The following is a 115343-nucleotide window of genomic DNA, read 5'->3' on the forward strand; positions in this document are numbered from 1 at the left end:
CCAGCACCGACGCCGTCGACGACGCGGTCGCCGCCGAGTGCGACCGGCTGGGCGTGCCGTGCCACCGGGGCCCGGTCGACGACGTGCTGGGTCGCTTCGTCGGCGCCCTGGCCGCCCACCCCGGTGACGCGGTCATGCGGTTCACCGCCGACTGCCCGCTGCTCGACCCGGAGATCATCGCGCTGGTGGCGTCGGTGTACCGGGCGGTGCCCGGGCTCGACTACGCCAGCACCTCGATCGCCCGCACGCTGCCCCGCGGGCTGGACGTCGAGATCATCCGGGCGGACGCGCTGCGCACCCTGGACCGGCTCGCCACCGACCACCACCGGGTGCACGTCACCTCGTACGCGTACACCCACCCGGAGCTGTTCCGGGTGCTCGGGGTGACCCTCACCCCGGACCGGTCGGCGCTGCGGCTCACCCTCGACACCGAGCAGGACTGGGCGCTGGTGCGCGCGGTCACCGACCACTTCGGCGATGTCAGCGTGCCGCTGGCCAAGCTCGCCGACTGGCTGGACGGCCAGCCCGCCCTGCGCGCCCTCAACGCCGCCGTACGCCAGAAGCGCCTGGAGGAGTCCTGAACACGCCACGGATCGGGTTGCGCTGCGACGCCGGGCCCCGGCGCGGCGTCGGGCACCTGGTCCGCTGCCTGGCCCTCGGGGAGGAGTTCCTGGCCCGGGGGGCCCGGGTCGAGCTGTTCGGCACCGTCGAGCGGATCGGTTGGGCGCAGGCGCAGCTGGCGGCCCGGGGCATCCCGGCTTACCCGGGCCCGGACACCCCGGCCGGGCTGGTCGAGACGGCCCACCGGCACCGGCTGGACGCGATGGTGCTCGACTCGTACGAGCTGGACCCGGCCGGCGCCGGGGCGCTGCGCGCGGCAGGCGTGGTCACCCTGGCGGTGGTCGACGGCGACACCCGGGGGCAGGACGCCGACCTCTACCTGGACCAGAACTTCGGCGCCCGGACCGACGCGCCCGCCGGGCGGCTGCTGGCCGGCACCCGGTACGCGCTGCTGCGTGACTCGGTGATCGGCGCCCGGCCGGCCGCCCCGCGCCAGGCCGCGCCGGTGGACCGGCCCCGGGTGCTCGCCTTCTTCGGCGGGACCGACGCGCTCGGCGCCGCCCCGGTGCTGACCCGGGTGCTGCTCGCCACCGGGCACCCGATGGAGCTGACCGTGGTGGTCGGCCGTCCCGACGCCGAGGCGGAGCTGGAGGCGCTGACCCCCGGCCGGGGCCAGTCGCTGCGTCCGGTCCCGCCCACCGACGAGCTGCCCGCCCTGATCGGCGCGGCGGACCTGGTGGTGAGCGCCGCTGGCACGTCCACCTGGGAACTGTGCTGCCTGGGGGCGCCGTCGGCGCTGGTCTGCGTGGTGGACAACCAGCGCGAGTCGTACCGCCGGGTGGTGGACCACGGGCTGGTCGCCGGCCTGGGCGAGCTGCCGGAGCTGGCCGGGGCCGGGGTGGCCGGGCGGGCGGCCCGGGCGGCGGCCGCGCGGACGCTGTCCGGCCTGCTCGGCTCCCCCCGGCGGCGGGCCGCGCTCGCCGCCCGGGCCTGGGCCACGGTCGACGGGCGCGGCCGGGCCCTGGTCGCTGAGGCGCTGCTCGACCTGGTCCAGCGCGGCGATCGTACGCCTGTACTAAACCGCTGATAAGGTGGCGGCATGACGCAGGCCGCCTACCAGCCGTCGATGCTCGACCTCGCCGACACCGGTCCGTCGCTCGGGCCGCTGCCGGGCGCGCTGCGCCGACACGTGCTCACCAGGGGCGCCTGGGTCGACCACCTCCCCGGCTGGGTGCGCGGCTCCGACGCGGTGCTCGACACCCTGCTGACCGAGGTGCCGTGGCGCGCCGAGCGCCGAACGATGTACGACGCCGAGGTCGACGTCCCCCGCCTGCTCTGCTGGTACGCGGGCGGCCGCCCGCTGCCGCACCCGGTGCTGACCGAGGCCCGCGAGGCGCTGACCCGGCACTACGCCGCCGAGCTGGGCGAACCCTTCGTCACCGCCGGCATGTGCCTCTATCGCGACGGCCGGGACAGCGTCGCCTGGCACGGCGACACCCAGGGCCGGTCGGCGCACACCGACACCATGGTCGCCATCGTCTCGTTCGGCTCGCCCCGGCCACTGCTGCTGCGCCCGCGCGGCGGCGGCGCCAGCCTGCGCTTCCCGCTCGGGCACGGCGACCTGGTGGTGATGGGCGGCTCCTGCCAGCGCACCTGGGAGCACGCCATCCCCAAGACCGCCCGCCCGGTCGGCCCCCGCGTCAGCGTCCAGTTCCGCCCCACCGGCGTCGCCTGACCCACCCCACCCCACGCACCCCACCCGGTCCCGGTCCCGGCCCCGGTTCCGCCCGTTGATCATGAAGTTGGCAGCGGAAATTGTCCGAATCAGTGCCGTTAACTTCATGATCAACAGCGACAGGGCAGGCCGGGCGGTGCGGAAGGGGCCCGGGGGCGTCAGCCCCCGGGCTTCTTCCGCGTGCGGGTCAGTCGCGTTCGATGAGGTAGCCGAGGACCGTGGGGCCGAGCATGACAGCGAAGCCGCTACCGTCGCGGCGCGGGTCGGCGGGGGGCAGCTCCACCGGGTCGCCGGTCGCGGTCGCGCCGACCGGCCGGGCGCCGACCCAGGCGACCACCAGGTCCGTCTCGCCCTTGAGGAACCGCTGCGCACGCACGCCGCCGGTCGCCCTCCCCTTCGCCGGGTACGCCCCGAACGGCGTCACCTTGACCGTCGCGCCGGTGGAGGTGACCACCATCGGCTCCCCGTGCCCGGGGTCGTCCGTGCGGACCGCTCCGAACCAGACCACCCGCGCCCCGTCGGGCACGTTGACGCCGGCCATGCCGCCGCCCTTGAGCCCCTGCGGGCGGACCAGCGTGGCGGCGAAGCGCAGCAGCGACGCCTCCGAGGTGATGAAGGTCAGCGCCTCCTCGCCGTCGGTGAGCCAGGTCGCCCCGACCACCTCGTCCCCCTCGCGCAGGCCGATCACCTCGAACTCGTCCGAGCGGACCGGCCACTCCGGCGCGCAGACCTTGACCACGCCCTGCCGGGTGCCGAGCGCGAGGCCCGGCGAGCCCTGCGCGGCCGCCCCGAGCGGGGCCAGGCCGACCACCGTCTCGCCGGCCTCCAGCGGCACCAGCTCGGCGGCGGACATGCCGCCGCGCAGCGAGACCGTGCCGGCCTGCTCCGGCAGCACCGGCAGCGGCAGCACGTCGATCTTGAACGCCCGGCCGGCGCTGGTCACCAGGAGCACCCGGCCCCGGGCCGTGGTGTGCACGACGGCGCGTACCGTGTCGTGCTTGACCCGGCCGTTGCGCCGGCGCCCTTCGGCGGCCTCCTCCGACTCGGCCGCGGTGCGGGCCACCAGCCCGGTCGCGGACAGGATCACCTGGCAGGGGTCGTCGGCCACCTCCAGCGGGCCGGCCGGCACCGACGCCGCCAGCACCTCCTTGAGGTCGCCGTCGACCAGGGTGGTACGCCGCGGCGCGCCGAACTGCTTCACCACCGCCGACAGCTCGTCGGAGACGACCTTCTTCAGCACCTTGTCGTCGTCGAGGATCTTGGACAGCTCGGCGATCTCCCCGCGCAGCTTCTCCTGCTCGGCCTCCAGCTCGATCCGGTCGTACTTGGTCAACCGGCGCAGCGGAGTGTCCAGGATGTAGGTGGCCTGGATCTCGGAGAGCTTGAATTTCTGCATCAGGCCGTCCTTGGCCGCCTGGGCGTCCTCGCTGGCCCGGATCAGCTTGACCACCTTGTCGATGTCGAGCAGGGCGATCAGCAGGCCATCGACCAGGTGCAGCCGCTCCTCGCGCTTGCGCCTGCGGTAGGCGCTGCGCCGGGTGACGACCTCGTAGCGGTGGGCCAGGAAGACCTCCAGCAGCGCCTTCAGCCCGAGGGTGCGCGGCTGGCCGTCGACCAGCACCAGGTTGTTGACGCCGAACGACTGCTCCAGCGGGGTGAGCCGGTAGAGGTCGGCCAGCAGCGCCTGTGGGTTGACGCCGACCTTGCACTCGATGACCAGGCGGGTGCCGCTCTCCCGGTCGGTGAGGTCCTTGACGTCGGCGATGCCGGTCAGCCGCTTGGTCTTGGTGACCTCGTTGGTGATCGCCGCGATGACCTTCTCCGCGCCGACGCCGTACGGCAGCTCGACGACGGTGATCGCCTGCCGGCCGCGGCTGCCCTCGAGGGGGCCGATCTCCACCTTGCCGCGCATCCGCACCACGCCGCGCCCGCTCTCGTACGCCCGACGCACCTCGTCCAGGCCGAGCAGCAGACCGCCGGTGGGCAGGTCGGGGCCGGGAACGAACTCCATCAGCTTGTCGAGGTCGGCGTCCGGGTGGTTGATCAGCCAGCGGGCGGCGGAGACCACCTCGCCGAGGTTGTGCGGGATCATGTTGGTCGCCATCCCGACCGCGATCCCGGACGCGCCGTTGACCAGCAGGTTGGGGAAGGCGGCCGGCAGCACGGTGGGCTGGGTCAGCGAGCCGTCGTAGTTGGGCTCGACGTCGACGGTGTCCTCGCCCAGCTCGCCGACGAGCAGCATCGCCTCGCGGGAGAGCCGGGCCTCGGTGTTGTGGTTGACAAAGCCACCGGCGAGGAAGGAATGATCCTCAGACTCGACCCGAACGGAGTAGACCTCCGCCGGCTCGCCAGGGGTCACCTCAGTGACCTGCTCAAACCGATATCCAGAGTCCATGATCGGAAGGATGGTTGCGAGGACCTCGGTGTCCTTGATCCGATCAATGATGCGCAGGCGCTCAGTCTCCCACCGCTCGACGCGGTCGAAGTTGTGCTTCGTCAGCCACTTACGTCCGCTGCCCCGTCGGTCGAAGTCCAGAGCGTTGCGTACGTACTCAGCGACGAACGGGACGTGGTCCTTGCTCAGGCGGTGTGGACGCAACGGCGAATGCCGCAATACCTGGTTCAGCTCTGCCTGTTTGGTGCGCAGGAAGCCCACGCGACTAGCGAACGCCTTGATGTTCCGAAGCCCTGAGACAACGAGGCGGTGCTCAACTGAGCCGCTGGCACGCGTGTACTGACGCCAGCAGGCGAGGACGCCGAACTCCGCAAGCAGTTCCTGAACATCCCTCGTCAGCTGTTCGCTGTAGCTGGTGTACTGGATCGTGAAGCTGCCGTTGGCGACCCGAACCCCACCGTCGCCCTCGAAAAGGGCCATCAGGAAGGCTCGCTTGACCCCCCAGCCCCCGTTCCAGACGAACTGCGGAACGAACTTGTCCCGCGCCTGGTGGCCGATGAATTCAGCGAGCGGGCTCGCTCGGAACGCGTCCATACCACCGGCGAAGTCCTGTACATCCAATTCCTGGATGCGTTTGCGGTCGCGGCGGGTCTGCCGATCGCTGACATAGCGCCGACCGCTCACAATCTGGTCGTACGCGTGCACGACTTCGCCGAAGAAGTGCTCGTCGGTGTTGTTGAAACCTGCCCGGGACTCACTCGCGAAGCCTTCAGAAGCCCATGCTCCACCGAGGACGCCCAGCATGTACTCCCGAGCGGTGGGGATCACCTGAGACCAGGCGTTACGCGCGATGCACACGATCGTGCCTGCGGTGATCTCATCGAGTCGTCGCCACTGAAAGACTGGGACGCCCATGGGCGCCTCTAGACAGAGCACCAGGTGATTTTCACTACCTCGGAGCGAGAACCCCGCTTTCGTTGCGATCCTGATGGTCGGATGCACACCCGAGTTGAATACCTTGTTGACTCGGACAGCTTTTCCGTCCTTGTCGAGCACCTCGAAGTCGGCATCGGCCTCACTGTCAGGCGGAAGGTTCACCACGTCTGCAATGCGAGGGCTGGTGCCGTCAGCGAGACGAAGACGAGTGTCACCGGTGACGCAGTAGCGCGCGGCGGCGGGGCCGTCGTCCGGGGAACCGAAGTTGCCGTGCCCGTCGATCAGCGGCGCGTTCAGCGAGAAGTCCTGGGCCAGCCGGACCATCGCGTCGTAGATCGCGGTGTCGCCGTGCGGGTGGTACTTGCCCATCACGTCGCCGACGACCCGGGCGGACTTGACGTGCCCCCGGTCCGGCCGGTGGCCGGCCTCGTGCATGGACCAGAGGATGCGCCGGTGCACCGGCTTGAGGCCGTCGCGCGCGTCGGGCAGGGCGCGGGAGTGGATGACCGAGAAGGCGTACTCCAGGTAGGAGTCGGAGACCTCGGTGACCAGCGGGTTGTCGAAGACCCGCGCGCCGGCCTGGTCGAAGGCGGACAGGTCCACCTTGGCGCGGTCTTCCTTGCGGCGTGCCATCGTCAGCTTTCCCCTCGAACGGACCCGGTGCTCATGCGTCGATCGCTTCCCGGTCGACCCGGTCGGAGGAGTCGATCAGCCAGTTGCGGCGCGGCTCGACCTTCTCCCCCATCAGCAGTTCGAGGATCCGCTCGGCGGCGTCGACGTCGTCGAGGGTGATCCGGCGGACCGCCCGGGTGGCGGGGTTCATCGTGGTCTCCCACAGCTCGTCGGCGTCCATCTCGCCGAGGCCCTTGAAGCGCGGGATCGGGGTGACGATCTGCTTGCCGGCCTTCTCCAGCTTGCGGACCGTCGCCTCCATCTCGGCCTGGGTGTAGGTGTAGATGGTCTGCGGGTTGCGCCCCTTGGTGGTGATCTTGTGCAGGGGCGGCATCGCGGCGAAGAGCCGACCGGCCTCGATCAGCGGCCGCATGTAGCGGGCGAAGAGCGTGATGAGCAGGGTACGGATGTGTGCGCCGTCCACGTCGGCGTCCGCCATGATCAGGACCCGGCCGTACCGCAGGGCCGACAGGTCGAAGGTACGCCCCGAGCCGGCGCCGAGCACCTGCACGATCGCGGCGCACTCGGCGTTGTCCAGCACCTGCTGGAGGTTCGCCTTCTGCACGTTGAGGATCTTGCCGCGGATCGGCAGCAGCGCCTGGTACTCGGCGGATCGGGCAAGTCGCCCTGTCCCGAGGGCGCTGTCGCCCTCCACGATGAACAGCTCACTGCGGTCGATGCCCGCCGCGCGGCAGTCGACCAGCTTGGCCGGCATCGACGCGCCCTCCAGGGCGGTCTTGCGCCGGGCCGCGTCCTTCTGCTGCTTCTGGGTGAGCCGGACCCGCGCCGCGTCGACGATCTTCTGGAGCACCGTGCGCGCCTCGGCCTTGGTGCGCCGGTCCTCCAGCCAGGCCTTCAGGTGCTGCTCGATCAGGGACTGCATCACCTTGGTGATGCCGGCGGTGGAGAGCTCGTCCTTGGTCTGCGAGGTGAACTGCGGCTCCGGGATGCGCACGTGCACCACGGCCGTCATCCCCTCCAGGACGTCGTCCAGGGTGGGCGGCTCCTCCTTGGCCTTGAGCAGGCCCCGCGTGTTGCGTACGGCGTCGGCGAGGGTACGCGCCAGCGCCCGCTCGAAGCCCTTGCGGTGGGTGCCGCCGTGGGCGTTGCGGATGGTGTTGGTGAAGCACTCCACGGTGCGCTCGTAGCCGGTGCCCCAGCGGAGGGCCACCTCGACCTCGGCGCGGCGCTGCACGTTGGACTGCATCACGCCGTTGGCGTCGGCGGCGTTCTCCCGGTAGGTGCCCTCGCCGGTGACCAGCAGGGTGCCGGAGACCGGCCGGTCGCCGGCCGGGGCCAGGAACTCGACCATGTCGGTGAGGCCGTTGGGGAAGTGGAAGCGCTCCTCGGCGGGCTGCTCACCGGTCTCGTCGCGCAGCCGGTAGTCGACCCCGGGCACCAGGAAGGCGGTGTTGCGCAGCTTCATCCGGACGGCGTCGACGTCGAGCGTCGCGCCGGTTTCGAAGTAGCGGGCGTCGTGCCAGTAGCGGATCGAGGTGCCGGTGCGCTGGCCGCGCTTCATCGCCCCGACGATCTGGAGGCCGGGACCGGCGGTGAACGGGGCGTCCGGGCCGTCGCCGTCGAAGATCCCCGGCACGCCGTGCCGGAACGACATGGCGTGCACCTTGCCGCCGCGCCGGACGGTGACGTCGAAGCGGCGGGAGAGCGCGTTGACCGCCGAGGCGCCGACGCCGTGCAGGCCGCCGGAGGTCTTGTAGCCGGAGCCGCCGAACTTGCCGCCGGCGTGCAGCCGGGTGAGCACCAGCTCGACCCCGGAGATGCCGGACTTGGCGTGCACGTCGGTGGGGATGCCGCGGCCGTCGTCGTCGACCTGCACCGAACCGTCGGCGTGCAGCGTCACCTCGACCTTCCTGGCGTGACCCGCGACACCCTCGTCGGTGGAGTTGTCGAGGATCTCGTTGACGAGGTGACCCACGCCACGGCTGTCGGTGGAGCCGATGTACATGCCGGGACGCTTGCGGACGGCGTCCAGGCCCTCGAGGTGGGTGAGGTCGTCGGCCCCGTAGAGGGTCTCAGGCTGTGCGGTCAACTGGTCGTACTCCCAGGTCTCGGCGGTGTGGTGCCGCTCACCGTCTTGATCCACCCTGACTCGATCTCCACGCGCGGCGCGCCGCAGCGAGCCTAGCCGCACGCCCCGACACAACCGCGCAGCCCCGCTGGAGCCATCGCAACCGGGGCGCCGGGCGTCGGTCACCCGGCAGCAACGCCCGTCCCCGCCGGGGTGTTCCCCGGGGCCGAGCCGGCCGGTGGCCACGCGTGCCACACGCGGGTGTCGAACGTTGAACGAACGCGTTACCACCCATTGACGCCCATCACGCCGAAGTGATCTGATCGCGGCCACCGGAGGATCTTTCACATTTCGATGGACAGATGGGGGACGCGATGGTCAGGTTCCGTCGTACCGCTCTCGCCGCAGTGCTCACCGTCGCCACGGCCGCGCTCTCGGCCGCCGTCGGCCTGCCCGCTCCCGCCGCCGCGGCGCTGCCCACCGCCGCCGTGGCGCTGGGCGACAGCTTCATCAGCGGCGAGGGCGCCGGGGCGTACTCCCCGGTGGTCGACGTCACCGGCGTGGCGCAGCCCTTCCCGGGCTGGTCGGCGCCGAACAGCAACGCCTACTTCTGCCACCGCTCACCCAACGCCTCGCTGCACCGGGCGGACCTGCCGGGCGTCCAGGCCCGGTTCAACCTCGCCTGCTCCGGCGGCCAGCCGTACGACATCGCCGCCGCGTCCGCCACCCGGGCCAGGGGCCGGCAGGTCGCCGCGCAGCTCGACCAGCTCCGCGCGGTCGGGCGGACCCACGACATCGACCTGGTGCTGGTCGGCCTCGGCTCGAACAACAGCTCGTTCACCTTCGGCAGCGTCGCCGAGAAGTGCGCCAACCGGTTCATCGCCGACGCGTGGACCGGCTGGTGGGAGTTCTGGGCGTACCTGGGCGGGCCGGTCGAGCAGGAGCCCTGCGACGACGCCGAACTGGCCACCGCCGCCCAGTTCGCCGCCGCGACCGCCGAGACCACCACGGCCGTCCGCCAGATCCTCACCACCCTCGACCAGATCGACGCCGACGGCCAGCACCGGATCGTGTTCCAGGACTACACCAACCCGCTGCCGCCGGAGCTGGCCCAGGTCTACTGGAGCGAGGACGACCGGGACGACACCCGGGACAAGTTCCGCGCGCTCGGCGCCGAGCGGTACGCCGCCGGCTGCCCGATCCACCGGGGCAGCCTCGCGCCCGGCCACCGCTTCTCCCAGGGGCTCGGCACGCTGGTCAACTCGGTACGCACCACCCTGGCCGCCGAGTTCCCCGCCGCCGACCTGGTCTACCTCAACGTGCAGCGCGCCTTCGACGGCGCCCGGCTCTGCGAGCAGGCGGGCAGCCCCACCGGCACGCTGGCCACCCCGATCCGCCTCCAGGACGGCCCGTCCGGCGTCTTCGTCACCAGCCTCTCCGGCTACGACAAGCTGGACATCCAGCGGATCGCCAACGCCTGCGGGACGTACTTCCAGACCTGCCAGGAGTCCTGGCACCCGAACGCCGCCGGGCACCAGGTGCTCGGCCGGTGCCTGACCGGCGCCGCCGTGGCCGCCTCCCGGGCGGTCTCCTGCGTGCGCGCGCCCGACGGCACGGTCAACGTCGGTTGAGTGCCCCGTCGGGGGCGGCCCGCCCGGGCCGTCCCCGACCCGCGCCCGCCCGACGACGCCTCAGGGCCGGATCGCGGCGCCGAGCACGTGCGGTGACGCCGGTGCCGGCAACCGCCCGGGCGGGAAGCGGAACCGGTCCAGCCGGACCACGCTGAAGCCCGCCGCGACGATCGCCGACACCGTGTCCCGTCCGGTGTGGCAGCCGCCGCAGAGCAGCGGCCAGCAGGTTGCGTCGACCACCCGCTGCGCCCGGCGCAGCCCGGGGGTGCCCGCGGCGACGTGCTCGTAGAAGCGCAGCGACCCGCCGGGACGCAGCACCCGGTACGCCTCCCGCAGCGCGACGGACTGGTCGGGTACCGAGCAGAGCACCAGCGACATCACCACGGCGTCGACGCTGGCGTCGGCGACCGGCAGCGCCTCGGCCAGCCCGTCGGTGACCGTCACCGGCACCGGCGCGTGCGCGGCGGCGCCGCGGGCGGCGGCGCGCAGCCAGGGCTCGGGCTCCACCGCGAGCACGGCGTCCACCTCGGGCGGGTAGTGCGCGAACATCCGGCCGTTGCCGGCGCCCACCTCGACCACCCGCCCGGACAGGCCGGCGACCAGTCGACGCCGGTGCTCGGCGGCGCCGGCCCGGTCCAGGGCCACGCTCGCCCGGGCGAACAACCGGGCGAACAACGGGTGGGACACCCGGGAGTTGGACATCGGCGCTCCGCATCTACGTGGGCCGCTCGTCCCGCAGGCTACCGCCCGTCCGCCACCGCACCGCCGCCCCACACCCGCCACCGGGGCAGCCCAGGCGAACCCGGCAGCCACGGGCCGTCAGCGGGGAGGCGCGGGGCGGTGACCAGCGGAACTGCTAAGGGGTACCCGGGCGGGCGGTGAGCGCGAGCAGGACGGGAGCGGCGGGGCTGCCGGCGAGGTCGCCGAGGCGGACGTCGTCGAGGACGGCGAGGAAGGCGGCCTGGGCGCGGCGCAGTTGGACGCGGAGCCGGCAGTCGGACCGCAGTGCGCAGCCGGACTCCTCGCAGGCGACGACCTCACCCTCGCCCTCGAAGGCCCGCACGACCTGACCGACGGTCAGCTCCTCCGCACCTTCGGCGAAGGCCACGCCGCCGGAGCGGCCCCGGATGGTGACCAGCACACCGAGCCGTTGCAGCCGCTGCACCACCTTGGCGACGTGGCTGCGGGGCAGGTCCAGCCGCTCGGCCAGTTCGTCGACCGTGGTCCGGGTCGACGCCGGCGCGGTCAGCATGGCGATCCGCAGCGCCATGTCGGTGGACCGGTTGAGCTTCACGTACCGACCCTAGCCAGCGCGTCCCGGCCCCGACAGGGGCCGCGAGACCGTGACGGCGGCAACACCGGACCCGGGACCTTCGGCCCTGAAGAGGCATATCAGATTCCTGTTTAAGTGCTCGCGTAGGCAACGCAGAAGGAGGAGCCGTGCTCTCGGAATCGTCCAAGGCCGTGGTGATCGCGACCCTGCCCGTCGTACGGGCACACGGGGAGGAGATCACCGGCCGGTTCTACCCGCGGATGTTCGCCGCCCACCCGGAGCTGCTCAACCTGTTCAACCGGGGCAACCAGGCGACGGGCCAGCAGAAGGCCGCGCTGGCCGCCTCCGTCGTCGCGTACGCCGAGCACCTCACCGGCGCCGGTGGGCCGGCGTGGGACGCGATCCTGGACCGGATCGCGCACAAGCACGCCTCGCTGGGTATCACCCCCGACCAGTACACGGTCGTCGGCCGGCACCTGATGGCCGCCATCGGCGAGGTGCTGGGTGCGGCCGTCACGCCGGAGGTCGCCGCGGCCTGGGACGAGGTGTACTGGCTGATGGCCTGCGAACTCATCGCCCGGGAGGCCCGCCTCTACACGACGGCCGGCGTGGCCGGGGGCGGCGCGGTCTGGCGCGACTGGCGGGTCACCGGGGTGGTGCCGGAGGCCACCGACGTCATCTCGCTGACCCTCGTGCCGGCCGACGGCGGCCCGGTCCCCGGCTTCGTCCCCGGGCAGTACGTCTCGGTCGCCGTCGACCTCGACGGCGGGCTCGGCCAGCAGATCCGGCAGTACAGCCTCTCCGGCCGTCCCGGCGCCGACCACTGGCGGATCACGGTCAAGCGGGTACGCGGCGCCGGCGGCGCGCCGGACGGCCTGGTCTCCACCGTCCTGCACGAGCGGACCGCGCCCGGCGACACGCTCCGGCTCAGCCCGCCCTTCGGCGAGGTCAGCGCGGTGGCCGGCGACGGGCCGCTGCTGCTGGTCAGCGCCGGCATCGGGCTCACCCCGGCGATGTCCGCGCTGGAGCACCTGGCCGCCACCGCGCCCGAGCGGCCCGTGGTGCTGGTGCACGCCGACCGGGACGGGGCCGCGCACGCCCACCGCGACGAACTGCCCCGGCTGCATGCCCGGCTGCCCAACCTGCGGCTCAAGCTCTGGTACGAGGAGACCACCGACGGCGACGACCCGGCGGCGCTGACCGCCGAGGTGGCCAGCGGCCGGGTCGACCCCGAGCTGATTCCGCTCTCCCCCGACGCGCACGTGCACCTCTGTGGGCCACTGCCGTTCATGAACGAGGTGCGGGGCGGGCTGCTGCGCCGGGGCGTACCGGTGGAGCGGATCGCGTACGAGGTGTTCGGGCCGGGGATGCTGCGCGGCGGCGTCTGACTCCTCCGGTGGGACTCGCGGCGGCCACGAATCTCCAACCTGGAGATTCGTGGCCGGCGGGAGAAGTCGATGATCTACAGGTTAGGAGGAGAAGGCGAGGGTACCGACCTTGGCATGCGCGTCCTCGGTATCAATGCGATCTTCCATGATCCGGCCGCCGCCCTGGTGGTCGACGGACAGGTGGTGGCCGCCGCCGAAGAGGAACGGTTCAGCCGTCGCAAGCACGGCAAGCGACCGGTCCCGTTCTCCGCCTGGGAACTGCCCGAACTCTCCGCCGCCTGGTGCCTGTCCAGCGCCGGCGTCGACGTCGACAGCCTCGACGCGGTGGCCTACTCCTTCGATCCCGGCCTGTGCCGCGACGCCGCCGACCTCGGCCTGGCCGACCCGTGGGACTGGCTGCGCGTCGACTACGCCCGGCGGGCCCCGCAGTTCCTCGCCGCCGCCCTGCCCGGCCTCGACCCGGAGAGGGTGCGCTTCGTCCCGCACCACGTGGCGCACGCCGCCTCGGCCGGGCTGGCCGCCCCGCCGGCCGGCGACGACACCGCCGTCCTGGTGCTCGACGGCCGCGGCGAGGTGGCCAGCCACCTGGCCGGCGTCTACCGCGACGGCGCCCTGAGCCCGCTGTACTCGCAGGAGCTGCCGCACTCGCTCGGCCTGCTCTACGAGGACCTCACCCGCCACCTCGGCTTCCTGCACTCCAGCGACGAGTACAAGGTGATGGCGCTGGCCTCGTACGGCCGGCCGAAGCACCTCGGGTTGCTGCGCGAGCTGGTCCGGGTCACCGACGCCGGCGGCTTCCACGTCGACCGGATCGACTGGGCGAGCCTGGCCAAGGCCGCCGAGCCGGGCGCCGAGCTGACCGAGGACCACGCCGACCTGGCCGCCAGCGTGCAGGCCCGGCTGGAGGAGGTCGTCCTCGACCTGGCCCGCTGGCTGTACGACGCCTCGGGCGGCGCCTCGACCCTGGCGATGGCCGGCGGGGTGGCGCTGAACTGCGTCGCGAACGCCCGGCTGGCGGCCGAGGGGCCGTACCGGGACGTCTGGGTGCAGCCGGCGGCCGGCGACTCCGGCACCGCGCTGGGCGCCGCCCTGCACGTCGCCGGCACCCTCGGCGACCGGGCGACGCCGATGAGCGGGGCGGACCTCGGCCGCGGCTGGTCGGAGGAGGAGCTGGAGGCGGAGCTGCGGCGGGCGGCGCTGCCGTACTTCCGGCCGGACTCGATCGCCGCCGAGGCGGCCCGGGTGCTCGCCGACAACGGCATCGTCGCCTGGTACCAGGGGCGCAGCGAGTACGGTCCGCGCGCCCTCGGACACCGCTCGCTGCTGGCCCACCCCGGCGACCCGGCGACCACCGCCCGGATGAACGACGTCAAGGGGCGGGAGCAGTTCCGCCCGATCGCGCCGATGGTCCGCGCCGAACGCTTCGCCGACATCTTCGACGGGGTCTTCCCCAGCCGGTACATGCTCTTCGTGCACCGGGTGAAGCCGGAGTGGCGCGATCACATCCCGGCGGTCACCCACGTCGACGGCACCGCCCGGGTGCAGACCGTGCACACCGACACCGAGCCCCTCGTCGCCGAGCTGCTGGCCGAGTTCGAACGGCTCACCGGGCTGCCGGTGGTGGTGAACACGTCGCTGAACACCGCCGGCCGGCCCATGGTGGACACCCCGCGCGAGGCGATGGAGCTGTTCGGTTCCGCCCCGGTGGAGCTGCTGGCCCTCGGCCCGTTCGCGGTGCGCCGCGGCGCGCTCGGCGGTGGCCGGTGATCAGCATCGTGGTGCCGACCCTCGGCCGGTCCAGCCTCGGCACGTTGCTCGACGCCCTCGCCCCGCAGCTCGCCGAGCTGCCCGACGGGGAGATCCTGCTGGTCGACGACCGGCGTGACGCCGCGGGCGAGCTGGCGGTGCCGGGGGTGCTGTCCGCGTACGCCAAGGTGGTGACCGGTAGCGGCACGGGCCCGGCGGCGGCGCGCAACGTCGGCTGGCGGGCGGCCCGCCGGCCCTGGGTGGTCTTCCTCGACGACGACGTGGTGCCGGCACCGGACTGGGCCCGGCGGCTGCTCGCCGACCTGGCGGTCGGCGACCGGGTCGGCGGGGTGCAGGGGGTGGTGGCGGTGCCGCTGCCGGGCGACCGGCGCCCCACCGACTGGGAGCGGAGCACCGCCGGCCTGGCCGAGGGCGAGTGGATCACAGCGGACATGGCGTACCGGCGGGCCGCGCTGGAGGCGGTCGACGGTTTCGACGAACGCTTCCCCCGCGCCTACCGGGAGGACGCCGAGCTGGCCCACCGGGTCCGGCGCGCCGGCTGGGAGCTGGTCCGGGGGCGACGCGTCGTCACCCACCCGGTCCGCCCCGAGGACCGCTGGGTGAGCCTGCGGGTGCAGCGGGGCAACGCCGACGACGCGCTGCTGCGCCGGCTCTACGGCCCGGACTGGCGCGCCGAGCTGGGGTTGCCGCCCGGCCGGCGGCCCCGGCACGTCGCGACCGCCGCCGCCGGGGCGCTGGCGGTCACCGCCGCCGCGCTGCGGGCCGTGCTGCCCCGCGACGGCGCGCCGCGCCGGGTGCTCGGCGCGGTCGCCGCCGCCGGCGCGCTGGGCTGGGCGGCGGGCACCGCCGAGTTCGCCGCGGTGCGGATCGCGCCCGGGCCGCGCACCCGCGACGAGGTGTCCACCATGCTGCTGACCAGCGCGCTCATCCCGCCGGTCGCCGTCGCCCACTGGGTAGGCGGCTGGTGGCGACACCGACCCTCCGGTGCGGACGGTGACCCCGCCGGAGCGCAGAGTTGATGTTTACTTCTCCTGCCCCGGGCAACTGGTCTGCCATGAACGGGGGCGCGGCGATCACGCACGGCCTCTTCGACGCGGTGCTGCTCGATCGGGACGGCACGCTGATCGAGGACGTGCCGTACAACGGCGACCCGGAGAAGGTGCGTCCGCTGCCCGGCGCGCGCGAGGCGCTGGACCGGCTGCGTACCGCCGGCCTGCGCCTGGGCGTCGTCACCAACCAGTCCGGCCTGGCGAAGGGGCTCTTCACCACCGACCAGATGCGGGCGGTGCACGCCCGGATCGAGGAGCTGCTCGACCCCTTCGACGACTGGCAGATCTGCCCGCACGACGACGGCGACCGCTGCGGCTGCCGCAAGCCCGCGCCGGGGATGGTCCACGCGGCCGCCGCCGCGCTGGGCACCTCCCCCGGGCGCTGCGTGCTGGTCGGCGACATCGGGCGGGACATGACCGCCGCGCTCGCCGCCGGCGCGACCGGCGTCCTGGTGCCCACCCCGGTCACCCGGCCCGAGGAGGTCGCCGCCGCCCCGCACGTCGCCCACGACCTGCCCGCGGCCGTCGACGAGATCCTGCGCCGGCAGGCGGCCGTCCGGCCCACCGCGCCGCGCCGCGCCGGCACCGTCCTCGTGGTACGCAGCGACTCCGCCGGCGACGTGCTGGTCACCGGCCCGGCGATCCGGGCCGTCGCCGCCGGGGCGCGGCGGGTGGTGCTGCTCTGCGGTCCCCGGGGCCGGGCCGCCGCCGAGCTGCTCCCCGGCGTAGACGAGATCGTCGAATGGCCGCTGCCCTGGATCGACGGCGACCCCGCCCCCGTCGACCCCGACGACATCCGCGCGCTGACCGCCCGGCTCACCGCCGTCGGCGCCGACGAGGCGGTCGTCTTCACCTCCTTCCACCAGTCGGCCCTCCCCCTCGCGCTGCTGCTGCGGATGGCCGGGGTGGGCCGGATCAGCGCGATCAGCGACGACTACCCCGGCTCCCTGCTGGACGTGCGGCACAAGGTGCCGGTCGGTGTGCCGGAGCCGGAGCGGGCCCTCTCCCTCGCCGCCGCTGCCGGCTTCGGCCTGCCCGTCGGCGACGAGCCGACGCTGCGCGTCGAGGCGCCCCCCGCCGCGCCACCCGACGGCCCGTACGTGGTGGTGCACCCCGGAGCGTCCGTGCCGGCCCGGGCCTGCCCGCCGGAGCGGTGGGTGGAGATCGTGCGCAGGCTTACCGCGAGCGGCTATCGGGTAGTGGTCACCGGGGGGCCGGTCGAGACCGTGCTGACCTCCCGGGTGGCCGCCGCCGGCGGCACCGACCTCGGCGGGCGTACCGGGCTGGCGGAGCTGGCCGGAGTTCTCGCCGGGGCGAGCTGTGTGGTGGTCGGCAACACCGGCCCCGCCCATCTCGCCGCCGCCGTCGGCGTACCCGTCGTCAGCCTCTTCGCCCCCACCGTCTCCTTCGGCCAGTGGGCGCCCTACCGGGTGCCGCTGGTCCGACTCGGCGACGCCGCCGCGCCCTGCCGGGACAGCCGGGCCACCCGCTGCCCGGTACCCGGCCACCCCTGCCTCACCGCGGGGGTCGACCCGGCCGAGGTGGTCGCCGCGGTCCGCCTGCTCACCACCGGAATCCGACGCTGAAGGAGGGTCATGAACGTCCTGGTCTGGCACGTGCACGGCTCCTGGACCACGTCCTTCGTGCACGGCAAGCACCGCTACCTGGTGCCGGTCACCCCCGACCGCGGCCCGTACGGGCTGGGCCGGGCCCGGACCTACCCGTGGCCGGCCAGCGCGGTCGAGATGACCCCCGAGGAACTGGCCGACGCCGACGTGGACGTGGTCGTGCTGCAACGCCCCGAGGAGTTGGAGCTGGCCGAGCGCTGGCTGCGCCGGCGGCCGGGGCGGGACCTGCCGGCGATCTACGTCGAGCACAACACCCCCAAGGGCGACGTGCCCACCACCCGCCACCCGATGGCTGACCGGGACGACCTGCTGCTCACCCACGTCACCCACTTCAACGAGCTGTTCTGGGACAACGGCGGCACCCGCACGGCCGTCGTCGAGCACGGCATCGTGCCGCCGAGGGTGGAGTGGACCGGCGAGCTGGACCGGCTCGCCGTGGTGACGAACGAACCCATCCGGCGCTGGCGGGTCACCGGCACCGACCTGATGCCCCGCTTCGCCGAGGTCGCCCCGCTGGACGTCTTCGGCATGGGGGTGACCGGGCTGGCCGACCGGCTCGGGCTGCCCGGGCAACGCCTGGCCAGCCACGACGACCTGCCGCAGGACGTCATGCACACGGAGCTGGCCCGGCGGCGGGCGTACCTGCACCTGTGCCGGTGGACGTCGCTGGGGCTGAGCCTGATCGAGGCCATGACGATCGGCATGCCGGTCGTCGCGCTGGCCACCACCGAGGCCGTCGACGCGGTGCCACCCGACGCGGGGGTGCTCTCCACCCGGGTCGACACGCTCGTCGAGGCGGCCCGCTGGCTGACGGAGGACCGCGACGCCGCGTACCGGTTGGGTGCGCGGGCGCGGGAGGTGACGAAGGAACGCTTCGGGCTCGACCGGTTCCTCGCCGACTGGGACCGGATCCTTGAGGAGGAAACATGCGCATCGCGATGATCTCGGAGCACGCCAGCCCGCTCGCCGTCCTCGGCGAGGAGGACGCGGGCGGGCAGAACACGCACGTCGCCGAACTGGCGGCGGCCCTGGTCGGCGAGGGGCACGACGTGCGCGTCTACACCCGTCGGGACGCGGTCGACCTGCCCGACGTGGTCGACGCGGCCGCCGGCTACCAGGTGCGCCACGTGCCCGCCGGGCCGGCGCAGCGGGTGCCCAAGGACGAGCTGCTGCCGTACATGGGCGAGTTCGGGCGGTGGATGGCTGAACAGTGGGGCGAGCAGGGCTGGCGGCCGAACGTGGCGCACGCCCACTTCTGGATGAGCGGCCTGGCCACCCTGCACGCCGGCCGGCGCACCAACACCCCGGTGGTGCTGACGTACCACGCGCTGGGCTCGGTGAAGCGGCGCCACCAGGGGGCCCGGGACACCAGTCCACCGGGCCGGGTCGGCTACGAACGGGCGCTGGGCCGGGCGGCCGACCGGGTGATCGTCCAGTGCCAGGACGAGATCGGCGAGCTGGTCCGGCTCGGCGTGCCGCGGTCGAGGATGGCGCTGGTCCCGTCCGGGGTCAACGAGGAGATGTTCCGTCCGGAGGGGCCGGTCGCGCCCCGCCACCCGACCCGCCCGCGCATCCTCACCGTCGGCCGGTTGGTCGAGCGCAAGGGCTTCCAGGACGTCATCCGGGCCCTGCCGGCCGTGCCGGAGGCCGAGTGCGTGGTGGTCGGCGGCCCGGCGGCCGAACTGCTGCCCGCCGACAGCTTCGCCCGCCGGCTGGGCGCGCTCGCCGAGTCCTGCGGGGTCGCCGACCGGGTCAAGCTGGTCGGCGCGGTCCCGCGCGAGGAGATGGGTGCCTGGTACCGCTCCGCCGACGTGCTCGTTGCCGCCCCCTGGTACGAGCCGTTCGGGCTCACCCCGCTGGAGGGGATGGCCTGCGGCGTGCCGGTGATCGGCACGAACGTGGGCGGCATCGCCGACACGGTGGTCGACGGGCTGACCGGTGATCTGGTGCCGCCGCGCGACCCGCGCGCGCTGGGCACCGCGATCCGCCGGCTGCTCGCCGACCGGGCGCGCCGGTTCGCGTACGCCACGGCGGCGCTGGACCGGATCCGCAGCCGGTACTCCTGGAAGCGCTGCGCCGAGCAGCTGAGCGCGGTCTACGCCACGGTCAGCACGGTCGGTCGAGTCGCCCCGGCGGTGGCCTGATGAACGACGCGATGTCCGCCCTCGACGGGCACCTGTCCGGGCTGGCCGCCGCGCTGCTGCCGTACCGGCGTACCGCCGAGCGGCTGGCCGGCTGGGGCACCCAGCTGGCCTGGACGCTGGCCACCGGCGGCCGGCTGCTGGCGGCCGGCAACGGCGGCAGCGCCGCCGAGGCCCAGCACCTCACCGCCGAGCTGGTCGGCAAGCTGCGCGACGACCGGGAGCCCTACTCGGCGATCGCGCTGCACGCCGAGACGTCGTCGCTGACCGCGATCGGCAACGACTACGGCTACGACGAGGTCTTCGCTCGCCAGGTGCGCGCCCACGGCCGGGAGAACGACATCCTGCTGCTGATGTCGACCAGCGGCACCAGCACCAACCTGCTGCGGGCGGTGGAGGCGGCCCGGGAGGTCGGGGTGCGCTGCTGGGCGTTCACCGGTCCCGCCCCGAACCCGCTGGCCGAGGTCTGCGACGACACGCTCGCGGTGCCCTCGCCGGACAGTCAGGTCGTGCAGGAGCTGCACCTGGTCTCGCTGCACCTGCTCTGCGAGTACGTCGACGAGGCGCTGCCGCTGGTCCGCCAACTGCCGCCCACGGCGGCGCCGCGGCAGCGGACCGTCGAGTTCACCGGCCGGCTCCCCGGCGGCGCCGCCGCACCCGCTCTCGCCGCCGCCGGGAACGGCCCCGGGATCAACCGGCACGCCCGCAACGGCCACTCCAGCAACGGACACGGTGCCAACGGCCACACCACCAACGGACACGGCGGCAACGGACACGGGCCGAACGGGCACGGGTCGAGCCGCCGCGGGTGCCCGTCGTGAGCCGGCCACTGGTGGTCGTCGGCGACGCCCTGCTCGACCGGGACGTCCAGGGCGCGGTCAACCGGGTCTGCCCGGACGCGCCGGTGCCGGTGCTCGACGAGCGGGCCAGCACCGACCGGCCCGGCGGCGCCGGGCTCCCCGCGCTGCTCGCCGCCGCCCAGGGCACCGAGGTGGCGCTGGTGACGGCGCTCGCCGACGACGCCGCCGGAGCCCGCATCGCCGAACTGCTCACCACCGCCGGGATACGCCTGTACCCGCTTCGGCTGCCCGGGGCGACGCCGGAGAAGATCCGGCTCCGGGCAGGCGGGCAGACCCTGCTGCGGCTGGACCGTGGCGGTGCGCCACGGCCCCCCGGCGAGCCGCCCGAGGCGGCGCTGGAGGTGCTCGCCTCGGCCGGCGCCATCCTGGTCAGCGACTACGGCCGGGGCCTGGTCCGGCAGCCCGCGCTGCGGGCCGCGCTCGCCGACGCGAGCGCCCCGGTGGTCTGGGACCCGCACCCCCGGGGGGCGGTCGCGGTGCCGGGCGCCCGGCTGACCACCCCCAACCTCGCCGAGCTGCGGCAGCTCACCGGCGACGCCGGCGCGGGGTCGCCACTGTCCACCGCCACCCGCGCCGGGCACGAGCTGCGCCGGCGCTGGCGGGTCGGCGCGGTGGCGGTGACGATGGGCGCCGACGGCGCGGTGCTCTGCCACTCCGGCAGCACCCCGCTGGTGGTGCCGCCACCGTCCGACGTGGAACGGGCCGAGGACACCTGCGGCGCCGGGGACCGCTTCGCCGCGACCGCCGCCACCGCGCTGGCCGCCGGGGCGGTCACCTCCGAGGCGGTGCAGGAGGCGGTCGCCGCCGCGTCCGCGTACGTCGCCGCCGGCGGGGCGGCCGGGCTGGCCCGCCGGGAGCCCGAGTCGGCCGCGTCGCGCCGCCCGGCGTCCGCGGCCGAGGAGCTGGTGGCCCGGGTACGCGCCGACGGCGGCACCGTGGTGGCCACCGGCGGCTGCTTCGACATCCTGCACGCCGGGCACGTCGCCACCCTGCAGGCGGCCCGCCGGCTGGGTGACTGCCTGGTGGTCTGCCTCAACTCCGACCGCAGCGTCCGCGCCCTCAAGGGTCCGGACCGCCCGGTCAACCCGGAGGCCGACCGGGCCCGGCTGCTGGCCGCGCTGGACTGCGTCGACGCCGTCGTGGTGTTCGACGAGCCCACCCCGGCCACCGCGCTGGCCCGGCTGCGCCCCGACGTCTGGGTCAAGGGCGGCGACTACGCCGGCGACGGCGCCCCCGAACTGCCCGAGGCCGAGCTGGTACGCGGCTGGGGTGGCCGGGTGGTGACCGTGCCCTACCTGGCGGGCCGGTCCACCACCGCGACGATCAGCGCCGCGCGCTCGCGCGGCGCCCGACTGGTCAGAGGAGCACGATGAGCAGGGATCTGAACGGATCGGCGGTGCTGGTCACCGGCGGGTCGAGCGGCCTCGGCGCGGCGGTGGTGACCGCCGTGACGAAGGCCGGCGGGCGGCCGTACGTGCTGGACCGGCAGCCGCCGGCCGACGGGGTGCCGTGGGTCGAGTGCGACCTGGGAGACACCCGCGCCGCCGAGCAGGCCACCCGGCGCGCCGCCGAGCAGGCCGGCGGGCTGACCGGCCTGGTCACCGCCGCCGGGATGGACGTGCCCGGCAAGCTCGCCGACATCGACGGCGCGACCTGGGACCGGATCGTCGGCATCAACCTGCTCGGCACCGCCGCCGTCGTCCGGGCGGCCCTGCCACACCTGGAGCGCGCGCACGGCACGGTGGTGACGGTCGCCTCGACGCTCGGGATCAAGGCGGTCAGCGACGCCACCGCGTACTGCGCGGCGAAGTTCGGGGTGGTCGGCTTCACCCGGGCGCTCGCCGCCGAGCTGGCCGGCCGGGTCGGGGTGACCCTGCTGATCCCCGGTGGCATGCGGACGGCCTTCTTCGACGACCGGGACGACCAGTACAAGCCGGGTCCGGACGCGATCCTCAACGACCCGGCCGACACCGCCGCCGCGGTCATGTTCGCCCTCTCCCAGCCGCCCGGCTGCGCGGTACGCGAGCTGGTGGTCTGCGCCGAACAGGAGTCGTCGTACCCGTGATCCTGGTGTTACGGGCGCTCGGCGTCGGCGACCTCGCGACCGGGGTGCCGGCGCTGCGCGCGCTGCGGGCCGCGTATCCGGACGAGGAGCTGACGCTGGTCGCGCCGCGCTGGCTGGCCCCGCTGGTCGACCTGGTCGGCGGGGTCGACCGGCTGGTCGAGGCGGACGGGCTGGGCCACCTGGCGTGGGCCGGCCCGCCGCCGGAGCTGGCGGTCAACCTGCACGGTCGCGGCCCGCAGTCGCACCGGATGCTGGCCGGCGTCCGGCCGGGCCGGCTGCTCGCCTGCGCCAACGCCGAGGCCGGCCACCGCGACGGCCCGGACTGGCGGGCCGAGGAGCACGAGATCGACCGCTGGTGCCGGATGCTGGCCTGGTACGGCATCCCCGCCGACCGCACGGACCTCGCCCTGCGCCGCCCGGAACCGGGGCGGACGCCGACCGGGGTGAGCATCGTCCACCCGGGAGCGAAGGCGGCGCAGCGACGCTGGCCACCGGCCCGGTTCGCCGAGGTGGCCCGGGCGCTCACCGACCGGGGACACCGCGTGGTGGTCACCGGCACCGCCGGCGAGCGGAGCATCGCCGAACAGGTGCGCGCCCTGGCCGGGCTGCCGGCCGGCGCGGTGCTCGCCGGGGAGACCGGCCTCGGGGAGCTGGCCGCGCTGGTCGCCCACGCCCGCCTGGTGGTCAGCGGCGACACCGGCATCGGTCACCTGGCCACCGCCTACGCCACCCCGTCGGTGCTGCTGTTCGGCCCGGTGCCGCCCGCGCAGTGGGGTCCCCCACCGGACCGGCCCTGGCACCAGGCGCTCTGGGTGGGGCAGCGGCAACCGGTCGACGCCGCCGCCGTGCACCCGGCACTGGCCGCGCTGGACGTGCCGGCGGTGCTGGCCGCCGTGGAGCGGGTGGAGCGGGACACACCGCTTGCTACCCGCCGGTAGCTTCCGCTTAGGCTGGGGCGGTGAGCGGGGACATCGAGTACAGCCAGGAGTTCGTCGACGTCGACGGCGCGCGCATCGGGGTGCAGGTCTACCCCGAACCGGACGGGCCGGCCGGCGCGCCGGTGGTGGTGCTCTGGCCGGCGATGGGTGTCCGGGCCAGCTACTACCGCCCGTTCGCCACCGCGCTGCGCGACGCCGGCCTGGCCGTGGTCGTGGCGGACCTGCGCGGCACCGGCGCCAGCACTCCCGCACCGAGCCGCGCCTGCCGGTACGGCTACGCCGAGCTGGCCGGTGACGTCGGGGCGGTGCTCGACGCGCTCAAGCCCCGGCTGGACGGGCGTACCCGGCTGCTGCTCGGGCACTCCCTCGGCGGGCAGGCGGCCCTGCTGCACCTCGCCCTGCACGGCGCGGACGCGGTTGACGGGCTCGCCCTGCTCGCCGTCGGCGTGCCGTACTGGCGCAGCTACCCCGGCGCCCGGCGGTACGGGGTGCTGCCGTACACCCAGGGCATCGCGGCGACCGCGGCGGCACTGGGCGTCTGGCCGGGCTGGGGCTTCGGCGGGCGGCAGGCGCGCGGGGTGATCCGGGACTGGGCGTACACCGCCCGGACCGGGCGCTTCCCGGTGCTGGACGGGGTGGACGCCGAGGGGGCGGTGGGACGGATCGGCACGCCGGTGCTGGCGGTGAGCGTCGACGACGACCAGTACACCCCGCACGGCACCCTGGACCACCTCTGCGCCAAGCTGACCGCCGCGCCGGTCACCCGGGACCGCTACACGACCGCCGAGGCCGGCGCCCCGCTGGACCACTTCACCTGGGTGCGCGCCGGGCGGCCGCTGGCCGCCCGGGTGGCGGCCTTCGCGGCGGGCCTGCCCCGCCGCTGAGCGGCCGTCCCGGCCCGCCCCACCCCCGGCTTCCCGGCGTCACCCCTGGATTCCGGCGGCACCGCCGGGACGAACGGCGCGTGGGGGGACGTCCCGACCGCCGGTGAGATCGGGTGCGTAGCCGCGCGTCGGGCGGGTATGCCGCTGCGCCCGAATACGGTGGAGGGGGATCAGATGTCCGAACGGCACACCGCACTGCGCTCGATGCACGATCTGGGCCTGGCAGCCTGGTTCGGTGGCTCCCTGATGGGAGCGCTCGGCGTCAACGGGGCGGCGGCGCGGATCAGCGACTCGACTCAGCGACTCCCGATCGCCTCGGCGGGGTGGTCCCGCTGGACGCCGGTGAACGCGGCGGCGATCGGCGCCCACCTGGCCGGCGCGGTCGGCGAACTGGCCACGGAGAGCCCGCGGGTGTTCGGCCAACGGGGGGTGGGAAGGGTCAGCGCCGTGAAGACGGCGCTGACCATCGGCGCGCTCGCGGTGACCGGCTACAGCCGGTTGCTCGGCATGCGGTTGGAGAAGGCCGGCAACCCGCCGGTCCAGGGGACCACCGAGCCCAACTACCAGACCCCGTCCGACGTGGCCTCCTGCCAGCGGCAGATGAAGCTGCTCCAGTGGGCCGTTCCGGCGCTGACCGGGGCGCTGGTCGTGGTCACGTCGTACATGGGCGAGCAGCAGAAGCCCGGCCAGGTGTTCCGCGGGATGCTGGGACGCGCCGGCGGGATCATGAGCGCGCCGACGTCGATCGGGAAGCTCGCGGCGATGGGCACGGCCAACCGCCAGCGCCGGATGGCGATGGCCGGCTGAACGCCGGACCCGACCGGTGCGCCGGTGGCCGTCCGCGACGGCGGCGGCGTACCGGTCGGGGCGGGCGGGACAACGGCCGGTCGGGAAGACGAGCTGCGAGGTGGCCATGACGGCGAACAAGAGACCGAGGCGGGGCGCGGGGCGGGGGCCGGAGTCCGCCGCCCCCTGGGGCACCACGGACGGCTTCGACGCGGACCCGCCCTGGGGTACGGGCAAGCACGACCCGATGGACGAGGGCAGCGAGGAGACCGCCGTGCCGGAGGGCCGGCGGGGTGAGCGCCGCGCGGGCGCGCCGAGCGGACCGTCCGGGCCGGCGGGCCGGCACGGCTTCGGTCCGGTGGAGCCGACCCGCTACACGGACGCGGGGCCGGGCGCGCCGCCGGACCCCGCACCGTCCCGGCGCACCTTCCCCGACGACACGGCCGGCGGGGACCTGCCGGACAACGCGCTGGAGGAGGCCACCGGGATGCACCCGGAGGGGGTCACCCGGGACTGACGTGGGGGCGACGGGCCGTGCCCAGGACAGACGTCCCCGGCACGACCGCACCTCGGCCCGGCCACCGTCGGGTACGCGGACGGGACCGGCCACGGCGACCCCGTGGCCGGTCCCGCCGGCATCCGTCCCCGGACCGGCCCAGCGGTCCGTCAACCGACTCAGGAGCCGGTGCCGTCCTCCTCACCGGCCGGTGGCGGCGGCGGCTCGGCGACCGGCCGGCCCGTCTCGTCCACCAGCCCCGGCGCCATGCTGCCGCCGTGCGCCTCCTCCGCCTCGCGGACCCGGCGGGCCTCGGCGTCGTCCGGCACGCCCGGCTGTTGTTCCTGCGTCATCGCGGCACCTTTCTGTCGTTGCCGGCGCGGTACCCGTGCCCCGGGACGACAAACCGCCTCACACGCCGGCGCGCTCCGGCGCGGGGGTCACGCCGAGCAGCTCGGCCAGCCGGGCCGCGTCGCGCTGGGCCTGCCCCTCGCAGCAGTTGTTGAACAGCACGTGCAGCTCGCCGGCGCTCTCCGCCAGGTCGGTCAGCAGCTCCGCCCAGCGGCGCAGCTCCCCGTCGGGGTAGGCGTACCGGAACCGGTCCTCCTTGCTGCCGGCCTCCCAGTGGGCGCTGTGGCCGTGGAACCGGACCACCGCCGGCTCGGCCGTGGCGACCATGATCGGCGGCACCGAGGACGGGTGGCCCTGGGGCATGTCCACGCAGACCATGCCGAGGTCGTGGTCGCGCAGGAAGGTCACCGTCTCGGCGGCGGCCGCGTCCTCGAACCAGGAGGCGTGCCGCAGCTCCACCGCCACCGGCCAGGGCCGGCAGCGCCCGGCCAGCTCCACGATCCGCCGCCGGGCGGCCTCGCCCCGGGTCAGCCACGGCGGGAACTGCAACAGCACCGCGCCGAGCCGGTCGTCCGCCGCGAGCGGCTCCAGCGCCGTCCGGAACCGGCGCCACAGTTCCTCGTACGCCCGCTCGGGCAGCTCGCGGCGGCGGATCCGGGCCGGGCCACCGGTCGGCCGCAGGTCCTTCGGCAGCATCGACACCGGCGTCGGATGGCCGGTGAAGAGGCTGAACGCCTTGACGTCGAAGGTGAACCCGGGCGGGGTGGCCTCGACCCAGCCGGCGGTGGTCTCCGGAGCCGGGACCGCGTAGTACGAGGTGTCCACCTCGACCAGTCCGAAGTGGCGGGCGTAGAAGCCGAGCCGGTCGGCCGGGGTCTTCGCCGACCGTGGGTACCAGCCGGACCGCAGCAGCGTCTGGTCCGCCCAGGAGGACGTGCCGACCAAAATGTCACCCATGTAGTTCAGTGGACCGCGGGAGCGCCGGATCGGCAACCGCTGGCGTCGCGTGGCGGGCGCGGAAAGTGTCGGTGCCCCGACCTAGCCTGAGCCTCGACGACATCGACGGAAGGTGCAGCGATGACCACTTCGGAGCGGGTTCTCACCGGCGAGCGGGCCGACCTGACCCAGACCCTCGGCCGGCACCGGGGTTTCCTGCGGCAGACGGTGCGCGGGCTGACCGACGAGCATGCCGCGGCGCGCACCACGGTCAGTGAGCTCTGCCTCGGCGGGCTGATCAAGCACGTGGCGGTCACCGAGGATCGCTGGATGCGGTTCGCGGTCGGTGGCGCGGAGGCGATGTTGAGCGAGCCGCTGGACTGGGCGAACGGGTTCCGGATGGTCGAGGGCGAGACGCTCGCCGGGCTGCTCGACCACTACGCGCAGGTCGCCGCCCGCACCGACGAGCTGATCGCCACCCTCGACCTGGACGCCGCGCAGGCGCTGCCGGTGGCGCCCTGGTTCGAGCCGGGTGCAAGCTGGTCGGTGCGCCGAGTCCTGCTGCACCTCATCGCGGAGACCTCGCAGCACGCCGGGCACGCCGACATCCTCCGCGAGGCGATCGACGGCGCCAAGACGATGGGCTGACCCGCCCCGGGTCAGCGGGGTCGCTCGAGGTCGCAGACGTCGTCCCGGATCCCGCCGATCTCGCTGGACTGACCCTCAGCGCATCGGGCAGCGCAACCCCCTCATTGTCACGCACCGTAGGGGTGCTGGCGCCTCGCGGTTGACCTGACGGGTGTCGCCGCGTGATCAGCGCCACCCTCAGGGCGGACATGTGACGTCGGGGGGGTGCCCGGCGCTGAGGGACACGAGATGAACGCACATCGGATGGACCAGGAAACCGTCGAGCGGCTGCTCGTCGGTCCGGTCGTCGACGCGCACGACGGCCCGGAGCCGCTCGTCCGGCTGCTGACGGCGGTACGTGCCGCGCCGCACCCCGGTGAGCTGCGCGGGGAGAACGCCGCGATTCACGCGTTCCGCAGCGCCCGCACCGGGGCTCCGCTGCCGGCTCCGTCGCCCGCCCGCTCATTCTCCCTGGCCCGACTGGCCGGGCTGAAGGTCGCGCTCGCCGGCCTCGCCGTGGCCGCCACCGGGGGCGTCGCCTTCGCCGCCGCCACCGGCACGTTGCCCGGACCGCTGCACCGCGACGCGCCGCCCACCCCGCCGTCCGCCGTGCCGCAGTCCACCCCGCCCACCACCGCCGGGCCCGGCGGGTCCGCCACTCCGTCCAGCGGGAAGCCGGAACCGGGCCGGCCTACTCCGGCCGCGTCGATCCTCGGGCTGTGCCGCGCCTACCGCGCCTCGGCCGGGGACAACCCCGGCCGAGCCCTGGACAACCCGGCCTTCGCCGACCTTGTCACCAGGGCCGGTGGTCGGAACGAGGTGGCCGGCTACTGCGACCGCGTGGTCCGCGACACCGGCCCCTCCGCACCCCCCTCGGCCGTCCACCCGACGCCCACCGAACGGCCGACCGGCCGGCCCTCGCAGGCACCCTCCACCGCGGGCGGCAAGCCGGACGCCCCCGCCCGGACCGTCCCGTCCCGCCCGACCGGCTGATCGTCGCCGGCCAGCGGCTCCGCCAGCTGGTGAGCGGCGGGCTGGTAGCTTGCGCCGATGAGTCTGCGGCGTCGACGCGTGGCGGTGGCCTTCCGCCTGGCGATCGTCATCAGCGTGCTGGCCGGGATCCTGCTCACCGCGCTCGGTCCGGCCACGGTCACCGGCCTCCTGCCGTACTTCACCATCCAGAGCAACGTCGCGGTCGGACTCTTCGCCGGCCACGCGGGATGGCGGGCCTGGCGGGGACGGCCCGAGCCGCCGTCGGCGCTCAAGGGCGCGGTCACCCTCTACATCACCATCACCGGGGTGGTCTACCACCTGGTCCTGGCCAACCCGGCCAGCCCCTTCGCGATGCCCCAGCCGGACCGCGCGCTCGGCGAGGCGCTGGGCAACCAGTTCCTGCACACCGTCGTGCCGCTGCTCGCGATCGCCGACTGGGCGCTGTTCGACCAGCGCGGCCGGCTACGGCTGCGCTACGCCGCCTGGTGGCTGGCCTTCCCGCTGGCGTACCTGGGCTTCGCGCTGGTGCGCGGGCTCGTCGTGCACCGGTACCCGTACCCGTTCATCGACGCCGGACAGCTCGGCTACGCCGGGGTGTCGGTCAGCGCGGTCTTCTTCGCCTTCGCGTTCTGGCTGCTCGGCCTGCTCTTCGTCGGCGTCGACCGCGGACTGTCCCGGCGGGTCGCCGCCCGGCCGGCCGATGCCCCGGCGCCCGCCGTTCCCACGCCGGGCCCGGCCCCCGACGACGCCGCGACGGAGACACCCGCCGCCCAGCGGTGACCGCGCCGCGGCCACGGTCGAGGGTGGGCACGCGCGACGCGGTCGCGGTCAGCGCGAACGGGGAGGCCGCCCGTCCGCGCGGGCTGAGCGGTCCCGGCCGTACGCGTCGGCGTGGCCCCAGCGCCCGGGAACGTCCAGCAGCTCCAGCCGGCCGAAGCCCTGCGGCACGGCCGGGGTGACCAGCAGTTCGTCCCCGCAGGGCCGCAGCCCGAGGATGGTGCCCAGCAGCATCAGCAGCGCCCCGGAGGCCCAGGACTGCGGGCGGCCCGCCATCGGCAACTGGACGGGATACCCGGTGATCTCGCGTGGGTAGCCGGCGATCACCTCGGGCACCGGGCCGCCGAGCAGTTCCGCGACCGCGAAGACGCCGGCCGCGACCCGGGCCGCCTCGTCGTCGTGGTGGTAGCGGCGCAGGCCGGCGGCGATCAGCGAGTTGTCCGACGGCCAGACCGCCCCGACGTGCGCCCCCACCGGGTTGTACGGCAACTGCCCCTCGGCCAGCGTCCGCACGCCCCACCCGGTGAACATCTCCGGCCCGAGCAGGTGCTCCGCGACCTGCGCGGACCGCTCCTCCTCGACGATCCCGCTCCACAGCAGGTGGCCGATGTTGGAGGTGAGCGTCTCCACCGGGGTGCCGTCCGGCTCCAACGCCAGCGCGTAGTGCCCGCGCCGGGGCAGCCAGAAGTCCCGGTTGAACCGCTCCTTGAGCGCCGCCGCCTCCCGCTCCAGCCGGTGGGCGTACGCCGGGTCGGCCCAGAACTCCCGCGCCAGCCGGGCACCCCGCAGCTTCGCGTCGTACGCGTACCCCTGGAGTTCGCAGGTGGCCCGCGGGAGCGCGGGCTGGCGGCCGTCGCGGTGCACGATCGCGTCGGGCGAGTTCTTCCAGGTCTGGTTGACCAGCCCGTTGCGCGAGTTGCGCCGCTGGTAGCGCAGGTAGCCGTCGCCGGTCAGGTCCCCGTACGCGTCGATCCAGTCCAGCGCCATCCGGGCCGGGTGCTGCAGCTCCCGGACCAGCGCGGTGTCGCCGGACCAGCGCTCGTACTCGTCGAGCAGGACGACGAAGAGCGGCGTGGTGTCGGCGGCGCCGTAGTAGAGCGCGGTCGGCTCCTCGCCGAAGCCGGCGGACTCGCCGTAGCGCAGCTCCCCGAGGATCTTGCCGGGCTCCTCGTCGTGGTAGTCGTCGAGCCGCCCGCCCTGGAGCAGAGCCAGCAGCCGCAGGGTGGTCGGGGTCAGGTCGGGGGTGAACGGCAGCGCCTGCAGGCAGGTGATCATGGCGTCCCGGCCGTAGAACGCCATCGCCCAGGGCAGGCCGCCCACTGGCACCCGGCCGGGGTAGGACAGCGGCGGGTAGCGCAGCGCGGCCAGGTCGGTCAGCGCGCCCTCGTAGACGTCCGACAGGACGTCGCGCTCGGCCACCAGCCGCGGCGCCCGATCCAGCCAGTCCCGCAGGTCATGACGCATGTCATGGTGGACCCGCTGCCGGTGCGTCGCCAGGCTGGCCCGCACGTCCAGGCCGCCCGCGCCACGAATGATCATGTTGACGTGCAGGTCGGTGACCCACTGCCCGTTCGGGGGCACGGTGATCCGGTAGGTGATGCCACCCTGGTCGACGTGGCCCGGGGCGGTCGTGGAGACCGCCGCCTCCCGGCAGAACCGCTCCCGCTCGTACCGCAGCCGGAGCACCCCCTCGTCGGAGGAGGCGATCGCGGTCGTCCGGCGGTACCGGGGGTGGCGGATCTCCGAGGTGTCGGCGAAGTCGGCGTCGATGTCCATCCGGACGACGAGCTGGGCCGGGCGGGCGGAGTGGTTGAGCACCGCGATCCGCTCGTTGAAGCTGTCGTCGATGGAGCGGTGCCGGATGACCGAGACGTCCGCGTCGACGTAGTGGCTGGCCGTGCCGGGGACCAGGAAGAACTGGGTTTCGAAGTGGCTCAAGTCGTCCCGGGACAGGGCGTGCAGCCGCTGGCCGTCGACGGTGAGCACCCAGCGGGACAGGAACCGCGTGTCGAAGGAGAAGAGCCCGACCGGCGCCCGCGGGTCGACCTCCATGTCGCCCTGGGCGTCGCTGGCCGCGAAGGCGTTGCCGGCGATGACGTGGACCAGTTCCTGTCTCACCGGCGCAGGCTCTCTCGGGCGACGTCGCGGGGGTGCCGGGCGTCGGCCGGGCCCGGGAAGATCCGCCGCAGGGCCAGCAGCAGGGCCAGGTGGCCCTGCACGGTCAGCTCGTTGCGCAGCAGCGACTGCACCACCTCCGTCCGGCCGTCGACGAGCCGGTCGAAGACCTCCCGGTCGGCCCGCACCACCAGGTCGGCGTCGTCGGGCGACCGGGTCACGTCGACAGACTGGTCGTGCACGGTGAGGTACCAGTGCTCCGTGCTGCCCCCGTCGTGCAGGTCGAGCCGGATCGTGCCGGCGAGGGTCTCGGGCAGTTGCGGGCGGCGGCGCGACGTCAGCCGCTCCAGGAACTCCGTCCCCGACGTCGCCATGGCACCCCTCCCCCGTCCGGTCCGCAGCCTGGTGAGCACGATGGCAGCCGTCGGGGTGAGGCCGCCTCACCCGCACCGGGTGAAGCGGCCCGGTCCCTCCCCTCGGAAGCCGAAAGGCTCACGGGTGCCCCCCGGATCCGGGGTAGCAGGAGCGGAGGGAGGCGACGATGGGTGAGCTCGACGACCCCCGGGTGGGTCGGGTGCTCGCGGCGCTGCTGGCCATGCAGCGGCAGTCGTGGGAGCAGGGGGTGACCGGCCACGCGTTGCTCGACCTCGGGCTCGAGCAGCAGGCGGTGCTGCTCGCCGACGCGGCGGTGACCCGTCAGCACCCGGACGGCCGGCTCGGCGACGTCTCCGGGGAGGACGGCGCGGTCAACGGCGCGGCCTGCGGGGAGGCGCTGTGGCGCGCCGTCCGGGCGCACCCCGACGAGCGGTGGTCGGCGGCGCTGGGCCGGCAGCTCGACTGGCTGCTGACCCGGGCGCCCCGGGCCGGCGACGGCACCCTGCTCCATCTGCTCGGCAACCGGCAGGTCTGGGCGGACACGGTGTACATGGTGGTGCCGCTGCTCGCCCTGTGCGGGCATCCCGGACCGGCGGCGGCCCAGGTCGACGGTCACCGTCGCCGACTGTACGACGAGCGCAGCGGGCTCTACGCGGCGCGCTGGGACTCCGACCGGGCGCGGCTGGACCGCCCGCAGCACTGGGGCACCGGCAACGGCTGGGTGGTCGCCGGCATCGCCCGCGCGCTGCGGCTGCGGCTCGACTGGCCGACCGGGCAGCGCGAGGAACTGGCCGGACACGCCCGGACGGTGCTCGACGCCTGCCTGACCCACCGCCGGCCGGACGGGCTCTTCCACGACGTGCTCGACGACCCCGGCAGCTTCGTGGAGGCCAACGTCGCGCAGATGCTCGCGTACGCGGCGCTGACCGGGGTCGCCGACGGCTGGCTGCCGGCCGCGTACCGGGACGTCGGGCGGGACCTGTTGGCCGCCGCGACCCGGCAGGTCGACCGGCACGGTCTGGTCCGGCCGGTCAGTGGCGCGCCGGACTTCACCCGCCCCGGCACCTCCCCGGAGGCGCAGGCGTTCCACCTGCTCGCGTACGCCGCCCTGCGCCGGGCCGGGTGACGGCGGCTCACCCGGCGCGGAGCAGGCCCCGGACGTAGCCGGCCTGGCCGGCGTGCTGGAGGCCGTCGTCGGCCACGCTGACCAGCCGCACCCCGAGGGTCACCGGCGGGTCCCACGCCTCGTCCACCACCCGGTCCAGGTCCGCCGGCCGCAGCCCGGCCAGGAACGTCCGGGTACGCCCGGCGACCGCGTCGTAGTAGTCGACCAGGGCGCGGGCGCTGTCCGGGCGTACCGACGCGACCCGCTGCGGGGTGTGGCCGTAGCCGGTGTCGTCGGGGTCGGGGTCCAGGCCGAACCGGGCGGCCCAGTCACCGGAGGTCCAGACCTGTTCCGCGCCGAGCAGGTCGGCGACATGGTGGTCCTGGATCCGGGTCAGGTGCCAGACCAGCCAGCCGACCGGGTTGCCGCCGGGCGTCGGCGATCGGCGCAGCTCCGCCGGGCTCAGCCCGTCCACCGCCGCGCGCACCAGGTCGGGCAGCCGGTCGTAGATCTCGGTCAGCAGGTCGTTCACGTCCACCGGAGCACTCCTTCGCGGGCCGCCGTCTCCCGTCGGGTACCGCCCGGCCGGGGCCGGTAAACCCGGCATCTAGGGTGATCACGTGGTCGCGGCGCTGGAGCTGTATCTGGACACCGACGCCACCCGCCGCATCCGGGTCCTCTGGGACGCGCTGGAGGCCGAGGGCGTACAGAGCATGCGCTCGCTGCTGGAACAGCGGCACCGGCCGCACGTGTCCCTCGCCGTGGCGCCCCGCCTCGACCCGGAGCGGGTGGCCGACGCCCTGCGCGGGACGGTGGTCGCCGCGCCGCTGCGGCTCAGTTTCGACCACGCCGGCCAGTTCGTCGGCCGGGTGCTCTGGCTCGGCGTCACCCCCACCGTCGAGCTGCTGACCCAGCACGCCCTGGTGCACGAGCGGCTGACCCGGGCCGGGATCACCCTGTCCGAGCAGTACCGCCCGGGGCGCTGGGTGCCACACTGCACCCTGTCCATGCGGGTGCCGAACGTGCTGATGGCCGCCGCCGTCCGACGGTGCCTGGAGATGCTGCCCCTGGAGGCGAAGGTGGTCGCCGCCGCCGTCGCCGACCACGCCCGCAACATCTCCCACCCCCTCCCCTGACCACCGCCCCGCCCAGCGAGTTGATCAAGAAGTTTGCGTCAGGATTCCGCCTGGAAAAGACCAAAACCTCTTGATCACGAGGGAGAGCGGCCGGACGAGGGGCGGGGCGGTCAGGAGGGTGGGTGAAAGTGGATCTGGAAGGTGGGGTGGTCGGGTTGGGGGCACGGGTCGCCCCGGTGGCCCAGGCGCTCGTAGAAGGGGGCGGCCCGCTCGTGGTGCGCCTGCCATTCCAGGTGACGCACCCGGGTGGCGGCCCACTCGCGCACCGCCGCCAGCAGCGACCGACCCACCCCGCCCCGCCGCAACTCCGGGCGGACGTACAGGTCGTGCAGCCGGGCCGTCCGGTGCTCGTCGCCGCCGCGCAGGTGCGGGCCGTGGTCCTGGGCGGCGGCGTAGCCGAGCAGGTCACCGCCGGCCTCCGCGCCGAGGATCACCCAGCGCGGGTCGGCGAGCAGGTACAGGTACCGGGCCCGGTGCGCCTCGGGCGGCTCGTCGGTGACCCCCATGTCGCGCAGCATCGGCCACAGCGCCGGCCAGTCCGCCGAGCCGAGCGGCCGTACGGTGACCGGCGCACCCGGTCGCACCCCGCCAGTCCCGCGTTCGTCCACCGTGGAGGCCGGCGGCCGTTCCCACTGCTCACCGTGCACTGTCTCCCCCGTTCCGTCGTAGCGGTGGCCGACCGGCAGCACAACACATCGGCACGACAACGCGATGACCCACTGCCCCCGGCGCGCAGGTCCTTTCCTCATCGTGCCGGCGGTCGTATGGTCGGATCGTGGCCACCTGGGACGATGTACGTCGGCTCGCGCTCGCCCTGCCGGAGACGACGGAGCGGCCGTCGTACGACGGCGCGCCGGCCTGGCGGGTACGCGACAAGCCGTTCGTGTGGGAGCGGCCGTTGCGCCGGGCGGACCGGGAAGCCCTGGGCGACGCCGCTCCCGACGGTCCGATCCTCGGCGCGCAGCTGCCCGACCTGGGTGCCAAGGAGGCGTTGCTCGCCGACGACCCGGCGATCTACTTCACCACCCCGCACTTCGACGGCTACCCGGCGGTGCTGGTCCGGTTGGACCGGATCACCGTGCCGGAGCTGACCGAGCTGGTCCTGGACGCCTGGTACGCCCGCGCGCCGAAACGCCTGGCCGCGGCCCACCGCGCCGGCGAGGCGTAGCCACACCGGGGGAAGCTCAGCGGCGCCAGTCGCGGAAGACGAACCGGTGCACCGCCTTGAGCCCGATCCCGACGGCCAGGGCCCGGGCCCACCGGCACCGACCGCGCACCTCGACCCGGGTGCTGCGGGTGAGCCGGGTCGCCCGGCCGCCGGCCGCCGGCGTCAGCTCGAAGGTGTCGCTCAACGCGCTGACGCACGAGCCGACCGGCAGGTCGGTGCGCTCCATGTGGAACGCCAGCCGGGCCGGCGGCGACCACTCGGTGATCCGCTGGTACACGACACCCCGATCGGAGACGCACTGCCGGGGCGCGCCCACCGCACCGGGCCCCGCCGGCAGGAAGCACTCGACCGGGGTGGGCGCGCCGAGCCGGAACACCAGGCAGCGGGGCGTCGAGGTGATCCGCGAGTCGCAGAGCAGCGGCCAGACCGCCTCCGGCGGCCGGCGTACCAGGGTGGTGGTTCGCACCAGCATCAGCGCCCACCCCCGTCGGTGAGCGGGGCGGGCGCGGCGCCACCTGTCGTATCCATGCCGGTGACGCTACGAACCCGCCGCCGGCGGGGCCTCCCCCGGCGGAGGGAACGCCCTCCCCCAGGCGGTGTCACCGCGGTCGTTCGGTACTCATGGTTGTTCCACTCGTCAGTCGCCGGCGTGGCGCGTTGCGGGCGCCGTCGTGGTCGGCGCACGGCGCAGTAGGGGTTCTGAGCCTTTCGAGCTGATGTCGTAGACGACTCAGCCGTGGATGGCGGGCGCCATCCCGCAAGATGGTGCTCATCCGCCTGGTGGTGGCCCGCTGCGGCCGAGCGACACCACTACTTCCAGCTTGGAGCGATCTCCGCCCGTCGCGGCATCCACCCCGACAGGGCTGATTCGTTTACGTCATCAGCTCTACAGGGCCGCATGACACCACCCCACTCCCCGCAGCGACTGCGCGGTCTCGCGTACCCGATGGGGACCTTCCGCCACCGCGAGCCGTTCCAATGGGCGCGGCTGGCGCCGGCCGGGGCAAGGGTCCGGACCGGGCCCGGGTTAGGGGCCGGTCGCGCCCTTCTAGGGGTACGCCCGGTCTGTTCCACCCGCGACGGAGGCGGCTTGACTGACCCTGCGCACCCGTCGGGTTCCACGGGGCACCTGTTCAGCGGCAGTGCGACAGCGCGCTGCCCGATGGTCCCGCCCGACGCGGACAACGCTGACATCCGTCCCGCGGAGGGGGTTCGATCTCGTGGAATTCACTGTGGCAGCCGACCAATGGGTCCGGCTGGAGCAACTGGAGGCGGCGGCCACGCACTCGGTGCCGGTCGGCCTCGACGACAAGGTCTGGCAGCGCGTCCAGACCTCCCGGGAGACGCTGCAGCGTTTCGTCGACGAGGGCCGGGTCATCTACGGCGTCAACACCAGCATGGGCGGCTTCGTCGACTGGCTGGTGCCGGTCACCATGGCCCAGCAGCTCCAGGAGAACCTGATCAACGCGGTGGCCACCAACGTCGGGCCGCACCTGGACGACCGGACGGTCCGGGCGATCATGCTCTCCCGGATCGTGTCGCTGGCCCGGGGCAACTCGGCGATCTCGCCGGCGAACCTGGAGAAGCTGATCGCCGTGTACAACGCCGGGATCATCCCGTGCGTACCGGAGAAGGGGTCGCTGGGCACCAGCGGGGACCTCGGCCCGCTCGCCGCGATCGCGCTGGCCTGCGTCGGCCAGTGGCGGGCCCGCTACCGGGGCGAGACCATGCCCGCCGCGGAGGCGCTGCGGCTGGCCGGTATCGAGCCGATGACGCTCAGCTTCAAGGAGGGGCTGGCGCTGATCAACGGCACCTCCGGCATGGTCGGCCTGGGCGGCCTGGTCTTCGCCCAGGCCAGCCGGCTGCTGGAGACGTACCTGACGGTCTCGGCGCTGTCCGTGGAGGGGCTGCGTGGGATGACCAAGCCGTTCGACCCGCGGGTGCACGAACTGAAGCCGCACAAGGGTCAGCGCGAGATCGCCGCCCGGCTCTGGCGCACCCTGCAGGAGTCCACCCTGGCGGTCAACGAGCAGGAGACCGAGGCGGCGCTCGCCGCCGAGATGGGCTCCTCGGCCAAGGCCGGCTCGCAGCCCATCGAGGACGCGTACTCGATCCGGTGCACGCCGCAGATCCTCGGTCCGGTGCTGGACAGCTTCCTGCGGATCGGCGAGACGCTGGAGGCCGAACTCAACTCGTCCAACGACAACCCGCTGGTGGTGCCGGACGAGAACGACGTGTTCCACAACGGGCACTTCCACGGCCAGTACGTGGCGATGGCGATGGACCACCTGGTCATCTCGCTGACCACCCTGACCAACCTGGCCAACCGGCGGATCGACCGGTTCCTCGACAAGAGCAACAGCAACGGGCTGCCGGCCTTCCTGTGCCGGGAGAACCCGGGCCTGCGGCTCGGCCTGATGGGCGGGCAGTTCATGACCGCCTCGCTGACCGCCGAGACGCGGGCCCTGGCGGTGCCGATGTCCGTGCAGTCGCTGACCAGCACCGGCGACTTCCAGGACATCGTCTCGTTCGGCTTCGTGGCCGCCCGGCGGGCCCGGGAGGTGCTCGCCAACGCCACCTACGTGGTCGCCTTCGAGCTGCTCTGCGCCGCCCAGGCGGTCGACATCCGGGGCAACGAGGGGCTCTCCCCGGTCACCCGCGAGCTCTACGAGCGGACCCGCGAGCTGGTCCCCTACCTCGATCGGGACGTCACCATCACCGACTACGTCGAGGCGATCGCCACCCAGATCCTGGCCGCGCCGCCGGCGTACCGGTCGGAGGTCCTGCTGTGACCGGCCCGGCGCCCGACGGCGCCGGGGCGCAGCCCGGCGGTGGGGCCACCGCCGTGGTCTTCCCCGGCATCAGCCCCAGCTCGTTCGCGCAGGTCGGACGCTTCCTGCTGATCAACCCGGAGGCACGCCGGCTGACCGCGCAGGCCGACGAGGCCCTGGGCTGGTCGCTGGTGGACCGTTACCGGCAGGCCGAGGGGGGCTACTCGGAGAGCGAGCGGGTGGCGTTCCTGGTGGTCTGCGTGGCGCTGGCGTACTGGGCGGAGGACGCGCTGGACGTCCGGCCCGACATCGTCGTCGGGCCGAGCTTCGGCGGCACGCCGGCCGCCGTCTACGCCGGGGCGCTCACGTTCCCCGACGCGGTACGGCTCACCGTCGGCTGGAACCGGCACCTGGACGAGTACTTCGCCCACGCCCACAGCGACGTGGTCACCCAGTCCTTCGCCCGGACACCCCGCGCCCGGCTGGCGGAGATCCTCGGCGAGTTGGACGAGGCCGGCGAGTGGTACGAGACGGCCTGCCACGTCGACGACGACTTCTGGATGCTCTCGGTGCGCCGGCACCGCCTGGACTGGCTCCAGGCGGCCGTGCGGGCGCGCGGCGGCCTGCCGCTGTACACGATGAGCCCGCCGATGCACTCGGCCGCCTTCGCCGCGTTGCGGGCGACGATGGAGCGGGAGCTGGTGGCCGGGCTGCCGTTCACCGACCCGCGGCTGCCGATGGTCTCCGACCACGACGGCGCGGTGCTGACCCGGGGCGAGCAGGTGCGTCGGCTGCTGCTGGACGGGATCGTCCGGCAGGTCCGCTGGCCCGGGGCGCTGGAGACACTGCGCGCCCACGGGGTGTCCCGGCTCTGCGTATCCGGTCCGGACGGGCTCTGGGGCCGGGTGGACGCGGCGCGGCGACCGTTCGACGTGCTGACCCTGACCCCGGCGCTCGCGCTACGGCCCCGGCCGCGGCAGCGGACCCTGGTGGGATGATCCGGCGGCCTACCGGGCCGCGCGGGCCAGTTCGGCCAGCGCGGTCCGGTTCGCCTTTCCGTTGGCGGTCAGCGGCAGCTCGGTGAGGAAGTGGAACCGCGCCGGGACCATGTACGCCGGCATGGTCCGCCGGCACCGCTCCACCAGCTCGGCCGCGCCGACGGTGGCGCCCTGCCGGGGCACCACGAAGGCGTGCAGGCTCGGCTCGCCGTCCGCCGCCGGGGCCGCCACCGCCACCGCCGCGCCGACCGTCGGATGGTCCAGCAGCCGGCGTTCCACCTCGCCCAGCTCGATCCGGTTGCCCCGGATCTTCACCATCGAGTCGGTCCGGCCGCAGAAGTACAGCTCCCCGTCCGCCCCCCGGTATGCCAGGTCGCCGGAGCGGTAGACGAGCTGCCCGGAGCGGGGCTCCAGGGGGTCGGGCACCAGCACCTGCCGGGTGGCCGCCGGGTCGTCCCAGTAGCCGCTGAACAGCGACGGGCAGCGGACGTGGATCTCGCCGACCGCGCCGGGCGCGTCGACCACGCTGCCGTCGGAGTCGACCAGCAGCAGCTCGGCCCCCGGGTAGCCGTCGCCGATGGAGAGCCGCTCGGCGCCTGCGGGCAGCGGGTCGGGCACCTCGGCGAAGGAGCAGGCCACCGTCTCGGTGGCGCCGAACGCGTTGACCACCCGCAGTCCCGGGTGCAGTTCGCGCAGCCGGCGCAGCTCCGCGAGGGGGAAGTTCTCGCCGGCGAAGAGGATTCCGCGCAGCCGGTCCAGGGCGGCCAGGCCGTCGGGCTCGTGGCGCAGCAACGGCCGCCACAGCGAGGGCACGCCGTGCACGACCGTCGCGCCGGCGTCGCGGAGGAAGCCGAGCAGCCGGCGCGGGAAGCTCAGGAACTCGCGGGGCACCGGCGCGAGGGTCGCCCCGCTGCCGAGGGTGACCCCGAGGTCGAAGAGGGAGACGTCGAAGGCCAGCGGCGACGTGCTGGCCACCACGTCGTCGGCGGCCACCACCGGAAAGCGCTGGGCGCCCCGGTAGAAGGCCAGCGCGGCGTGGTGGCTGAGCACCACACCCTTGGGCTGCCCGGTGGTCCCGGAGGTGAAGATCAGATACGCCGGGTCGGTGCCGACCACCGTGCGGCGGCGGCGCTGCCGGGGCTTGCCGGCGGGGGCGACCAGCCCGTCCGGGCCGAACTCGGCGACGGCGGTGGTCGACGGCAGGTCCCGGGCCGGGCGGCCGGCGGGCCGGAGGTGCAGCACCGGGTCGGTCGCCTCGACGATGGCGCGTACCCGCAGGTCCGGGGTGTCCGGGTCGACCGGCACGAACGCCGCGCCGAGCCGGGAGCAGGCGAGCAGCAGCGCGATGGCGGCGGCGGAGGTCTGCGACTCGATGACGACGCGGTCGCCGGTGCCGACGCCCGCCTCGGCCAGCGCGGAGGCCCGCGCGTCGACCGCGCGGGCCAGCTCGCCGTACGTGACCGTCACCAGCGCGCCGCCGGCCCGCTCGATCACCGCCGGCTTGTCCGGGGTGCGGGCGGCGGGGCCGAGTACGAACTGGTCCAGGGTGTCGGCGGGGAACCGCCCGACCGCGTCGGTCATCGGATGTCCGTCCTTCGTCACACCTGCGCGACGGTCTTGAGGTAGTCGCCCACCGTCTGGCGGAACCGCTCCGGCTCCTCCAGGTGCGGCACGTGGCTGGAGTCGTCGAACAGCTCCCAGCGCGCGTCCGGGATGAGGTCGACGAAGGGCCGGACGGTGGCCGGGGTGGCCTCGTCGTGGCGGCCCGAGATGACCAGGGTCGGCACCGCGATGTCGGCGAGACAGTCGGTGACGCCCCAGTCCTTCAGCGACCCGATGACGTGGAACTCGCTCGGTCCGTTCATTGCGAGGTACACGGTCGGGTCGTTGTAGAGCTCGTAGAAGGAGGCCTGGTAGTCGCGGGGCCACGGGTCGAGCCGGCACAGGTGCCGGTCGTAGAAGACCTTGGTGGCCGCGTGGTACTCGTCGCTGTCGGTGGTACCCGCCGCCTCGTGCCGGCGCAGCGTGTCGTCGACCCCGGCCGGCAGCGCGGCGCGCAGCTCCGCCATCGCCGCCAGCCACAACGGGTACGACGCCGGCGCGTCGGCGATGATCAGGCCCTTCAGGCCGGCCGGCGCCGCCGCCGCGTGCTTCGCCACCAGCAGGCCGCCCCAGGAGTGTCCGAACAGGGCGTAGTTGTCGGCGATCCCGAGGTGGCGCAGGAGGTTGTCCAGCTCGTCGAGGAAGAGCTGGACGGTCCAGAACTCGGCCGGCCGGCCCGGCAGGTGGGTGGAACCCCCGTTGCCCAGCTGGTCGTAGTGGACGACGGGGGTGCCGCCGTCGGCGAACACCGAGAGGCTGGTCAGGTAGTCGTGGGTGCTGCCGGGGCCGCCGTGCACGACCACCAGCGCGGTCCGTTGCGGCGACAGCTCCCCCGTGACCCGGTACCAGGTCCGGAATTCGCCGAACGGCGCCGTCCCCTTGGTCGTCGGTGCGATCACTAGACGCGGCGGCCGGTGACCGGGAAGGTACCGAACATGCCCGGCTTGGCCTTGCCGGTCATGGTGTCGCCGTTGACGGTGACGGTGACCTTCATGGTCAGCGGGACCGGCTTGCGGCACTTGATCTTCCACGAGGCGACGTCGCCGACCCTCTCGCCGTCGATGATGTCGGGGTCGATGACCTGGCCGTTGGCCCGGGCCTTGCCGATCAGCTTCTCGCCCTCCTCGGTCAGTTCGACCCAGAGGCTCTGCTTGCCGAGCGGGCTCTCGATGTCCAGCTGCCAGCTGCCGTCGGTGCTCATCCGTTGCTCCCTATCGTGCGTCGATCGCTTCCCGTGGCAGACACTATGGATCCCGGCGGGCGGTCCATACCCCTATCAGCCCCTAGGGGCGAGCGTCCCGAGCCACTCCTCGACGACCGCCGCGGCGACCGCCGCCCGGTCCTCGATCATGGTGAAGTGGGTGGCCGCGACGGTGCGATACTCGTGCGTCGGCTCCCAGGGGCGGGCCTGCCAGGAGCCGTCGTCGGCCGCGTCGGGCCGGAACGGCTCGGCCGCGCCGACGAAGAGCACCGGCGCCTCGACCAGGTCCAGCCGGAACCGGGGCACCAGGTCGAAGTAGCGGTTCATCCCCGACAGGGCGGCGCTGTTGAGCATCCCGAAACGGGCGTCGGCCTGGACCAGCCCGACGGTGAGCTGCTCCATCAGCCGGGACTGGTCCCGGTCGTCGGTGTCGACCCGGTAGGTGTCCATCAGCACCACGCCGGCGGGGCGCACCCCCAGGCTCCGTTCCAGGTGCCCGGCGGTGGCGTAGGCGAGCGTCCCGCCCGAGGAGTAGCCGATGAGGACGAACGGGCGCCCGGCGGCGGCCCGGACGACGCTCTCGGCCAGCACGTCGACCACCGCGTCCACCGAGTCGGGCAGCCGCTCCCCCGCGACGAAGCCCGGGTTGGTCAGCGACACCATCGGACGCCGGCCCCGGAACGCGGCGGCCAGCCGGGCGTGCTGGTGCGGGCCGCCGGTGGCCATCGGGGTGCTGATCCCGATGAGCACGGGTGACCCCGGGCCGTCGGCCATGGTGACGCCCGGTGGCACCGCCCCGAAGTCGGCGGCGCAGGTGAACCGGGCTCGCAGGTCGGCCACCGCCCGCAGCAGGTTGAAGCCCTTGAGCACCTCGTTGCCCAGCACCGCCGCCCGGAACAGCCCGGCCAGGGTGTCCGGCTCACCGGCCGGCTCCGGGGCGGGCGCGCCGCCGGCGGCCGGGGCCAGCTCGGCACGCAGGTGCCGGGCCAGCGCGGCGGGGTTCTTGTTGTCGAACACCGCCATCGGGGCCAACCGCAGCCCGGTCGCCGCGTTGAGCCGGTTGCGCAGCTCCACCGCGGCGAGCGAGTCGAAGCCCAGTTCGAGGAAGTCCCGCTCCGGGTCGACCGCCTCGGGGCCTTCGTGGCCGAGCACGGCGGCGGCGTGGCCGCGTACCAGCTCGGTGACCTGGCGCTCCTGTTCGGCCGGGGACTGGCCGGCGAGCCGGCGGGCGAACCACTCCGGGTCGACGGCGGCCGCGGCGCTGCGCCGGCGTACCCGGGGCAGCAGGCCACGCAGCAGCGCAGGCGGCTCGTCGGCGCGGGCGCGCAGCGCCGCCACGTCGACCTTCACCGGCACCAGCGTCGCGCGGGGACTGCGCAGCGCGGTGTCGAGCGCGGCCAGCCCTTCCGGCACGGTCAGCGCGGGCAGGCCCTGCCGGGCCATCCGTTGCAGGTCCGCCTCGGTGAGCCAGGCACCCAGGCCGACGTCGGTGCCCCAGAGCCCGTAGGCGACCGAGGTGGCGGGCAGGCCGGCCGCCACCCGGTGCTGCGCGAGCGCGTCGAGGAAGACGTTCGCCGTGGCGTACCCGCCCTGCCCGGCGGCGAGCACCAACCCGCCGGCCGAGGAGAAGAGCACGAACGCGGCCAGGCCGGCGTCGCGGGTCAGCTCGTGCAGGTGCCAGGCGGCGTCCACCTTCGGGCGCAGCACCCCGTCGATCCGCTCCGGGGTCAGCGACCCCACCACCCCGTCGTCCACCACCGCCGCCGCGTGCACCACGGCGGTCAGCGGACGCCGGTCAGGCACGCCGGCGAGCAGCGCGGCGAGCTGGTCGCGGTCGCCCACGTCGCAGGCCACCACGTCGGCGGTGGCGCCGAGCGCGGCGAGGTCGGCGCGGAGCTCGTCCACCCCGGGCGCCGCCGGCCCGCGCCGGCTGGTCAGCAGCAGGTGCCTGATCCCGTACGCCCCGGCGAGGTGCCGGGCCACCAGGGCGCCCAGCCCGCCGGTGCCACCGGTGATCAGCACGGTGCCGTCGGGGTCCAGCCCGGCCGGGGTGTCGGCCGGGGCGTACGGCTCGCGGACCAGGCGGGGCACCAGGACACGGCCGGAGCGGATCATCAGTTCCGGCTCGTCGGTGGCCAGGGCGGGCCCGAGGGCGTCCCGGGAGGCGGCGGCCCGGTCGGTGTCGAGCAGCACGAAGCGGCCGGGGTTCTCCGCCTGGGCGGCCCGGAGCAGGCCCCAGACCGGCGCCTGGGCCAGCGCCACGTCGGCCCCGTCGGCGCCGACCGCGCCCTCGGTGAGCAGGACCAGCCGGGCGGCGGTGAAGCGGGGTTCGGCGAGCCAGCACTGGACGAGGTCCAGGACCTGGTACACGCAGCCGCGGACACCGGCCAGGACGTCGACGCCGGTGTTCGGCTCGGCATTTTCGGCGGTGCCAGGTGTGGTCTCCGGGCGGGGAACCCGGAAGAGCACCACGCCGGGCGCCGGAAGGCCGGCGTCCACGGCGGCGGCGAGCGCGGCGAGGTCCGGGTAGCCGGGAAGGCTGCCGTCCCCACCGGACGCGACGAGATCCAGGTCGTTCGCCAGGCCGCCGTCCCCGTCGTGCAGGGCGAGATCCAGGTCGTTCGGCGGGCCGCCGTCCCCGTCGTGCAGGGCGAGATCCCGGTCGTTCGCCGGGCCGCTGTTCCGGCCGAGCGCCGGCAGATCCCGGTCGTTCGCCGGGCCGCCGTTGATGCCCAGCGCGGCGAAATCCCCGTCGTTCGCCAGGCCGACGGCCGGGCCGAGAGCGTCAAGGTCTGGGGCGGTCGCCGGAACGGCGTCGATGCCGGAAGCGGAAGGGGCCGGGGCGTTCGCCGGACCGGGGTCGGCTCCGGGCGTGGCGCGGTGCGGGCCCGGCTGGCCGATAACGGCCCATCCGGTGCCGGTGGTGGCGGTCGGCAGCTCGGCGGCGGGGGTCCAGGCGAGCCGGTACAGGCCGTCCTGCCGGCCCGGCGCGGCGGTCCGGAGCTGCGCCGCGTCGACCTCCCGCAGGGCGAGGGAGCCGACGGCGGCGACCGGCGCGCCGGAGAGGTCGGCCAGGTCGAGCGAGACCTCGCGTGGCCCGGTCGGGCGGATCGCGACCCGCAGCCCCCGGGCGCCGGTGGCGTGCGGGGTGACGGTGTTCCAGGAGAACGGCAGCATGGTGCCGCCCTGGTCGTCGGCGTCGCCGTCGGCGAGCCCGAGCACGTGCAGCGCGGCGTCGAGCAGGGCCGGGTGCAGCACGAACTGCTCGGCCTCGGCGTGCGCGGCGTCCGGCAGGCTGATCTCGGCGTACAGCTCGTCGCCGCGCTGCCAGGCGGCCCGCAGCCCCTGGAAGGTGGGCCCGTAGCCGTAGCCGCGCTCGGCCATCCGCTCGTACGCGTCGCCGGTCGGCAGCGGGGTCGCGCCCGGCGGTGGCCAGGCGGTCAGGTCCACGGCGGGCGCCGTGCCGCCGGCGCCGATCCGGCCGTCGGCGTGCCGGGTCCACGGGTCCGCCTCGCCAGCGCGGGAGTGGACGGTGACGGAACGGGAGCCGCCCTCGTCGGGTGGGCCGACGGCGACCTGAAGGGTGACCGCCGTGTTCTCGGGCAGTATCAGCGGGGCGTGCAGGATCAGCTCCTCGACCACCGGCGCGTCGGTCCGCTCGCCGGCGGCGACCGCCAGCTCGACGAAGCCGGTGCCGGGGAAGAGGACGGTGTCGCCGACCGTGTGGTCGGCGAGCCAGGGCTGGGTGTCGACGGAGAGCCGGCCGGTGAAGAGCACGCCGTCGGTGTCGGCGAGGGTGACCGACGCGCCGAGCAGCGGATGCTCGGTCGCGGCGAGACCGGCCTGGGTGGCCCCCTCGCCACCGGGCCGTTCCGGACGCCAGTAGCGCTGCCGCTGGAAGGGGTAGGTGGGCAGCTCGACGCGGGTGCCGGTGAGCAGTGCGGTCCAGTCGACGGGGGTGCCGGTGACGTGCAGCCTGGCCAGGGCGGTCAGGGCCTGCCGCTGTTCGTCGTGACCCCGCCGCAGGGACGGCACGACGGTGACGTCGTCGGTGAGGGTGCCCTCGATCATCGGGGTGAGGGCGGCGTCGGGACCGAGTTCCAGGAAGGTGGTCGCTCCTGCCTGGTGCAGGGTGGTGATGCCGTCGGCGAAACGGACCGCCTCGCGGACGTGGCGGACCCAGTAGTCGGGGTCGGTCAGCTCGGAGGTGGCCAGGGCGCCGGTCAGGTTCGACACGACCGGGAGTTGCGGCTCGGCGTAGGTCAGCTCTGCGGCGACGGCGCGGAACTCGTCGAGCATCGGGGCCATCAACCCACTGTGGAAGGCGTGACTCACCCGCAGGCGGGTCGTCTTGCGACCTTGCTTGGTGAACTGCTCGGCGACCGTGAGCACGGCGGCCTCGGGGCCGGAGATGACCACCGACCGGGGGCCGTTGACGGCCGCGATGTCCACACCACCAGCGGCCACGTGACCGCCACCATTGCCGGTGCCCGCACCGTTGCCGTTGCCGATGCCGGTCCCGGCTGAGTCGTTTACGTCATCAGGTCGATAGGACGCGACAGAGGCATCCTGTCCCGCCAGCGCCGCCCGCACCTCCCCCTCCGACGCCCGCACCGCCACCATCGCCCCACCAGACGGCAACGCCTGCATCAACCGACCCCGCGCCGCCACCAACCGAGCCGCATCCGCCAACGACAACACCCCGGCCACATGCGCCGCAGCCAACTCACCGATCGAATGCCCGGCCACGAAATCAGCCCGCACACCCCACGACTCCACCAGGCGGAACAGCGCCACCTCGACCGCGAACAGACCGGCCTGCGCATAGCCCGTCTGGCGGATCAGCTCCTCATCGTCACCCCAGACGACATCACGCAACGGCTGGTCCAGGTGCGCGTCCAGCTCGGCCACCACCGCATCGAAAGCAGCGGCGAAGACCGGGAACACGGCGTGCAGCGAGCGGCCCATACCCAGGCGCTGCGCGCCCTGACCGGTGAACAGCACCGCCAGCCGACCGGCCCGGGCCGTCCCCGACAGGACGGTCGTCGCCGTCCCGGTGTCGGCGAGGGTGGCCAGCCCGGCGAGGAGTTCGTCGCGGTCGGCGCCCAGCACGGCGGCCCGCTGTTCCAGGGCCGCGCGGCCGGTCGCCAGCGAATACGCCACGTCCGGCAGCCGCAGCTCCGGCCGGCCCGACAGGTGCCGGTGCAGCCGGGCGGCCTGGGCCCGCAGCGCCGCCTCGGAGCGGGCGGAGAGCAGCCAGGGCAGCGGTCCCTGCGTCCCGGCAGCCGGCTCCCCGGCGGCGGTCGCGGGCGGTGGGGCCTGTTCGAGGATGACGTGGGCGTTGGTGCCGGAGAGCCCGAACGAGGAGATGCCGGCCCGGCGCCGATGCCCGTTCGCCGACCACTCGCGGGGCCGGGTCAGCAGTTCCACCGCCCCGGCCGACCAGTCGACCTGCGGCGAGCGCTCCTCGGCGTGCAGCGTCGGCGGCAGCAGGCCGTGCCGCATCGCCTGCACCATCTTGATCACGCCGGCCACACCGGCGGCGGCCTGGGTGTGCCCCAGGTTCGACTTGATCGACCCCAGCCACAGCGGCCGGTCGGCGGGCCGGTCCTGACCGTAGGTGGCCAGCAGCGCCTGCGCCTCGATCGGGTCACCCAGGGTCGTACCCGTGCCGTGCGCCTCCACCACGTCCACCTCGGCGGCCGGCACACCGGCCGACGCCAGGGCGGCCCGGATCACCCGCTGCTGCGACGGACCGTTCGGCGCGAAGAAGCCGTTCGACGCGCCGTCCTGGTTGACGGCCGAGCCCCGCAACACGGCCAGCACCGGGTGGCCGAGCCGCTGGGCGTCGGACAGGCGCTCGACCAGCAGGAAGCCGGCGCCCTCGGCCCAGCCGGTGCCGTCGGCGCCCGCGCCGAAGGAGCGGCACCGGCCGTCCGGGGAGAGGCCGCGCTGCCGGGAGAACTCGATCAGGATCTCCGGGGTGGCCATCACGGTCACGCCGCCGGCGAGCGCCAGCGAGCACTCCCCCGACCGCAGCGCCTGCACCGCCAGGTGCAACGCCACCAGCGACGACGAGCAGGCGGTGTCCACCGCCACCGCGGGGCCCTCCAGGCCCAGCACGTACGACACCCGGCCGGCCGCCGCACTGCCGCCAGCGGAGCTGCCGTACCCGTAGTCGTGGTACATCAGGCCGGCGAAGACGCCGGTGGGGCTGCCCTTGAGCGTGCCCGGATCGATCCCGGCCCGCTCGAACGCCTCCCAGGCGCACTCCAGCAGCAGCCGCTGCTGCGGGTCGACCGCGTACGCCTCGTTGGGGCTGATGCCGAAGAAGCCGGCGTCGAAGTCGGCGGCGTCGGGCAGGAACCCGCCGGCCCGGGCGTAGCAGCGGCCGGGGCGGCCCGGCTCGGGGTGGTACAGGTCGTCGGCCCAGCCCCGGTCGGTGGGCAGCGGCGCGATCGCGTCCACCCCGTCGGCGACCAACCGCCACAGCTCCTCCGGCGAGCCGACCCCGCCGGGGAAGCGGCAGCTCATCCCGACGATGGCGATCGGCTCGTCCACCGGGCGCGGCCCGGCCTGGGCGGGGGCGTCGGCGGAGACCCCGGCGAGCAGCGAGTCGAGGTACGCGGCGACGGCGTCCGCGGTCGGGTAGTCGAAGATCAGCGTGGCGGGCAGCCGCAGGTCGGTCGCCGCGCCCAGCGCGTTGCGCAGTTCCACCGCCGACAGCGAGTCGAAGCCCAGCTCGGAGAAGGCGCAGTCCGGCACCACCGCCTCGGCGGAGTCGTACCCGAGGACGGCGGCGACCTGGGCGCGGACCAGGTCCCGTAGGGCGCGGAGCCGGTCGGGGCCGGACAGACCGGCGAACCGCCCGGCGGCGGCCGGGGTGTCGGTGGCCCGGCGCAACCGCCGGGGCGCCCGGACCAGGGCGCGCAGCAGCGCGGGTATGCCGGCGTCGGTGCGCACGGCGGCCGGGTCGATCCGGAGCGGGACGAGGGTGACCGGCCGGTCCCGCAGTGCGGTGTCGAACGCGGCCAGCCCGTCGGCCTCGGTGAGCGCGGGGAAGCCCTGCCGGGCCATCCGTTCCAGGTCGGCGTCGCTGAGCACGGCACCCAGCCCCGCGTCGGTGCCCCACAGCCCGTACGCCAGCGAGGTCGCCGGCAGCCCTCGGGCGGCCCGGTGCTCGGCGAGCCCGTCGAGGAAGACGTTCGCCGCCGCGTAGCCGGCCTGGCCGGCGGCGAGCACCAGCCCGCCCGCGGAGGAGAAGAGCACGAATGCGGACAGGTCCGCCTCGCGGGTCAGCTCGTGCAGGTGCCAGGCACCGTCCACCTTGGGCGCGAGGGTGGCCGCGAGCCGTTCCGGGGTGAGCGTGGCGGCCACGCCGTTGTCGGCGACCCCTGCGGCGTGCACCACGATCCGCAGCGGGTGGGCGGCGGGGATGTCGGCCAGCACCGTGGCCAGGGTCTCCCGGTCGGCGGCGTCGCAGGCCGCCACGCGTACCGTCGCGCCGAGCGTGGTCAGGTCGCCGACCAGCGCGTCCACGCCGGGTGCGGCGGGCCCGCGCCGGCTGGTGAGCACCAGGTGGCGGACGCCGTGCGCGGTGACCAGGTGCCGCGCCACCAGCGCCCCGAGCCCGCCGGTGCCCCCGGTGACCAGCGCCGTGCCGGCATCCGTTCCGCCGGCCGCCTGGTCGTCGCCGACCGCACGGTGGTCGCACGTGCCAAGGTCCGTCCCGGCGCGGTCGGCCGTGCCAGCGTCGACGGCGGTGCCGCCGAGCGTCGTAGCGGGTGCGGTGGCGTCGGTGGCGGGCGTCGCGGAGTCGGATACCGGGACGAGCCGGGGCACGAACAGGCGTCCGGCGCGCAGCGCCAGCTCCGGCTCGGCCGCCGCGAGGGCCGCCGGCAGCGCGGCCAAGGATTCCAGCCGGCCGTCGGTGTCGGCGAGGACGAACCGCTCCGGGTTCTCCGCCTGCGCCGCCCGGACCAGGCCCCAGACCGGCGCCTGGTCCAGCGCCACCCGGTCGTCGGGGCCGGTGACCACGGCCTCCCGGGTCAGCAGCACCAGCCGCGAGTCGGCGAACCGGTCGTCGGCCAGCCAGGCCCGCACGGCCGCCAGCGCCGCCCCGGTCACCTCCCGGACCGCCGCCGGCACGTCTCCGTCGCCGGCAGCGAGCGGCAGCAGCACCACCTCCGGTACGTCGGCCGCCGCGCCGACCGCGTCCAGATCCGCGTACGACGGCACCCCCGGCACCGCGCCGGCGTCGCCGACCACCGCCCAGCGGGACAAGTCCGGCGCCCCGTCCGGGGTGGCCGCCGGCTGCCAGCGCACCCGGTGCAGCACCTGGTCGCGGCCGGCCCGCACGCCGTCGAGCTGCGCGGCGGAGACCGGCCGGGACACCAGCGACCCGACGGTGAGCACCGGCTGCCCGGACGGGTCGGCGACGGTGAGGGTGACGCTGTCCGGCCCGGTGGGCGCCATCCGCAGCCGCAGCGCGGTGGCGCCGACGGCGTGCCGGGAGACGCCGTTCCAGGCGAACGGCAGCAGCGTCGCCCCGGAGCCGTCGTGGTCCTGGAGCAGGGAGGCGTGCATGGCGGCGTCGAGCAGGGCCGGGTGCAGGCCGAACCGGGCGGCGTCCGGGTGCGCCTCGTCGGGCAGGGCCACCTCGGCGTACAGCTCGTCGCCGCGTTCCCAGGCGGCCCGCAGCCCCTGGAACGTCGGCCCGTACGCGTACCCCCGCCCGCGCAACCGCTCGTACGCGCCCTCGGTGGCCAGCGGGGTCGCGCCCGGCGGCGGCCAGGCGGCCAGGTCGACGGACGGCGCGGCGGCCTCGGCGGCGAGCAGCCCGTCCGCGTGCAGTGCCCAGCAGCCGCCGGGGGCCCGGGAGTAGACGCCGACGGTACGGCGCCCGGCGGTGTCGGGGTCGCCGACGACCACCTGCACCATGACGTCGCCGCGTTCGGGCAGCACCAGCGGCGCGGTGAGGGTCAGCTCGTCGAGGCGGTGGCAGCCGGCCTCCTCACCGGCGCGCAGGGCGAGTTCGACCAGGCCGGTGCCGGGCAGCAGCACGGCGCCGAGCACGTCGTGGTCGGCGAGCCAGGGCTGGGCCTGCCGGGACAGCCGGCCGGTGAGGACGAGGCCGTCGGCGTGGGCGGTGGCCACGGCGGCCCGCAGCAGCGGATGGTCGACGGGGGTCAGGCCGAGCGCGGCCGGGTCGTCGCCGAGCGCGCCGGCCAGCCACGACTCGGCGAGGTAGCCGAGGGTGTGCAGCCAGTACCGCTGCCGCTGGAACGGGTAGGTGGGCAGCTCGACGGTGCGTGAGCTCTGCGGGAGCAGCGCGGTCCAGTCGACGGTGGTGCCGGTGACGTGCAGCCTGGCCAGGGCGGTCATGGCCTGCCGCTGTTCGTCGTGTCCCCGCCGCAGGCTGGGCACGACGGTGACCTCGTCGGTGAGGATGCCCTCGATCATCGGGGTGAGGGCGGTGTCCGGGCCCAGTTCGAGGAAGGTGGTCGCGCCTGCCTGGTGCAGGGCGGTGATGCCATCGGCGAAGCGGACCGCCTCGCGGACGTGGCGGACCCAGTAGTCCGGGTCGGTCAGCTCGGTCGTGGCGAGGGCACCGGTCAGGTTGGACACGACCGGAAGTTGCGGCTCGGTGTAGGTGAGGCTCGCCGCGACGGCACGGAAGTCGTCGAGCATCGGGTCCATCAGCCCGCTGTGGAACGCGTGACTCACCCGAAGACGGGTCGTTTTGCGACCTTGCTTGGCGAAGTGCTCGGCGACGTTCAGCACGGCCGCTTCGGGGCCGGAGATGACCACCGACCGGGGACCGTTCACGGCGGCGATGTCCACCCCGGCGCCTGCCGCCGCACCCTCGTCGTAGGGGGCTGAATCGTTTACGTCATCAGGTCGATAGGACGCGACAGAGGCATCCTGTCCCGCCAGCGCCGCCCGCACCTCCTCCTCCGACGCCCGCACCGCCACCATCGCCCCACCACCGGGCAACGCCTGCATCAACCGACCCCGCGCCGCCACCAACCGAGCAGCATCCGACAGCGACAACACCCCGGCCACGTGCGCGGCGGCCAACTCACCGATCGAGTGCCCCGCCACGAAATCAGCCCGCACACCCCACGACTCCACCAAGCGGAACAGGGCGACCTCGACCGCGAACAGACCGGCCTGCGCATAGCCCGTCCGCCGGATCAGCTCCTCATCGTCACCCCAGACCACGTCACGCAACGGCCGATCCAGGTGCTGATCCAGCTCCGCCACGACCGCATCGAAGGCAGCCGCGAACACCGGGTAGACCGCGTGCAGCGAGCGACCCATGCCCAGGCGCTGCGCGCCCTGACCGGTGAACAGCACCGCCAGCCGACCGGCCCGGGTCACGCCGGAGACGGCGTTGGGAGCCCGCTCCCCCGCCGCCACCGCCGCCAGCCCGGCGGACAGCTCGGCCGGATCCGCGCCGAGCACCACCGCCCGGTGGCCGAACGTCGCCCGACCGGTGACCAGGGTTCGGGCCGCGGCGCCCAGCTCCACCGGCGCGAGATGCGCGGCGACACCGGCGAAGCGGTCCGCGAGTTCGCGTAGCGCCGGGTCGGACTTCGCCGACAGCACCCAGGGCACCACCGACGAGGGCACGCCGGCGTCCGGCTGCGGGGCGGACTCCGGGGCCCGTTCGACGATGACGTGGGCGTTGGTGCCGGAGAGGCCGAACGACGAGATGCCGGCCCGGCGCGGATGCCCCTCCGCCGGCCACTCGCGTGCCTCGGTCAGCAGCTCGACCGCGCCGGACGACCAGTCCACCTGGGGCGAGCGCTCCTCGGCGTGCAGGGTCCGGGGCATCAGCCCGTGCCGCATCGCCTGCACCATCTTGATGACGGCGGCGACGCCGGCGGCGGCCTGGGTGTGCCCGAGGTTCGACTTGATCGACCCGAGCCGGAGCGGCCGGTCCGCGGGCCGGTCCCGCCCGTACGTGGCGAGCAGGGCCTGGGCCTCGATCGGGTCGCCGAGCGTGGTGCCGGTGCCGTGCGCCTCCACGACGTCCACCTCGGCGGCCGGGACGCCGGCCGAGGCGAGGGCGGCGCGGATCACCCGCTGCTGGGCGGGGCCGTTCGGGGCGAAGAAGCCGTTCGACGCGCCGTCCTGGTTGACGGCCGTGCCGCGAACCACCGCCAGCACCGGGTGGCCGAGGCGTTGGGCGTCCGAGAGGCGTTCCACCAGCAGGAAGCCGGCGCCCTCGCCCCAGCCGGTGCCGTCGGCGCCCGCCCCGAACGACTTGCACCGGCCGTCCGGGGCCAGCCCCCGCTGGCGGCTGAACTCGACGAAGGCCTCCGGCGTCGCCATCACCGCCGCGCCACCGGCGAGCGCCAGGGTGCACTCCCCCGAGCGCAGCGCCTGCACCGCCAGGTGCAACGCGACCAGCGACGACGAGCAGGCGGTGTCCACGGTGACCGCCGGACCCTCCAGCCCCAGCGCGTACGCCACCCGGCCCGAGGCGACCGAGCCGGTGGCGTGGCTGCTGGCGTAGTCGTGGTACATCAGCCCGGCGAACACCCCGGTACGGCTGCCGCGCAGCGTGCCGGGGTCGATGCCGGCCCGCTCGAACGCCTCCCAGGCGCACTCCAGCAGCAGCCGCTGCTGCGGGTCCATGATGGTCGCCTCGTTGGGGCTGATCCCGAAGAACGCCGGGTCGAAGGCGGCAGCGTCGGTGAGGAACCCGCCCTGCCGGACGTAGCTGGTGTGCGGCCGCTCGCCAGTCGGGTCGTAAAGCTCGTCGACGTTCCAGCCCCGGTCGGCGGGGAAGTCGCCGATCGCGTCGACGCCGTCGGCGACCAGCCGCCACAGCTGCTCCGGCGTGCTCACCCCGCCAGGGAAGCGGCAGCTCATCCCGATGATCGCGACCGGCTCGTGGGCGGCCGCGGTGAGCCGCCGGTTCTGCGCGCGCAGCCGCTCGGTCTCCTTGAGCGAGCTGCGCAGCGCGGCGACGAGCTTGTCGTCGGTCATCGAGGGTCTCCCGTCATGAGGTCGTCGAGGTCCTGGTCGCCCAGCGCCATGCTGATCAGGTCGTCGGCGTCCATCTCGTCGATCGAGCGGCCGGCCTCGTCGTCCGCCGTGGCCGGGTCCGGCGTGGGGGCGAGCCCACCGAGTTCGAGCAGCCGGTCCAACAGCCCGGCCTCCCGCAGCCGGCTCAGCGGGATGCCCTGGAGGACCTCCCGCACCCGGTCCTCGGGCAGCCCGTCGGCCGGCACCGGGGCCAGCGCGTCGGCCAGTTCGGCGGCGAGGACCCGCGCGTTGGGGTGGTCGAAGACCAGCGTCGCGGGCAGGCGCAGGCCGGTGGCGGTGTTGAGCTGGTTGCGGAACTCCACCGCGCTCAGTGAGTCGAAGCCGAGTTCCTGGAACGCCCGGTCCGGGTCGACGTCCTGGGGGCCGGCGTGCCCGAGGATCGCCGCCGCCTGGGTGAGCACGACGTCGAGCAGCGCGGCCTCGCGCTCGTCGGCCGGCAGCGCGGCGAGCCGCCGGGTCAGCGCCGCGGCGTCCGGTCCGGCCCCGCCACCGGCGCGCGCCGGTCGCCGCACCAGACCGCGGAAGAGCGGCGGCAGGTCGGGTACGCCGGCCAGCGCCGCCAGGTCCAGCGCCACCGGTACGACCACCGCCGCGTCGGTGGCGGCGGCCGCGTCCAGCAGGGCGAGCCCTTCGGCGGGCGCGAGCGGACGGACGCCGGTCCGCTCGACGCGGGCCCGGTCGCCGGCGGTGAGGTCGGCGGCCATTCCCGCGTCGCCGGCCCAGGCTCCCCAGGCGAGCGACTGGGCGGGCCGGCCGGCGGCCCGGCGGTGGGCGGCGAGCGCGTCGAGGCAGGCGTTGGCGGCGGCGTAGCTGCCCTGGCCCGGGTTGCCGACCACACCGGCGGCGGAGGAGAAGAGCACGAACGCGGTGAGCGGCAGGTCGGCGGTCAGCTCGTGCAGGTGCAGCGCCGCGTCCACCTTGGGGCGGAACACGACGTCGACGCGGTCCGGGGTGAGCGACCCGATCACACCGTCGTCGAGCACACCGGCGGAGTGCACGACCCCGGTGAGCGGGTGCGCCGGGTCGAGCCCGGCCAGCAGGGCCGCCACGGCGTCCCGGTCGCTGATGTCGCAGGCGGCGAGCCGGACGTCCGCGCCGAGCGCGGTCAGCTCGGCGACGAGGTCGTCCGCCCCCGCCGCTGCGGCGCCCCGCCGGCTGGTGAGCAGCAGCCGGCGTACGCCGTGCGTGCTGACCAGGTGCCGGGCGACGAGCCGGCCGAGCAGGCCGGTCGCGCCGGTGACCAGCACCGTCCCCTCGGCGCCGAACACGCTGGCCGGCGGGGCGTCCGGGCTGGCCGCGAGCCGGGCGAGCCGAGGGACGTGGGCGACGCCGGTGCGGACGGCGACCTGCGGTTCCCCCGTGGCGACGGCCAGGGCGAGCGCCGCCGGGTCGTCCGGGTCGTCGAGGTCGGCCAGGACGATCCGGTCGGGCTGCTCCGACTGCGCGGAGCGGACCAGCCCCCAGACGGCGGCACCGGCCAGGTCGCCGGCCTCCTCGTCGGCCACCGCGACCGCCCCCCGGGTGACCACCACCAGGCTGGACCGGGCGTACCGGTCGTCGGCGAGCCAGGTCTGGACCCGCGCCAGGGCCCGGTGGGTCGCCCGGTGCACGGCGGCGGCGTCCCGGCCGGGCTCCGACCGCAGCACCACCACCTCGGGTACGTCGTCGCGGACGTCCTCCCACGCCGCCCAGCGCACCGGGGGCGCGGTCAGCGGCGCGGCGGGCTGCCAGGTCAGCCGGTACAGGGGTTCGTTCCGGTTGGCGGCGAGCTGGGCGGCGGAGAGTTCCCGCAGGGTGAGCGACTCCACCGAGGCGACCGGCAGGCCGGCCGCGTCGGCGATGTCGAGGCGTACCCCGTCGCCGGCCGGGGTGACCCGGACCCGGACGGTGGTGGCGTCGGGGACCGCGACGGTGACACCGGCGAAGGCGAACGGCAGCCGGACCGGCCCGACCTGGCCGGCGTCGAGGCCGACCGCCTGGAGGCAGGCGTCGAGGAGGGCCGGGTGCATCCGGTACCCGTCGTCGGCGCCGTCCCCGGCCGGCAGGGCCACCTCGGCGTACACCTGCTCGCCGGCGGTCCAGGCGGCGCGCAACCCCTGGAACGCCGGCCCGTACGCCAGTCCGGCGGCGGCCTGGGCGTCGTACCGCCCGGTGAGATCGACCGGGACGGCACCCGGCGGCGGCCACGCGGCCAGGTCGAACGACGGCGGCCGGGTGGCCGGGGCGACGGCGCCGGTGGCGTGCCGGGTCCACGGCTGGTCCGGTCCGCCGTCACGGGAGTGGACGGTGACCGGCCGGCTGCCCGCCTCGTCGGCCGCGCCGAGCAGCACCTGGACGGTGACCCCGCCGCGTTCCGGTACGACCAGCGGCGCCTCGAGGACCAGTTCGGTGAGCCTGTCGCAGCCGACCTGCCCGCCCGCGCTGAGCGCCAGTTCCACGAACCCGGTGCCCGGCAGGAGGATCGCGTCGCCCACCACGTGGTCGGCCAGCCAGGGCTGGCTGTGCACGGAGAGCCGTCCGGTGAGGACGGTGCTGTCCGAGCCGGCGAGGGTGACGGCGGCGCCGAGCAGCGGGTGGCGGGCGGCGTCGACCCCGACCGCGCCGAGGTCCCCGTCGGCGGTGCTGCTCCGCTGCCAGTACCGCTGCCGCTGGAACGGGTAGGTGGGCAGCTCGATCGTGCGGGTGGTCTGCGGGAGCAGGGCGGTCCAGTCGACGGTGGTGCCGGTGACGTGCAGCCTCGCGAGGGCGGTGAGGGCTTGGCGGTGATCGTCGTGTCCCCGCCGCAGGCTGGGGATGACGGTAACGTCGTCGGTGAGGATGCCCTCGATCATCGGGGTGAGCGCGGCGTCCGGGCCGAGTTCCAGGAACGTGGTCGCTCCCGCCTGGTACAGGGCGGTGATGCCATCGGCGAAACGGACCGCCTCGCGCACGTGCCGGACCCAGTAGTCCGGGTCGGTCAGCTCGCTGCTGGCCAGGGCGCCGGTCAGGTTCGACACGACCGGGAGCTGCGGCTCGGCGTAGGCCAGGCCCGCCGCGACGGCCCGGAACTCGTCGAGCATCGGGTCCATCAGCCGACTGTGGAAGGCGTGACTCACTCGCAGCCGGGTGGTCTTGCGGCCCAGGTTGGTGAAGTGTTCGGCGACCGCGAGCACGGCGGTTTCGGGCCCGGAGATGACCACGGACCGGGGGCCGTTGATGGCCGCGATGTCCACACCAGCGCCTGCCGCCAGGCCGATGTCGGTGCCGGTGCCGTTGCCGTTGCCGTTGCCGTTGCCGTTGCCGTTGCCGTTGGAGTCTGAGTCGTTTACGACATCAGCTCCAAAGGCGCCGACCACGACGCCCGGACCCGCCAGCGCCGCCCGCACCTCCTCCTCCGACGCCTGAATGGCGACCATCGCCCCACCAACGGGCAACGCCTGCATCAACCGACCCCGCGCCGCCACCAACCGAGCAGCATCCGCCAGCGACAACACCCCGGCCACGTGCGCGGCGGCCAGCTCACCGATCGAGTGCCCGGCCACGAAGTCCGGCCGCACACCCCACGACTCCACCAGCCGGAACAACGCCACCTCGACCGCGAACAACCCGGCCTGCGCGTAACCCGTCCGCCGGATCAGCTCCTCATCGTCACCCCAGACGACATCACGCAACGGCCGGTCCAGATGCGCGTCCAGCTCCGCCACCACCGCGTCGAACGCAGCGGCGAACACCGGGAACACCGCGTGCAGCTCACGACCCATCCCAAGGCGCTGCGCGCCCTGACCGGTGAACAGCACCGCCAGCCGACCACCCGGCCGGGCCACGCCGGTGACCAGGCCGGGAGCGCCGACGCCGGCCGCCAGAGCGGTCAGGCCGGCGGACAGCTGCGCCGGGTCCGCGCCGAGCACCACCGCCCGGTGGCCGAAGAGCGCCCGCCCGATGGCGAGCGTCCGGCCCACCGCCGGCACGTCGGCCGGGTCGATCCGGGCGGCGAGGTCGGCCAGCCGTCCGGCCAGGTCGCGTACGGCGGTGTCGGACCGCGCCGACACCGGCCAGGGCAGCAGGCCGTCGACCGGTGGGGGCGTGGACGCATCACCGTCGGCGGGCGGCTCCTCGATGATCACGTGGGCGTTGGTGCCGGAGAGGCCGAAGGAGGAGATCCCGGCCCGGCGCGGATGCCCGTTCGCCGCCCACTCGCGTGCCTCGGTCAGCAGCTCGACCGCGCCGGCGGACCAGTCGACCTGCGGCGAGCGCTCCTCGGCGTGCAGGGTCCGGGGCATCAGCCCGTGCCGCATCGCCAGGATCATCTTCATCACCCCGGCCATCCCGGCGGCGGCCTGGGTGTGGCCGACGTTCGACTTGACCGAACCCAGCCAGAGCGGCCGGTCCCCCGGGCGGTCCTGCCCGTAGGTGGCCAGCAGCGCCTGCGCCTCGATCGGGTCGCCGAGGGTCGTACCCGTGCCGTGCGCCTCGACCACGTCCACCTCGGCGGCCGGCACCCGGGCCGAGGCGAGCGCCGCGCGGATGACCCGTTGCTGGGCGGGGCCGTTCGGCGCGGTCAGGCCGTTCGACGCGCCGTCGGAGTTGACCGCCGAGCCGCGCACCACGGCGAGGACGGGGTGGCCGTGGCGGCGGGCGTCGGAGAGGCGTTCCACCAGCAGCAGGCCGGCCCCCTCAGAGAAGCCGGTGCCGTCGGCGCCCGCCGCGAAGGACTTGCACCGGCCGTCCGGGGAGAGCCCGCGCTGCCGGCTGAACTCGACGAAGGTGTCCGGGGTGGCCATCACGGTCACCCCGCCGGCGAGCGCGAGCGTGCACTCCCCGGACCGCAGCGCCTGGGCGGCCAGGTGCAGCGCGACCAGCGAGGACGAGCAGGCGGTGTCGACGGTGACCGCCGGCCCCTCCAGCCCGAAGGCGTAGGCGACGCGGCCGGAGGCGATCGAGCCGGTGTTCGTGTTGTCCTGGTAGTCGTGGTACATCACGCCGGCGAAGACGCCGGTGGGGCTGCCCTTGAGCGTGCCCGGGTCGATGCCGGCCCGCTCGAAGGTCTCCCAGGCGCACTCCAGCAGCAACCGCTGCTGCGGATCCATCGCCACCGCCTCGTTCGGGCTGATGCCGAAGAAGCCGGCGTCGAACTCGGCGGCCTCGGCGAGGAAGCCGCCGGAACGGGAATAGGTCCGCCCCTCGGCACCCCGCTCCGGGTGGTAGATGCCGTCGACGTCCCAGCCCCGGTCGGCGGGGAACTCGCCGATCGCGTCCACGCCGTCGGCGACCAGCCGCCACAGCTGCTCGGGCGAGCCGACGCCGCCGGGGAAGCGGCAACTCATCGCGACGATGGCGATCGGCTCGTCGACCGGCCGCGCCGCCGGGGCGTCCGTGGTCGCAGCCGCCTCGCCGGGGGTGAGCACCTCGTCGAGGTGCGCGGCCACGGCGAGCGCCGTGGGGTGGTCGAAGACCAGGGTGGCCGGCAGCCGCAGCCCGGTGACCGCCGTCAGCCGGTTGCGCAGTTCCACCGCCGACAGCGAGTCGAAACCGAGGTCCTTGAACGCCTGGTCGGGCTGGACGGCGTCCACCGTGGCGTGGCCGAGCACGGCGGCGATCTCGACGCGTACCAGATCGAGGAGGGCCTCGCGGCGCTCGGACCCGGACCGGCCGGCGAGCCGGCGGCGCAGGTCGTCACCGCCGGCGGGCGCGGTCATGCCGGCTCGCGCGACCGGCCGGGCCGGCGGGACGAGGCCGCGCAGGGCGGCCGGGAGGGGTTGACTGGCGGCGACCGCGCGCAGGGCCGGCAGGTCGAGCCGGACCGGCACCCGCAGCGGCTCGGCGGCGTCGAGCGCCGCCGTGAACAGGGCCAGCCCTTCGGTGCGGGTGAGCGGGGGGAAGCCGTTGCGGCCCAGCCGGCGCAGCTCGGCGGCGGTGAGCCGGTCGCCCATCCCGTCGGCCGCCCACAGTCCCCAGGCCAGCGAGACGGCCGGCAGCCCGGCGGCGCGGCGGTGCGCGGCCAGGGCGTCGAGGAAGACGTTCGCGGCGGCGTAGCCGCTCTGGCCGGGCGCGCCGAGCACCCCGGCCGCCGACGAGAAGAGCACGAACATCCGCAGGTCACGGGTGAGTTCGTGCAGGTGCCAGGCGGCGGTCGCCTTGGGGGCGAGGACGGCGTCGACCCGCTCGGGAGTGAGCGCGGCGAGCACGCCGTCGTCGAGCACGCCGGCGGCGTGCACCACCCCGGTCAGCGGACGGGCGGCGGGCACGCTGGCCAGCAGCCGGGTCAGCGCGTCCCGGTCGGCGACGTCGCAGGCGGCGACGGTGACGTCGCCACCCAGGTCGGCCAGCTCCGCGACCAGGTCGCGGGCGCCGGGTGCGTCGATGCCGCGCCGGCTGGTCAGCAGCAGGTGCCGGACGCCCAGCTCGGTGACGAGGTGCCGGGCGACCAGCGCGCCGAGGCCGCCGGTGCCGCCGGTGACCAGGACGGTGCCGTGCTCGTGCGGCGCGACCGGGGTCGCGGTCTCCGCCGCGCGGACCAGCCGCGGCACCCGGATCTCGCCGCCGCGCAGCGCCGCCTCCGGCTCGCCGCAGGCCAGCGCCGCGGGCAGGCGGCGACCCGATTCGACGGTACGGTCGACGTCCAGCAGCCCGAACCGGCCCGGATGTTCGGCCTCCGCCGCCCGGACCAGGCCCCACAGGGGCGCGGTGACGAGGTCCACCTCACCGTCGGCCACCGGTACGGCCGCCGTGGTGAGCAGCACCAGCCGGGCCGCGCCGAAGCGGGCGTCGGCGATCCAGTCCTGGGTCAGCCGCAACGTCCACGCCACCGCCGCGCGCAGCCGCGCCGGCACGTCGTCGCCGGTGAACGCCGGCACGGTGACCAGCACCCGGTCGGGCAGCGGTGCACCCGCGTCGACGGCATCGGCGAACGCGGCGAGGTCGGGGTGGGCCGGCAGCTCCGCCGCGCCCGCCGGCGGCGTACCGACCAGCACGACCGATCCGGTCCCGGCCGGCGGGGCGGGCGTGGTCAGCGGCACCCAGTCGAGCCGGTACATCGCCTCGGGTCGGGTGCCGGGGTCGAGCTGGTCGGCGCTGACCGCGCGGTAGTCCAGCGAGTCGACGGTGAGCACCGGCTGCCCGGCCGCGTCGGCCACCGTGACGGTGGCGCTGCGGGGGCCGCGGCGGGTGATGCGTACGCGCAGTGCGGTCGCGCCGGCGGCGTGCAGGGACACCCCGCTCCAGGAGAACGGCAGCAACGCGTCCCCGGTCGACGGGTCGGTGGCGTCGCGGTCGGCGGCGTCGAGCAGGGCGGCGTGCAGGCCGGCGTCGAGCAGCGCGGGGTGCAGGCCGAAGCGGGCGGCGTCCGGGTGGGCCGGCTCGGGGAGCACGACCTCGGCGTACACCTCGTCGCCGTGCCGCCAGGCCGCCCGCAGGCCCTGGAACGTCGGCCCGTACGCGTAGCCGTCGGCGAGCAGCCGCTGGTAGCCGTCGTCCACCGGAAGCGGGCTCGCGCCGGCCGGCGGCCAGGTGTCCAGCGGCGCGGCCGGTGCGGGTACGGACGCCGAGAGCAGCCCGATGGCGTGCGCCGTCCAGGCGGTGTCCTCGGCGTCGTCGCCGGAGTAGACGGCGACGGTACGGTTGCCGGCCTCGTCCGCCCCGCCGACGACGACCCGCAGCACGACCGGCGCGTGGTCGGGCAGCGGCAGCGGCGCCTGGAGGGTCAGCTCGACCAGGTGGGGGCAGCCGACCCGGTCACCGGCGTACACGGCCAGGTCGACGAGGGCGGAGCCGGGCAGCAGCACCGTCCCGGCGACGGCGTGGTCGGCGAGCCACGAATGGGTGGCGAGCGAGACCCGTCCGGTCAGCACCACCTCGCCGGAGTCCGGTACGACCAGCTCGGCGCCGAGCAGCGGGTGGCGCAGCGCGGCGAGGCCGGCGGCGACGACCTCGCCGTCGCCCGCCCCGGCCCAGGCGTCGGCCCAGTACTCCCGGGCGTCGGCCCAGTAGCGCTGCCGCTGGAACGGGTAGGTGGGCAGCTCGACGCGGGCGCCGGTGAGCAGTGCGGTCCAGTCGACGGTGGTGCCGGTGACGTGCAGCCTCGCCAGGGCAATCAGGGCCTGCCGGTGTTCGTCATGACCCCGCCGCAGGGACGGCACGACGGTGACCTCGTCGGTGAGGATGCCCTCGATCATCGGAGTGAGCGCGGCGTCCGGGCCGAGTTCCAGGAACGTGGTCGCGCCGGCGGTGTGCAGGGCGGTGATGCCGTCGGCGAAACGCACGGCCTCGCGCACGTGCCGGACCCAGTAGTCCGGGTCGGTCAGCTCGATGCTCGCCAGGGCGCCGGTCAGGTTCGACACCACCGGGAGTTGCGGCTCTGCGTAGGTCAGCTCCGATGCGACGGCGCGGAACTCGTCGAGCATCGGGTCCATCAGCCCGCTGTGGAAGGCGTGACTCACCCGCAGCCGCGTGGTCTTGCGGCCCAGGTTGGTGAAGTGCTCGGCGACCGCGAGCACGGCGACCTCGGGGCCGGAGATGACCACCGACCGGGGGCCGTTGACGGCCGCGATGTCCACACCAGCAAGCCCTGCCGGACCGTTGTCCGTGCCGGTCGCCGCAATTGGGCCGAGGTCGGTGCCGTTGCCCACGACCCGACCAGCGCCAGTGCCGGTGCCGGTGCCGGTGCCGGTGCCGGTGGAAGCTGAGTCGTTTACGACATCAGCTCCAAAGGATCCGACCACAACACCCGGACCCGCCAGCGCCGCCCGCACCTCCTCCTCCGACGCCTGCACCGCCACCATCGCCCCGCCGACGGGCAACGCCTGCATCAACCGCCCGCGCGCCGCCACCAGCTTTGCGGCGTCGGCCACCGACAACACCCCCGCGACGTGCGCAGCGGCCAACTCACCAATCGAGTGCCCGGCCACGAAGTCCGGCCGCACACCCCACGACTCCATCAAGCGGAACAGAGCGACCTCGACCGCGAACAGACCGGCCTGCGCGTAACCCGTCCGCCGGATCAGCTCCTCGTCGTCACCCCAGACGACATCACGCAACGGCCGGTCCAGGTGCGCATCCAGCTCCGCCACCACCTCGTCGAAGGCAGCGGCGAACACCGGGAAGGCGCCGTGCAGCGAGCGACCCATCCCGAGGCGCTGCGCGCCCTGACCGGTGAACAGCACCGCCAGCCGACCACCCGATCGGGCCACGCCGGACACGAGCGTCGGGTCGGGCGTGCCGGCCGCGAGGGCGTCGAGGCCGCGCCGCAGCTCGGTCCGGTCGGCGCCGAGGACGACGGCCCGCCGTTCCCATCGGGCCCGTCCGGTGGCGAGGGACCACCCGATGTCGCCGTCACGCAGGTCGGGGTGCCCGCCGGCGTACGCGGAGAGCCGCCCGGCCTGGGCCCGCAGCGCCGCCTCCGACCGGGCGGACACCAGCCAGGGCACGACCGGGCCGGCGGCGTCCGGGGCAGGGCCGGCCGGCGCCGGGGATTCGTCCGGGGCCTGCTCGATGATGACGTGCGCGTTGGTGCCACTGATGCCGAACGACGACACCCCGGCCCGGCGCGGATGCCCGTTCACCGGCCACTGACGCGCCTCGGTCAACAGCTCCACCGCACCGGCGGACCAGTCCACCTGCGGCGACGGCGCGTCCACGTGCAGCGTCCGGGGCATCGCCCCGTGCCGCATGGCGAGGACGACCTTCATCACCCCGGCCACCCCGGCCGCCGCCTGCGTGTGGCCCAGGTTCGACTTGACCGAACCCAGCCAGAGGGGCCGGTCGGCGGGGCGCTCCCGGCCGTACGTGGCGAGCAGGGCCTGCGCCTCGATCGGGTCGCCGAGGGTCGTGCCCGTGCCGTGCGCCTCGACCAGGTCGACCTCGGCGGCCGGGACGCCGGCCGAGGCGAGCGCGGCGCGGATCACCCGCTGCTGGGACGGGCCGTTCGGCGCGGTCATGCCGTTGGACGCGCCGTCCTGGTTGACCGCCGAGCCGCGCACCACGGCGAGGACCGGGTGACCGTTGCGGCGGGCGTCGGAGAGCCGCTCGACCAGCAGGAACCCGGCGCCCTCGGCGATGCCGGTGCCGGCCGCGGCGGCGGCGAAGGCGCGGCAGCGGCCGTCCGGGGACAGTGCCCGCTGCCGGCTGAACTCGACGAAGATCTCCGGGGTGGCCATCACGCTGACCCCGCCGGCCAGCGCCAGGTCGCACTCCCCCGACCGCAGCGCCTGCGCGGCCAGGTGCAGCGCCACCAGCGAGGACGAACAGGCGGTGTCGATGGTCATCGCCGGCCCCTCCAGGCCGAGCACGTACGCCACCCGACCCGAGGCGACCGCGCCGGTGCCGCTGTTGGCCGGGTAGTCGTGGTACATCAGGCCGGCGAAGACGCCGGTGGGGCTGCCCTTGAGCGTGCCCGGGTCGATGCCGGCCCGCTCGAAGGTCTCCCAGGCGCACTCCAGCAGCAGCCGTTGCTGCGGGTCCATGCCCAGCGCCTCGTTCGGGCTGATCCTGAAGAACGTGGGGTCGAAGTCGGCGGCGTCGTGGAGGAAGCCGCCGGAGCGGGTGTAGCTGCTGTTCGGCGTGGTGAAGTCGGGGTCGTGGAGCTGGTCGACGTTCCAGCCCCGGTCGGCCGGGAAGTCGCCGATCGCGTCCACCCCGTCGGCGACCAGCCGCCACAGCTCCTCCGGCGAGCTGACCCCGCCGGGGAAGCGACAGCTCATCGCGACGATGGCGATCGGCTCGTCAACCGGCTTCGCCGCCGCCACGGCGGACGTCACGGCGGCGGTACCGGAGAGCTCGTCGACCAGGAAGCGGGCCAGCCCGGCCGGTGAGGGGTAGTCGAAGACCGCGGTGACCGGCAGCCGCAGGCCGAGGGTCTGGTTGAGCCGGTTGCGGAACTCGACCGCGGTGAGCGAGTCGAAGCCCAGCTCGCGGAACGCCCGCTCCGGGGCGACGGCGGCGGCGGAGGTGAAGCCGAGCACCAGCGCCACCCGGTCCAGGACCAGGTCGAGCAGCGCCTGCTCACGGTCCGCTTCGGGCAGCCGGAGCAGCCGGTCCACCAGGGAACCGGCGTCGGCGCGTACCCCGGCGGCGCTGCGCCGGGCGACCGGCAGCAGGGTACGGAACAGCGCCGGCACGTCGCCCTGGGCGCGTACGGCGGCGAGGTCGAATTGGACCGGCAGCAGCAGGGCGTCGGGGCGGTCCAGGGCAGCGTCGAGCAGGGTCAGCCCCTCGTCGACGGTGAGGCCGATCATGCCGCTGCGGGAGATGCGCGCCCGGTCGACGCCGCCGAGCCGCCCGGTCATGCCGGTGGCCTGCGCCCAGAACCCCCAGGCCAGGCACTGGCCGGCGAGCCCCTGCGCCCGGCGGTGCGCGGCGAGGCCGGCGAGGAACGCGTTCGCCGCCGCGTAGTTGCCCTGCCCGGGCGCGCCGACCACGCTGGCCGCGGAGCCGAACAGGACGAACGCGCCAAGGTCCGCGTCGCGGGTCAGCTCGTGCAGGTGCAGCGCCGCGTCCACCTTCGGGGCGAGCACGGCGTCGAGCTGTTCGGGGGTGAGCGAGGCGATGGTGCCGTCGTCGAGCACGCCGGCGGTGTGCACCACCGCGGTCAGCGGACGGCCGGCCGGGACGTCGGCCAGCACGGCGGCGAGGGCGTCCGAGTCGGTGACGTCGCAGGCGACCTGGTCGACCGAGGCGCCGAGGCCGGTCAGCTCGGCGGCCAGGTCGGCCGCGTCGGGGGCGGCCGGTCCACGCCGGCTGAGCAGCAGCAGGTGGCGTACTCCGTGGGCGAGGACCAGGTGGCGGGCGACGATGGCGGCGAGGGTGCCGCTGGCGCCGGTGACCAGCACGGTGCCGGCCGGGTCGATCCGGCCGGCGGGCGTCTCCTCGCCGGTGGCCGGCGCGCGGACCAGCCGGGTGGCGAACAGGTCACCGGCTCGTCGCAGCAGTTGCGGCTCACCGGCGGCGACGAGGGTCGGCGCCAGCGCGACGGCGTCGGTGACGTCGATGTCCACGTCGGCGAGGACGATCCGGTCCGGGTGCTCCGACTGGGCGGAGCGGACCAGGCCCCAGACGGCGGCGCCGGCCAGGTCGGTGACATCCTCGCCGTCGCGGCCCATCGCGCCGCGGGTGAGCACCAGCAGGGTGCTGGCGGCGTACCGGTCGTCGGCCAGCCAGGTCTGGAGGTCGGCGAGCACGCGGCGGCTGGTGTCGTGCACCGACGCCGCGTCGGCGCCGCCGACGACCGGCAGCACCACCACGTCGGCGACCTCGCCGGCATCCCACCGTCCGACCTGGACGGGCGCGGGCGGCGGGGTGGGCACGGGCGTCCAGGCGGTGCGGTAGAGCGCCTCGGCGACCGGCCCGGCCGGCGCCGGGGCGAGGTCGGCCGGGAGCGGCCGCAGGACGAGGGAGTCCAGCGAGAGCACCGGCGCGCCGGTGGCGTCGGCAGCCTCGACGGCGACCTCGCCGGCGCGCAGCGGGGTGATCCGCACCCGCAGGCTGGACGCCCCGACCGCGTGCAGAGTGACCCCGGTGAAGGCGAACGGCAGCAGCGCCCGGTCGTCGACGGCGTCGGTGAGGGCGACCGCGTGCAGCGCGGCGTCGAGCAGGGCGGGGTGCAGGTCGGCGCGCTCGGCGTCGGCGGTGGCCTCCTCGGGCAGCTCCACCTCCGCGTACACCTCGGCGCCGGCGCGCCAGGCGGCCCGCAGCCCCTGGAACACCGGCCCGTACGCCAGCCCGGCGTCGGCCAGCTCCGGGTAGAGGGCGGCGACGTCCACGGCGGTGGCACCGGCCGGCGGCCACTGCCGCAGGTCGTCGGCGGGGCGGGCGGTGGCCGGGGCGAGCTGGCCGGTGGCGTGCCGCTGCCAGGGCGCCTCGGGGGTGGCGTCCTCGGGCCGGGACCAGACGCTGACCGGGCGGGCGCCGCGCTCCCCCGCCGCGCCGACGGCGACCCGCAGTTGCACGCCGGCGCCGTCGGCGAGCACCAGCGGCGCACCGATGGTCAGCTCGCTGACGGTCGGGCAGCCGACCTCGTCGCCGGCGCGCAGCGCCAGCTCGACCAGGCCGGTGCCGGGGACCAGCACGGTGCCGGCGACGGCGTGGTCGGCCAGCCACGGGTGGGTGCCGGTGGAGATGCGCCCGGTGAGCACCACCCCGTCGTCGGCGGGGGTGGCGACGACCGCGCTGAGCAGCAGGTGGTCGGCGGGGCGCTGGCCGGCGCCGGTGACGTCCCCGGTGCCGGTGGCGGCCGCGTCCAGCCAGTGCCGGCGACGCTGGAACGGGTACGTCGGCAGCTCCACCCGCCGTCCCGGCCGCCGGACGAACAGCGGCAGCCAGTCGACCGCGACGCCGTGGACGTACGCCTCGGCGAGCGAGGTGGCGAGGCGGTCCGGTCCGCCGTCGTCGCGGCGCAGCGTACCGATCACGACGGCCGGGGCGCCGGCGTCGGTGACGGTCTCCTCGATACCGACCTTGAGCGTCGGGTGGGCGCTGGGCTCGACGAAGACGGTCAGCCCGTCGGCGAGCATGGCCCGGGTGGCGTCGGCGAAGAGCACGGTCTGCCGCAGGTTGGTGTACCAGTAGCCGCCGTCGAGGGCGGTGGTGTCCAGCAGGGCAGCGGTGACCGCCGAGTAGAACGGCACCTCGGCGGTGCGGGGGCGGACCGGGGCGAGCAGCTCGGCGAGCCGGTCGCGGATGCCCTCGACGAAGACGGAGTGCGAGGCGTAGTCCACCGGGATCATCCGGGTGCGGATCTCCTCGGCGGCCAGTTCGGCCTGGAACGCGGTGAGGGCGTCCACCTCGCCGCAGACCACCACCGAGCCGGGGCCGTTGACGGCGGCGAGGGAGAGCCGTCCCGCCCAGCCGGCGAGCCGCTCGCGGGCGGCGGCGTCGGGCAGCGAGACCGACATCATCCCGCCCAGGCCGGCCAGCTCGGCGGCGATGACCTGGCTGCGCAGGGCGACCACCCGGGCGCCGTCGTCGAGGGTGAGCGCACCGGCGACGCAGGCGGCGGCGATCTCGCCCTGCGAGTGGCCGACCACGGCGGCCGGTTCGACGCCGTGGCTGCGCCACAGCTCGGCCAGCGAGACCATCACCGACCAGAGCACCGGCTGCACCACGTCGACCGGGTCGAGGGTGGGCGCGCCGGGCGCGCCGCGCAGCACGTCGACCAGGTCCCAGTCGACGAAGGGTTCCAGCGCGCGGGCGCACTCGGCGATCTTCGCGGCGAAGACCGGCGACGAGTCGAGCAGCTCGACCGCCATCCCGGCCCACTGCGAGCCCTGGCCGGGGAAGACGAAGGCCACCCGGGCGTCGGTGCGGGCGGTGCCGCGGACCAGGTTGGTGGCGTCGCGGTCGTCGGCGAGGGCGGTCAGGCCGGCCACCAGCGCGGCCGTGTCCGTACCGGTGACGACCGCGCGGTGTTCCAGCGCGGAGCGGCCATTGACCAGGGCGTGCCCGACGTCGGCCGGGTCGGGCCCGGCCGCGACGACGGCGAGCCGCGCGGCCTGCGCGCGCAGCGCCTCCGGGTCGCGGGCGGACAGGACCCAGGCGAGGGTACGCCCCGACGGCGCCGGCTCCGGCGTCGTGACCTCGGCCGGCTCCTCCTCCGGGGCCTGCTCGATGATGGCGTGCGCGTTGGTGCCGCTGACGCCGAAGGAGGAGACGCCGGCCCGGCGGGGGCGGCCCAGCTCGGGCCAGGGCAGCGCCTCGGCGAGCGGCCGGACGGTCCCCGGTGTCCAGTCCACGTGCGACGACGGGGTGCCGACGTGCAGGCTCTTCGGCAGCAGGCCGTGCCGGATGGCCTGCACCATCTTGATCACACCGCCGACCCCGGCGGCGGCCTGCGCGTGCCCGAAGTTGGACTTCAGCGAGCCGAGCCAGAGCGGCCGGTCCGCCGGCCGGCCCTGCCCGTACGTGGCCAGCAGCGCCTGCGCCTCGATCGGGTCGCCGAGGGTGGTGCCGGTGCCGTGCCCCTCGACCACGTCGACCTCGCCGGGCGGGAGCTGCGCGTTGGCCAGGGCGGCGCGGATGACCCGCTGCTGGGCCGGCCCGCTGGGGGCGGTGAGGCCGTTGGACGCGCCGTCCTGGTTGACCGCGCTGCCGCGCACCACGGCGAGCACCGGGTGGCCGTTGCGGCGGGCGTCGGAGAGCCGTTCGAGCAGCAGCACGCCGGCGCCCTCGGCCCAGCCGGTGCCGTCGGCGTCGTCGGAGTACGCCTTGCAGCGGCCGTCGGGCGCGAGCCCGCGCTGCCGGCTGAACGCCACGAACGGCGCCGGGGTGGACATCACCATCACCCCGCCGGCCAGGGCGAGGGTGCACTCGCGCCGGCGCAGCGCCTGCACGGCCAGGTGCAGCGCGACCAGCGACGACGAGCAGGCGGTGTCCACGGTGAGCGTGGGCCCCTCCAGCCCCAGCGTGTACGCGACCCGCCCGGCGATCACCGAGGCCGCCGCCGCGGTCCCCAGGTACGCCTCGGCCGCCTCCGGGGCGGCGTTGAGCAGGTCGCCGTAGTCCTGATAGCCGGAGCCGGTGAAGACGCCCACCGGCTTGCCCCGGACGGCGTCGGGGGCGATGCCGGCGCGTTCCAGCACCTCCCAGGAGACCTCCAGCATCAGCCGCTGCTGCGGGTCCATCGCCGCCGCCTCGCGCGGGGAGATGCCGAAGAAGGCGGCGTCGAACTCGGCGGCCTCGGCGAGGAAGCCGCCCTCGGCGACGTAGCTGGTGCCGATCCGGTCGGGGTCGTCGGCGAGCAGCCGGGCGAGGTCCCAGCCCCGGTCGGTGGGCAGCGGCCCGACCGCGTCCACCCCGCCGGCCACCAGGTCCCACAGCTGCTCCGGGGTCCGCACGTCCCCGGGGTAGCGGCACGCCATCGCCACGATCGCGATCGGGTCCCGCTCGACGCCCTCGACCTCCTGGAGCCGCTGGCGGGTCTGCGTGAGATCCGCCGTCACCCGCTTCAGGTAGTCGAGAAGCTTGCCGTCCTCCGCCATGCCGGTCCTCACCCCTGTGCGGGTCAGCGCAACCCGAGTTCGTTGTCGATGAAGTCGAAGATCTCGTCGGCGGTCGCCGCCTCGCCGAGCCGGTCGTCGCCGGCGGAGGGGTCGACCAGGCCGATCAGGGCGCGCAGCCGGGCGGCGAGCGCGGGCCGGTCGGCGTCCTCCTCGGGCAGCGCGGCCAGCGACGCCTCCAGCCGGTCCAGGTCGGCCACCGGCCCGGTGGTCGCGTCCGCGGCGCCGACGCCCAGCTCCGCACCGAGGAACTCCGCCACGGCGGCCGGCGTCGGGTGGTCGAAGACCAGCGTGGCGGGCAGCGCCTGGCCGGTGGCGGCGGTGAGCCGCTGCCGCAGGTCCATCGCGGCGACCGAGTCGAAGCCCAGGTCGGCGAAGGGGCGGGCGGGGTCGAGGGCGGCCGGGCTGTCGTAGCCGAGCAGGGCGGCCACCTCGGCGCGGACGGTGTCCAGCAGGGCCCGCGCCCGCTGGGCCGGTGGTAGCGCGGCGAGCCGGTCGGCCAGCCCGGTGGGGGCGTTCGTGGCGTCGCCGGCGATCGCCTCGGCCACCTCGGGCAGCGCGTCGAGCAGCGGTCGGCGGCGGGCCATGGTGTAGACGGGGGCGAAGCGCGACCAGTCGATGTCGGCGACGACGAGGTCCCCGGCGTCGGCCCGGTACGCCTCGGGCAGCGCGGTGATCGCCAGCTCCGGTCGCATCGGCGGCGCGCCGAGGCGACGCATCCCGGCGGCCAGCTCGGCGTCGACCATGCCGCTGTCCCAGGAGCCCCAGGCGATCGCGGCGGCGGCGAGGCCCCGGGCCCGGCGGCGGGCGGCCAGCGCGTCCAGGTAGGCGTTCGCGGCGGCGTAGCCGGCCTGCCCGGCGCTGCCCCAGACGGCGGCGCCGGAGGAGAAGAGCACGAAGGCGTCCAGCTCGGTGTCGGCGAGCAGGTCGTCGAGGTGGGCGGCGCCGGCCACCTTGGCGGCGGCCACGTCGGCGATCTCGGCGAGGGTCAGCTCCCCGACCGGGGCGATGCGCTGCATGGCCCCGGCGGCGTGCACCACGGCGGTCAGCGGCCACCGGGCGGGCAGCCCGTCGAGCAGGTCCCGGAGCTGGTCGCGGTCGGCGACGTCGCACGCGGCGAGGGTCACCTCGGCGCCGAGGCCGGTCAGCTCGGCGGCCAGCGCCTCCGCGCCGGGGGTTTCCGCGCCGCGCCGGCCGACCAGCACCAGGTGCTCGGCGCCGGCCCGGGCCAGGGCGCGGGCGACGTGCGCGCCGAGGCCGCCGGTGCCGCCGGTGACCAGCACGGTGCCGCGCGGCCGCCACGACGGCGGCGCCACCGGCCGGGCTGCCCGGACCATCCGGCGGGCGCGCACCCCGCCGTCGCGGATGGCCACGTGGTCCTCGCCGCCGGTGGTGGTGACCAGGGCGCGCAGCCGGCGCAGGGCGGCCGGGTCGGGGAACTCGGGCAGGTCGACCAGCCCGCCCCAGTGCCGGGGCAGGTCGAGGGCGAGGCCGGTGCCGAGGCCGTGCACGGCGGCCTGGGCCGGGTCGGCGGACTCGCTCGGGTCGACGGCGACCGCGCCGGTGGTGAGGCACCAGATCGGGGCGTCGAGCTGGGCGTCGCCGAGCGCCTGGACCAGCGCCACCGTCGCGGCGAGGCCGCGGGTCAGCGCCGGGTGGTCGGGGTGCGGCCGGTCGTCGAGGGCGAGCAGGCAGAGCAGCACCGTGCCGGGGCCGGGCAGCTCGCGCAGCCGGGCGGCGAGGGCGTCCCGGTCGGCGTCGGCCACCGGGAGGCGGACCACCTCGCCACCGTGCTCGGCCAGGGTGGCCGCGATCATGCCGATCCGCAGGTCGTTGTCGTACCCGTCGGGCACGGCGACCAGCCAGCGGGCCGGCGCCGGACCCGGCTCGGGGTCGGCGACGGACTCCCACACCACCCGGTAGCGCCAGCCGTCCACCGCGGACCGGTCGGCGTGCCGGCGGCGCAGCGCGGACAGGGCGGGCAGCACCTGGCCGAGGGCGGCCGGGTCGACGCCGAGGTCGGCGGCGAGGGCGGCCGGGTCGGCGGCGGCGAGGTCGTCGAGGAAGGTCGGGGCGGCGGCGACCGGCTCGGGCGCCTCCCACCAGTACCAGCGGCGCTGGAACTCGTAGGTGGGCAGCTCGACCCGGCGGGCGCCGGGGTGCACGGCCGCCCAGTCGACCGCGGTGCCCCGGGTGTGAGCGCGGGCCAGCGCGGTGACCAGCTCTCGCTCCTCGTCCCGGTCTCGGCGCAGCAGCGGGACGAAGACCGCGTCCCGGCCGTCGCCGACGCAGTCCGGGCCGGTGGCCGAGAGCGCCGCGTCCGGGCCGAGCTCCAGGAACGTTGTGACGCCCTGGTCGGCGAGCCACCGTACGGAGTCGTGGAAGCGGACGGTGCCGCGCACCTGGCGTACCCAGTGCTCGGGGTCGGTCAGCTCGCCGGTGACCGGTTGTCCGGTCAGGGTGGAGACCACCGCCAGGGTCGGCGCGGTGTAGCACAGCGACCGGGCGACCTCGGCGAAGTCGGTGAGCATGGGTTCCATCAGCGGGCTGTGGAAGGCGTGCGAGACGGCCAGCCGACGGGTCCGCCGGCCGAGGCCGCGCAGCTGCTCGGCGACGGCCAGCGCGGCGGCCTCCACACCGGAGACCACCACGGCGGTCGGGCCGTTCACCGCCGCCAGGTCGACCCGCCCGTCGAGCAGTGGCCGGACCTCCGCCTCGGTCGCCTCCACGGCGACCATCGCCCCGCCGGGGGGCAGCGCCCCCATCAGCCGGCCTCGGGCGGCGACCAGCGCCGCCGCGTCGGGCAGGGTGAGCACGCCGGCGACGTGCGCGGCGGCCAGCTCGCCGATGGAGTGCCCGACCAGGTACGCCGGGCGTACCCCCCAGCTCTCCAGCAGCCGGTACAGCGCCACCTCCAGCGCGAAGAGCGCCGGCTGGGCGTACCCGGTGTCGTTCAGCGGGTCGGCGTCGGCGCCCCACACCACCTCGCGCAGCGGCCGGGCCAGGTGCTCATCGAGGGCGGCGACGGCGGCGTCGAACGCGTCGGCGAAGGCCGGGAAGGCGGTGTGCAGCTGCCGTCCCATGCCGGGGCGCTGGGCGCCCTGCCCGGTGAAGCAGAAGGCGGTGCGGCCGTCGACGCGTACCGTGTCGCGGACCAGGTGGGCGGCGGCGGTGCCGTCGGCGAGCGCGGCCAGGCCGGCGCGGAGCGCGGCGTGGTCGGCGCCGATCACGGCGGCCCGATGCTCCAGCGCCGCGCGGGTGGTGGCCAGCGAGTACGCCACGTCGGCCGGGGCCTGGTCGGCGTGCTCCTCCAGGTGGCCGGCGAGCCGGCGGGCCTGCGCCCGCAGCGCCGGCTCGTCCCGCCCGGAGACCAGCAGCGCCACCGGCCGCGCGCCGGCGTCGTCCGGCGTCGAGGCGGTGTCGTCGCGGACGGGGGCGGCGGTGTCCTGGACTCCGGCGGCCTCGGCGGGCGGCTCCTCGACGATGGCGTGGGCGTTGGTGCCGCTGAGCCCGAACGCGGAGACCCCGGCCCGGCGGGGGCGGTCGCCGCGCGGCCAGGGCCGGGCCTCGGTGAGCAGCCGCACGTTGCCGGTGGACCAGTCCACGTTGGGGGTGGGTTCCTTGACGTGCAGGGTCTGCGGCAGCGTGTCGTGCCGCATCGCCTGCAGCATCTTGATGATCCCGCCGACCCCGGCGGCGGCCTGCGCGTGCCCGACGTTGGACTTGAACGAGCCGAGCCAGAGCGGCCGGTCCGCCGGCCGGCCCTGCCCGTACGTGGCCAGCAGCGCCTGCGCCTCGATCGGGTCGCCGAGGGTGGTGCCGGTGCCGTGCGCCTCGATGGCGTCGACCTGGTCGGCGGTGAGCTGCGCGGCGGCCAGCGCGGCCCGGATCACCCGCTGCTGGGCCGGCCCGTTGGGGGCGGAGAGGCCGTTGCTGGCACCGTCGGAGTTGACCGCGCTGCCCCTGACCAGCCCGAGCACCGGGTGGCCGTGGCGGCGGGCGTCGGCGAGGCGTTCCAGCAGCAGCAGGCCGATGCCCTCGCCCCAGGCGGTGCCGTCGGCGTCGGAGGAGAAGGACTTGCACCGGCCGTTGGGGGCCAGCCCCCGGTCCTGGCTGAACCCGACGAACGAGTCCGGGGTGGACATCACCGTCACCCCGCCGGCCAGGGCCAGGCCGCACTCGCCGGCCCGCAGCGCGTGCGCGGCCAGGTGCACCGAGACCAGCGACGAGGAGCAGGCGGTGTCCACCGTGACGGCCGGGCCCTCCAGGCCCAGCGCGTACGCGACCCGGCCGGAGGCGACACTGGCCAGGCTGCCGACGCCCTTGGCGGCGTAGTCGTGGTAGACGAGGCCGGCGAAGACGCCGGTGGCGCTGCCCTTGAGCGAGGCGGGGTCGATGCCGGCCCGCTCGACGACCTCCCAGGCGGTCTCCAGCAGCAGCCGCTGCTGCGGGTCGGTCTCCCGCGCCTCCCGTGGGCTGATCTTGAAGAAGTCGGCGTCGAACTCCCCCGCGTCGTGCAGGAACCCGCCGTTGACGCAGTACGTCCGCCCGGGCGTCGCCGGCTCCGGGTCGTACAGGCCGGCGACGTCCCAGCCGCGGTTCTGCGGGAACCCGCTGATCGCGTCGCCGCCGGAGGCGACCAGCTCCCACAGGTCGTCGGGGGTGCGGACGCCGCCGGGGAACCGGCAGGCCGCGGCGACGATCGCGATGGGTTCGTGCCAGCGCTGCTCGGCGTCGTGCAGCCGCCGCCGGGTCTGCTGGAGGTCAGCCGTGGCGCGCTTGAGATAGTCGCGCAGCTTGTCGTCGGTCGCCATCGCCGCTCAGCCCATCCCCAGGTTGTCCAGCACCGCGAACAGTTCGTCGTCGGTCGCCGTGGCCAGGTCGTCGTCCGTGCCGTCCGGCCCGGCCGGGTCGTGCCGGGTCCGCCACTCGCGCAGCACCGCCTCCAGCCGGGCGGTGACCCGGGCCGGATCGCCGTCGGTGGGGCCGGCGAGCACCGCCGCGAGCCGGTCCAGTTCGGTCAGCACCGGGTCGTCCCCGCCGACGTCCCGCGCGCCCAGCTCGGCGGCGAGGTGGGCGGCCAGCTCCCGCGAGGTCGGGTAGTCGAAGACCAGCGTCGGCGAGAGCCACCGCCCGCACGCCTCGCTGAGCGCCCTGCGCAGCTCCACGGCGGCCAGCGAGTCGAAGCCGAGGTCCTGGAAGGCCCGGTCCGGCTCGACGGAGCGCCAGTCGGGATGGCCGAGGACGGCGGCGACGTGGGTGCGGACCAGCTCCAGCAGGAAGCGGTCGCGCTGGTCGTCGGGGAGCCCGGCGAGCCGCTGCGCCAGGTCGGGACCGGTCGGCGCGGCGCGGCGGGCCGGTACCCGGACCACCTGGCGCAGCAGCGCCGGCAGCGCGTCGCCGGTGGCGCGCAGCGCGGCGACGTCGAGGCGTACCGGGACCAGGGCGGGGGTCGTCTGCCCGAGCGCCCGGTCGACCAGGGCCAGCCCCTCGGCGACGCCGAGCGGGTGCAGGCCCATCCGGTCCAGCCAGGGCGGCCCGGCCTCCCACGCGCCGAAGGCGAGGGCGGTGGCGGGCAGCTCGCGGGCGGCCCGGTGGGCGGCGAGCGCGTCGAGGAAGGTGGCCGCCGCCGCGGTGGCCGGCCGGCCGGCGCCGAACATCAGCCCGGCGGCCGAGGAAACCAGCACGAACGCGGCGAGGGGCCGGTCGGCGGTCAGCTCGTGCAGGTGCCAGGCGGGGTCGACGGTGGCGCGCAGGGCGGCGGCGAACGCCTCCGGCGCGGTGGTGGCGAGCAGGCTCTCCTCGCGTACGGCGGGGGCGTACACGACGGCGGTGAGCGGGTGCTCCCCGGGGATCGAGTCGAGCAGCGCCGCCACCGCCTCCCGGTCGGTCAGGTCGCACGCGGCGACGGTGACGCCGGCGCCGAGCTCGGCCAGCTCGGCGAGGAGGTCCTTGTCGGCGTCCTCGGCGGGGTCGACGGCGAGCAGCAGGTGGTCGATCCGGTGCTCGGCGACCAGGTGCCGGGCGATGGCCGCGCCCGGTCCGCCGGTCCCGCCGGTGACCAGCACCGTGCCGTCGGTGTCCCAGCGCGGTGGCGCGCCGGCCCCGGCGGTGGCGCGGGTCAGCCGGGGCAGCAGCGCGCGGCCGTCGCGGACGGCCAGCTCCGGTTCGTCGTACGCGAGCAGCGCCGGCAGGGCCACGCAGGAGGGTCCGCTGCCGTCGGTGTCGACGAGCACCAGCCGCCCCGGCTGCTCGGACTGGGCGGCGCGGACCAGCCCCCGCACCGGCGCGAGCACCGGGTCGGCGGGCAGCTCCCCCGCCCCGACCGCGCCCTGGGTGAGCAGCACCAGCCGGGTCCGGGGCAGCCGGCTCTGCGCCAACCAGTCCCGCAGCGTGCCGAGCAGGTCGGTGAGCAGGGCGCGGACCGCCTCCGGCCCCTGCCCGGCCGGGGTCGCCACGGCGTGCAGCAGGTACGCCGGTTCCGGCGCGCCGGCCTCCACGGCGGCGAGCAGCGCGGCCAGGTCGGGGTGCGCGGGCGCGTCGGGGACCACCCCGAACGGGTCTTCGCCGAGCACCGCCCAGGTCGCCGGCGCGACGTCGGGGGCGGCCGCCGGCGCGGGCACCCAGTCGAGGCGGAGCAGGCTCTCGTCGCCGGCGCCGGTGACGGCGGCCAGTTCGTCGACGCCGACCAGCCGGCTCTCCAGGTGTCCGACGGTGAGCACCGAACGGCCGTCGGCGTCGGTGGCGGTCAGCGTGACCCCGCCGCCGACCGGCACCAGGTGGACGCGCAGCGTCGCCGGGGCGGCGGCGTGGCGGGTGACGTCCCGCCAGACCGACGGCTGGACCGGTCCGGCGGCGTCGTCAAGGCGGTGCGGGTGCAGGGCCGCGTCGAGCAGCGCGGGATGCGTCTCGTGGCCGTCGGCGGTGACCCCCTCGGGCAGGCTCACCTCGGCGAACAGCTCGGTGCCCCGGCGCCACACCGCCCGCAGGCCCTGGAAGCTCGGGCCGTACCCGTAGCCGTGGCGCAGCAGGCCGCGGTGGACGTCCTCGACGTCCGCTCGGACCGCGCCCGGGGGTGGCCAGGCGGCCGGCGGCGGGGGCGGGGTGGGTCCGCCGGGGGCGAGCACACCGGTGGCGTGCCGGGTCCACGGCAGCTCCTCGTCGGCGCCGCGGGTGTGGACCCCGACCGGCCGCGCGCCGTGCTCGTCGGGCGGCCCGACCACCACGCGTACGGTGACCGCCTCGTCGGTGAGGATCAGCGGCGTCTCGGCGGTCAGCTCTACCAGCCGGTCACAGCCGACCTGCGCACCGGCGTGCAGGGCGAGGTCGAGCAGGCCGGTGCCGGGGAAGACCACCCGGCCGTGCAGGTCGTGGTCGGCCAGCCAGGGCTGCCCCGGCAGCGAGATCCTGCCCGTGAGCACCAGCAGGTCGTCGTCGGGGACGCTCACCTTGGCGCCGAGCAGCGGATGGCCGGTGGCGACCTGCCCGAAGCCGGAGAGGTCGGCGGTGGAGGGTGCGGCGAGCCAGTAGCGCTGCCGCTGGAAGGGGTAGGTGGGCAGGTCGATCGTGCCGGTGGCCTGCGGTAGCAGCGTGGTCCAGTCGACGGTGGTGCCGGTGACGTGCAGCCTGGCCAGGGCGGTCAGGGCCTGGCGGTGTTCGTCATGTCCTCGCCGCAGGCTGGGGATGATCGTGGCGTCCTCGCTGAGGATGCCCTCGATGAGTGGGGTGAGCGCGGCGTCCGGACCGAGTTCCAGGAACGTCGTGGCTCCCGCCTGGTGCAGGGCGATGATGCCGTCGGCGAAGCGGACCGCCTGGCGCACGTGCCGGACCCAGTAGTCCGGGTCGGTCAGCTCGGACGTGGCGAGAGCGCCGGTCAGGTTGGACACGACCGGGAGTTGCGGCTCGGCGTAGGTGAGGCTCGCCGCGACGGCCCGGAACTCGTCGAGCATCGGGTCCATCAGCCCGCTGTGGAAAGCGTGACTCACCCGAAGGCGGGTCGTCTTCCGACCTTGCTCGGTGAAGTGCTCGGCCACGTGCAGCACGGCGGCTTCGGGGCCGGAGATGACCACCGACCGGGGGCCGTTGACAGCCGCGATGTCCACACCGGCGCCTGCCGCCGTGCCGTTGCCGTTGCCGTTGCCGCTGCCGTTGGCGGCTGAATCGCTTACGACATCAGCTCCAAAGGACCCGACCACCACACCCGGACCCGCCAGCGCCGCCCGCACCTCCTCCTCCGACGCCCGCACCGCCACCATCGCCCCACCAGCCGGCAACGCCTGCATCAACCGACCCCGCGCCGCCACCAGACGAGCCGCATCCGCCAGCGACAACACCCCGGCGACATGCGCCGCCACCAGCTCACCGATCGAGTGCCCCGCCACGAAATCGGCGCGCACACCCCACGACTCCACCAGCCGGAACAGGGCCACCTCAACGGCGAACAACCCCGCCTGGGCGTAACCAGTGAGCCGGATCAGCTCCTCGTCGTCCCCCCATATCACCGACCGCAACGGCCGGTCCAGGTGCCCGTCCAGCTCCGCCACCACCGCGTCGAACGCAGCGGCGAACACCGGGAACACCCCGTACAGCTCACGACCCATGCCCAGGCGCTGCGCGCCCTGACCGGTGAACAACACCGCCAGCCGACCGCCCCGAGGCGTGCCGGTCACCGCGTTCGGCGCGGTGTCGTCGGCCGCCAGGGCGGCCAGGCCAGCGGCAAGTTCCGCCGGGTCGGCGCCGAGCACCACGGCCCGGTGGGGGTGCAGCGCCCGGCCGGTCGCCAGGGTGCGAGCCGCCGCACCCGCGTCCGCCAGGTCCATCGACCCGGCGACCTCCGCCAGCCGACCGGCGAGGGCCCGCAGCGCCGGTACCGACCTCGCGGACACCAACCACGGCAGCACACCGGTCACCCCGGCATCCCCGCCCGCACCGGTCGACACGTCGTCCGGGGCCTGCTCGATGATGACGTGGGCGTTGGTGCCGCTGATGCCGAACGACGACACCCCGGCCCGGCGGGGGCGGGCGTCGACCGGCCACTCGCGCGCCTCGGTCAGCAGTTCCACCGCACCGGCCGACCAGTCCACCTGCGGCGAGGACTGCTCGGCGTGCAGGGTGCGGGGCAGCACCCCGTGCCGCATCGCCAGGACCATCTTGATCACGCCGGCGACTCCCGCGGCGGCCTGGGTGTGTCCCAGGTTCGACTTGATCGACCCCAGCCACAGCGGCCGGTCGGCGGGCCGGTCCTGACCGTAGGTGGCCAGCAGCGCCTGCGCCTCGATCGGGTCACCCAGGGTCGTACCCGTGCCGTGCGCCTCCACCACGTCCACCTCGGCGGCCGGCACACCGGCCGACGCCAGGGCGGCCCGGATCACCCGCTGCTGCGACGGACCGTTCGGCGCGGTGAGACCGTTCGACGCGCCGTCCTGATTGACGGCCGAGCCCCGCACCACCGCCAGGACCGGGTGCCCGTTGCGGCGGGCGTCGGAGAGCCGTTCGACCAGCAGCAGGCCAATGCCCTCGGAGAAGCCGGTGCCGTCGGCGCCCGCGCCGAAGGAGCGGCACCGGCCGTCCGGGGAGAGCCCGCGCTGCCGGCTGAACTCCAGGATCACCTCCGGGGTGGCCATCACGGTCGCCCCACCCGCGAGGGCCAGCGAGCACTCCCCGGCGCGCAGCGCGCGGACCGCCCAGTGCAGCGCCACCAGCGACGACGAGCAGGCGGTGTCGACGGTGACCGCCGGCCCCTCCAGCCCGAGCGCGTACGCGACCCGGCCGGAGGCGATGGAGCCGGTGGCGGTGCTGCCGGCGTAGTCGTGGTACATCAGGCCGGCGAAGACTCCGGTGTCGCTGCCGCGCAGCGTGGCCGGGTCGATGCCGGCGCGTTCCAGGGTCTCCCAGGCGCACTCCAGCAGCAGCCGCTGCTGCGGGTCCATCGCCACGGCCTCGTTCGGGCTGATTCCGAAGAAGTCGGCGTCGAACTCCCCCGCGTCGGCCAGGAACCCGCCCGACCGGGTGTACGTCCGCCCGGCCAGTCCCGGCTCGGGGTGGTACAGGCCGTCGGTGTCCCAGCCCCGGTCGGTGGGGAACCCGGCGATGGCGTCCACCCCGTCGGCGACCAGCCGCCACAGCTGCTCCGGGGAGCCGACCCCACCGGGGAAGCGGCAGCCCATCGCGACGATCGCGATCGGCTCGTCGGCGTCCGCCGGGGCCGCCGCGACCGGGGTGGTCGGGTGGGCCGCGCCGAGCAGCGTCGCGGCGAGGTAGGCGGCGACCGCCGAGACGGTCGGGTGGTCGAAGACCAGCGTGGCGGGCAGCCGCAGGCCGGTCGCCGCGTTGAGCCGGTTGCGCAGCTCCACCGCGGTGAGCGAGTCGAAGCCGAGTTCCTTCAGGGCGCGGCCGGCGTCCACGGCGTCCGGGGTGGCGTGGCCGAGGACCCCGGCGACCTCGGCGCGGACCAGGTCCAGCAGGGTGCGGCGGCGGTCCTCCTCGGGCAGCCGCCGCAGCCGGTCGGCCAGCGAGGCGGCGCCGGTGCTCCGGTGGGCCTGGCGGCGGGGCACCCGGACGAGGTCGCGCAGCACGGCCGGCAGCGCCCCCATGGTGGCCTGGGCGCGCAGGCCGGCCGGGTCCAGCCGGAGCAGCACCGGCGCGGTGACGTCGCCGGCCAGCGCGGCGTCGAGCAGGGCCAGACCGTCGGCCTCGGAGAGGGCGTCGAAGCCCTGCTGGCGCAGCCGGCGCAGCGCCGTCTCGTCGAGGTGGCCGGTCATCCCGGTGCCGCCGGCCCAGAGCCCCCAGCCCAGGGAGTGCGCCGACAGGCCCCGGCTGCGGCGGTGCGCGGCGAGGGCGTCCAGGAAGAGGTTCGCGGCGGCGTAGTTGGCCTGCCCGGCCGGGGCGAGCACCCCGGCGGCGGAGGAGAAGAGGCAGAACAGCGCCAGGTCGGCGTCGCGGGTCAGCTCGTGCAGGTGCCAGGCGGCGTCGACCTTCGGCGCCAGCACGGCGTCCATCCGCTCCGGCGTCAGCGACTGCACGAGGCCGTCGTCGAGCACCCCGGCGGCGTGCACCACCCCGGTCAGCGGGTGCGCGGCGTCCACGGCGTCGAGCAGGGCGCGCAGCGCCACCCGGTCGGCGGCGTCGCAGGCGGCGACGGTGACCCGCGCGCCGAGGTCGGTCAGCTCGGCACGCAGCGCGTCGACGCCGGGGGCGTCCGGGCCACGGCGGCTGGTCAGCAGCAGGTGCCGCACGCCGTGCACGGCGGCCAGGTGGCGGGCCACCAGGGCGCCGAGGCCGCTGGTGCCGCCGGTGACCAGGACGGTGCCGTCGGGTGCCAGCGCCGGCGGGGCGTCGCCGTTCGCGGGGGCGCGCACCAGCCGGGGTACGGCCGCCGCGCCGGCCCGCAGCGTGACCTCGGGCTCGCCGAGGCGCAGCACGGCCGGCAGCACCGCCAGGGAGGCGGGATCGTCGTCGGCGTCGACCAGCAGGAAGCGCCCCGGGTGCTCGGCCGCGGCGGCCCGGAGCACGCCCCGCACCGGCGCGGTGTGCAGATCGTCGTCGGCGTCGGGCAGGAGCGCCACCAGCGTCGCGCCGGCCAGCCGCTCGTCGGCCAGCCACCTTTGGACGACCCGCAGTGCCCGCCGGGCCGCCGCGTGCGCGCCGTCGACCACGTCGCCGGCGCCGGCGCTGACGGGCCAGAGCGCCACCTCGGGTACGGCGGCACCGGCATCCAGGTCGGCCCGGAGCGCGACCAGGTCGGCGTGGTTGGTGGCGGGCGCGCCGATGGGCGGGTCCGCGCCGAGCACCGCCCAGCCGTCGAACGAGCCGACGCCCGCCGCCAGGTCGACCGGTCGGCGGTCCAGGCGCAGTGGCTCCACGGCCGGGGCACCGCCGGCGGCGGCCAGCTGTTCGGCGGCGACCGGGCGGGCCACCAGCGCGCCGACCGAGATCACCGGTGCGCCGGCCGGGTCGACCGCCTCGATCGTGGCCCGGTCCGGTCCGAGGCGCCGCACCCGTACCCGCAGCGCGGTGGCCCCGACGGCGTGCAGGGTGACGTCGGTCCAGGCGAACGGCAGCAGGGTGTCCCCGCCCGCGTCGGAGATCACGCCGGCGTGCAGGCAGGCGTCGAGCATCGCCGGGTGCACCCCGAATCGGTCGGCGTCCGGCTGGGCCGCCTCCGGCAGGGTCACCTCGGCGAAGAGGTCGTCGCCGTGCCGCCAGAGCCCGGTCAGGCCCTGGAACGCCGGGCCGTAGCCGTAGCCCCGCTCGATCAGCCGGGCGTACCCGTCGCGGATGTCGACGGCGGCGGCGTCGCGCGGTGGCCAGTCGGCCGGTGCGGCGGCGGGGGCCGGGGCGGCGGGCGCGAGCAGCCCCTCGGCGTGCCGGGTCCACGGCCGGTCGGAGTCCTCGGGGCGGGAGTGGACGCTGACCGGGCGGGCCCCGTCGGCGTCGGGGGCGCCGACGACGACCTGGAGCGCGAGGGCGCCGCGTTCGGGCAGCACCAGCGGCGCGCCGAGGGTCAGCTCCGCCACGCCTGGCAGGTCGACCTGCTCGCCGGCGTGCAGTGCCAGCTCCACCAGGGCGGCGCCGGGGAGCACCGGCCGGCCGTGGACCTCGTGGTCGGCGAGCCAGGGTTGCCGGGTCACGGAGAGCCGGCCGGTGAGCAGCAGCCCGTCGCCGTCGGCGGGCCGGACCAGCCCGGTCAGCAGCGGGTGGCCCGGGGCGCCCTCACCGGCGCCGGTGGTGCGCCCGGTCGGGTTCTTCCAGTAGCGCCGCCGCTGGAAGGCGTAGGTGGGCAGGTCGACGACCCGGCCGCCGGCGAGGAAGCCGGCCCAGTCCACCGGCGCGCCGTGCACGTACGCCTCGGCGAGCGAGGTGGCGAAACGGCGCAGCCCGCCGTCCTCGCGGCGCAGCGACCCGATCGGTACGGCGGTGACGCCGGCCGCCTCGGCGGTGTCCTGCACGGCGGAGGTGAGCACCGGGTGGGCGCTGGACTCCACGAACACGCGGTGCCCGTCGGCGAGCAGCGCCCGGACAGCCTCGGAGAAGCGGACCGTCTGGCGCAGGTTGCGGTACCAGTAGTCGGCGGTCACCGTGGCGGTGTCCAGCGGCCCTCCGGTGACGGTGGAGTAGAAGGCCACCCCGGCGGTACGCGGGCTGACCGGGGCGAGCGCCTCGATCAGCTTCTCCCGGATGCCCTCGACGTAGTGCGAGTGCGAGGCGTAGTCGACGGCGATCCGGCGGACCTGCACGCCGTCGGCGGTCAGCTCGGCGTGGAACTCGTCGAGGGCGGCGACCTCGCCGCAGACCACCATGGACGACGGACCGTTGACGACGGCGAGCTGGAGCCGGCCGGCCCACCGCTCCAGCCGGGCCTCGACGGCGTCGCGGGGCAGCAGCACGGACATCATCCCGCCGAGGCCGGCGAGTTCCGCGCCGATGAGCCGGCTGCGCAGGGCGACGACGCGGGCGCCGTCGTCCAGGGTGAGCGCGCCGGCGACGCAGGCGGCGGCGATCTCGCCCTGCGAGTGGCCGACCACCGCGGCGGGCCGTACCCCGTGTTCCTGCCAGAGGTGGGCCAGCGACACCATGACCGCCCAGAGCATCGGCTGCACCACGTCGACGGAGTCCCAGAGCGGGGAGTCGGGGTCGCGCAGCACGTCCAGCAGCCGCCACTCGACGTACGGCTCGAGCGCGGTGGCGCACTCGGTGAGCCGGGCGGCGAAGGCCGGCGCCTCGTCGAGCAGCGCCCGGGCCATCCCGGGCCACTGGGAGCCCTGGCCGGGGAAGACGAAGACCGCCCGGGCGTCGGGCAGGACCGTGCCGGTCACCACGCCGGGGGCGTCGGCGGCGTCGGCCAGCGCGCGTACCCCGGTCAGCAGCTCGGCGCGGTCCGCGCCGAGCACCACGGCGCGGTGGCCGAGCCGGGCCCGGGTGGTCAGCAGCGAGTGACCGACGTCCGCCGCCCACGGGTCGGCGGACTGTTCCAGGTACGCCGACAGCCGGGCCGCCTGCCCGCGCAGCGCGTCGGCGCCGCGCCCGGAGAGCACCCAGGGCAGCACCGCGCCGTCCCGCGACGGCATCTCCTGGTTCACCGGGTACCACCGCCTGTTCCGATCGCGAGGTGAGCCGTCTGCGGGTCGTACATGGGTCAGGCCGGGCTGGCCGTGGACCGGGGCGCCGCGTCCACCTTGACGAGGTCGCCGAACTCGGGGAACTGCGCGATGGCCTGCTCGGCGGTCAGCGCCGGCGTACGGGGGCCGCGCAGCACCGCCCAGAGGAAGGCGGGCGTCATCATCCGGGTCATCGGCGCGCAGAGCGACGCCACGTTGAACACGGTGTTGATGACCATGCGGTTGCCGCAGCCGGTCCGGGCGACCCGGGCGGCCATCTTGTTGGCGAACGCGCCGCCGCGCAGCGGCACGTTGGCCCGCACGTGCGGCAGCCCCTGGTCGGTGTTGACGGCGATCTGCCAGGCACCCTGGTTGATCTTCGCGATCGCGGCCTGCACGTTACGGGAGAAGCCGGGCCGCAGGCCACGCACGTCCAGCTCGGTCCGTAGCGCCAGCGCGCACTGCGCGGCGACCGACATGCCGGTGCCGTGCACCGGGTTCAGCGCCTGGGCGGCGTCGCCGATCACCAGGAAGCCCTCCGGCACGGGCAGCTTCTCGAAGCGCCGCCGCTGGTCCGGGATGCTCCGGTAGGCGCGGATCGGCCCGGCCGGGCGAGCCTGGGCGATCAGGTCGGCGATGATCGGGTGGTGCCGGTCCCGGGCGAACTGCGCGAAGCCCTCCTCGTCGGTGGGGGGCTCGCCGCCCCGGCTGCCGAAGAGGCTGAGGATCCAGCGGCCGTTCTCCATCGGCAGCAGCCCGGCGCCCTGGCCGGGGCGGCCGGTGCCCGCCTGCATCTGGATCATCACGCCGGGGAAGTCGTCGCGGGTGCCGGGCGGTGCGGTGAACCAGCGGCTGACGTAGACGATGCCGGCGTCCACCACGTCCTCGCGGACCTGCGGCAGGCCCAGGTCGACCAGCCACTTCGGGGCGCTGGTGGCCCGGCCGGTGGCGTCGACCACCAGGTCGGCGTCGAGGGTGCGCTCCGCGCCACCCTGCTCGACCCGCACGCCGGTGACCCGGTCGGCGTCGCCGACCAGCCCGGTGACCCGGGTGCCCTCCCGGACGCCGATCCGCTCCTCGCGCAGCACCTGCTCGCGGACCACGTGGTCGAGCAGCTCCCGGCTGCACAGCAGCAGGTACGCGTCGGTGTCCAGCCGTTCCATCCAGCCCTCGGGGCCGCGGGCCAGCGCGCCGGAGGGCAGCCCCCGGCGCTTGGCGCCGGCGGCGTACAGCCGGTCGGTGACGCCGGGCAGCAGCTGGTCGAGGGCCTCGACGCCGCCGCGCATGAGGATGTGGCTGTGGTGGCCCTGCGGCAGCCCCTTGCGCGGCTGCGGCTCGGTGGGGAGCTGGTCCCGTTCGACGACGGTGACCTCGTCGACGGCGCGGGCCAGCGCGGCGGCGGCGAGCATCCCGGCGAGGCCGCCGCCGAGGACGACGGCCCGGCTCACTGCTCGATCCCTGAGGTGGCGAGGAAGAGCTTCATCCGCCGCTCGGCGAGTTCCGGGTCCGGCAGCGCGCCGAGGCTGTCGGCCAGCCGGTACGCGGCGGCCAGGTGTGGCACCGAGCGGGCCGACTGCTCGCCCCAGACCATCCGGAAGTGGTCGTGGTGCCCGGCCAGCCAGCCGAGGAAGACGACTCCGGTCTTGAAGAAGAAGATGCTCCGGCCCTCGCCGCTGAACAGGTGCCGGTTGAGCGGCAGGGTCTCCTCCAGCAGCCCCCGGGCCCGGCTGTCGTCGCCGGCGTCGAGCGCCCGGAAGGCCTCGGCGGCGATCGGCACGACCGCGTCGATGACCGGGGTGAGCGGGTGGCTGTGCCCGGACCCGTCGCCGACGAACATCTCCGGGTACTCGGTGGTGTCGCTGGTGTAGAACTTCACGCCCTCGGGCAGCCGCTTGCGCCACTCGACCTGCCGGGCCAGCGACGCCGGTCCGATCTTGACGCCGTCGACCTTGTCCAAGTTGTCGCGGACGATGGCGATCAGCGCGTCGTACGCGTCGTCGGGCTCCTCGTAGCCGAAGTACTCCGAGTTGCGCGGGTCCCACTCCGAGGTGATCCAGTGCACGATCGCCGGCTGGCTCGACTGGCGCAGCAGGTTGCCGTACACGGTGGCGAAGTCCTCGGGGCCGCGGACGGCGACGTTCAGGTGCGGGCTGCACATGATCACCGGCTGTGCGCCGGCCTCCTCGACCACGGCCAGCTGTTCCTCGTAGGCGGCCTGGACCTCGGCGAGGGTGACCGGGGCGAACGGCTCCAGCTGGTCGGTGAGGACGGCCGCGGCCATCCGGCCGCCGACCGCCTTCGCCTCGGCGCCGCAGCGGCGGATCAGCTCGGCGGCGCGGGGCCAGTCCAGCCCCATGCCGCGGTGGGCGGTGTCCATGCCCTCGCAGAGGGTGAAGCCGTACGACCAGAGGTGCCGGCGGAAGGCCAGGGTCGCCTCCCAGTCCAGCGACTGCGGCGGCGGGTCGCCGCCGGGCGGGCCGAAGGGCTCGTTGTCAGCCAGCGGGTCACCCAGCACGTGCGCGGTGGCCAGCACGGATCGGGTCCGGAACGGGGAGGGGTCGGCGGGCTGCACCACGCGCGGCGCCTGGGTCGGGTGGTAGACGGTCAGGGTGCCGTCCGACTCCGGAAGCTTGATCATTTTTTTCTGCTCCGAACCGTCGTCTGGATCGAGTCGGCACAATTCAAGCGACTCACGGGAGTGCGGTTCCATAGCGGCGACCCCCTAATTCCGGGGCAACCCCTCAACGGCTTCCGCCGGCCCGACCGCGCCCCTAGGGGGCGGGCCGGACCGGCGGGCTGCCGGAATTGGTCCGATCGACCGAGATGGCGCCGACCGGACAGTTCAGCGCGGCCGTACGGGTCGCCGCGCGCAGCGCCGGTTCCGGCGATTCCACCAGGACGACCACGAGACCGTCGCGGTCGTCCTGGTCGAACACGGTGGGCGCGAAGTACACGCAATTGCCGGAACCGACGCAGGTTTCCCGGTCGACCTCGACACGCATTGTCGGCGACCCGTCGCTCACCAGGTGACGGGCAGTTCGTGCAACCCGTACGCGTGCGCGTCGAACATGTACGACAGTTTGTCGACGTCGGCGGCCAGGCGCAGCTCCGGAATGCGCGCGAAGAGCGTACGGAAGACGGTTTCGAGCTGCATCCGGGCCAGGTTCGCGCCGGGGCACATGTGGTTGCCGTAACTGAAGGCCAGGTGTCCTTCGGCGTTGCGGTGGATGTCGAACTTATCCGGTTCCGGGAAACGCTCCGGGTCCCAGTTCGCCGCGCCGTTGAGCGCCAGCACGCCCTCGCCCCGGCGGATGGTGCCGCCGCTGACCTCGACGTCGTGGGTGGCCACCCGCACGGTGGCCGAGTCGAGGATGCTGAGGAAGCGCAGCAGTTCCTCGACCGCGCCCGGCCACAGCGACGGGTCCGCCTTGAGCTCGGCGAGCTGCTCCGGGTGCTCCAGCAGCACCACCGTGCCGAGGGAGACGACGTTGGCGGTGGTGTCGGAGCCGGCGATCACCAGCACCCGGGCGATGGCGACCAGGTCCTCGTGTTCGAGGGTGGGCTCGTCGGGCAGCCGGGTCGCGATCCGGCTGAGCAGGTCGTCGCCCGGGTTCTTGGTCTTCTCGGTGATCAGCTCGTCGAGGAACTCGTCCATCTCGGCGATCGCGCCGGCCACCGCCTCCTGCGTCGAGTCCCGGCCGGTGGTGACCTCGGCGTAGCGGCGGAAATAGCCGATGTGCACCGGGTCGACGCCGAGCATCTCGCAGAACAGCAGCGCCGGCACGGGCAGCGCCAACTCGGCCATCAGGTCCAGCGGGCCGCCCTTGGCCAGCATCTGGTCGATCTGCGTGTCGACGATCTGCTGCATCCGCGGGCGGAGCTTGTTGATCCGCGCGGCGGTGAATTCGGGGATCACCATTCGCCGACGGACGGTGTGCTCCGGCGGGTCCATCGCCGGGAACGGGAAGGCGATGTACGGCAGCATCTCCTCCGGCACGTGGAACTGCGCCGGGTAGGCGGGGTTACGCGCATTCGAACTCATCGCCGGGTCACCCAGGACCTGACGCACGTCCCGGTAGCGGGTCAATGCCCAGACGGGTTTACCGGTCATCCGGTTGGTCACCGGAGCGAGTGGATTCTCCTCACGCATCCGCTCGTATTCCTGCGGAACGGCGAGCGGGCACCGGCGCCGGTCCAGCGGAAAATCCGGGCGCTCGGTACCGGTGGTCACGGCATCGGCTGTTTCGGTCATCGCTGCGACGCCTCTCTCTTCAGGGGGCGGCGGGGAATCGATCGGATCGATTCAAGCAGCGCGCCGGCACGGCGGACAGGTTCCGCACCCCCTAAGGTCGGCGATGAGCCCCCTATGCCGGCACCACGGGACGGGGCGGAACGGTTACTGTCACGGCACCGACGGTCCGTTTCCCAATCCCGTGCAGACATCGTTCGGGCGGCGGCATACCCTGAACCGCAGCGACGGGCAGCGGCGAAGGGCGGATGACCGCGGCCGGGCGTCTCAGAGGGAAAGTGGAGTCGATGGGCGGAAGCATTGATCCGGGGCTGCCGGGATACATCGGGGACGCCTGGGGTTTGCGGGACCGACCGAACAAGGGTCCCAAGCGCGCGCTGAGCCTTCCGCGCATCGTCGACGCGGCGGTCGCCATCGCCGCGTCGGAGGGTCTGTCGGCGGTGTCGATGAGCCGGGTCGCGTCGGATCTCGGCGCCTCGACCATGTCGTTGTACCGCTACCTGTCGGCCAAGGACGAGCTGCTCCAGCTGATGATGGACGCGATCTACCAGACGCCGCCGTCCGGGCCCGACTCGCCGGACGAGGGCTGGCGCGCCGGGCTGGCCCGGTGGACCTGGGAGCAGCACGCGATCCTGCGCAGGCACACCTGGGCGCTGCACATCCCGACCCTCGGCCCGCCGGTCACCCCCAACCAGATCATCTGGCTGGAGCGGGGGCTGGAGTGCCTGGGCGGCACCGCGCTGGGCGAGGGCGAGAAGCTGTCGGTGATCATGTTGCTGAGCGGTTTCTGCCGTAACGACGCCACCGTCTCCGCCGACGTGCAGGCCTCGTTCATGGCCAAGGCCCCCGACGAGCTGGCCGCGATGTCCTCCTACGGTCAACTGGTCCGCAAGCTCGCCGGGCCGGACCGCTTCCCGGCGTTCACCGCGGTGATCGACGCCGGCGTGCTGGACACCCCGGCCGGCCCGGACGACGAGTTCGTCTTCGGCCTGGAGCGCATCCTCGACGGGGTGGGCGCCCTGCTCGAGCAGCGCGCTGCGGCGAGGAGCGCGGGCGGCGAAGGGCACTGACCCTCCGCCCGGACGGCCCGCCCCCGCCGACCGACGCGCGCGGCGGTTTCGCCGGCGGCGGCCCGAGCCGGTCAGGCGCGGGCGTGGCCGGCCACCACCCCGTCCGCCGCGTGCCGGCGGATCAGCGCCATGACCTGGGCGGCGTGCCGGTTGAGGTAGAAGTGCCCGCCGGAGAAGACGTGCAGCGCGAACGGGCCGGTGGTGTGCTCCCGCCAGCTCTCCGCGTCGGCCACGTCGACCTGCGGGTCGGCGTCACCGGTCAGCGCGTACACCGGGCAGGTCAGCGGCGGACCCGGCTGGTAGCGGTAGGTCTCGGCGGCCTTGTAGTCGGCGCGCAGCGCCGGCAGGATCATCCGGACCAGTTCGGGGTCGGTGAGCATCTGGGCGTCGGTGCCCTCCAGCTTCAGCATCTCGCTGATCAGCGCCTCGTCGTCGCCCTCGTGCACCCAGGCGGGGCGGTGCCGCGACGGCGCCCGCCGGCCGGAGGCGAACAGCGCGGACACCTCGGTCCCGCGCGCCTGCAGCCGCCGGGCCACCTCGAACGCCACGGTCGCGCCCAGGCTGTGCCCGAACAGCGCCAGCGGCCGGTCGGCCCAGACGGTCACCTCGTCGACGAGGGCGTCGACCAGCCGGGGCACGTCCTCGAAGGCCGGCTCGGCGCGGCGGTCCTGGCGGCCCGGGTACTGCACGGCCAGGACGTCCAGGCCGGGGCTCAGCGCCTGGGACACCGGATAGAAGTACGACGCGGAGCCACCGGCGTGGGCGAAGCAGACCAGCCGGGTGGGGGCGTCCGGGGCGGGGTGGAAGCGGCGGATCCAGGCGCCGTTGTCCGTGGGCATCTCGTGCATCCTTCGCGTCGGTGCGCCGGCGCGGCCGGCGCGGGAGGAACGGCCCGGCCGCCGCCGGCCCGGCCGGGGGGGGTCGCCCCGGCCGGGAACACGGCGGTGGTCAGTCGTCGTCGTCGGCGTCGCCGTACAGCGACATCTCCGGGGCGATGACGAAGTCGGAGACGTCCTTGGTCCGCCGCTTGACCCGGCCGAGGGCCGCCTTGACGGCGACGTCGAGCCGGTCCCGCTTGGCGGCCTCGCGGGCCTCCCGGCGGTCGACGAACTCCGGCATCACCTCGCGGGCGAACAGCTCCAGCGATTCCATGATGTGCTCGTGCTTGTTCTTGCCGATCTGCACCGAGAAGATGATCTGGTCGACGCCGACGGACTCGTACCGGCGGATGATGTCGGCGATCTGCGCCGGCGTGCCGATGCCCCGGCGCAGCTGCCCGACCTGGTCCATCATCGCCTGCGACTCGGCCGACTGGAGGTCCTTCTCGTCCGGCACGATCGCGTCCCGGGTGAAGCCCATGCTCTCCCGGGCGTCCTGGAAGCCCTGCCAGATGTCGGTCACGCCCGGCTGGTGCTCACCGGTGATGTAGTAGTGCATCAGGGCGTACGAGAAGAAGTACGCGCCCTCCAGGCCGCGGTCGAGGGCGACCTCCTCGTCCTCGTGGCACATGAACGGCAGCACCATGGCGACGTTGGCGTTGACCGCCTGGCCGATCGGGACGCAGTCGTCCGACTCCAGCGTCCGGTAGTAGGCCTCGACCCACTCCTCGGCCTCCTCCGGGTTGACGAAGGAGAAGGCGAGCGCGCCCATGCCCTCGCGGGCCGCCTCCTGGATGCTCTCCCGGCGGGTGCAGGCCCGCCACAGCGGCGGGTGCGGCTTCTGCTTCGGCTTGGGGATGACGTTGCGGACGGGCACGTCGACCCACTTGCCCTTGTGGCCGGTGAACGGGGTCTCGGTCATCATCCGGATGACCACCTCGAGCGCCTCGTGCCACTGCTCCTGCTTGTCCGCCAGCTCGATGCCGAAGGCGCCCACCTCCAGCTGGGAGCTGCCCTGGCCGGAGCCGAAGTCCACCCGGCCGCCGGAGATCAGGTCCAGCATGGCCAGCCGCTCGGCGATCCGCACCGGGTGGTTCACCGCCGGCGGCATGTGGATGATGCCGTGCGCGAGCCGGATGTTCTTGGTCCGGGCCGCGGCGGCGGCGAGGAAGACCTCCGGCGCCGAGGAGTGCGAGTACTCCTCGAAGAAGTGGTGTTCGGTGCCCCAGGCGTAGTCGAAGCCGAGCCGGTCGGCCAGCTCGATCTGCTCCAGCGCCTCCTGGAACAGGCGTTCCTCGCTGTCCTCGGCCCACGGCCGGGGAAGTTGGTGGTGATAGGTCAAGCCGAAGCGCATGCGTTCCTCCGCGTGACGAGAAGCTGCCCGGTGGCCATGACGCTAGGGCCGCGGGGGCCGGATCCGGCCTGGCGGAGGCCGTAATCAGGGGCCCGGCGGGGCCCGTTCAGGGGTCGGCCGGCGCGGCCTAGGGGGTGCCCGGGACGGCGGGCGCGGTGCCGCCGGCGGCCAGCACCGATCCGGATACGGCGGGCGCCGGCGGGACGGCCGGGGCGGGACGGCGGAACCCGGCGAGGAAGAACAGCAGCGGGTCGGCGTCGCCGTCGACCACCTCCAGGTCGCGTACCCGGCCGACGGCGATGACGTGGTCCCCGCCCGGATACTCCGCCTCCACGGTGCACTCCACCCAGGCCAGCGAGCCGGGCAGCCGGGGTGACCCGGTCACCGGGCCGGGCGTCCAGTCCACCCCGGTGAACTTGTCGATGGCCCGGCTGGCGAAGGTCCGGCACAGCCCCTCCTGCTCGGCGGTCAGGATGTTCACCCCGAACGCGCCCCGGGCGCGGATCAGCGGCCAGGAGCGGGAGGTGCGGGACACCGAGAAGGAGACCAGCGGCGGGTCGAGGGAGAGCGAGACGAACGACTGGCAGGTGAAGCCGACCGGCCGTACCCCGTCGCCGGCGGCGGTGATGATGGTGACCCCGGTGCAGAAGAGTCCGAGGACGTGCCGGAAGGCGCCGGGGTCGACCCGGCCCGCCGTGGTGCCCGTACGCGATGTCATCGCTCTCCCGCCCGTCAGCCCGGCGCCGGCGCGGGGGCGTCCCCGCCCTCGGCCGGTGCCTCTTCGAGGATCACGTGTGCGTTGGTGCCGCTGATGCCGAAGGAGGACACGGCGGCCCGGCGCGGCCGGCCGGTCTCCGGCCAGGGCCGGGCCTCGGTCAGCAGCTCCACCCGCCCGGCCGACCAGTCGACCTGCGGGGTCGGCGCGTCGACGTGCAGCGTGGCGGGGAGCAGCCCGTGCCGCATGGCGAGCACCATCTTGATCACTCCGGCGACCCCGGCGGCGGCCTGGGTGTGCCCGAGGTTCGACTTGACCGACCCCAGCCAGAGCGGCTCCCCCGCCCGGTCTCGCCCGTACGTGGCCAGCAGCGCCTGGGCCTCGATCGGGTCGCCGAGCCGGGTGCCGGTGCCGTGCGCCTCCACCGCGTCCACGTCGGCCGGTCGCAGCCCGGCGCTGTCGAGGGCCTGGCGGATGACCCGCTGCTGGGCGGGCCCGTTGGGCACGGTGATGCCGCTGGACGCGCCGTCGGAGTTCACCGCCGCGCCCCTGATCACGGCGAGGATCCGCCGGCCGTTGCGGCGGGCGTCGGAGAGCCGCTCCAGGACCAGCAGGCCGCTGCCCTCCCCCCAGCCGGTGCCGTCGGCGGCGGCGGCGAACGACTTGCACCGGCCGTCCGGGGCGAGCCCGCGCTGCGAGCTGAAGTAGACGAACGTCTCCGGCGTGGACATCACGGTGATGCCGCCGGCCAGCGCGAGGGTGCACTCCCCGGAGCGCAGCGCGTGCCCGGCCAGGTTCAGCGCGACCAGCGAGGACGAGCAGGCGGTGTCCAGGGAGACCGACGGCCCCTGCAGCCCGAGGGTGTAGGAGATCCGGCCGCTGGTGATGCTGCCGCCACCGTCGGCCCCGTCGTAGTCGTGGTACATCACCCCGCAGTACACGCCGGTGCGGCTCTCCTTGAGCGAGAGCGGGTCGATCCGCGCGTGCTCCAGGGCCTCCCAGGCGGTCTCCAGGATCACCCGCTGCTGCGGGTCGATGTCGCGGGCCTCCCGAGGGGAGATACCGAACAGGTCGGCGTCGAAGTCGGCGGCGTCGTGCAGGAACGCGCCCTCGCGGGTGACGGTCCGGCCGGGGCGGCCGGGCTCCGGGTCGTACAGGGCGTCGGTGTCCCAGCCGCGGTCGGTCGGGAACGGGGTGACCGCGTCCCGGCCCTGGGCCAGCAGCTCCCAGTAGCTCTCCGGGGAGTCCACGCCGCCGGGCAGCCGGCAGGCCATCCCGACGATGGCGATCGGTTCGTCGGCGGCCTGGGCGAGCCGGGCGTTCTCCTGCCGGAGCCGGTCGTTCTCCAGCAGCGAGGTCCGCAGCGCCGCGACGATCTGGTCGGTGTCCACGCCGCTCACCGGTGCGCTCCGTTCGGGTCGGCGCCGCCGAGGGCGGCGCGGACCAGGTCGTCCACCGCCATGTTCCGGATCTCCTCGCTGCGGTCGGCGGCGGTGGGCGCCGCGGTGGGCGGAGGTTCGACGCCCGGCGCGGTGAGCCGCAGCAGGGCGTCGAGCAGGCCCGCCTCGCGCAGCGCGGCCAGCGGGATGGTGGCCAGCCGGCGGCGTACGTCGTCCTCGTCCTCGGCATCGGCGCCCGCCGGCCCGGCGGGCGCGTCGGCGGACGGTCCGACCGGCACCTCCTCGGCCAGTTCCTCGCGCAGCAGCCGAGCCACCTCGGCCGGGGTCGGGTGGTCGAACATCAGCGTGGCGGCGAGCCGCAGCCCGGTCGCCGCGCTGAGCCGGTTGCGCAGCTCGATCGCGGCCAGCGAGTCCAGGCCGAGCTCGGTGAAGCCCCGGTGGACGTCGATCTCGCCCGGTTCGGCGTGCCGGACGGCGGCGACGTGACCGCGGACCAGGTCCAGCAGCATCCGCTGCCGGCCCTCCTCGGGCAGCGCGGCGAGGCGCGGGACGAGGCTGCCCTCGTCCACCGGGGGAGCGGGCGCCTCGGCGGTGGCGGCCGGGGTGGCCGCCGGGGCGGGCCGGCGACCGGCGGCGGCGCGGGCGACGTCGCGCAGCTTGGCCGGGATCTCGGTGCCGGTCGGGTCGGGGCGCAGCGGCACCAGCACCGGCTCGTCGACCCGCATCGCCTGGTCGAACAGGGCGAGCCCGTCGGCCGGTGCCAGCGCCGGCATGCCCATCGCGGCGAGCCGCCGGGTGACCCCGGGGTCCGTGCCGCCGGCCAGGCCGGCGCCCTCGCCCCACAGGTTCCAGACCAGCGAGGTGGCGGGCAGCCCCATCGACCGGCGGTGCCGGGCCAGCGCGTCGAGGAAGCTGTTCGCCGCCGCGTAGTTGCCCTGGCCGGCCGGGTCGAGCAGGCCGGCCACCGAAGAGAACAGGACGAACGCGGTCAGCTCCCGCTCCTCGGTCAGCTCGTGCAACGCCCAGGCGGCGTCCACCTTGGGCGCCAGCACCGCGGCGAGCCGGTCCGGGGTGAGCGAGGTGAACAGCGCGTCGTCGAGCACGGCGGCGGCGTGCACCACGGCCGTCAACGGCTGCGGCAGCCCGTCGACCAGCGCCGCCAGGGCCTTCGGGTCGGTGACGTCGCAGGCGGCGACGGTCACCTCGGCGCCGAGCCCGGCCAGCTCGTCGCGCAGCCGCGCCGCGCCCGGGGTGTCTGGGCCACGCCGGCTGACCAGCGCCAGGTGCCGCACGCCGTGCGTGCCGACCAGGTGCCGGGCGACCAGCGCCCCGAGACCGGTGGTGCCGCCGGTGACCAGCACCGTGCCGTCGGGCCGCCAGGGCGACGGGGGCAGCTCGGTCGGCACCGGGACGGGGGCCAGCCGGGGCACCTTCACCTGGTTGCCGCGCACGGCGACCTCCGGCTCGGGCAGCGTGACCACGGCCGGCAGCATCCGCAGGCTGGCCTCGTCGGAGTCGAGGTCGACCAGCATCAACCGGTCCGGGTTCTCGGCCTGCGCGGCGCGCAGCAGACCCCAGATTGGGGCGACGGTCAGGTCGAGGTGTCCGCTGTCGTCGTCGGCCGCGAACCAGGTCAGCACCACCAGCCGGGTGGCGGCGAACCGCTCGTCGGCGAGCCAGGCCCGGGTGGTCTCCAGCACCCCGGCCAGGCCGTCGCGGACCGCCTCGGGCACCTCGCCGTCCGCCGGCTCGACCGGCAGGAACACCACATCGGGTACGCCGTCCGTCGCGGCCGCCGCGGCCAGCGCCGCCAGGTCCGGGTACGCGGGCACATCCGCGCGGCCGAGGTCGACCTCGCCGCCGAGCACCGCCCACCGCCCGGGTACGGCCTCGGCGGCCTCGCCCAGCGGCAGTTGGGGCCAGTCGACCCGGAACACCGAGTCGAGGTGGCGGGTGCCGGTCATCGCCGCTCCGGCGGCCACCAGCCGGTCCGCGGTGACCGGCCGGACCACCAGCGACTCGACGGTGGCGACCGGGGTGCCGGTGGTGTCGGCCAGGTCCAGGCGGACCGCCTCGGAGCCGGCACTCTCGTCGGAGTTGGTCCAGTTGATCCGTACCCGCAGGCGGCTGCGGCCGCCGGAGTGCAGCCGTACCCCGGTCCAGGAGAACGGGAGCTGGCCGGCGCCGATGTCCTGCGGCTTGCGCCCGCCGAGGAAGTCGGTGGCGCTGAGCGCGGCATCGAGCAGCGACGGGTGCAGCCGGTACGCGGCCGCGTCCTGCCGGGCCTCGTCGGGGAGCGCCACCTCGACGAAGAGGTCCCGGCCGCGCAGCCAGACGGCACGCAGCCCGCGGAACATCGGCCCGAAGTGGTAGCCCTGCGCGGTCAGGTAGTCGTAGACGCCGCTGATGTCGACCGGCTCGGCGTCGGCCGGCGGCCACTGGCCGACCCCGACACCGAACTGCCCCGGGGTGACCGGCGGCGCGTTCTCGGTGGCGAGCCAGCCGGTGACGTGCCGGGTCCAGCCCACCTCGGGCGGGGCGTCGTCGAACCGGGACCAGATGGCGATGCTCCGCCGGTTCCCGGCGTCCGGCTCCCCCACCACCACCTGGACGGCCGCGCCACCGTGGTCGGGCAGCGGCATCAACTGCTCGATGATCAGTTCCTCGACCACGTCGCAGCCGACCTCCTCGGCGGCCCGCAGGGCCAGCTCGACGAAGCCGGTGCCGGGAAGCAGCCCCATGCCCATCACGTTGTGATCGGCCAGCCAGGCGTGGGTCTCGAGGGCGAGCCGGCCGGTGAGGACCACGCCGCCGCCCTGCGGCGCCACCATGACGGCACTGAGCAGCGGGTGGTCGGCGTCGCGCTGGCCGTGCCCGGCGGCGTCGCCCGCTCGGGTCTTCGGGGCGTTCAACCACAGGTGCCGCCGCTCGAACGGGTACGTGGGCAGGTCGACCCGGGTGCCGCCGTCGAGGACCTCCGTCCAGCGGACCGGCGTGCCGGTGACGTGCAGCCGGGCCAGGGCGTCGAGCAGCTGGGTCACCTCGGGCCGGTCCCGGCGCTGGGCCGGCGCGACGACGGTGTCGGTCACGACGCCCTCGATCATCGGGGTGAGCGCGGCGTCCGGGCCGAGCTCCAGGAACGTGGTCGCTCCCGCCTGGTGCAGGGCGGTGATGCCGTCGGCGAAGCGGACCGCCTCGCGAACGTGGCGGACCCAGTAGTCGGGGTCGGTCAGGTCGGTGGTGGCGAGGGCGCCGGTCAGGTTGGACACGACCGGAAGGTGCGGCTCGGTGTAGGTCAGCTCTGCCGCCACAGCACGGAAGTCGTCGAGCATCGGGTCCATCAGCCCGCTGTGGAACGCGTGACTCACCCGCAGGCGAGTCGTCTTGCGGCCCAGGTTGGTGAAGTGTTCGGCGACCGCGAGCACGGCGGTTTCGGGGCCGGAGATGACCACGGACCGGGGGCCGTTGACGGCCGCGATGTCCACACTGCCAGCCGCTGCCAGACCGCCACCATTACCCGTGCCCGTGCCCGTGCCGCTGCCCATGCCGTTGGCCACGACCTGGCCGACGCCGTCCTCGGTTCCGTTGCCGTTGCCGTTGCCGTGGGAGTCTGAGTCGTTTACGACATCAGCTCCAAAGGATCCGACCACCACACCCGGACCCGCCAGCGCCGCCCGCACCTCCCCCTCCGACGCCCGCACCGCCACCATCGCCCCACCAGACGGCAACGCCTGCATCAACCGACCCCGCGCCGCCACCAACCGAGCCGCATCCGCCAACGACAACACCCCGGCCACATGCGCGGCAGCCAGCTCACCGATCGAATGCCCGGCCACGAAATCAGCCCGCACACCCCACGACTCCACCAGCCGGAACAACGCCACCTCGACCGCGAACAACCCGGCCTGCGCATAACCCGTCCGCCGGATCAGCTCCTCATCCTCACCCCAGACCACCTCACGCAACGGCCGATCCAGATGCGCATCCAACTCCGCCACCACCGCGTCGAACGCAGCCGCGAACACCGGGAACACCGCGTGCAGCGAGCGACCCATACCCAGGCGCTGCGCGCCCTGACCAGTGAAGACGACCGCCGTCCGGCCGCCGGAGCGCGCGATGCCGGTGACCACGCCGGTGGCGACCTCCCCGGCCGCCAGGGCGGCCAGGCGGGCGGTCAGTTCGTCCCGGTCCGCGCCGAGCACCACGGCCCGGTGCTCCAGGGCGGCCCGGCCGGTGGCCAGGGACCAGGCGACATCCCGGTCGGCCAGGTCGTCCCGGCCGTCGAGGTGGGCGGCCAGCAGCTCCGCCTGGGCCCGCAGCGCCCGGTCGGTACGCCCGGACAGCAGCCACGGCCGCACCGGCGCCGGCTGGGCGTCGCCGGCCGGCGGGTCGGCGGGCCGGTCCGGACCGGCCAGGTCCGCCGGCGCCTCCTCGATGATCATGTGCGCGTTGGTGCCGCTGAGCCCGAACGACGAGACCGCCGCCCGGCGGGGGCGGGACTGTGCCGGCCACTCCCGCGGCCGGGTCAGCAGCTCCACCGCGCCGGAGGACCAGTCCACCTCGTCGGAGGGGGCGTCGACGTGCAGCGTCGCCGGCATCAACCCGTGCCGCATCGCCTGCACCGCCTTGATCACCCCCGCCACGCCGGCGGCGGCCTGGGTGTGCCCGAGGTTCGACTTGACCGACCCGAGCCACAGCGGACGGTCCCGGTCCCGGCCGTACGTGGCGAGCAGGGCCTGCGCCTCGATCGGGTCGCCGAGCGCGGTGCCGGTGCCGTGCCCCTCGACCAGGTCCACCTCGGCCGGGGCGAGCGCGGCGGCGGCCAGGGCGGCCTCGATGACCCGCTGCTGGGAGGGGCCGTTCGGGGCGGTCAGCCCGTTGGACGCGCCGTCCTGGTTGATCGCTGAACCGCGCACCACGGCCAGCACGGGGTGGCCCTTGCGCCGGGCGTCGGAGAGGCGTTCCACCAGCAGCAGCCCGATCCCCTCGGACCAACCGGTGCCGTCCGCGCCGTTCGCGTACGCCTTGCACCGGCCGTCCGGGGCGAGGCCCCGCTGCCGGCTGAAGTCGACGAAGACGTCCGGTGTCGGTAGCACCGTCACGCCGCCGGCCAGCGCCATCTCCACCTCGCCCTGGCGCAGCGCCTGGCAGGCGATGTGCAGCGCGACCAGCGACGAGGAGCAGGCCGTGTCGATGGTGACCGCCGGCCCCTCCAGACCCAGCGCGTACGCCACCCGCCCGGAGGCGATGCTGGCGCCGCTGCCGCCGCTGAGGTACGCCGCGATCTCCTCGGGCACGTGCTGCTGCACCCGGCTGCCGTACTCGGTGTACATGACGCCGACGTAGACGCCGGTGCGGCTGCCCCGCATCGAGGCGGGGTCGATGCCGGCCCGCTCGAACGCCTCCCAGGCGCCCTGGAGCAGCAGCCGCTGCTGCGGGTCCATGGCGAGCGCCTCGCGCGGCATGATGCCGAAGAACTCCGGGTCGAACTCGGCCGCGTCGTGCAGGAACCCGCCGGTCTTGACGTACGTCTTCCCGGCCGCGCCGGGCTGCGGGTCGTAGACCGCCTCGACGTCCCAGCCCCGGTCGACCGGGAACTCGGAGATCGCGTCGCGCTCCTCGACCAGCAGCCGCCACAGGTCGTCGGCGGAGCGCACCTCGCCGGGGTAGCGGCAGTGGATCGCGACGATGGCGATCGGGTCGTCGTCGGGCGCGGCCGGGGCGGTCGGGGCGAGCACCGGTGCGGCGGCGGGGGCGGCCCCGACCAGCCGGTCGGCGAGGAAGCGCGCGGCGGCCTCGGCGGTCGGGTGGTCGAAGACCAGGGTGGCGGGCAGCCGCAGGCCGGTCGCCTCGTTGAGGGCGTTGCGCAGCTCGACGGCGGCGAGCGAGTCGAAGCCGAGGTCCTTGAACGCCCGGTCGGGGGCGACCGCCTCGACGCCGGAGTGCCCGAGCACCGCCGCCACCCGGGCGCGAACGAGTTCGACCAGGACGCGGTGCCGTTCCGCCTCGGTGACACCGGCGAGCCGTTGGGCCAGCCCGCTGGCCGTGCCGCCGCCGCTGGTCGTACCGGCGGCGGCGCGCCGGGTGGGGGCGGTGACCAGGCCCCGCAGCAGGGTCGGCACGTCGCCGCGGGCCCGGACGGCGGCCGGGTCGACGCGCAGCGGCACGACCAGCGGTTCGCCGGTCGCCACGGCGGCGTCCAGCAGGGCGAGGCCGTCGTCGACGCCGAGCGCCGGCAGGCCGAGCCGGCGCACCAGGGCGACGTCGTCGGCCGAGGCGTCGCCGAGGTCCCAGAGGCCGAAGGCGACCGCGGTGGCGGGCAGGCCGGCGGCGGCCCGGTGAGCGGCGAGGGCGTCCAGGAAGACGTTCGCGGCGGCGTAGTGCCCCTGCCCGGCGGCCAGCACCAGGCCACCGGCGGAGGAGAGCAGCACGAACGCGTCGAGCGGCAGGTCCCGGGTCAGCTCGTGCAGGTGCCAGGCGCCGTCCACCTTGGGCGCCAGCACCGGGTCGAGCCCGTCCGGGTCGAGGTCGGAGACCAGGCCGGCGCCGGGTACGCCGGCGGCGTGCACCACGGCGGTGAGCGGGTGCTCGGCGGGTACGGCGGCGAGCACGGCGGCGACGGCGGCACGGTCGGTGACGTCGCACGCGGCGACGGTGACCTCGGTCGCGCCGAGGGCGCCCAGCTCGTCGCGCAGCGCCGCCGCGCCGGGCGCGTCGGGGCCGCGCCGGCTGGTGAGCACGAGCCGGCGTACCCCGTGGGTGGTCACCAGGTGCCGGGCGATCAGCGCGCCGAGCCCGCCGGTGCCGCCGGTGACCAGAATGGTGCCGTCCGGGTTCCAGCCGGGCGCGCCGTCGGCGGGGCGCAGCCGGGCCAACCGGGGCACGTTGACCCGGCCGGCGCGGACCGCCGCCTCGGGTTCGGCGGCGGCGACGGCGGCGAGCAGCCGCGCGGAGTCGGCGCTGCCGTCGGTGTCGAGCAGGCCGAACCGGCCCGGCTGTTCGCCGGCCGCCGCCCGCAGCAACCCCCAGACGGGGGCCTGGGCCAGGTCGACGTCGTCGCTGGTCGCGGTGGCGACGGCCTGCCGGGTGACGACGGTCAGCCGCGCCCCGTCGAGCCGCCCGTCGGCCAGCCAGGACCGCACCGTGCGCAGCGTGTCGCGGGTGACGGCGCGGGCCGCCTCGGCCGGGTCGCCCCCGCCGGTGGGGGCGGCGAGCAGGACCAGGTCCGGGGTGCCGGTCTCCCCCGCGTCGAGCGCCGCGCCGAGCGCGGCCAGATCCGGGTACCCGGGCAGTCCGGTCCCCGGCAGGTCGCCGAGCACGACGGCCCGGCTGGTCGCCGACGGGACCGGCGCCGGGGTCCACTCCAGGCGCAGCAGCGCGCCGGCGCGGTCGTCCTGCGCGAGCTGCCCGGCGGAGACCGGCCGGACCAGCAGCGACTCGACGGTGGCGACGGGGCGTCCGTCGGGGTCGGCCACCCGGATCCGGCACTCCTCGTCGCCGCGCAGCCGTTCCAGGTGTACGCGCAGCGCGCGGGCCCCGGCGGCGTGCAGGGTGACCCCGGACCAGGAGAACGGCAGCAGCGTCTCGCCGTCCAGCGGGCCGTCCTCGCCGAGTTGGTCGGCGTGCATGGCGGCGTCGAGCAGGGCCGGGTGCAGCCCGTACCGCTCGGCGTCCTCGCTCTCGGGGAGCGCGACCTCGGCGAAGACGTCCTCGCCGCGCCGCCAGGCGGCCCGCAGGCCCTGGAACGTCGGGCCGTAGCCGTAGCCGCGGGCGCGCAGCCCCGGGTAGAAGCTCTCCACCGGCAGCGCGGTGGCACCCGGCGGCGGCCACTGGGTGAGGTCCCAGGTGGCCGGGGCGGCGGTCGGCGCGATCGCGCCGGTGGCGTGCAGGGTCCACCCCCCGTCCGCGCCGTCGGGTCGGGAGTGGATTCCGATCTGGCGTACGCCGTTGTCGTCGGGCGACCCGACGATCACCTGGACGGCCACCGCGCCCCGGCCGGGCAGGATCATCGGCGCCCGGTGGGTCAGCTCCTCGACCCGGCCGCAGCCGACGTGGTCACCGGCGCGGACGGCGAGTTCGACGAAGCCGGTGCCGGGCAGCAGCACCGCACCGAGGATCTCGTGGTCGGCCAGCCAGCGCTGCCGGTCGACGGCGAGCCGCCCGGTGAGCACCACCCGGTCGGTGTCGGCGGCCGGTACGGCGGCGCCGAGCAGCGGGTGCCCGACCGGGTCGAGCCCGACCGAGCCGACGTCGCCGGCGGGCGGCAGCGGGTTCAGCCAGTAGCGCCGCCGCTGGAACGGGTACGTGGGGAGGTCGACGGTGCGGGTGGTCTGCGGGAGCAGCGCGGTCCAGTCGACGGTGGTGCCGGTGACGTGCAGCCTGGCCAGGGCGGTCAGGGCCTGGCGGTGTTCGTCATGACCCCGCCGCAGGGACGGCACGACGGTGACCTCGTCGGTGAGGATGCCCTCGATCATCGGGGTGAGCGCGGCGTCCGGGCCCAGTTCGAGGAAGGTGGTCGCTCCCGCCCGGTGCAGGGTGGTGATGCCGTCGGCGAAGCGGACGGCCTCGCGGACGTGGCGGACCCAGTAGTCCGGGTCGGTCAGCTCGGTCGTGGCGAGAGCGCCGGTCAGGTTCGACACGACCGGGAGCTGCGGCTCGGCGTAGGTCAGGCTCGCCGCGACGGCCCGGAACTCGTCGAGCATCGGGTCCATCAACCCGCTATGGAAGGCGTGACTCACCCGCAGCCGCGTGGTCTTGCGACCTTGCTTGGTGAAGTGCTCGGCGACGTGCAGCACGGCCGCTTCGGGGCCGGAGATGACCACCGACCGGGGGCCGTTGACGGCCGCGATGTCCACACCAGCATTTGCCGCCAGGCCGATGTCGGTGGCGTTGCCGGTGGCGTTGCCATTGGCGGCTGAGTCGTTTACGACATCAGCTCCAAAGGATCCGACCACCACACCCGGACCCGCCAGCGCCGCCCGCACCTCCTCCTCCGACGCCCGCACCGCCACCATCGCCCCACCAGACGGCAACGCCTGCATCAACCGACCCCGCGCCGCCACCAACCGAGCCGCATCCGCCAACGACAACACCCCGGCCACATGCGCCGCGGCCAGCTCACCGATCGAATGCCCGGCCACGAAATCAGCCCGCACACCCCACGACTCCACCAGCCGGAACAACGCCACCTCGACCGCGAACAACCCCGCCTGTGCAAAACCCGTCCGCCGGATCAGCTCCTCGTCATCACCCCAGATCACCTCACGCAACGGCCGATCCAGATGCGCGTCCAGCTCTGCCACCACCGCGTCAAGGGCAGCGGCGAACACCGGGAACACCCCGTGCAGCTCACGACCCATGCCCAGGCGCTGCGCGCCCTGACCGGTGAACAGCACCGCCAGCCGACCGGCCCGGGCCACCCCGGACACCACCCCTGGCGCGGACTCGCCGTCGGCGAGCGCGGCGAGGGCCGGCGACAGCTCCGCCGGGGTCGCGCCGAGCACCACCGCTCGGTGGTCGAAGAGCGCCCGACCGGTCGCCAGGGTCCGGGCCGCGGGTGCCACCTCGGCCGGGTCCATCGACCAGGCGAACTCCGCCAGCCGGCCCGCCAGGCTCCGCACCGCCGCCTCGGACCGGGCGGAGAGAAGCCACGGCACCGCCACCGGGAGGCCGGCGGACCCGACCGGGCCGGGGGCGTCGCCGGCAGGCCCGGCCGGCGTCGGGGATTCGTCCGGGGCCTGCTCGATGATGACGTGCGCGTTGGTGCCACTGATGCCGAACGACGACACCCCGGCCCGGCGCGGATGCCCGTTCACCGGCCACTGACGCGCCTCGGTCAACAGCTCCACCGCACCGGCGGACCAGTCCACCTGCGGCGACGGCGCGTCCACGTGCAGGGTGGGCGGCAGGACGCCGTGGCGGATCGCGTGGACCATCTTGATGATCCCGGCGACCCCGGCGGCAGCCTGGGTGTGCCCGAGGTTGGACTTGATCGAGCCGAGCCAGAGCGGGCGCTCCGCCGGGCGCTCCTGGCCGTACGTGGCGAGCAGCGCCTGCGCCTCGATCGGGTCGCCCAGAGTCGTACCCGTGCCGTGCGCCTCCACCGCGTCGACCTCGGCGGCGCTGACACCCGCCGACGCGAGCGCGGCCCGGATCACCCGCTGCTGCGACGGGCCGTTCGGCGCGGTCATGCCGTTGGACGCGCCGTCGGAGTTGACCGCCGAGCCGCGCACCACGGCGAGGACCGGGTGACCGTTGCGGCGGGCGTCGGAGAGCCGCTCGACCAGCAGGACGCCGACCCCTTCACCCCAACCGGTGCCGTCGGCCGACGCGGCGAACGACCGGCACCGCCCGTCGGAGGAGAGACCGCCCTGCCGGTTCATGTCGATGAAGGTGTCCGGGGTGGACATCACCGTCACGCCGCCGGCCAGGGCCAGCTCGCACTCCCCGGTGCGCAGCGCCTGGATCGCCCAGTGCAGCGCCACCAGCGACGACGAGCAGGCGGTGTCCACGGTCACCGCCGGCCCCTCCAGCCCGAGCACGTAAGCGACCCGCCCGGAGACCACGCTGGTGTGGCCGCCGTTGCCGAGGTAGCCCAGCGCCTCCTCCGGCATCTCGCCGGGACGGGTCGCCCAGTCGTGGTACATCACCCCGGCGAACACCCCGGTACGCGAGCCGGCCACCGAGTGCGGGTCGATGCCGGCCCGCTCGAACGCCTCCCAGGACGCCTCCAGCATCAGCCGCTGTTGCGGGTCTATGGCGCTGGCCTCGCGGGGGCTGATCCCGAAGAAGTCCGGGTCGAACAGGGCGGCGTCGTAGAGGAAGCCGCCCTCCTTCGTCGAGGTACGCCCCGACCGGCCCGGCTCCGGGTCGTACAGTTCGTCGACGTCCCAGCCCCGGTCGGCGGGGAACTCGCCGATGGCGTCCACACCCTCGGCGACCAGCCGCCACAGCTCCTCCGGCGAGCTGACCCCGCCCGGGTAGCGGCAGCTCATGCCGATGATGGCGATCGGCTCGTCGGGGACGGCCCGCACCGCGGTCCGGACCGGCTCGGCCGCCGGGCGCAGGTCGAGCAGCTTCTCGACCAGGTGCCCGGCCAGCGCGCGCGGATTCGGGTAGTCGAAGACGAGGGTGGCGGTCAGCCGCAGCCCGGTGGCCGCGTTGAGCCGGTTGCGCAGCTCCACCGCGGCCAGCGAGTCGAAGCCGATCTCGTTGAACGCCTGCCGGGGCGCGATCGCGTCCGCGCCGCTGTGCCCGAGCACGGCGGCCACCTGGGTACGGACCAGGTCCAGCAGGACCGACGTACGCTCCGCCTCGGTCAGCTCGGCGATCTGACGCGCCAGGGAGAGCTCGACCGGGACGGCACCGGCGGCGGGCCGCCGGGGCGCGCGGACCAGCCGGCGCAGCAACGGCGGCAGCTCGGCGGCCCGCTGCTGCAGGTCTGCCAGGTCGAAGTGGAGCGGCGCCAGGAACGCCTCGTCCACGCCGAGCGCGGCGTCGAAGAGGGCGAGGTTCTGCGCGACGGTGAGTTCGCGCAGCCCGAGGCGGCTCACCCGGTGCGCGGCGACGTCGTCCACCCCGGCGCCCATGCCGATGTCCCGGGGCCAGAGCCCCCAGCCGAGGCTGGTGGCGGGCAGCCCGGCGGCGTGGCGGTGCGCGGCGAGGGCGTCCAGGAAGGTGTTGGCCGCCGCGTAGTTGGCCTGTCCGGAGCCGTCGAGGAAGCCGGCGGCCGAGGAGTAGAGCACGAAGGCGCGCAGGTCGGCGGCGCGGGTCAGCTCGTGCAGGTGCCAGGCGGCGTCGGCCTTGGGGCGCAGCACCGCGTCCAGCCGCTGCGGGGTGAGGCCGTCGAACGTGCCGTCGTCGATGATGCCGGCGGCGTGCACGACGCCGGTGAGCGGCTGATCGGCGGGGACCGTGGCGAGCAGCGCGGCGAGGGCGTCGCGGTCGCCGACGTCGCAGCCGGCGAGGGTGACCCGGGCGCCGAGGGCGGTCAGCTCGTCCCGCAACGCGGGGGCGCCCGGGGCGTCCGGTCCGCGCCGGCTGGCCAGCAGCAGGTGCCGCACCCCGTGGGTGGTGACCAGGTGCCGGGCCAGCACCGCGCCGAGTCCACCGGTCCCGCCGGTGACCAGGACGGTGCCGTCCCAGGCGGCGGGGGCGGCGGCGCGCGGGCGGCGGACGGGCACCAGGCGGGGGGCGAGCAGCCGGCCCTCGCGCAGCGCCACCTCCGGTTCACCGGCGACGGCGGCGCCGGGCAGGGCGGTGGCCGCGGTGGCGGCGTCGAGGTCGAGCAGGAGCAGCCGGCCCGGGTTCTCGGCCTGGGCCGCGCGCAGCAGGCCCCACAGCGGCGCGGTGGTCAGCGCGATCCGGTCCCCCGGCAGCGCCGCCACGGCGTGCCGGGTCACCACGACCAGCCGGGTGTCGGCGAGCCGGTCGTCGGCGAGCACGTCCTGGGCCAGCCGCAGCGCCCGGTGCGCGGCGGCCCGTACGCCGGCCAGGGTCTCGCCGTCCCCGGCGTCGAACGTCGCGACCAGCAGGTGTGGTGCGGCCTCGACGGCCTCCGGACCGGTCAGCACCGGTACGCCGAGCGCGCCGGCCAGCCCGAACGGATCCGGGCCGACGACGGCGACGGACGCCTCGGCCGACGCGGGCAGGGGCTGCTCGGTCCACTCGACGCGCAACAGGTCCCCGCCGCCGGCACCGGCGCCGAACTGCTCGGCGTCGACGGTGCGCACCAGCAGCGAGCCGACGGTGGCGACCGGCGCGCCGGAGCCGTCGGCCAGCGCGACCCGGACCGTGTCCGGCCCGGTCGCGGTGAGCCGCACCCGCACGGCGGTGGCGCCGGAGGCGTGCAGGGTGAGGTCGTACCAGGTGAACGGCAGGGTGACCCCGGTGGCGGGCTGCGGCAGCGCCAGGTCGAGCGCGTGCAGCGCGGCGTCGAGCAGCGCCGGGTGCAGCCCGTACGCGCCACCGTCGGTGCTGGACTCGGGCAGCGCCACCTCGGCGAAGACCTCGCCGGCGCGCCGCCAGACCGCGCGCAGGCCGTGGAAGGTCGGCCCGTAGCCGTAGCCCTGTTCGGCGAGGCCCGGGTAGAAGTCGGTGACGTCGACGGCCTCTGCGTCGCGCGGTGGCCACCGGGTCAGGTCGTCGTCGCGGGTCGGGACGGCGCCGGCCGGGGCGAGCACCCCGCTGGCGTGCCGGGTCCAGTCGCCGCCGGGCGGGGCGTCCTCCCGGCGGGAGTGGAACTCCACGGTCCGCCGCCCGTCGGTGTCCGGCGGGGTGACCACGACCTGGAGGGCGACCCCGGTGTCCTCCGGCAGGACCAGCGGCGCCTCCAGGGTCAGCTCCTCGACCAGGGCGCAGCCGACCTGGTCGCCGGCGTACGCGGCCAGTTCGACCAGCGCGGTGCCGGGCACCAGGTTGACCCCGCCGATGACGTGGTCGGCCAGCCACGGGTGGGAGCGGCGGGACAGCCGGCCGGTGAGCACCGTGCCGTCCTCGGTGGCCAGGTGCAGCAGCGCGCCGAGCAGCGGGTGGTCGGCGGCGAGCTGCCCGATCCCGGACGCGTCGCCGGTGGCGGGTGGGGTGGTCAGCCAGTAGTGCCGGTGCTGGAAGGCGTAGGTGGGCAGCTCGACGCGGCGGGCGCCGCTGCCGGCGTAGCAGGCCGACCAGTCGACGGCGGCGCCCCGGACGTGTGCCGCCGCGACCGCGGCCAGCACCTCCCGCTCCTCGTCGTGGTCGCGGCGCAGGGCGGCGACGAACGCGCGGTCACCGTCGGGCGCGACGCACTCCTGCGCCATCGCGGTGAGCACCGGGTCGGGCCCGAGTTCGAGGTACGTGTCGACGCCGGCGGAGTCGAGGAAGGCGATGCCGTCGGCGAACCGGACCGGCTGCCGCACGTGCCGTACCCAGTAGTCGGGGGTGCACAGGTCGGCGCCGGCGAGCGCGCCGGTGACGTTGGAGACCACCGGGACGCGCGGCTGCTCGTACGCGACCAGCTCGGCGACCCGGCGGAACTCGTCGAGCATCGGCTCCATCAGCGGCGAGTGGAAGGCGTGGCTGACCCGCAGCCGCTTGGTGCGCCGGCCACGGCCGGCGAGTTCGGCGGCGATCCGCAGCGTCTCGTCCTCGACGCCGGAGATCACCACGGCGGCCGGGCCGTTGACGGCGGCGAGGTCGACCCCGTCGACCAGCAGCTCGCGGACCTCCTCCTCGGCGGCGGCCACCGCGACCATCGCGCCGGCCGACTCCAGCTCCTGCATGAGCCGGCCCCGAGCGGCGACCAGCATGGCGGCGTCGGGCAGCGAGAAGACCCCGGCCGCGTGGGCGGCGGCCAGCTCGCCGATGGAGTGCCCGGCGACGAAGTCCGGCCGCAGACCCCACGACTCGACGAGTCGGTAGAGCGCGGTCTCGACGGCGAAGAGCGCCGGCTGGGCGTACCCGGTCTGGTCCAGCAGCGCCGCCTCGGACGTGCCCTCGGCGGCGAAGAGCACGTCCCACAGCGAGTGGTCCAGTTGCAGGTCGAGGTGGCCGATCGCCTCCTCCAGCGCGTCGGCGAAGACCGGGTACGCGGCGTGCAGCCGGCGGCCGGTGCCGAGGCGCTGGCTGCCCTGGCCGGTGAAGAGCAGGGCCAGCCGGCCGCCGGTGGCGGTGCCCCGGATCAGCCCGGGGGCCGGGTCACCGGCGGCGAGGGCGCGCAGTCCGGCGCGTACCTCGTCGGTGTCGCGGGCCAGCAGCACGGCGCGGTGGGTGAGGGCCGCGCGGCCGGTGGCCAGCGACCAGCCCAGGTCGGCCAGCTTCGGCGGCGGGCCGGCGGGGTCGGTGGCGTCGAGCAGCCGGGCGGCCTGGGCGGGCAGCGCCGGCGCGGTCCGGGCCGAGACGACGACCGGGCGCAGCGCGGCGGCGACGGGCGGTCCCGGGTGCGGCGCCGGTGCCGGCACGGCCGGCGGCGGCTCCTCGACGATGACGTGCGCGTTGGTGCCGCTGACCCCGAACGAGGAGATGCCGGCGCGGCGCGGGGCGCCGTCGGCGGGCCAGGGCCGGGCCTCGGTGAGCAGTCGCACGGTGCCGGTGGACCAGTCGACGTGCGGGGTCGGTGCGTCCACGCCGAGGGTGCGGGGCAGGGTGCCGTGCCGCATCGCCATCAGCACCTTGATCAGCCCGGCGGCCCCGGCGGCGGCCTGGGCGTGGCCGAGGTTGGACTTGATCGAGCCGAGCCAGAGCGGGGCGTCGGCCCGGTGCGCCCGCCCGTACGTGGCGATCAGCGCCTGCGCCTCGATCGGGTCGCCGAGGGTGGTGGCGGTGCCGTGCGCCTCCACCGTGTCCACCTCGGCGGGGGTGAGCCCGGCGTCGGCCAGCGCCTGCCGGATGACCCGCTGCTGAGCCCGGCCGTTCGGGGCGGTCAGGCCGTTGCTGGCGCCGTCGGAGTTGATCGCGGTGCCGCGGATGACGCCGAGCACGGGGTGGCCGTGGCGGCGGGCGTCGGAGAGTCGTTCGAGGACGAAGAGCCCGACACCCTCGGCCCAGGCGGTGCCGTCGGCGGCGGCGGCGAAGGGGCGGCAGACGCCGTCCGGGGAGAGCCCGCGCTGGCGGCTGAACGAGGTGAACGCGCCGGGGTTGACCAGGACCGACGCCGCGCCGGTCAGCGCCAGGGTGCACTCGCCGCGTTGCAGCGAGCGGACGGCCAGGTGCAACGCGACCAGCGAGCCCGAGCAGGCGGTGTCGACGGTCAGCGTGGGCCCCTCGGTGCCCAGCACGTACGCCAGCCGGCCGGAGACGACGCTGGGCGAGTTGCCGGTCATCAGGTAGCCGTCGAGGCCGTCCGGGGCCTCGTGCAGCCGCATGCCGTAGTCCTGCGGGTCGGCGCCGATGAAGACGCCGGAGCGGCTGCCGCGCAGCGACTGCGGATCGATGCCGGCCCGTTCCAGGGCCTCCCAGGCGGTCTCCAGCACCAGCCGCTGCTGCGGCTCCATGGCGCTGGCCTCCCGGGGGCTGATGCCGAAGAACTCGGCGTCGAAGCCGGCGGCGTCGTCGAGGAAGCCGCCGTGCCGCACGTACGTGGTGCCGGGGTGGTCCGGGTCGGGGTGGTAGAGCCCGTCGAGGTCCCAGCCCCGGTCGGTGGGGAATCCGGTGACCACCGTGCCCTCGTCGGCGACCAGCGCCCACAGCTGGTCCGGGGAGTCCACCCCGCCCGGGTAGCGGCAGCCGATGCCGACCACGGCGATCGGCTCCTCCTCGGCCGGCGGGCCGGCCGGGGCCGGCTCGGACGCCTCCGGCCCCTCGCCCAGCAGCAGGGTGCGCAGGTGGTCGGCGAGGGCGATCGCGGTCGGGTGGTCGAAGCCGACGGTGGGTGCCAGGGCCAGGCCGGTGGCGGCGGTGAGCTGCCGTTGCAGCTGCACCAGTCCGAGCGAGTCCAGGCCCTGTTCGCGCAACGGCCGGCCGGCGTCGACGGTGTCCGGCGCGTCGTCGGCGCCGATCTCCCGCAGCACGGCCGACGCCTGCGCGCGGACCAGGTCGACAAGGACGCGCGTCTGCTCCGGTCCCGGCAGGCCCGCCAGGCGGGCGACCGACGCGGGCGTTCCCCGGTTCTCCGTACCCTCTTCTGCCACCCGGCCAGAATTACGTTCCGACGGTGCTTTCCGAATCCCCTACCAGCCCCTACCGGTGCCGATCGGGGCCGGTGGCTCAGCTCGCCGCCGCCCGCGCCAGCCGGCCGCGGTCGATCTTCCGGTTGGAGTTCAGCGGGAACTCGTCGAGGTGGGTGTACCGGCGGGGCAGCATCCCCTTCGGCAGGATCTCGGCGAGCTGCTTGGCAAGCTGGGCGGCGGGCACCGGCTCGCCGGTGTAGTAGACGACGATCTCCACCAGCCCGTCGACGGTCCGGGTGACCGCCACCGCGTCCCGTACGCCGGGGCAGCCGGCGAGCGCGTGCTCGATCTCGGCCAGCTCGATCCGCCAGCCGTTGACCTGCACCTGCGCGTCCCACCGGCCCAGGTAGATCAGTTCCCCATTGGCCAGCCGGCGCACCCGGTCGCCGGTGCGGTACCAGCGGCGCCCGTCGTGGTCGAGGAACCGTCCCTCGTCGTCGGCCGGGTCGAGGTAGCCGGGGGTCATCTGCGGGCCGGTGACGCAGAGCTCACCCTCGTGGTCGGACAGTTCCCCGTCGGGGGTCCGCAGCAGGGCCTCGTGCCCCTCGTGCAGGTGCCCGATCGGCACCAGCCCGTTGACGCAGAGCCCCGGCGAGGTCTCCGGCGACCAGCGGTGGCCGGTGACGGTGAGGGTCAGCTCGGTGGGGCCGTAGATGTTGGCCACCGTGGACCGGTCGGCGGCGGCCTGCCAGTCGGCCACGTCCGCCGCGCGCAGCGCCTCTCCCGCGAACAGACTCCAGCGCAGCCCCGGCATGCCGCCGGGGCGCAGGCCACCCAGCCGGCGGATCAGGGTGATCGCGCTCGGCGCGGAGAACCAGACGGTCACCGCGCGCTCGGCGAGGAAGCCGGGCAGGTCCCGGTAGGCCTGCGCGGGCACCGGCTGCACGGCCGCCCCGGCTCCCCAGGCGCAGAACATGTCGAACGCCGCGCAGTCGAAGTTCAGGTCGAAGGTCTGCGAGAAGACGTCCGTGGTGTCGAAGTCGTAGTGCCGGTCCACCAGCCGGAAGTAGTGATCGGTCATGCCGTAGCTGATCGGCACGCCCTTGGGCCGGCCGGTGGAGCCGGAGGTGAACAACACGTAGGCCACCTGCGACGCGGTGACCGGCAGCGGCGCGTCGAGGAGCCGGTCGCCCAGCGGGATGCGCGTCGTGCCGGGCACCGCGTCGGCGTCCAGCCCGGGCGCGAGCACCGGCAGCTCCAGCCCGGCGCCGGCCAGCTCGCCGAGGGTGGCCAGGCCGGCCTCGTCGGCCACCACGGCGGTCGCGCCGGAGACCTCCAGCATCCGCCGGGTCCGCGACACCGGGAAGCCGGCGTGCAACGGTACGACCGTGGCGCCGGCGTACAGCACGGCCAGGATCCCCGCGTACGCCTCGACGCTCTTGCCGGTGAGCACCGCGACCGCCTCCGGCGGCTGGTCCCCGGCGGCGCGCAGGGCCCCGGCCCGGGCCAGCGCCAGCTCGTGCAGTTCCTCGTAGCTCACGGCGCGGGATCCGACCCGCAGGGCCGTGCCGGTGGGGTTGGCCGCCAGGCCACGAAGGAAACGCGCCGACAGGGCGGGACCGTCCACGTCTACCATCCGGTGCTCCAACAGTAAGGGGCGACAGGGGTTGTCGGCCGCACGGGCAGGTACTTGTATCGAGGTCACCGCCGACACCGGTTCCGACAGATTCGGAGTGACCCATGCTGGACGAACGGTTCGAGGGGATCCTGCGGGGTTACCTGGCCTTCCTGTCGCCAACCGACACCCTCAACGAGGACACCCCGCTGCGCGACTTCGGCCTGGACTCGATGGCCACGGTGGAGCTGATCTCCGACCTGGAGTCGACGTACCGGGTGCGGTTCGTCGACGACCTGTTGAGCCTGGAGAACTTCGCCACCCCGGGCACGATCTGGGCGAGCCTCACCGCGTTGGGCGTCACGGGCCAGGTGACCGAGGCCCGGGTCGGCCACTGACCCGTGCCGCCCGTGTGAGGCAATGCTGGTGCAGGCCCGTACCCGCGGAAACCCCTAGCGACCCCTGACGTGCGCGGCCGCCGGCCGGCCTTCCGGCCGCCGGTCTCCGCGGACCCGGTGTACCTACGACGGCGTCCCGACCGGTCCGGTCGGGACGCCGTCGTGCGTCCGGACAGCCAGGCGCCCACCCGGAGCACGGTCCCGGTTGCTCCAGGCGGGCGCGGTCGGATCAGCCGGCCAGTTCCTCCCAGTCCTGCCCGGCGTGGAGCAGCCCGGTGGCCCCCTCGCCACGGGACTCCGAGAGCCGCTTGCGCAGCTCGTGCTCGGCCGGCAGGTCGGTGCGCCGGGTGATGCCGAGCTTGCGGTAGACCCGCGTCAGGTGCTGCTCGACGGTGCTGACGGTGATGTACAACGTCTGACTGATCTCCCGGTTGGTGTGCCCCAGCGCGGCCAGCTTCGCCACCCGCCGCTCGGCCTCGCTGAGCACGTGCCGGCCCTCCTTCTCCCGGTCGTGCCAGCGGCCCACCAGCGCGGGCGGCTCGACCGGTCGGTCCCCGCCGGCGGGGACGGCCGGCCCGGTCGTACCCGCCTGGGCCACCTGCGCGGCCCGCCGGGCCAGCACCCGGGCCCGGTCGAACTCGCCGAGCTGCTGCCGGACGACGCTGAACGCGGTCAGCGCCTTGGACAGCTCCAGCCGGTCGTCGGCCGCCTGGAGGCACTCCACGCTCTGCCGCAGCAGCGTCGGACGCTGCGCCGGCTCGCTGGCGGCGGCGAGCACCCGCAGCGAGATGCCCCGCACCCGGACGTCGGCCGCGCGCGCCCGCTCCAATTGCTGGGTGAGCAGGTCCCGGGCCTCGACGGAGCGGCCCAGCCGGAGGTTCACCTCGGCCAGGTCGCTGCGCCACGGGATCAGCGCCGGCACGTCCACGTCCCATTCGCGCATCAGCCGGCCGCACAGCTGGAAGTCCCGTCCGGCGGCCAGCACCCGGTCGGTGGCCAGGTGGAACTGCCCCCGCGCCCGCAGGTACGGCAGGCTGAAGACGGTGCCGAACATCGAGTCGGGCACCGGCGCCTGGAGCACCTCGGCCGCCTCCCGGAGCTCGCCCCGGGCCGTGCGCGCGACGATCAGGGTGGCGCGCGGCTGACCGATCAGGACCCCCCAGCCCTTCTCCGGCAGCAGGGCCAGCGCCTGCTCGGCGTGCCGGATCGCGTTGACCAGGTCGCCGCGCCGGTAGGCGATGCTGCCGGCCAGCGAGGAGAGCACCGCCTGCCAGGTGACCTCGCCGCGCTCCGCGGCCTGCCGCATCAGCCGCTCGCACCAGGTGCGGGCCAGCTCCGGCTTGTTGCCGCGCTGCACCGCGAGCACCGCCGCGGCCACCACCTCCAGCGGGGTCTCACCGATCTGGCAGCTGCGCAGGATCTGCTCGGCACTGGTGGTGGCGGCCTCCCCGCCGCCCCGGCCCCAGAGCGAGGTGAGTCGGTGCGCCGCGTCCGCCCAGAGGTCCCTCGGGTGGGTGGTGCCGGTGGACCCGAACTCGGACAGCCGCCCCCGAGCCGGACCGAGGAACCAGTGGAAGCTGACGGCCAGCTCGGCCGCCGTCTGCGCGTCGATCGGATCGGCGGACGCGCCGAGCGCTGTGGCGGCCCGGGCCGCCGCGTCCTCGTCGCCGTTCCACAGGCTGTAGCGGATCACCGCCGCCGCGTCCGGCCCGTGCAGTTCCCCGTCCTGCACCGCGCCCTGCAGGCAGGGCAGGTACGCCAGCGTGGCCGCCGGGTTCCGTCGCCAGAGCGCGCCGGTGAGCGCGTGCATGATGGCGATCCGTTCCTTGCGGTCGGTGCAGCCGGAGAGCGCGAGCTCCAGGCAGCGCACCGCCAGGTCCGGGTCGTCCGCGGCCAGCGCCTGGTCCGCCGCGGTACGCAGCACCCCGACCGCCCAGTCGGCGGGCACCTGCTCGGCGTTGAGCAGGTGCCGCCCGACCTCGGCCGCCGGCGCGCCCTGCTGGTGGAGCAGGTCGGCGGCACGGACGTGGACGGCGGACCGTTCCGCCGGGGTCATGCTCTCCAGCACCGTGGTGGCGCCGAGCGGATGGCGCATGCGGCAGTCCCGCAGTACGCCCGCCTCGGTCAGTATTCCGACGATCTCCTCGGCGGTCTCATTCCGCATTCCGAGAAGACGGCCGATCAGGGCCGGATCCGAACGCTCGTTCAGTACGGCGGCCGCGGCGGCCACGTCCAGCAGCTGCGCGTCCCACCGGTGCAGGCCGGCCAGCACGGCGTGGGCATATCCGTCACCGACGACGGGCGTGGCCCCGTCCCCGATCCCGGCGTCCGACGCATTGTCGTCGAGCAGCGCATGGACCAACAGCCGATTACCGTTTGTCAGATCGTGGTATTCCTGGGCCACGGACTCGGGTGCCGTCTTTCCCCTTTTCTCGGTGAGCAGATCGGCGATGTCCGGCACCGTCAACGCCGACAACCTGATGCTCTCGTGCGGCTGCCGGGTCAGTTCCGTGTAGAAAAGCGGCAGGCTCGGCCGGCGTCGGTGCCACTTGCCCAGGACGAGCAGCATTCGGGCCGCATCCATCCGTCGCTGCAGAGACAACAACAGCCGCAGCGAGGCGGAATCGGCGAACTGCAGATCGTCGATCACGATCACGAGGGTGCGCTCGCGGGCCAGGCCCAGCAGCACTCCGCAGAACTCACGCATCCAGCCCGACCGAGCATCCGGCTCCGCCAGCGGGTCGGGCCATCCCCCGTCCTGGTCGGCCGCATCGGCCGAACCGATGAGCCGGGCGGCCCGTTCGGGCAGCGCGTCCACCAGGTCGGCACTGCGGAACAACTGATCGACCACTCCGAGCGGCACCGACTGCTCCGCCCGTGATGCCGTACCACTGAGAAGTAACGCCCCCGTCTCCACCGCGTAACGCGAAAATTGATGGAGCAGATATGTTTTACCGCTGGCGAGTCCCCCCTCGACGAGCGCCAGTCGACCGCTTGAGCCGTCGCATTGGCGAAGGAGCCCTTGCAACAGCGACAGGGCCCCCTCATATCCCATGGTCGCCACGTTTGCATACCCCTAAGTAGCGTAGTAGTCGAAACGCTCCAGCACTGGTAGCCACGTTGCGGCGTATCATATCCACAGATCGACGGTGATGCCAGTCCGCCCTCTTTAGTACAGATCGGGCACAAGGCCCTGGTCAGGCGGTTCTGTCGGCGATCTGATCCGGGCGAATTGCAGAATGTCCAGTTCGCCGGTGTATCCCATTTTTAATGCGACTGATCACGCCGCCACTAATCAATCCGAACGATGTGAGCGATCTTCAAATATCACGAACCGTTACTTGATTCGGCAACTTATTGTTCACTTTTCGGTGATCGGCGACGGCGGGATCCCGGCATTCACGCAGGTCCGGTCCGCTCCTGGTGGGCCGCATCCGTCAGGCGCTCACACCCGCCGCCGGCCCGTCGTCACCCGGCAGCGGTGGTGTGACCTGGCCGTGACCTGACCCGACCGGGCGGGACGCCTCGACGACCCGGACGAGAGGGCTTCCCCGCGCCGGCCGTCCGGCCAGTA

Annotated in this window: 54 protein-coding genes and 4 pseudogenes (1 of these 58 cut by a window edge); 27 read left to right on the forward strand and 31 right to left on the reverse strand. The window is 75.0% G+C overall.

Going from position 1 to position 115343, the window contains the following annotated elements; all coding sequences use genetic code 11:
* The 3 genes in view from M2302_RS09315 to M2302_RS09325 are tightly spaced (at most 12 nt apart) and all read left to right on the forward strand, a layout consistent with a single transcriptional unit that may run on beyond the window.
* On the forward strand, positions 1-581 hold the 3' portion of the coding sequence (locus M2302_RS09315; protein ID WP_280837554.1) for a glycosyltransferase family protein. 151 nt of this gene lie to the left of the window's left edge; only the last 581 of its 732 coding nucleotides appear in the window; its start codon lies beyond the left edge, outside the window; its stop codon occupies positions 579-581.
* Positions 578-1648, forward strand: coding sequence for a spore coat protein (locus tag M2302_RS09320; RefSeq protein ID WP_280837555.1), 1071 nt, complete (start codon positions 578-580; stop codon positions 1646-1648). The genes M2302_RS09315 and M2302_RS09320 overlap by 4 nt, the downstream gene beginning before the upstream one ends.
* A gap of 12 nt (positions 1649-1660) precedes the next feature.
* Positions 1661-2296: an alpha-ketoglutarate-dependent dioxygenase AlkB gene (locus M2302_RS09325; protein WP_280837505.1), complete on the forward strand. Its 636-nt coding sequence runs from the start codon at positions 1661-1663 to the stop codon at positions 2294-2296.
* A 187-nt stretch (positions 2297-2483) separates the two neighbouring features.
* Here M2302_RS09325 and M2302_RS33080 read toward each other — a convergent pair.
* From M2302_RS33080 to M2302_RS09335, 4 genes and pseudogenes are all read right to left on the reverse strand, one after another.
* A pseudogene (locus tag M2302_RS33080) lies at positions 2484-4565 on the reverse strand (DNA gyrase subunit A); the annotation flags it as partial.
* Between the two features lie 393 nt (positions 4566-4958).
* Positions 4959-5840 (reverse strand): annotated as a pseudogene (locus tag M2302_RS33085) (LAGLIDADG family homing endonuclease); the annotation flags it as partial.
* 12 nt (positions 5841-5852) lie between these two features.
* Positions 5853-6260, reverse strand: a pseudogene (locus M2302_RS33090) (DNA gyrase subunit A); the annotation flags it as partial.
* Positions 6261-6291: 31 nt separating this feature from the next.
* The gene (locus tag M2302_RS09335; RefSeq protein WP_280837556.1) at positions 6292-8349 is read right to left on the reverse strand and encodes a DNA topoisomerase IV subunit B; all 2058 of its coding nucleotides are present in this window, start codon (positions 8347-8349) and stop codon (positions 6292-6294) included.
* Positions 8350-8702: 353 nt separating this feature from the next.
* Between M2302_RS09335 and M2302_RS09340 the strand changes: the two genes are divergently transcribed.
* Positions 8703-9959: a hypothetical protein gene (locus M2302_RS09340; protein WP_280837557.1), complete on the forward strand. Its 1257-nt coding sequence runs from the start codon at positions 8703-8705 to the stop codon at positions 9957-9959.
* Positions 9960-10019: 60 nt separating this feature from the next.
* On the opposite strand, the gene M2302_RS09345 is transcribed toward M2302_RS09340, so the two are convergent.
* Both M2302_RS09345 and M2302_RS09350 read right to left on the reverse strand, forming a co-directional pair.
* The gene (locus M2302_RS09345; protein WP_280837507.1) at positions 10020-10661 is read right to left on the reverse strand and encodes a class I SAM-dependent methyltransferase; all 642 of its coding nucleotides are present in this window, start codon (positions 10659-10661) and stop codon (positions 10020-10022) included.
* A 154-nt stretch (positions 10662-10815) separates the two neighbouring features.
* Positions 10816-11253 (reverse strand): Rrf2 family transcriptional regulator, encoded by a 438-nt coding sequence (locus M2302_RS09350; protein WP_280837508.1) that lies wholly within the window; start codon positions 11251-11253, stop codon positions 10816-10818.
* A gap of 146 nt (positions 11254-11399) precedes the next feature.
* Here M2302_RS09350 and M2302_RS09355 point away from each other — a divergent pair, with 146 nt between their 5' ends.
* The 13 genes from M2302_RS09355 to M2302_RS09415 all read left to right on the forward strand — a co-directional run bounded on the left by M2302_RS09355 (position 11400) and on the right by M2302_RS09415 (position 25255).
* Positions 11400-12620, forward strand: a complete 1221-nt coding sequence (locus tag M2302_RS09355) for a globin domain-containing protein (protein ID WP_280837509.1) — start codon at positions 11400-11402, stop codon at positions 12618-12620.
* 114 nt (positions 12621-12734) lie between these two features.
* Positions 12735-14387 (forward strand): carbamoyltransferase C-terminal domain-containing protein, encoded by a 1653-nt coding sequence (locus M2302_RS09360; RefSeq protein WP_280837510.1) that lies wholly within the window; start codon positions 12735-12737, stop codon positions 14385-14387.
* On the forward strand, positions 14384-15406 hold the full coding sequence (locus tag M2302_RS09365; RefSeq protein ID WP_280837511.1) for a glycosyltransferase: 1023 nt from the start codon (positions 14384-14386) through the stop codon (positions 15404-15406). The genes M2302_RS09360 and M2302_RS09365 overlap by 4 nt, the downstream gene beginning before the upstream one ends.
* Positions 15407-15441: 35 nt before the next feature.
* Complete coding sequence (locus tag M2302_RS09370; protein ID WP_280837512.1) at positions 15442-17022, forward strand: HAD-IIIA family hydrolase; 1581 nt, start codon at positions 15442-15444, stop codon at positions 17020-17022.
* A 9-nt stretch (positions 17023-17031) separates the two neighbouring features.
* Positions 17032-18006, forward strand: a complete 975-nt coding sequence (locus tag M2302_RS09375; RefSeq protein WP_280837513.1) for a glycosyltransferase — start codon at positions 17032-17034, stop codon at positions 18004-18006.
* Positions 17991-19208 (forward strand): glycosyltransferase, encoded by a 1218-nt coding sequence (locus tag M2302_RS09380; protein WP_280837514.1) that lies wholly within the window; start codon positions 17991-17993, stop codon positions 19206-19208. The genes M2302_RS09375 and M2302_RS09380 overlap by 16 nt, the downstream gene beginning before the upstream one ends.
* Positions 19208-20026, forward strand: coding sequence for an SIS domain-containing protein (locus tag M2302_RS09385; protein WP_348529411.1), 819 nt, complete (start codon positions 19208-19210; stop codon positions 20024-20026). Before M2302_RS09380 ends, M2302_RS09385 begins: the two co-directional genes overlap by 1 nt.
* Complete coding sequence (gene rfaE2, locus M2302_RS09390; protein WP_280837515.1) at positions 20023-21438, forward strand: D-glycero-beta-D-manno-heptose 1-phosphate adenylyltransferase; 1416 nt, start codon at positions 20023-20025, stop codon at positions 21436-21438. Before M2302_RS09385 ends, rfaE2 begins: the two co-directional genes overlap by 4 nt.
* Before the next feature lie 8 nt (positions 21439-21446).
* Positions 21447-22130 carry an SDR family oxidoreductase gene (locus tag M2302_RS09395; protein WP_280837558.1) on the forward strand — a complete coding sequence of 228 codons (684 nt, stop codon included), beginning with the start codon at positions 21447-21449 and terminating at the stop codon, positions 22128-22130.
* Positions 22127-23068, forward strand: a complete 942-nt coding sequence (locus M2302_RS09400) for a glycosyltransferase family 9 protein (RefSeq protein ID WP_280837516.1) — start codon at positions 22127-22129, stop codon at positions 23066-23068. The genes M2302_RS09395 and M2302_RS09400 overlap by 4 nt, the downstream gene beginning before the upstream one ends.
* A gap of 20 nt (positions 23069-23088) precedes the next feature.
* Positions 23089-23952, forward strand: coding sequence for an alpha/beta fold hydrolase (locus M2302_RS09405; protein ID WP_280837517.1), 864 nt, complete (start codon positions 23089-23091; stop codon positions 23950-23952).
* 174 nt (positions 23953-24126) lie between these two features.
* A complete protein-coding gene (locus tag M2302_RS09410) occupies positions 24127-24759 on the forward strand; it encodes a hypothetical protein (protein ID WP_280837518.1) in 633 nt (210 codons plus the stop codon).
* A 106-nt stretch (positions 24760-24865) separates the two neighbouring features.
* Positions 24866-25255, forward strand: a complete 390-nt coding sequence (locus tag M2302_RS09415) for a hypothetical protein (RefSeq protein ID WP_280837519.1) — start codon at positions 24866-24868, stop codon at positions 25253-25255.
* A 158-nt stretch (positions 25256-25413) separates the two neighbouring features.
* Here the strand turns inward: M2302_RS09415 and M2302_RS09420 are convergent, their stop codons facing one another.
* Both M2302_RS09420 and M2302_RS09425 read right to left on the reverse strand, forming a co-directional pair.
* The gene (locus M2302_RS09420; RefSeq protein WP_170285332.1) at positions 25414-25587 is read right to left on the reverse strand and encodes a hypothetical protein; all 174 of its coding nucleotides are present in this window, start codon (positions 25585-25587) and stop codon (positions 25414-25416) included.
* Positions 25588-25645: 58 nt separating this feature from the next.
* Entirely contained in the window at positions 25646-26542 is an 897-nt protein-coding gene (locus tag M2302_RS09425; protein WP_280837520.1) for a DUF72 domain-containing protein, read from the reverse strand.
* Between the two features lie 120 nt (positions 26543-26662).
* Here M2302_RS09425 and M2302_RS09430 point away from each other — a divergent pair, with 120 nt between their 5' ends.
* The 3 genes from M2302_RS09430 to M2302_RS09440 all read left to right on the forward strand — a co-directional run bounded on the left by M2302_RS09430 (position 26663) and on the right by M2302_RS09440 (position 28921).
* Positions 26663-27169: a DinB family protein gene (locus M2302_RS09430; protein ID WP_280837521.1), complete on the forward strand. Its 507-nt coding sequence runs from the start codon at positions 26663-26665 to the stop codon at positions 27167-27169.
* A gap of 228 nt (positions 27170-27397) precedes the next feature.
* Entirely contained in the window at positions 27398-28141 is a 744-nt protein-coding gene (locus M2302_RS09435) for a hypothetical protein (RefSeq protein WP_280837522.1), read from the forward strand.
* 57 nt (positions 28142-28198) lie between these two features.
* The gene (locus M2302_RS09440; protein WP_280837523.1) at positions 28199-28921 is read left to right on the forward strand and encodes a Pr6Pr family membrane protein; all 723 of its coding nucleotides are present in this window, start codon (positions 28199-28201) and stop codon (positions 28919-28921) included.
* Positions 28922-28969: 48 nt separating this feature from the next.
* Here the strand turns inward: M2302_RS09440 and M2302_RS09445 are convergent, their stop codons facing one another.
* Positions 28970-31036: a glycogen debranching N-terminal domain-containing protein gene (locus M2302_RS09445; protein WP_280837524.1), complete on the reverse strand. Its 2067-nt coding sequence runs from the start codon at positions 31034-31036 to the stop codon at positions 28970-28972.
* Complete coding sequence (locus M2302_RS09450) at positions 31033-31407, reverse strand: SCP2 sterol-binding domain-containing protein (protein ID WP_280837525.1); 375 nt, start codon at positions 31405-31407, stop codon at positions 31033-31035. The genes M2302_RS09445 and M2302_RS09450 overlap by 4 nt, the downstream gene beginning before the upstream one ends.
* 167 nt (positions 31408-31574) lie before the next feature.
* Here M2302_RS09450 and M2302_RS09455 point away from each other — a divergent pair, with 167 nt between their 5' ends.
* Positions 31575-32534 carry a glycoside hydrolase family 88 protein gene (locus tag M2302_RS09455; protein WP_280837526.1) on the forward strand — a complete coding sequence of 320 codons (960 nt, stop codon included), beginning with the start codon at positions 31575-31577 and terminating at the stop codon, positions 32532-32534.
* Between the two features lie 7 nt (positions 32535-32541).
* Here the strand turns inward: M2302_RS09455 and M2302_RS09460 are convergent, their stop codons facing one another.
* Positions 32542-33051, reverse strand: a complete 510-nt coding sequence (locus M2302_RS09460; RefSeq protein ID WP_280837527.1) for a DUF664 domain-containing protein — start codon at positions 33049-33051, stop codon at positions 32542-32544.
* Between the two features lie 82 nt (positions 33052-33133).
* Between M2302_RS09460 and M2302_RS09465 the strand changes: the two genes are divergently transcribed.
* On the forward strand, positions 33134-33649 hold the full coding sequence (locus M2302_RS09465; RefSeq protein ID WP_280837528.1) for a 2'-5' RNA ligase family protein: 516 nt from the start codon (positions 33134-33136) through the stop codon (positions 33647-33649).
* Positions 33650-33759: 110 nt separating this feature from the next.
* Here the strand turns inward: M2302_RS09465 and M2302_RS09470 are convergent, their stop codons facing one another.
* Positions 33760-34296 (reverse strand): GNAT family N-acetyltransferase, encoded by a 537-nt coding sequence (locus M2302_RS09470; RefSeq protein ID WP_280837529.1) that lies wholly within the window; start codon positions 34294-34296, stop codon positions 33760-33762.
* 128 nt (positions 34297-34424) lie between these two features.
* On the opposite strand from M2302_RS09470, the gene M2302_RS09475 reads away from it, so the two are divergent.
* Entirely contained in the window at positions 34425-34817 is a 393-nt protein-coding gene (locus tag M2302_RS09475; RefSeq protein WP_280837530.1) for an MmcQ/YjbR family DNA-binding protein, read from the forward strand.
* A 16-nt stretch (positions 34818-34833) separates the two neighbouring features.
* Here the strand turns inward: M2302_RS09475 and M2302_RS09480 are convergent, their stop codons facing one another.
* On the reverse strand, positions 34834-35289 hold the full coding sequence (locus M2302_RS09480) for an SRPBCC family protein (protein ID WP_280837531.1): 456 nt from the start codon (positions 35287-35289) through the stop codon (positions 34834-34836).
* A 760-nt stretch (positions 35290-36049) separates the two neighbouring features.
* On the opposite strand from M2302_RS09480, the gene M2302_RS09485 reads away from it, so the two are divergent.
* Both M2302_RS09485 and M2302_RS09490 read left to right on the forward strand, forming a co-directional pair.
* Positions 36050-37609: a phenylalanine aminomutase (D-beta-phenylalanine forming) gene (locus M2302_RS09485; RefSeq protein WP_280837532.1), complete on the forward strand. Its 1560-nt coding sequence runs from the start codon at positions 36050-36052 to the stop codon at positions 37607-37609.
* Positions 37606-38586: an ACP S-malonyltransferase gene (locus tag M2302_RS09490; protein WP_280837533.1), complete on the forward strand. Its 981-nt coding sequence runs from the start codon at positions 37606-37608 to the stop codon at positions 38584-38586. Before M2302_RS09485 ends, M2302_RS09490 begins: the two co-directional genes overlap by 4 nt.
* A gap of 9 nt (positions 38587-38595) precedes the next feature.
* On the opposite strand, the gene M2302_RS09495 is transcribed toward M2302_RS09490, so the two are convergent.
* The 11 genes from M2302_RS09495 to M2302_RS09550 form a co-directional block, all read right to left on the reverse strand.
* Complete coding sequence (locus tag M2302_RS09495; protein WP_280837534.1) at positions 38596-40167, reverse strand: amino acid adenylation domain-containing protein; 1572 nt, start codon at positions 40165-40167, stop codon at positions 38596-38598.
* 17 nt (positions 40168-40184) lie between these two features.
* Entirely contained in the window at positions 40185-41084 is a 900-nt protein-coding gene (locus M2302_RS09500; RefSeq protein ID WP_348529413.1) for a proline iminopeptidase-family hydrolase, read from the reverse strand.
* A gap of 2 nt (positions 41085-41086) precedes the next feature.
* Complete coding sequence (locus M2302_RS09505; protein ID WP_280837536.1) at positions 41087-41389, reverse strand: hypothetical protein; 303 nt, start codon at positions 41387-41389, stop codon at positions 41087-41089.
* A 75-nt stretch (positions 41390-41464) separates the two neighbouring features.
* A complete protein-coding gene (locus M2302_RS09510) occupies positions 41465-53389 on the reverse strand; it encodes a type I polyketide synthase (protein ID WP_280837537.1) in 11925 nt (3974 codons plus the stop codon).
* A complete protein-coding gene (locus M2302_RS09515; RefSeq protein WP_348529412.1) occupies positions 53386-69393 on the reverse strand; it encodes a type I polyketide synthase in 16008 nt (5335 codons plus the stop codon). Before M2302_RS09515 ends, M2302_RS09510 begins: the two co-directional genes overlap by 4 nt.
* Before the next feature lie 23 nt (positions 69394-69416).
* A complete protein-coding gene (locus tag M2302_RS09525; protein WP_280837538.1) occupies positions 69417-74225 on the reverse strand; it encodes a type I polyketide synthase in 4809 nt (1602 codons plus the stop codon).
* 6 nt (positions 74226-74231) lie between these two features.
* Complete coding sequence (locus M2302_RS09530) at positions 74232-83489, reverse strand: type I polyketide synthase (RefSeq protein ID WP_280837539.1); 9258 nt, start codon at positions 83487-83489, stop codon at positions 74232-74234.
* A gap of 56 nt (positions 83490-83545) precedes the next feature.
* Positions 83546-84955: an FAD-dependent monooxygenase gene (locus tag M2302_RS09535; RefSeq protein ID WP_210778548.1), complete on the reverse strand. Its 1410-nt coding sequence runs from the start codon at positions 84953-84955 to the stop codon at positions 83546-83548.
* Positions 84952-86145 carry a DUF993 family protein gene (locus M2302_RS09540; protein ID WP_210778549.1) on the reverse strand — a complete coding sequence of 398 codons (1194 nt, stop codon included), beginning with the start codon at positions 86143-86145 and terminating at the stop codon, positions 84952-84954. Before M2302_RS09540 ends, M2302_RS09535 begins: the two co-directional genes overlap by 4 nt.
* A 133-nt stretch (positions 86146-86278) precedes the next feature.
* The gene (locus tag M2302_RS09545; protein WP_238450351.1) at positions 86279-86530 is read right to left on the reverse strand and encodes a ferredoxin; all 252 of its coding nucleotides are present in this window, start codon (positions 86528-86530) and stop codon (positions 86279-86281) included.
* The gene (locus M2302_RS09550; RefSeq protein ID WP_280837540.1) at positions 86527-87738 is read right to left on the reverse strand and encodes a cytochrome P450; all 1212 of its coding nucleotides are present in this window, start codon (positions 87736-87738) and stop codon (positions 86527-86529) included. The genes M2302_RS09545 and M2302_RS09550 overlap by 4 nt, the downstream gene beginning before the upstream one ends.
* A 305-nt stretch (positions 87739-88043) precedes the next feature.
* On the opposite strand from M2302_RS09550, the gene M2302_RS09555 reads away from it, so the two are divergent.
* Positions 88044-88826: a TetR/AcrR family transcriptional regulator gene (locus tag M2302_RS09555; RefSeq protein ID WP_280837541.1), complete on the forward strand. Its 783-nt coding sequence runs from the start codon at positions 88044-88046 to the stop codon at positions 88824-88826.
* A 71-nt stretch (positions 88827-88897) separates the two neighbouring features.
* On the opposite strand, the gene M2302_RS09560 is transcribed toward M2302_RS09555, so the two are convergent.
* The 6 genes and pseudogenes from M2302_RS09560 to M2302_RS09585 form a co-directional block, all read right to left on the reverse strand.
* Positions 88898-89665 carry an alpha/beta fold hydrolase gene (locus tag M2302_RS09560; RefSeq protein WP_280837542.1) on the reverse strand — a complete coding sequence of 256 codons (768 nt, stop codon included), beginning with the start codon at positions 89663-89665 and terminating at the stop codon, positions 88898-88900.
* 109 nt (positions 89666-89774) lie between these two features.
* Positions 89775-91058 carry an LLM class flavin-dependent oxidoreductase gene (locus M2302_RS09565; RefSeq protein WP_280837543.1) on the reverse strand — a complete coding sequence of 428 codons (1284 nt, stop codon included), beginning with the start codon at positions 91056-91058 and terminating at the stop codon, positions 89775-89777.
* Positions 91059-91185: 127 nt separating this feature from the next.
* A complete protein-coding gene (locus tag M2302_RS09570; RefSeq protein WP_280837544.1) occupies positions 91186-91776 on the reverse strand; it encodes a flavin reductase family protein in 591 nt (196 codons plus the stop codon).
* A 53-nt stretch (positions 91777-91829) separates the two neighbouring features.
* Positions 91830-93173: pseudogene (locus tag M2302_RS09575) on the reverse strand (beta-ketoacyl synthase N-terminal-like domain-containing protein); the annotation flags it as partial.
* Entirely contained in the window at positions 93170-109777 is a 16608-nt protein-coding gene (locus M2302_RS09580) for a type I polyketide synthase (RefSeq protein ID WP_280837545.1), read from the reverse strand. The pseudogene M2302_RS09575 and the gene M2302_RS09580, both read right to left, overlap by 4 nt.
* A gap of 76 nt (positions 109778-109853) precedes the next feature.
* On the reverse strand, positions 109854-111392 hold the full coding sequence (locus M2302_RS09585) for an AMP-binding protein (RefSeq protein ID WP_280837546.1): 1539 nt from the start codon (positions 111390-111392) through the stop codon (positions 109854-109856).
* Between the two features lie 104 nt (positions 111393-111496).
* Here M2302_RS09585 and M2302_RS09590 point away from each other — a divergent pair, with 104 nt between their 5' ends.
* The gene (locus tag M2302_RS09590; protein ID WP_280837547.1) at positions 111497-111769 is read left to right on the forward strand and encodes an acyl carrier protein; all 273 of its coding nucleotides are present in this window, start codon (positions 111497-111499) and stop codon (positions 111767-111769) included.
* A 229-nt stretch (positions 111770-111998) separates the two neighbouring features.
* Here the strand turns inward: M2302_RS09590 and M2302_RS09595 are convergent, their stop codons facing one another.
* Positions 111999-114824 (reverse strand): LuxR family transcriptional regulator, encoded by a 2826-nt coding sequence (locus M2302_RS09595; RefSeq protein ID WP_280837548.1) that lies wholly within the window; start codon positions 114822-114824, stop codon positions 111999-112001.
* Positions 114825-115343: the final 519 nt, after the last annotated feature.

Origin of the sequence: Micromonospora sp. A200 (assembly GCF_029893845.1) — a bacterium.
In the GTDB taxonomy this organism is placed as follows: Bacteria; Actinomycetota; Actinomycetes; order Mycobacteriales; family Micromonosporaceae; genus Micromonospora; species Micromonospora purpureochromogenes.

Bases quoted from the DNA above. Each gene is read 5' to 3' on its own strand.
- M2302_RS09505 (WP_280837536.1), bottom strand. From the start codon at position 41,389: ATGAGCACCGACGGCAGCTGGCAGCTGGACATCGAGAGCCCGCTCGGC.
- M2302_RS09435 (WP_280837522.1), top strand. From the start codon at position 27,398: ATGAACGCACATCGGATGGACCAGGAAACCGTCGAGCGGCTGCTCGTC.
- M2302_RS09325 (WP_280837505.1), top strand. From the start codon at position 1,661: ATGACGCAGGCCGCCTACCAGCCGTCGATGCTCGACCTCGCCGACACC.
- M2302_RS09360 (WP_280837510.1), top strand. From the start codon at position 12,735: ATGCGCGTCCTCGGTATCAATGCGATCTTCCATGATCCGGCCGCCGCC.
- M2302_RS09540 (WP_210778549.1), bottom strand. From the start codon at position 86,145: ATGATCAAGCTTCCGGAGTCGGACGGCACCCTGACCGTCTACCACCCG.
- M2302_RS09585 (WP_280837546.1), bottom strand. From the start codon at position 111,392: ATGGTAGACGTGGACGGTCCCGCCCTGTCGGCGCGTTTCCTTCGTGGC.
- M2302_RS09385 (WP_348529411.1), top strand. From the start codon at position 19,208: ATGAACGACGCGATGTCCGCCCTCGACGGGCACCTGTCCGGGCTGGCC.
- M2302_RS09375 (WP_280837513.1), top strand. From the start codon at position 17,032: ATGAACGTCCTGGTCTGGCACGTGCACGGCTCCTGGACCACGTCCTTC.
- M2302_RS09570 (WP_280837544.1), bottom strand. From the start codon at position 91,776: ATGACATCGCGTACGGGCACCACGGCGGGCCGGGTCGACCCCGGCGCC.
- M2302_RS09495 (WP_280837534.1), bottom strand. From the start codon at position 40,167: ATGACCGACGCGGTCGGGCGGTTCCCCGCCGACACCCTGGACCAGTTC.
- M2302_RS09595 (WP_280837548.1), bottom strand. From the start codon at position 114,824: ATGGGATATGAGGGGGCCCTGTCGCTGTTGCAAGGGCTCCTTCGCCAA.
- M2302_RS09415 (WP_280837519.1), top strand. From the start codon at position 24,866: ATGACGGCGAACAAGAGACCGAGGCGGGGCGCGGGGCGGGGGCCGGAG.
- M2302_RS09510 (WP_280837537.1), bottom strand. From the start codon at position 53,389: ATGACCGACGACAAGCTCGTCGCCGCGCTGCGCAGCTCGCTCAAGGAG.
- M2302_RS09450 (WP_280837525.1), bottom strand. From the start codon at position 31,407: ATGGCGACGTCGGGGACGGAGTTCCTGGAGCGGCTGACGTCGCGCCGC.
- M2302_RS09440 (WP_280837523.1), top strand. From the start codon at position 28,199: ATGAGTCTGCGGCGTCGACGCGTGGCGGTGGCCTTCCGCCTGGCGATC.
- M2302_RS09425 (WP_280837520.1), bottom strand. From the start codon at position 26,542: ATGGGTGACATTTTGGTCGGCACGTCCTCCTGGGCGGACCAGACGCTG.
- M2302_RS09515 (WP_348529412.1), bottom strand. From the start codon at position 69,393: ATGGCGGAGGACGGCAAGCTTCTCGACTACCTGAAGCGGGTGACGGCG.
- M2302_RS09565 (WP_280837543.1), bottom strand. From the start codon at position 91,058: ATGCGCTTCGGCTTGACCTATCACCACCAACTTCCCCGGCCGTGGGCC.
- M2302_RS09410 (WP_280837518.1), top strand. From the start codon at position 24,127: ATGTCCGAACGGCACACCGCACTGCGCTCGATGCACGATCTGGGCCTG.
- M2302_RS09420 (WP_170285332.1), bottom strand. From the start codon at position 25,587: ATGACGCAGGAACAACAGCCGGGCGTGCCGGACGACGCCGAGGCCCGC.
- M2302_RS09455 (WP_280837526.1), top strand. From the start codon at position 31,575: ATGGGTGAGCTCGACGACCCCCGGGTGGGTCGGGTGCTCGCGGCGCTG.
- M2302_RS09345 (WP_280837507.1), bottom strand. From the start codon at position 10,661: ATGTCCAACTCCCGGGTGTCCCACCCGTTGTTCGCCCGGTTGTTCGCC.
- M2302_RS09555 (WP_280837541.1), top strand. From the start codon at position 88,044: ATGGGCGGAAGCATTGATCCGGGGCTGCCGGGATACATCGGGGACGCC.
- M2302_RS09480 (WP_280837531.1), bottom strand. From the start codon at position 35,289: ATGCTGGTGCGAACCACCACCCTGGTACGCCGGCCGCCGGAGGCGGTC.
- M2302_RS09340 (WP_280837557.1), top strand. From the start codon at position 8,703: ATGGTCAGGTTCCGTCGTACCGCTCTCGCCGCAGTGCTCACCGTCGCC.
- M2302_RS09560 (WP_280837542.1), bottom strand. From the start codon at position 89,665: ATGCCCACGGACAACGGCGCCTGGATCCGCCGCTTCCACCCCGCCCCG.
- M2302_RS09430 (WP_280837521.1), top strand. From the start codon at position 26,663: ATGACCACTTCGGAGCGGGTTCTCACCGGCGAGCGGGCCGACCTGACC.
- M2302_RS09525 (WP_280837538.1), bottom strand. From the start codon at position 74,225: ATGGCGACCGACGACAAGCTGCGCGACTATCTCAAGCGCGCCACGGCT.
- M2302_RS09380 (WP_280837514.1), top strand. From the start codon at position 17,991: ATGCGCATCGCGATGATCTCGGAGCACGCCAGCCCGCTCGCCGTCCTC.
- M2302_RS09590 (WP_280837547.1), top strand. From the start codon at position 111,497: ATGCTGGACGAACGGTTCGAGGGGATCCTGCGGGGTTACCTGGCCTTC.
- M2302_RS09370 (WP_280837512.1), top strand. From the start codon at position 15,442: ATGAACGGGGGCGCGGCGATCACGCACGGCCTCTTCGACGCGGTGCTG.